This window comes from Reyranella sp., from assembly GCF_044224635.1.
Taxonomy (GTDB): Bacteria; Pseudomonadota; Alphaproteobacteria; order Reyranellales; family Reyranellaceae; genus Reyranella.
In genome coordinates this window covers 1-115,343 of record NZ_JBGAKA010000014.1, presented here as the reverse complement: position 1 = coordinate 115,343, position 115,343 = coordinate 1, and the positions used below count along the sequence as shown (strand labels likewise).

The window sequence follows — 115,343 nt, the reverse complement described above, 5'->3', positions numbered from 1 at the left end:
GAGCACCTGGTCTTCGTCTTTCCTACCTGGTGGGGCACCATGCCGGCCTGCCTGAAGGGCTTCCTTGATCGCGTGCTCATGCCCGGTTTCGCTTTCGAGGGCCGCGACGACGGCGAAGGTTGGGACAAGCTGCTCATCGGCAAGAGCGCCCATCTGCTGACCACCATGGATACCCCGCCTTTCGTCTACCGCCACATCTATCGCGCGCCCGGCCTGAACGCGCTCAGCCGTGCCACCCTGGGCTTCTGCGGCGTGACGCCGGTGCGCAGCACCATCTTCGGTCCCGTCAAGCCCGCCAGCGCCAGCCAGCGCGCCGGGTGGATCGACGACGCGCACCGCGAAGGCCTCTGCCTGCGCGAGGGCGCGCTGACGCCCGGCCAGCGTGTGCGTGGGACTCTTGCCGCCTGGTTCAGGAGCTTCCGGCTGCAGTTCCATCCCATGGCATGGGCTGCCTATGCGATGGGCGCCGCCGGGGCTGCGCAGGCGACCGGAAAAGTCTCTTGGCTCGCCTTCTGGCTCGGCCTCGCCTGCCTGTTCTCGCTCGAGCTCGCGACCGTCTTCACCAATGACCGCTTCGACTTCGAGAGCGACTTGCGCAACCGTCATCACGGCCCCTTCACCGGCGGCTCGCGCGTGCTGGTCGACGGCAGCATCGACCTCGCAAACCTGCATGTCGCGGCGCTGATCGCGCTCGGCGCCTTCGCCGCGACAGGCCTCACGTTGGCCACCATCGTCTCGCCGCTCCCCAGCCTGGTCATCCTGGCCGCTCTCGGCGTGCTGGCGATCGGCTACACAGTGCCGCCGTTGAAACTCTGCTGGCGCGGCCTGGGCGAGATCGATGTCGGCGTGACTCACAGTCTTGGCGTCATCCTGTGCGGCTACGCTTTCCAGGGCGGCGCCTGGACAAATCCCTGGCCCTGGCTGGTCGCCGTGCCGTTGTTCTTCGCCATCCTGCCGGCCATCACCCTATCGGGCATCCCCGACTATTCGGCCGATCGCGCCGTCGGCAAAGGCACCATCGCCGTGCGCCTGGGTCCGCGCATCGCCGTCCGGCTTGCCCAGGCGACCACGGCAGTGGCGGCAGTGACGGCGGTTGCCCTGCTGCCGCGCCTGATCAGCGCCAGCCTCCTGGAAGCGATCCTGCTCCTGATCGTGCCCTACGCCATCGTGCAGATCCTGCTGCTGGAACGCTACCTGCAGCGCCGCCTCGAGCCGCGCCGCATCGACGGGCTGATGGCGCTAGCGCTCACCTACATCGTGTTCTTCGTCGCCATCCCGCTCTGGGTGCTGGTGTGAGCGAGCGCGAGCGCACCGCGCTGACGGCACGAGGCCTCGCCAACATGCTCTTCGTCTTCTGGACCGCGGGCGTCCCGCCCCGCTCGGAGTCATGAGCGGGCGGGACGCCGCGGCGATCGCGTTGTCACGCGCCTCGCCGCGGCCGATCTTGCCGTTCATGGCGAGGCTGCGCGTCTGGGTCTCCATGGTCGACTGCAATGTGTCCGACGTCGGCCTGGCTGCCATCACCGCGGCGTAGATCTGCTTGCCGTCCGGCGTCAGGTTGGCGGCACAGGCATTGGCCGCCGCCACGTCGGCATGGGCCAGCGTCGCCACGCCCATCGTCGCGAGAGCTCCCATCGCCACCAGCACCTTCGTCATCATCTCCTTTCCTCCCCTGCTAGGCATCGCCTGTCGATGTCTCATGATGGCTCAACCACTTCAACAGTGACCCCTCTATGCTACCAGTCAGGGATGTCAAAGACGCGCCTTTCCGCCTTTCGCGTGATCGAGCTCGGTTCCCTTGCGGCCGGTGCCTATGCCGCCCGCCTGTTCGCCGATTTCGGCGCCGAGGTGATCAAGGTCGAGCCGGTCGCCGGCGATCCCGGCCGATCCTTTCCCCCTCTGGTCGATGGCACGAGCGGCTGGTTCGCCTATCTGAACTTCGGCAAGAAAAGCGTGACGGCCGACACGGTCGCCCTCGACCAGCTTCTCGCCGGCGCCGACGTGCTGATCGATTCGTCGGGCAGCGATCATGCCGCCGCTCATTCCCATCTCGTCGCCATCGACCTGTCATGGTTCGGGCAGTCGGGTCCCTATCGCGACTTCAAGACCACCGATGCGGTGTGCCGCGCGCTCGCCGGATTCGTCCAGCTGATCGGTCCCGAGACGGGCCCGCCGCTCACCCTGCCCGACTACCAGTCGGCGATCATGGGCGGTCTCGGCGCTTTCATCCCGGCGATGGCGACGCTGCTCGGGCGCCAAAGCCGTCGCTACGACGTCAGCGTGCACGAGGCGACCATCGCGCTCGCCGAGTATCAGGCGATAGAGGCGTGGGCCACCGGCGTGCCGCAGAAGCGCTGGGGCTTCAACCGCTTCACGCCGACCTACCCGATGGGCGTCTATCGTTGCAAGGAAGGCTGGATCGGCATCACCATCGTGACGCCGGCGCAATGGAAGTCGTTCTGCGACCTCATGGGCATGCCCGATCTCGGCCGCCATCCACAGCACGTCATGGGTCCGGAGCGGCTGGCGCGCGCCGATGCGCTGGAGGCGCGCTTCATTCCGCGCTTCCTCGACCGCACCGCCGAGGAATGGTTCGCCGCCGCCCTGGAGCTGCGCCTGCCCTTCGCCATCGTTCCGGACATGGAGCAGGTGCTGACCTGGCCGGTGTTCCGCGATCGTAAGGCCATCGTGCCTATCGCCATGGAAGAAAGGACGGTCGAGGCGCCCGGCTCGCCGTTCCATCTGACGCGCACACCGGCCAATTTCGGTGGCACCGTCCCGAAGCCCGGCGAGCACAATGGCCGCATCGCCGCGCGCAGTGAGGCGCCTCGAACGACAAGTCGCACGGCGCGACCGTTGGAGAGGCTGCGCATCGTCGATCTGTCGATGGGCTGGGCTGGCCCGGTGTGCACGCGCAATCTCGCCGATCTCGGCGCCGACGTGATCAAGATCGAGGCCTGCGGCTATCCCGACTGGTGGCGCGGCGTCGACAATCGCGCCGAGACGGTCGCCCAGCGCCTCTACGAGAAATCATCACGATTCAACATCATGAATCGCGGCAAGCGGGCGATCACCCTCGACCTCACCGTGCCCGACGGCGTGGCACTCGCCAAGGCGCTTATCAAGGACGCCGATGCGGTGATCGAGAACTATTCCGCCGAGGTCCTGCGCAAGTTCGGGCTCGACTACACCGAGCTGGCCAAGGTGAACCCGTCGCTGGTCATGGTGTCGATGGCCGCATTCGGCGCCACCGGGCCATGGCGGGAAACACGCGCCTACGGCTCGACGCTGGAGCAGGGCTCCGGCCTGCCGAGAGTCGGCGGCCGCGCCGACGATCCGCCGATGATGAATCATCTCGCCTACGGCGATGCGGTCGGCGGGCTGAATGCCTGCTCGGCCATGCTGATCGCCCTGCTGCATCGACGCGAGACGGGCGAGGGCCAGTTCATCGATCTGTCGCAAGTCCAGTGCATGCTGCCCTTCACGGCAGCCTGGGCGATCGAGCAGTCGGCCAATGGCCGCCTGGCGCCGCGGGCCGGCAATCGCCATCCGTTCTACGTGCCGCATGGCATCTTTCCGTCGGCCGGCGTCGACAGGTGGGTGTCGATCGCCGTCACCGACGACGCGATGTGGCAGTCGCTTGCCAGGATCATCGGCATCGATGATGACGCCCTCGTCATGGCAGCCGGACGCCGGGCGCAGGAAGATCGCATCGAGGCGGCAATCGCCGCGTGGACAGTGAGCCGTTCCTCCGACGATGCGATGACGATCCTGCAGCAAGCCGGTGTCGCGGCCGGCGCGGTGCGCCATCCGAAGGATCTGCTCGATGATCCGCATCTGGTCGCGCGCGGCTTCTGGCAATGGATCGAGCGTGCCTATGTCGGGCGTCATCCGCAGCCGTCCCCGCCTTATCGCGACGCGCCCACTCCCATCGCAGTGCGAACGCCGGCCGCGACTCTCGGCGAATACAATGAGCAGGTGCTGGGCGGCTTGCTCGGACTCTCGCAGGTCGAGCTTGAACGCCTCGCCCGCGACAACGTGATCGGCAAGGAAGCGCTGCCTCCCGCACAGCGCAAGGCGAGAGCGATGACGGGCTAAAACACCGAACCGACTCGTGTAAGCTCCGCCCTCGGGGCTTGTTGCTCAAGCTCTTCCGGACCGCGAGCGTCCCGCTCGCTGAGAATCATGAGCGAGCGAGACGCTCGCGGTCCGGAAGAGCTTGAGCCCTCAGGGAAGGAAACACGTGACGGCAGCGAATGCGGCGGCGCCGCTCCTGGATGTGCGGGGCCTCGGTATCCACTTCCGCACCGAGGCGGGCGAGGTGCAGGCGACACGCGACGTGACGTTCGCGGTTCGACCGGGCGAACGCGTCGGCATCGTCGGCGAATCGGGTTGCGGCAAGACCGTCACGGGCCTCTCGATTCTCGGCCTGCTGCCGCGGCGCTCGAGCCGGGTCACCGGCCAAATCCTGCTCGACGGGCGCGATCTCCTCACCCTGCCGGCGCGCGAGATGCGCAAGGTGCGTGGCCGGCAGATCAGCATGATCTTCCAGGAACCGATGAGCGCCCTCGATCCGGTGTTCACGATAGGCCATCAGATCGGCGAGACGCTGCGCGCGCACCGCGGCATGGCGAAGAAGGAGGCGCGCGAGCGCGCCATCGAAGCGCTCGCCCAGGTCGGCATTCCCCTGCCGGCGCGGCGCGTCGACGAGTATCCGCACCAGTTGTCCGGCGGCATGCGCCAGCGCGCGATGATCGCCATCGCGCTGGTCTGCGAGCCCAAGCTGCTGATCGCCGACGAACCGACGACGGCGCTCGACGTCACCATCCAGGCGCAGATCATCGACCTCCTGTTCGATCTCAGCAGCCGCACCGGCACCGCGCTGCTGTTCATCACCCACGATCTCGGCGTCATCGCCGAGACCTGCACGCGCATGCTGACCATGTATGCCGGCGAGGTGGTCGAGGATGCACCGGTCGACGCCGCGCTGGAGCGGCCGCGCCATCCCTACACGTCGGGCCTGCTGCGCTCGATCCCGCGGCTCAGCAAGCGCAAGACCACCCTGCCGTCGATTCCGGGCCGCGTGCCCTCGCTTGCCGACATGCCGGCCGGTTGCCGCTTCCGGCTGCGCTGCGCGCATGGCGCGCCGGAATGCACGGCGACGCAGACCCTCGTCGACGTGTCGGCCGAGCGGCGCGCCCGCTGCGTCCGTCAGGCGAGCCTCACCTTGCCCGGTGCCGTTGCATGAACGCGCTCGTCGAAGCGTCCGACCTCAAGGTGCACTTCGCCACCTCGGGCGGCTCGGAAACCGTCAAGGCGGTCGACGGCGTGAGCTTCGCCATGCGCCGCGGCGAGACGTTTGGCGTCATCGGCGAGTCCGGCTCGGGCAAGTCGACCCTTGGCCGTGCCGTCGTCTGCCTGCTGAAGCCGACCACCGGCACGCTCCGGCTCGAGAGCACCGATCCCTACACGCTGGGCGGCGCCGCGTTCCGCCGCAACCGCCGCGATTTCCAGATCGTCTTCCAGGATCCCAATGCTGCGCTCAATCCGCGCATGCGCATCCGCGAGAGCGTGCGCGAGCCGCTCGATATCCTGGGCGAGGGCACGCGTGCCGAACGCAACGCCCGAGCGGTGGCCGTGCTCGAACGCGTTGGCCTCAGTCGCGAGTTCGGCGAGCGCTATCCGCATGAGCTGTCGGGCGGCCAGAAGCAGCGCGTCAACATCGCCCGCATCCTGACGCTGCGGCCCAAGCTGGTGGTCTGCGACGAGGTGGTGGCGGCACTCGACGTGTCGATCCAGGCCGACATCCTCAACCTGTTCGCAGACCTGCAGCGCGAATTCGGCCTCACCTACCTGTTCATCACCCACGATCTCGGCGTGGTGAGCCACATCAGCGATCGCATCGCCGTGATGTATCTCGGCAAGTTCGTCGAGCTCGGCGATGCCGACGCGATCGCCGAGCGACCGTTGCATCCCTACACCGAGGCGCTGCTGTCGGCAGAGCCGGTGCCACTGCCCAGCCATTTGCGCACCGCCGAGCGCGTCACGCTCGAAGGCGAGATCCCGAGCCCGATCTCGCCGCCGTCGGGCTGCCGCTTTCGCACCCGCTGCCGCTTCGCCAAGGACGTCTGCAGCGCACAGGAACCGGCCTGGCGCGAGCTCGTGCCGGGCCGCTTCGTCGCCTGTCACTTCGCGGGCGAGGTCACGCAAAAAGGGAGGACACAATGAACACGACTCGTCGCTCGCTCGTCGCCGGAGCCATGGCGCTCGCCGCGGCCCGCCAGGCCTGGGCGCAAACCACGCCGAAACAGGGCACGCCGAAGAAAGGCGGCATCCTGAAGGTGTCGGCACCGACCAATCCGTCGAGCCTCGATCCGGCGACCGGCGGCTCCGGCCAGGACCATGCGTTCCTCTACCCGATCTTCGATACGCTGGTGGAGTTCGACTTCCCGACCCTGAAGGCGCTGCCCGGTCTCGCCGAGTCGTGGAAGTTCCCCGATGCCAAAACCCTGGTCCTGAACCTGCGATCGGGCGTGCAGTTCCACGACGGCACGCCGTTCGACGCCGAAGCCGTCAAGTTCAACCTGGAGCGCAACCGGACCGATGCGCGCTCGAGCATCAAGGCCGATCTCGCCACCGTCGACTCGATCGAGGTGACGGGGCCCCTGCAGGTCACCCTGAAGCTGAAGCAGCCCGATTCGGCGCTGCCGCTGATCCTGTCCGACCGCGCCGGCATGATGTGCTCGCCCAAGGCGGTGAAGGAGCTGGGCAAGGATCACGACCGCAAGCCGGTCGGCTCGGGCCCCTATCGCTGCACCGGCTGGAACGACAACGAGAAGGTGACCTACGTCCGCAACGACAAGTACTGGAAGGGACCATCGCTGCTCGACGGCATGGAATTCGCCGTCATCGCCGAGACCAACACCGGGTTGCGCTCGGTCGTCGCCGGCCAGAACGACTTCGTCTACTTCCTGTCGCCGCAGCAGAAGACGGTGATCGACCGCGCCAAGAACCTGACCGCGGTGACCGGCCCGACGCTCTACTGCGTGCAGATGTTCCTGAATTACGGCCGCGCGCCGCTCGACAGCCCCAAGATCAGGCTGGCCATCAATCACGCCATCGACCGCACCGTCTTCAGCAAGGCGACGATGGGTGGCCTGGCCGAGCCCGCCTGGATGGCGCTGCCCAGCGCGCACTGGGCGTACGACGCCAAGCTCGCCAACGGCTGGCCATACGATCCCGACAAGGCGAAGAAGCTGGTCGCCGAGGCCGGCTTCCCTAACGGCATCGACATGACCTTCCTCGGCTATTCCGACCAGAGAAGCCAGCAGCGCCAGGAGGTGCTGATGGAGCAGCTCGCCAAAGGCGGCATCCGCGTGAAATGGCAGACCGGCTCGATCCCCGAGATGAGCGCCGCCTTCTTCGCCGACAAGAAGGGCGAAGCGCTGCTGGCGGCGTGGACCGGACGGCCCGATCCCTCGCTCACCTACTCGCTGATGTTCGCCAAGGACTCGTACTACAACGCCGGCCGGACCGAAGCATCGCCCGAGCTCACCGCCGCCCTGCTGGAGACGCGCGCCAGCGAAGACCTCGAGGCGCGCAAGGCCGCCTTCGCCAAGGTGCAGAAGATCGTGGTCGACGCCGCCCTGGTGGTGCCGCTGGTCTTCCAGCTCGAGCTCGATGCCCACGTCGGCAAGGTCAAAGGCTACCGCCCGAACCTGTTGGGCAAGCCGCGCTTCGACGGCGTCTGGCTCGATGGGTGAGCACGAAAGCGAAAGGTCCCTCGCTGCGCTCGGGATGACAGCATTGTTGTCGCAAGCGACGGTATTGGTGTCATCCCGAGCGCAGCGAGGGACCTTTCGCGCTCTTGGTTGGCAGGCACGCCTTTGTCGGTTTTCATGAGGAGTAACCCATGCTGAAATTCCATCGCCGCGACTTCCTCGCCAGCACCGCCGGTCTCGCCCTCGTCGGCAGCGCGCTCGCGCAAGGCACACCCAAGAAGGGCGGCGTGCTGAAGGTGTCGGCCAATGCCAATCCGTCGAGCCTCGATCCGCAGACCGGCGGGTCCGGCTCGGACCATGCGTTCCTCTATCCGATCTTCGACACGCTGATCGATTTCGAGCCGACGACGCTGAAGGCCATCCCCGGTCTGGCCGAATCGTGGAGCAACCCGGACCCGAGGACCCTGCTGCTCAACATCCGGCCCGGCGTGACCTTCCATGACGGCACACCGCTCGATGCCGCAGCGGTGAAGGTCAACCTCGATCGGGCACGCAGCGATCCACGCTCCAACATCAAGGGCGATCTCGTCACCGTCGAAGGCGTCGAGGTGGCGGGGCCGCAGCAAGTGGCAATCAAGCTCAGGCAGCCCGACTCGGCGCTGCTGCTGATCCTGTCCGATCGCGCCGGCATGATGTCCTCGCCCAAGGCGATGCAGGAGCTGGGCAAGGACTACGACCGCAAGCCGGTCGGCGCCGGGCCAATGACGTTCGTGAGCTGGAACGACAACGAGAAGGTGAGTTACGTCCGCCACGACAAATACTGGAAGCAGGGACAGCCCTGGCTCGACGGGCTGGAGATGAACGTCATCCCCGAGATCAACACCGCGCTTCGGGCCGTCGTCGCCAACCAGAACGACTTCGTCTACTTCCTGTCGCCGCAGCAGAAGCCGTTGGTCGATCGTGCCAAGACCCTGGTCCCGGTGAGCGGTCCCACTCTCTATTGCGTGATGACCTTCCTCAATTTCGCCAAGCCGCCGCTCAACGACCTCAGGGTGCGGCAGGCCCTGAACTACGCCGTCGACCGCGAATCGTTTGCCAAGGCGACCATGGCCGGCCTGTCCGAGGTTGCCACCACGGTGCTGCCCAAGGCCCACTGGGCATTCGATCCGACCCTGGAGAGCTACTACAAGCACGATCCCGACAAGGCCAAGGCGCTGCTCGCCGAGGCCGGCCACAAGGACGGGCTCGAGCTGCACCTGATCGGCTACACCGACCAGCGCCAGCAGCAGCGCCAGGAGGTGCTGCAGGAGCAGCTGCGCAAGGTCGGCATCAAGCTGCGCTTCAGCACCTTCAACATCCCCGAGGGCAGCGCCGCCTTCTTTGCCAAGGCGGAAGGCAACGGGCTGCTGTCGCAATGGACCGGTCGCCCCGACCCCAGCCTCACCTTCACCCTGTTGTACGGCAAGGGCTCGTACTTCAACTCGGGCCGCGAAGAGGCGACGCCGGAGATCAGCGCCGCGCTCGCCGCCTCGCGCGCCAGCCCCGACCTCGGCGAGCGCAAGAAGGCCTTCTCCTTGCTGCAGCGCCTGGTGCTGGAGCAGGCGCTCTCGATGCCGCTGCTGTTCCAGTTCGAGCTCGATGCCCACAACGCCAGGGTCAAGGGATTCGGCCCCAACCTGCTGGGCAAGCCGCGCTTCGACGGCGTCTGGCTCGACAGCTGATGCTGACCAAGGATCGCCTGCGGCTGGTCGGCCGGCGCCTGGTGCAGGTGGCGCCGGTGATCGTGCTCGCGACGTTCGTCGTGTTCGGCCTGCAGCAGCTCGTGCCCGGCGACATCGCCGTCACCCTGGCCGGCGACAACGCCACCGACGCCCGCATTGCCGAGATCCGCAAGCTCTACGGGCTCGACCGGCCGTTCCTGGTGCAATACGGCACGTGGCTGTGGGACGCCCTGCACGGCGATCTCGGGCGATCCCTGCTCTCGGGCGAGGAGGTGCTGCAGTCGATCCTGCGGCGCTTCCCGATCTCGCTGCTGATCGTGTGCTGCGCGCTACTGCTGTCCCTTGCGATCGGCATACCGCTCGGCATCCTGGCGGCGACCCGGCCGGGCTCGCGCATCGACGGTTTCGTAACCAGCATCGCCTCGCTGGGCGTCGCCCTGCCGAATTTCTGGCTGGCGATGCTGCTGGTCGCCACCTTCGCCCTCAACTGGAACTTCTTCCCGGCCACCGGCGCGGTGCCGCTCTCGGCCGGCGTCGGCAAGGCGCTGCTGCATGCCGCCCTGCCGTCGATCGCCCTGGCGGCCGGCGGCGTCGCCGAGGTCGCCCGCCAACTGCGCAGCTCGCTGGTCGAGGTGCTGTCCTCGCAGTACGTGCGCACCCTGCACGCCAAGGGCCTGTCGCCGACTGCCATCCTGTGGAAGCACGGGCTGAAGAACGTCAGCGTCAACCTGCTGACGGTGATCGGCCTGATCTTCAATCGCCTGCTTGGCGCCACCGTGGTGATCGAGGCGGTGTTCGCCATTCCCGGCATCGGCAGCATGGTGGTGCACGCCGCCATCCATAAGGACTTCCCGGTGATCCAGGGCGTCGTGCTCGCCCTGGTGATGATCGTGATCGGCCTCAACCTGCTGATCGACGTGCTCTACACCGTGTTCGACCCGCGGGTTGGACGGAGATGAGGATGGGGCGGAGATGAAATCATGCTGACCCGCTTCACCAAATGGCTGCGCCGTGATTTGCGTGGCGCGGCGAGCCTCGGCTTCCTGGCGCTGCTGCTCGCCCTGTCGATCGCGGCGCCGGTGCTGGCGCCGCATTCGCCGACCAACCAGAACGTCAACAACACCCTGCAGGAGCCCAATGCCGACCATCCGCTGGGCACCGATGATCTCGGCCGCGACGTGCTTTCCCGCCTGATCTACGGCGCGCCGGCGACGCTCTATGCGAGCTTCCTGGCGGTGGCGGTGGCGATCCTTCTGGGTGTGCCGGTGGGCCTGCTGGCCGGCTTCCTGGGCGGCTGGGTCGACGACGGCATCAGCCGGATCATCGACACGTTGCTCTCATTTCCGGCCATCGTGCTGGCAATCGCCGTCACCGGCGCGCTGGGCATCGGCCTGACCAACGGCATGATCGCGGTCGGCATCGTGTTCTCGCCGCAGCTCGCCCGCCTGGTGCGCGCGCAGACGCTGATCGTGAAGCAGGAGCTCTATGTCGACGCCGCCCGGGTGTTCGGGGCGAGCGTTGCACGCATCCTGTGGAAACATGTCGTGCCCAACGCCATCCAGCCGGTGATCGTCCAGGTGACGCTGTTGCTGGCGGTGGCGCTGCTGGCCGAGGCCAGCCTCAGCTTCCTGGGGCTTGGGGTGCAGCCGCCGCAACCTTCGTGGGGCGCCATGCTGGCCCGCGCCTACCACTACATGGAGATCGCGCCCGAGCAGATGTACGCCCCCGGGCTTGCCATCCTGCTGACCGCGCTCGCCTTCAATGCGCTGGGCGAATCCCTGCGCGTCGCCCTCGACCCGACCATGAAGCTGCGATAGCAAGGGCCGGACGGGAGCCTGCGTTCACCCATGGAAACTTTCGACTACGTCATCGTCGGTGCCGGATCGGCCGGCAGCGTGCTGGCCGGGCGGCTGAGCGAGGACGAAAAAACCACGGTCTGCGTGCTGGAGGCCGGCCCGCGCGACTGGCACCCCTTCATCCATATCCCGGCCGGCTTCATGTACACGCTGGTCAATCCCAGGGTGAACTGGCTCTACACCTCCGAAGCCAGCGAATGGACCGGCGGCCGGCGCATCGCCGCCCCGCGCGGCAAGACCCTGGGCGGCTCGAGCTCGATCAACGGCCATATCTACAACCGCGGCCAGCGGCTGGATTTCGACGGCTGGGCGCAGCGCGGCAACCGCGGCTGGGGCTACGCCGACGTGCTGCCCTACTTCCGGCGCAGCGAGCGGCGCATCGGCGAGGCCGACGACACGTTCCGCGGCCGCGACGGCAACCTGCCGATCACCGATCTCGACTGGCGCGACCCTCTCTGCGAGGCCTTCATCGAGGGCGCGGTCGAGATGGGCATCCCGCGCAACCGCGACTACAACGGCACGATGCAGGCGGGCGTGAGCTACGTCCAGCGCATCATCCAGAACGGCCGGCGCATGAGCGCGGCGCGCGGCTACCTGCATCCGGCGATGAGCCGCGGCAATCTCACGGTGCGCACCAACGCCCACGCCTCGGAGATCCTGCTCGAGGGCAAGCGCGCGGTCGGCGTGCGCTACCGCAAGGGCGGGCGCAACGGCACGCCGAGCGAGGTGCGTGCCGCCAAGGAGGTGATCCTGTGCGGCGGCACGGTGAACTCGCCGCTGCTCCTGCAGGTTTCGGGCATCGGGCCGGCGCCGCTCCTGCAGCAGCACGGCATCACGGTGCGCCACGCGCTGCCCGGGGTCGGCGAGAATCTGCGCGACCACTACGCGCCGCGTTTCGTTGCCCGCGTCAAGAACGCCGAGACCATCAACGAGCGCACGCACGGGCTCAGGCTGGTCAGCGAGGTGCTGAAATACGCCTTCACCCGCAAGGGCGTCCTGGCGCTCAATCCGACCCTGATCTACGTGTTCTGGAAATCGGACGAGCGGGTCGACAATTACGACCTGCAGCTCACCTTCACGCCGGCGAGCTACAAGGAAGGCGTGCAATCGACCCTCGACGACTTCCCCGGCATGACCATCGCCTCGTGGCAACAGCGGCCCGACAGCATCGGCTATGTCCGCATCAAGTCAGCCGATCCGTTCGAGCATCCGGTCATCCAGCCCAACTACCTGGCGGCGGAAAGCGACCGTCACGTGCTGCTGGCCGGCATGAAGCTCGCGCGCCGCCTGCTCGCCTCGCGGCCGCTCAGCCAATACTACGATCGTGAGGAGTTCCCCGGCGCCAAGGTGCAGTCCGACGACGAGCTGCTGGGCGCCGCCAAGCAGCGCGGCACCACCACCTTCCATCTCATGGGCACCTGCCGCATGGCGCCCGACAGCGATCCGACCGCGGTGGTCGACGAACAGCTGCGCGTGCGCGGCGTCCAGGGCCTGCGCGTCGTCGACGCCTCGATCATGCCGACCATGCCGTCGGCCAATCTCAACGCTTCGGTGCTGATGATCGCCGAGAAGGCGTCCGACATGATCCGCGGCCGCCAGCCGCTCGACGCGACGATCCTGAAGGAGTGAGGGATATGGCCGAGGCAGAGGGCAACGAACCCGCCGTCGATGCCATTGCCCGGCTGGTGCCCGCGACGCTGAAGGCCCTGCACGCCCTGGAATTCTCCGCGCGGCACCTCTCGCCCACCACCCTGCTCCAGTTGATCCAGGCGATGGACGGGCGCGACGACGATCTCAGTCCCGCGCTTGCCGCCTCGCGCGCCCTCGCATGGCCCGGCCGCCTGGCGCCGGTGCGCGACTGCCTGGAACCCGCGGCGGAGGCGGCAGCCGAGGGCATTGCCGGCCTGCGCGCCGCCCAGGACGAGCCGCAGCCCATCGTCGCCGCCTATCGCGCGCTGCGCGGCTACGCCAAGGCAGCCGCCTCGCTCTATCCGCTCGCCCCGGTCCTGCGACCGGTCAGCCATTTCTTCCTCGAGCAGTCGGCGCGCGGCGATCCAGCCCTCAACGAGCGCCTAGCCGGCGCCGATCCCGATCGCGAGCATGTCGGCGTGATCCATGTCGGCGGGCCGCCCGGCACGCGGGGCGCCTGCTCGCTTTACGTGCCCGAGTATCACGACCCGGCCAACCCGATGCCGCTGGTCGTCGCCCTGCATGGCGGCAGCGGCAACGGCGGCGCCTTCCTGTGGAGCTGGCTGCGCGAGGCGCGCACGCGCGGCTTCGTCGTCCTGGCGCCGACCGCCATCGGCGCGACCTGGTCGCTGATGGACGCGGAGATCGACGGCCCCAATATCGCTGACATGGTCGAGCAGGTCGCCAGCCGATGGCCGATCGATCGCGCGCGGACCCTGCTCACCGGCATGAGCGACGGCGGCACCTTCACCTACGTGCTGGGCCTGCGCGGCGACTGCCGGTTCACCCATCTCGCGCCGGTCGCGGCCGCCTTCCATCCCATGCTGATCGGCTTTGCCGATGCCCAGCGCCTGCGCGGCCTGCCGATCCATATCGTCCACGGCGCGCAGGACTGGATGTTTTCCGCTCAACTGGCGCGCACCGCGGAGCAGGTGCTGAGCGAGGCCGGCGCCGACGTGGTCTATCGCGAGGTCGCCGACCTGTCGCACACCTATCCGCGCGACGAGAATGCCCATATCCTCGACTGGTTTTTGGGCGGACAGACTCATGTTCCTCCCGCGTAATCGGGGGAGGGCATTCGCATTTGGGCGCTCTCTCATTTTCCTCCCCAAGCGTAGCTTGGGGAGGTGTCGCCGTCTTCGGCGACGGAGGGGTCATGAGCCTCAGTCCTGCTGCTCATGACCCCTCCGCCCCGTATGACGGGGCACCTCCCCAGCGAAGCTGGGGAGGAGAGGGAAAGGTGCGCCCATATGCGATTACGGGTGAGGTAAAGAACCGTGAGGAGACCGGCGACGTGAGCACGATTGCAAAGGGCGGCAAGGCCCTCTATGGCGCGCCTCTCGGCATCCTGATGCTGGAAGCGCGCTTTCCGCGCATTCCGGGCGACATGGGCAATGCCACGACCTGGCCGTTTCCCGTGCTCTACAAGATCGTGCCGGGCGCCAACCCCGAGTCGGTCGTTCTCAAGGGCGCGGCCGGGCTGCTGCCGAGTTTCATCGACGCGGCCGCCGAGCTGGTGCGTCACGGCGCCGAGGCGATCACCACCAATTGCGGGTTCCTGTCACTCTTCCAGAATGAGCTGGCGGCGAACGTAAAGGTCCCGGTGGCAACCAGCTCGCTGCTGCAGGTGCCATGGGTGCAGGCGACGCTGCCGCCCGGCAAGCGTGTCGGTGTCATCACCGTCAGCGCGGCGTCCCTGACGCCGAAGCATCTCGAGGCCGCCGGCGTCCCGCTCGATACGCCCGTCGTCGGCACCGAAAAAGGCGAGGAATTCTTCCGCGTCCTGATCCTGGGACAGAAGGACGACATGGATGTCGCCAAGGCCGAGCAGGACATTCTCGACGCCGGCCGATCGTTGCTCGCCGCTCACCCCGAGGTCGGCGCCATCGTCCTCGAATGCACCAACATGCCGCCCTATGCCGCGGCAGTGCAAGAAGCCTTCGGACTTCCCGTCTACGACATTTATTCCTTGATCACCTGGTTCCACACTGGGCTCAGGCCACGTCGCTTCACGCGCTAGCTTTTTCGTCCACGCGGTTGGTGAAGCGCGCGTTGCCGAGGCCGGTGCCAATCGTGAGGATTCCCCAGTGGTGGATGTCGGTCATGTTGGGGACCTCGCTCAGTCCCTGGACGACCGCGTCGTTGTGGATGACCACGACGGGCTCGTGCCCCTCCAGGCGTGGCAGGCGCGAGCCGATCTCGCTGTGCAGCTGGAAATCCTCGCCTTCCCAGTTGCCCGGCAGGTTCTGACCGCCCGTCAGGATGATGCCTCGCTCGTCGATCAGGCCGGGGCAGCCGATGCCGACGAACGGTGCCAGCTTGAGCTTCTCCTTGCCGGCGAGACGGATGAGCTCGTTCGCCATCTCGGCCATGCGATCGAGAGTCTGGGCGCGTGACGGCTGGTCGTCGCGATGACGCCAGTGCAGGTGCTTCCACACGGCCGCCTTCGACAGGTTGCCGCCTTTCTTCATGTTGAGCTCGACGATGCCGACGCGCAGGTTGGTGCCGCCAACGTCGGCCGCGACGATCGCATCGTGCCCGGCCAGCACCCAGCTCGGCGCAAGCTGGACGGCGCCGATCAAGCCAGCTTGGTCCGGATGATGGGTGATGGTCCGCAAGTCGATGGCGACACCCTCACCTGCCAGCGCGATCGCCGCCCGGCCCATGGCGAGCTCACCGATGTGGCTGGAGCTCAGCCCACCACCGATCACGATTCGCTCCGTTCCCTGCCAACCCTTCAGGCGCAGGAAGCGGCGCACGACGGTGGCCAGCTCGAGGGCGAACTCCTCGACCACGGTGTGGACGAGACCGGCCGCCATCGGGTCGGCGCCTGCCAGCATCTTGTCGAGCTTGGATTTCGAGATCTCCTGGCTCGGCGTATCGCCGAACGGATCCTCGCCGAGTGCGCGCAGCTTGTCGCGCCAATCCTCGAGGATGGACCGAAAGGCGCGGCCGCTCGCCCGGTCGCCGACGAAGCCTTCCTCGTCGCGCAGCTCCTCGTTGTAGGTATCGACCGTCACGGCCGGAAGAACACGGCCGCCATGCCCCAGCACCGAGGCCGCTTCCACCTTCGGTGAGTCGTCCACTATCGCACTATCGGGAATTATCGCCTCCCCGCCACGCATCGGCGCGCACGGCAGGTGAACGGGCGGCATCGACCGAGGTTCCGAACTCCGCTCAGGGCCGGCCGCCCATCACCTTGCGTGCCTGCTGGATCAGAGTCTTGTCCGCGGGCCTGGTCGTGAGCTGGCTCCGACGCGCGGCCATGCGCTCGCCCGTCCCTACGAGATCGAGCTTGGAATGGCGCAGGCGCGGAAAGATGTCCTCCTCCTCCGCCTTCATCAGTCGACACGCCAGATCCCCCAGATCGCGAACGTGGCTGTCGAACCCATCCTGCCCGGCAGGCATGCGCTGGATCTCGTCGATCAGGTCGAGCAGCACCTTGTGATCCATCCGCAGGGCGTCGACCCGCCTGCTGTCCTCGTCATCGAGGACAGACTCGGCGGCCGGATAGAAGACCTCCGTCTTGACGGCATGATGATTGACCAGAGCATGGCAAATGCGGAGCGCGAGCTTGCCTTTTTCGATTCTCTCCCTCGTGCCGGAATGGCGCTCGAATTCGCGGATCATCTTCTCGATTTCGTTGTGCTCGGCCGTCAGCAGCACCAGGGCATCGTCTGGATTGACGTTGTCCGCGTCACCATCGCGTCTCGCCTGCGCGGCCTTCTTGCGCGCACCACTCATCATTCCCTCCAGGGCACCCTCGAGGGAACGAAACGGGCATGAAGGCCGGAGGTTGCGCCCCGGCTACTTCGGCGGGGGCGCCGCCGGCTCGCCGAGCGACAGCATCAGCCGGTTGGCCCAGTTGAAGAACGACGCCGCATTGATGACATCGACGATCGACGCTTCGTCCAACCCGACCTTGCGCAGGGCATCGACATGCTCGGCGCCGAAGGTGATGGGCGTGGCAGTGAGTGCCACCGACGCCGCGACAATGGCATTCCAGCGCGCGTCGAGGTCGGCGCCGACCCCTTCCGCCAGCAGGCGATCGACATCTTCGACGCGCTTGGAATAGGTCGCGGCAAAGCGGGCATGGACCGAGGCGCAGTAGATGCAGCCGTTGAAGCGCGACGTCGCCGCGGCGGCCAGCTCGCGCTCGGCGCGCGGCAGGCCGGCCTCCGGATTGTAGAAGATGTCCTTGTCGGTGCGGGTGCGCGCGCCGAGCACCTCGGGATCGCGCGCCAGCAGGCGGAAATAGGCAGACTTGGCGCGCGCCGCATCGACCAGGCCTTCCATGTGCCGCGCCGTCAGCTCCTGTTCCGCCATCGGCTCCAGCCAGGGCAGCCAGTCGAGCATGTCGCGCGTGAACACCACCGGCTCGACATGCGGCGGGACGGAGAGAACCTTGTCGGTCATGCGGGCCTCGCATTCAGGGCACGCAAGCCGGCGACGACCCTGATCTGGTAGGACAGGAAGGCGACGAGCTGGGAGATCACCACGATGCCCGTGGTCGACCAGCCGGCATCGATCAGCGACTGAAGATAGGCCGGCGCCGAATCGCGCGGATGGAACACCAGCATGTGCGTGTGCTCGAAGGCAGCGGCGAGCCGCGGGCCGAGCGAGGCTCGGGTCGCCGCATCGAGACGATGCACGGGCCCGGATTCGTCCTCGGTGCTGAGCGGCCCCTTGGGATAGTGACCATACGGACCCTTCCCCCTGGCCGCCGCGACCGCCGCGGCGATGGCCTCCTTCAGCCCCGCCGGCGCGCCGGCGCCGGCCAGCCCCGCGGCGTAGAACGACTCCATCTCCGGTCGGCCGTGCAAGCCGATCACGAAGCAGGCGATGGCGAACCGCTCGACCTTGCTCGCATCAGCGTCGCTCAGCGGCGAGAGCAGCGACTCGTAGCTCGCCTGGGCATGAAGACGCGCCTGCGGGCGCTGGTCACGTATCGCATGCAACGGCGAGCCGGGAGCGATCCCGGCCAGCGTGTCGATCACATCGGGCATTATTGTCCTTGTCCTCCCAATTCGTCGTTCTCCCGACCCCTCTTCAGGCGACGCGCCGTTCGCCGTCGTCGTCGGCCTTCACCCAACCCAGCGCCGGCGCCACTTTCTCGGCAACCAGCTCGATCGAACGCAGGATATAGGGATGCGGCGGATCGATCGAATGAACCTGCACGGTGAGATCGGTCGCCCGGGCCAGCGTCTTCTCCGCCTGCAGCGAGGCGACCACCTCGTCCGGCGTGCCGATATGGACATCCAAGGCTGCGATCAAATCGCCGACCAGATTGCCGGAGCTGAAGTTACCGGTAGCAGCGAGGCGATGACGCAGCCGCGCCAGCCCGGTCTCGGCGAAACGCATCGCTTCCTTAGCGTCGTCGGCCACGAACACCGTGCGCGAGGCGAGGATGCGTGGCGGGCGGCCCTTGGGCAGGGCCTCGAGATAGGCATCGATCATCGGAATCTGGATGTCGGCCAGCGACGCCTTGGGTGCGTCGGGCGAGCGCGGCTGCGTGCGTGACAGCATCAATCCGTCGCCCGCCGCGCCGGCGCGACGGGCGCCCGCCACAGAGAAGGTCGCCTGCCAGATGCGGTCGACCAGGGTCGGGCTCGACGGATAGAGGCGATCACCACCCGGCAGCGCGCCGCCCGACCAGGCCGTCCGCATCAGCTCGAGATTGCGATCCATCAAGGTGTGGCGGTCGTTGGCGTCGAGGCCGAAGGCGGTGAAGGCGGTGAGATTGCCGCCCGGCCCGACGCCAACCTCGAGCCGGTTTCCCGACATCAGGTCGGTCACCACGGCATCCTCGGCGACCCGCACCGGCAGCTCCAGCGGCAGGGTCACGATGCCGGTGCCGAGCCGGATGCGCGAGGTCCGGGCCGCCGCCTGGGCCAGGAACACGAAGGGCGCAGGCAGGCCGCCCTCGCCCTCGTGGAAATGATGCTGGGCGATCCACGCCGAATCGAAGCCGCAGCGCTCGGCATGCATGATCTGCTCAGTCGCCAGCCGATAGCGCTCCGCCGCATCGGTCTGGTCGAGCAGGCGGGAAAAAAAGCCAAGTCGCTTCGACATCATCGGGTCAACCTTGGATTGGGATTGGGTCCGATGCAAGGACCGGCAGGGCGCGGCCGGAGATGGCATCGACCAAGCCGCCTGCACAGGCGCTGCCGGGTGGCACGGGGGAGCGGCGCAGGCGACGCGCCGCTCGGGGAGATTCAAGGGTCGATTCCTGCGTCCGTTGCGTCCGTTGCGTCAGTCCCTCGATTATTCAACGACTTGGCACCCATTCGTCAGATCGGTCTTGCGTCAGCCTTGCGTCAGTGCGTCAGCCTCCTTGCTGTCCAGCCTGATCGACGACGCCCACACGACACCATTCACGCGCGACAGCCGTCGTCGGCCGGTTCGACTCGCGACGGCAGCCAGTCGACAAGCAATCGATCGCTCGAGCGGCGGCTCCCGCGACCTCTTCCTCGTCGAGTCGACACGCCCCAATACTTGCAAGCTCCTGGAGCTCGGCAAGCCCTCTCCGCCGAAAACGCCCCTGATTCGGTCCTGGGTGACGAATTGGGACCGCCGGCTATGTCATCGCCCGCAGCAGCCAGCCGTCGGCGGTCTTCAGTCGTTCGAAGCGGACAGCGAACACCTGGTCGAGCAGCGGATTTGCGATCAGCTCCTGCGCCGGAGCGTCGGCGACGATCCGGCCGCGATCGACCACCACCACGCGATCGAAGAAGCGGAAGGCGAGGTCGAGGTCATGCACGACGACGATGGACAAGCGCGCGCCGCCGCGATGGCTCAAGGTGCGGATGACGTCGAGGCGATGACGGATGTCGAGCGCGGCGGCCGGCTCGTCGGCCAGCAGGATCGGCGGATCGACCACCAGCACCATCGCCAGCAGCGCGCGCGCGCGCTCGCCGCCTGACAGGGTCGACCAGCGTCGCCGCCACAGGGCTGCGAGCTCGAACGTCTCGCGCGCCGCCTCGATCGCCCCCGAGCGGCGCTGCGCACCGCGCGCGGCCCCGAGCTGCACCAGGTCGGCGACCGTCAGGTCCCAATGCGGATCGAAATACTGCGGCAGGTAGCCGACGGTCGCCGCGCGCACCGCGCGCGGCAGCGACTCGAGGCTGCGGTCGCCGACCCGCACGGTCCCCGAGTCGGGCTGCTCGATGCCGGCCAGGATCTTGAGAAGGGTCGACTTGCCCGCGCCATTCGGGCCGATCAGGGCGACCGCGCCGGGCGACGCCAGCGACAGCGACAGCGAGTCGAGCAGCGTCGCCGCCCCGCGCCTTACCACCAGTTCGCTGCCGACGAGATCGGTCATGTGCGCAGCCGGCGGGCCAGCAGCAGGATGAAGAAAGGACCGCCGGCCACCGCCGTCACCAGGCCGAGCGGGATCTCGGCTGGCGGCAGGGCCGACCGTGCCAGGGCATCGGCCAGGGTGACGACGATGGCGCCGACCAGCGCCGAGGCCGGCATCAGGGGCTTGTGCAGAGGGCCGACCAGCCAACGCGCGATGTGCGGCGAGGCGAGGCCCACGAAGGCGACGAGGCCGCCGAAGGCGACCGCGGCCGCGACGACGATCGAGCCCGCCAGCACGGCGAGCGCGACGAAGCGGGTCACGTTGAGGCCGAACGCGGTCGCCATGGCCTCGCCCAGCCCCAGCACGTCGAGCCGGCCGGCCAGCAGCAGGCCGAGGCCGAGGCAGGCCGCGGTGATCGCGGCGAGCAGGCCAAGGATCGGCCAGGTGGGCGTCTGGATGCCGCCCAGCACCCAGCTCAGCACGAGCTGCAGGCTCACCGTCTCGTCCGACAGGGCGAGCATCAGGAACGAGCGCAGCGCGCCCAGGATGGCGGCGACGGCAACACCGGCCAGCAGCATGCCGGCGGCATCGACAGCGCCGGCAACGCGCGAGATGCCGATGACCAGCCCCGTCGAGCCCCACGCGCCGGCGAAGGCCAGCACCGGCAGGACCAGCGACTGCGGCGCGGCGAGCGGCACCAGCAGGGCGATCGTGGCGCCCAGCGCCGCGCCTCCTGCCGAGCCCAGCAGATAGGGCTCGGCCAGCGGATTGCGGAACACGCCCTGGAAGACGGTACCGCCCAGCCCCAGCAGGGCACCGACCAGCGCCGCGGCCAGCACGCGCGGGATGCGCCATTCGACAAGCAGGCGACTGCGCAGGTCCGGCCCGCCGGCAACAGCGCCCAGCAGGTCGGCCGGCGTCGCCCAATCGTGGCCGGCGCAAACGCCGACCAGGATCGCCACCCCGAGCGCCAGGAGCAGACTCGTCCAGACCCTCATCGTGTCGCTGTCATCGGATGGAGGAGCGCGGCCAGTTTCTCGACGCCGTCGATGGTGCGCGGGCCGGGGATCAGCAGCTCGGCGCGGCTCACCGCGTGGGCGCGCTTGCTCTTCACCGCGCGCATCCCGTTCCAGCCCGGCCGGGAGGTCAGCTCCTTCATGTCCTTCTCGCTGCCGGCGAACAGCAGCACGTCGGGATCGGCGTTGAGGATCGCTTCCGGCGAGACCTGGGCGATCGTGCCGCTGTCGAAGGCGAGCCGGCCGCCGGCCCGCACGATGGCGCCGCCGGTGTAGGTGCCCGGCCGCGTCACCAGCATGAGGCCGTTGCCGAGCCGCCCGGTGATCATCACCACACTCGGTGCCGGGAGGTCGGCGACGCTCCGTGCGACGGCATCGAGGCGTGCCTGCAGGCGGGCCGCCAGCGCTTCGCCGCGCTCCGGCACGCCCGCCAGCCTGGCGAGCAGGCGGATGTTGGAGAGGATCTCCTCGACGTTGCGCTGCAGCAGCACCACGATCGGAATGCCGAGCCGCTCCATCGGGTCGATCAGCTGGTTGGCGGCCTGGCGCGATGGCGTGACGACGACCAGATCGGGCTTGCGCGCCACCACCGCGTCGACCGAGAAGCCCAGCCGCCCGCCGACCAGCGGCTTGCCCAGCACCTCGGGCGGGAAACGCGTGAAGGCTTCGATGCCGACGATTCGGTCGGTGAGACCGAGGGCCGCGACCATCTCGGTGTTCGACGCGAAGATGGTGACGATGCGCTGCGGCGGGCCCGGCACGGTGACGCTGCGATCGAACGCGTCACGCACGGTGACGGGCTCGGCGCGTGCCGCACCTAAGATCGTCAAGGCCAGCAACGCCAGCGACGCGACGATCATCCTCCTCCCCAGCAGAGCTGGGGAGGAGGATATGAAGACGTTCAGTTGCCCTAAAACCTGAACTGAAACCCGCCGATGACCTCGCGGCCGGGCATCGAGTTGCCGCAGGCGCCGTTCTGGTTGGCCTGCAGGGCCGTGCAGGGAACCGAATCCTGGGCGATGAAGATCGGATGGTTGTTGACGTCGAACAGGTTGTTGACGGCGGCGAACAGCTTGATGCCCTTCCGCACCTCGACCTCGGCGCGCGTGTTCCATACCCAGAACGCCCCCTTCTCGTAGACGCTGACGGTGCGATTCTGACCGGGGAAGAACACCGGCGAGAGACTCTCCTCGGTATTGTACCACATTGGCCCACGCAGGATTCCCAGGAGCTGGAAGCTCCACGGGATCTCGGTGCCGGCCTGGCCGAACAGCGTGCCGATCGACATGCCGTACTTGTTGATGCGGGTGGCGATGTTGGTGCCGGCAAGCGGGTTGGCGCCGTAGTCGGTCATGTTGAAGTTGTAGTAGCCGTTGCCGAACACGTTCCAGAACAGGCCCTTGTCGCTCTGCCATCCGGCGGTCTGCAGGACGTCGAGCTGGGTCTGGAACTCGATGCCCTGTACGATGAGGTTGGCCGGGCTGTTGACCTGGACCTGCACCACGCGCCCGCCGGTCGAGGACACCGTCACCGGGGTGATGCGATTGCTGATGGTGTTCTGGAACACCACGGCATCGAAGCGGCCGCCGCGCCAGTTGGCGGTGGCGCCGGCCTCCCATTGCTGGCTGGTCTCCGGCACCAGGGAGGGATTGCCGAAGATCGTCGTGCCGATCGGCGTGGTCGTGAAGTTGGCGCCGATTTCCGTCGCCGTCGGCGCGCGGAACCCGCTCGACGCGCCGGCCCGCGCCGACAGCCAGTCGGTGAAGGCGAAGGTGGCGCCGGCCGAATAGGTCGTTGCGTTGTACGAGTTGGTGCCGGGAATCAGGGTCGGCGCGTAGGGCGTCCAGTCGAGCGCCGAATCGCCCCAGGTCTGCCGCACGCCGCCGCGCACGATCAGGCGATCGTCGAGGAAGCTCTGCGAATCTTCCAGATAGAACGCGAAGCTGCTGTCGGTCTGGTTGTTGTCCTGCGGGGACACCTGGGTCACCGCCGAGCCGCCGGCACGATAGCGGTCGGAGCGCAGCCAGCTCCTTTCCAGGTCGATGCCGACCAGCAGCTCGTTGCCGGTGAAGAACTTGTAGCGCGGCTGGAAGCGCAGCCCGAGCACGTCTAGCTGCCGACGGTTGTGATCGGTGGTCGTGCGCGAGGCCGGCGCATTGAGGGCGCTGAGCGGCGAGGGATTGTTGAGATCGTCGACGTCGGTGACGAAATACGCCTGGACGAAGAAATTGCCCTGGCCGTCGCGCGTCTTGGCGAGGTAGCTCAGGTCGAACGAGTAGTTGTAGCGGGTGTCGAAGGCGAAGAGGTTGGCACTCGAGCCGCGAAAGCCCGCGTTGTAGATGCCGTCGGTGCGGATGGTGCCCTCGATGCGACTGTCCTGGTCGATCTGGTAGCCGAAAGCGCCCGTCCCGCCGTAGCGCGTCCACCCCGTGTTGAGCTCGGTCGCGCCGCCGCCGATCGCATAGTTGTCGCGCGTGCTGGCAGCGCCGCCAACATACCAGTCGAAGCCCTTGTAGAGGCCGCCGCTCGCGACCTTGGCTTCCCACAGGCCCCACGAGCCCGCGTCGCCCTGCGCGAAATTGCCCGGCGCCGTGAGGCCGGTCTTCAGAATGATGTTGATGACGCCGCCCATGTTCTGGCTGCCATAGATCACCGAGCTCGGTCCGCGCACGATCTCGATGCGTTCGACATCGGCAGTCGACAGCTTGGAGACGTTCGAGGTGCCGGCACGATGACCGTTGATCAGGACCAGCACCTGGCCTTTGAAATCGCGTCCCTGGCCCTCGGTCGAGGCGCCTCGGATGTTGATCGAGGTCTGGCCGGGCGTCCATTCGCTCATGAAGCCCACGGCATTCTCGTTCAGGAGCTCGGTCACCGACCGGGCGGTCGACTTGGCGATGCGGTCCTGATGGATCACCTGCACCGTGCCGACCAGGCGGCTGATCGGCTCGGGCCGGCCGGTGGCGGTGATGAAGCCCTCGGGCAGGAAATATTGCTTCTGCCCCGGTTCATCCATCGGCCGCGGTCCCATATGCTGTTGCTGCTGTTGATCCTGGGCGTGGCTGGTGGAATGCCAAGCAAGAGCCGCGAGGACGGCGGTGGATACGAGACGCTTGTTCATTGTTGCCCCCAAATCAGAACGGCAGATCTTCTTGCGATGTCGAGTCGGAAGCCCGAGTCCTGCCGCGATGCCTGCCGGCTGAGATGCGCTGCCATGAGGGCGCGGCGCTCATCGTCGGCGGGCCAGCCGAGACGGTCGGCGAGATAGGCGGCGAGCTCGGTAATGTCGGGCACGATTCCGGTGAACGTCCAATCGACGAAAGCGGTGTGATGCGGCCGCTGGTCGGGGGGAAGACCGCCGAGCGCGATCTCGATGCCGGGCGTCTCGTCCTCGAGATGCCATTCCCACGGCAGGCAGCCGGCGAAGCAGAGCCCGCGCGGCCCGGCATGCGCCGGCACGACCCAGACGACGCGCCGGCTCGCCCACGCCTTGCAGCGGGCAAGAAAGGCTTCGGGCTGGGCGAACAAGGCCGGCATGGTTGCCGCCAGCACCGTGTCGTGCGACGCAGGCTCGACGGCCGCACCCTGCCAGCCCGCCGCGATGATCTGCGGACCGTCGGCCAAGCGCGCCAGGCGGGCGCGCATCGACGGCGATGGCTCGATCGCCGTCCAGCTGCTCGCCGGATCGACCAGCGCGCTGCCGAGCTGGCCGCCGCCGGCGCCGACATCGAGCAGACGGCCGACATCGGGGACGGCCGTGCGGATCAGCGGCGCGAGCGCCGCGACATAGTCGGAAGAATCGATCGCCGAGGCGTAGAGCTCCAGCGGGTCGATGACACGCCGATACTGTGCTTGTGATTCAGATGACTCAGGGGAAGTGGACAAGAGGGACTCGCGGCCAACGTCATCACGTCACCGCGAACCTGCAGCCGACCCCTCCCGCGCCGCCTGCAGCGGAACGGTCCGGGTCGGTTTCTACATCGGGGCACCCCGCCCAATGCGCTCGCGCGTGACCGCTGCTGGTGGCAGGTCTCCTGGCTTGCGGGTCGCTGCCGTCGACCGCCTTCCCAGATGCCTCGCGACATCCAGTGGCATACCGGTCGCCGGCTCGCCGCTCACAGTTGCGGGGGCAGCCGCGGAATGATCACCGCGTTCCCTTTTGATCCCCTCGCGGGGAACCACCTCGACCATGCTGGCAGCCGGCCTGAAATGCGTCAAGCGACGCACTTCATTCTCCTCCCCACGCTCTGCGTGGGGAGGTGTCCGCATCTTCGCGGACGGAGGGGTCATGAGCAGCGCGACTGGGGCCTATGACCCCTCCGCCCCGTATGACGGGGCACCTCCCCAGCGAAGACGCTGGGGAGGAGGATGAGCTTCAGCGCACGAACGTCACCTCGTCGAGGTTGCTGCGGACCTCCCAGTGATGGCGCTCGAGCTCGGGGTCGAGATGCTCCTCGGCGGGGAAGCCGAGGCAGAGATAGGCGACGAGGTTCCAGCCCGCCGGCACGTCGAGCACGCGCTTCACCGCCTTCGGATCGAGGATGGAGACCCAGCCCATGCCGATGCCGTCGGCCCGGGCGGCCAGCCACAAGGTCTGGATGGCGGCGACCACCGAGTAGTGCAGCGTCTCCGGCATGGTCTGCTGGCCGAGCCCGCTGCCGCTATGGGTAGCATCATCGGAGAAGACGGCGAGATGCACGGGCGCCTCGCGCAAGCCCTCGAGCTTCAGCCCGGCATAGATCGCGTGCTTCTCGCCGGCATAGCCGGCCAGCGCCTTCTCGTTGGCGTCGGTGAAGCTCTTCACGACGGCGAGACGGCGCTCCGGCGATTCGACGTGGACGAAGCGCCACGGCTGGCTCAACCCGACCGACGGTGCATGGCTCGCCACCTCGAGCAGCGCATCGATACGCGGGCGGGAGATGGGATCGCGACGAAATCGGCGTACGTCGCGACGCCACAGCACCAGATCGCGAAACCGGGCGCGGAAGTCGGCGTCGAAGGTCGGAGTCATGTCTGCTGCCTGTCGATGAAATGGAAGAAGGTTCCGCTCACCGTGCCGCGGCGCGCGCCGGCCTCCGGCACGGCCTTGCCGGCGGCATCGCGGCACTCGACCAGGGGCTCGTCGCCATTCGCGAGCACGCTGGCATAGTGGAACTCGTGGCCAAAAATCTCGCCGCCGGCGGCGCCCAGTGGACAGGCGCTGCCGAGGCGCGCGCGGCGATAGCCGAGATGCAGGCGACGCTGGGCGAACGAGGTTTCGAGCGACAGCAGGCCGGCCATCGCGTGCCGCTGTCCCGATTGATCGACCATTCCCTGTCCCAGCACCATGTAGCCGCCGCATTCGCCGTGAATGGCCACGCCGCGCCCGGCGAGCGCGCGCAGCCCGCTCTGGAAACGGCCTGCCGCGGCCAAGGCTCCCGCATGCAGCTCGGGATAGCCGCCCGGCAGCCACACGACGTCACAGGCGGAATCCGGCGGTTGATCGGCGAGCGGCGAGAAGGGCAGGATTTCAGCACCAGCCTCGCGCCAGCGCGCGAGCAGATGCGGATAGACGAAGGAAAAGGCCCGATCCTGCGCGAGGGCAATGCGTTGCCCGGGTGGCGAAACAACGCACGGCGACACCACGGCGGTCGATGCTGCGACAAGCCGCGATGCCCGTGCGCAGCCCCGGACCTGCTCGAGATCGACGGCCGCTTCGACGACGTCGGCGAATTGGTCGAGACGTCGGTCGATCTCGGCCGTCTCGACCGCCTGAATCAGGCCGAGATGGCGCTGCGGCAACGCCAGCTTTTGGTCACGCCTGACCGTCCCGAACAGGCTGATGCCGACACGTTCGAAGGCAGGCGCGATCAGGTCGAGATGACGCGGGCTTGCGACATTGTTCAGGATCACGCCGGCAACCGGGACATCGTCGCGATAATGCGCGCAGCCTGCGGCGATGGCGGCCGCGGTTTCGCCTTGTCCCGCAACGTCGAGCACCAGCACGACGGGCCAACCGAGCAGCACCGCCAGATCGGCTGTCGATCCGCGCCCCGCCTGCCCCTCGCCCGCCGCGCCGTCGAACAGGCCCATCACACCCTCGACGATGGCGAGGTCGGTGGACCCGGCGTCGCGCGACACCAAGGCGGCAAGCGTGCTCTCGCTCATCGCCCAGGTATCGAGGTTGCAGCTCGGCCGACGGGCCGCGACGGCATGGAAGGCCGGATCGATGTAGTCGGGGCCGCACTTGAAAGGCTGGACGACAAGGCCGCGGCGGGCAAAGGCGCGCATGAGGCCGAGGGCAATGGTGGTCTTGCCGGCGCCCGAGCGTGGCGCGGCCACGATCAGCCCCGGCCGGCTCACCGCCACGGCACCAGCGACGCAAGCAGTTGCTTGCGCAGCGCGGCGATGGCGCCGATCACGACGATGCACGGCGAGCCGATGCCGTGTCGCGCCGCGTCCGTCGCCAGCGAGCCCAGGGAGCTGTCGACCACTTTCTCCTCGGCCGTCGTCGCGCCATGGATCAGCGCCGCCGGCGTGTTCGCCGCAAGGCCACCCTGCTCCAGCGCAGCGGTGATCCCGGCGAGCCGCGTCATCGGCATGTAGAGCACGATCGGCTGGCCGAGCCGCGCCAGCGCCGCCCAGTCGGCGATCGAGCGCTCGTCCTCGGCGCGATGACCGGCGGCAAGGACGACGGCGTGGTTGGTGTCGCGCGAGGTCGCCGGAATGCCGGCCAGCGCTGCCGCCGTCAGGCCGGAGGTGAGGCCGGGCACGATGCGAAAGCGGATGCCGGCCTCGGTGAGCGCCGAGACTTCGTCCCAGCCGCGTCCGAAGACGAAGGGATCGCCGCCCTTCAAGCGCACGACGCGCCGGCCGAGCCGCGCCCGTTCGATCAGCACCTGGTTGATGTCGCTCTGATGCGACGACGGCCGGCCGCCGCGCTTGCCGGCGGCGATCAGCTCGACGCCACGCCGTGCCAGCGGCAGGATGCGCGAATCGACCAGCGCGTCGTGCACGATGTCGTCGGCCTGCGACAGCGCATGCACCGCCAGCACCGTGAGCAGACGCGGATCGCCGGGACCAGCGCCGACCAGCCACACCTCGCCGGGAGGAAAGGCCGGCAGATCGGGAAAGTCGTCGAGGGTCACGAATCCCTGCCGCGAAAACGTCGTTGATAGGCCGCGTCGTAGAGCGCGCTGTCGCGGAAGTCGCGCGCGCCCAGCACCTTGCCGACCATGATCAGGGCGGTGCGCTCGATCGGCCGGCGCGCGACTTCGCCGGCGATGCTGGCCAAGGTGGCGCAGATCACCCGTTCGTCGGGCCAGCTCGCGCGATAGACCACGGCGACCGGACAGTCGGCGCCATAAAACGGCAGCAGCCGCTCCACCACCTTGTCGAGCACATGGATCGAAAGGTGGATCGCGAGCGTGGCCCCGGTCGCAGCGAAGGCCTCGAGCGTCTCACCGGACGGCATCGCCGACGCCCGCCCCGACGTGCGCGTCAGCACCACCGACTGTGCCAGCTCCGGCAGCGTCAGCTCCTGTCCCAACGCGGCAGCGGCAGCGGCGAACGACGGCACGCCGGGCGTGATCGTGTAGCCAATGCCGAGCGCGTCCAGGCGACGCAGCTGCTCGCCGAGCGCGCTCCACACCGAAAGATCGCCGGAATGCAGCCGCGCCACATCCTGCCCGACCTGCGTGGCGCGCTGGCACTCGCCGATGATCTCGTCGAGCGACATCGGTGCGGTGTCGACAATGCGCGCGCCGGCGGGGCAATGATCGAGCAGCGCCTTGGGCACCAGCGAGCCGGCGTACAGGCACACCGGACAGCGCGCGATCAGGTCGCGGCCGCGCACGGTGATCAGGTCTGCCGCGCCCGGCCCGGCGCCGATGAAATGCACGGTCATCGGCCGTCTCCTACCGCGATGGCGCAGGTCACGCGCGCCGACGCGAGTCGCGGGCCGAGCAGACGGCTGTTGCGGCCGGCCGCGACCAGCGCCGCCGCCTCGGCGATCGCCGGCAGCCCCGTGGCTTCCTGCACGCGCGCCGAGTGCGTCAGAAGCCTGTCAGTCACGCCCTGAAGATCGGCGGCAGCGCAGGCCACCAGCGCCACCGACAATCGCCGCGCCGCTTCCTGGAAACCCGGCTCACTCGCCTTGCCAGCTTCCGTGGCCAGCAGGTCGATCCGTTCGGCGCCGTGCAACGCCAGCGCCTGGCGCACCAACGCCTCGATCTCTTCGGCCGTGGCGCCCAGCCGAAAACCTGCCCCGGCTACGATCACGGCTTGCGGACGCGCCATTGCACGATCGGCGCGGCCTGGCGCCAGACGAAGACGCCGCCGGTGCCGGCCTTGCCGGCCTTCGCCACCTCCAGGCGGACCAGCTCGCCGCCATGGCGCTGGAACAGCTCGATCAACCGCGCCTCCGACTGCAGCGACACGGCATTGGCGACCAGCCGGCCACCCGGCTTCAGGTGCACCCAGGCGGCATCGAACAGGCCCGGATCGGACAGCCCGCCGCCGATGAATACGGCATCAGGCGCCGGCAGGTCCGCGAAGCCCTCGGGCGCTTTCCTCTGGACGATCCGCAGATCGGGCGTGCCCAGCGCGGCAGCATTGCGCGCCGCGCGCGCCGCCCGTTCGGGTCGATCCTCGATACCGATGGCTGCGAGCGAAGGGTGACGCAGCAGCCACTCGATGGCGACCGATCCGGCGCCCAGGCCGACATCCCACAAAAGCTCGCCCCAGTGCGGGCCGAGCGCTGCGATGGTGGCGGCGCGCACCTCGCGCTTGGTGAGCTGGCCGTCATTCTCGAACAGGCCGTCGTCAAGACCGGGAGCCAGCGCGACGACAGCGGCGTCGGGGGGAGCCTCGACTTCCAGCGCAATGGTGTTGAGCGCATCGACATCGGCAAGAGCGAAGCCAACCGCCATTGCCTGGCGCACGCGCTCGCGCGGCCCGCCTATCGCCTCCAGCACCGTCAGCCGCGATCGGCCCATGCCGCGCGCCACCAGCAGCTCGGCGAGCTTCTTCGGCGTATCGCCGTCCCACGACAGGGCAAGCACGCGGGCGCCCGGATGCAGATGGCGCACGATGGCTTCCAGCGCCCGGCCGTGCACGCTGACCAGCGCCACGTCCTGCACCGGCCAGCCGAGCCGCGCGGCCGCCAGGCTGAAGGACGACGGCTGCGGCAGGCAGAGCATCTCGGTCGCCGGAATGGTGCGCATCAGCAAGTCGCCGACGCCGTAATGGAAGGGATCGCCTGACGCCAGCACGACCACCGGCCGGCCGCGATGCTTGGCGATCTCCGGAATTGCGTCTCCGATCGGGCTCGGCCAGGCGAGCCGCCGGCCTCGGATCAATTCATCGGCCAGACCGAGATGGCGCTTGCCGCCGACGACCAGCTCGGCCGACGCGATCAGCGTCCGAGCCGCCGACGGCAGACCGGCGACGCCATCCTCGCCGATGCCGATTATGGACAGCCAGCGCGACGGCGGGCAGGTTGCGGGGTCGTTTGTCATTCTGAAGCCAACGGCAAGTCGCGCGCCCCACTGTCGTCCTGAGCCCGACGCTTGCAGAGCAAGCGTCGGAAGCGAAGGACCTCATCGCCGCTTGCCGCGAGCGTGTCTTGTAACTTCTGGCGATGAGATCCTTCGCTGCGCTCAGGATGACGAGGAAAGACGACCTCGCTCAATAAGGTCACGGACTCTCGGGATGACAGATTGTCCGTATCGCCGATCTCATCCCAAGCCCTAAGCTCACGGCCATGCGCGTTCTGATCCTCGGCGGCACGACGGAGGCCTCGGCGCTGGCCCGGCTGCTGGCGGACGATTCGCGCTTCGAGACGACGCTGTCGCTCGCCGGCCGCACGTCGGCGCCACGGGCGCAACCCATCGCGACTCGGGTCGGTGGTTTCGGCGGCATCGACGGGCAGGTGCGCTACCTGCGCGACCACGGGGTCGACGCAGTGATCGACGCCACGCACCCCTATGCGGCGCAGATCTCGGCCCATGCGGTTGCCGCGAGCGCCGCAGCCGGCGTCGCCCTGGCGTCGCTGGTCCGGCCGCCCTGGCAGTGCCAGGAGGGCGATCGCTGGCACGAGGTCGTCTCGACACACGACGCCGCCCTCCGGCTCGGCGATGCGCCGCGCCGCGTGTTCCTCAGTCTCGGCCGGCAGGATCTGCATGTATTTGCCACGGCGCCGCAGCACCACTACATCGCGCGCCTGATCGAGACGCCGCAGCAAGCCGAGCTGCCAGCCGACCTGGTCCTGCTGCACCAGCGCGGCCCGTTCGACCTCGAGGCCGAGGGACGCCTGCTGGTCGACGAGCGGATCGAGGTCATCGTGTCGAAGAACTCGGGCGGCGAGGCCACCTACCCCAAGATCGCGGCGGCGCGCGCGCTCGCCCTGCCGGTCGTCATGATCGCGCGGCCCGACAAGCCTGTCGGCCACATCGTCACCAGCGCCGAAGAAGCGGTGGATTGGCTGGCTCACGTGCGTTCTTCCTCGCGGCGCGGCGTGTAGATCCAGCGCCCGACTCGACGCGTCGTGCTGGCGCCGACGATCACCAGGGTGCGCATGTCGGCAATCGCCGGATCGGCGCTGCCGAGAGTCGCCACCACGACCCGCGCCTCGGCACTGCCGGCCGCGCGCACGAACAGCACCGGCGTCTCCTGGTCCTTGCATATCCGCAGAAGCTCGAAGGCACGGCCGAGCTGGTGCGGACGCGCCTTCGATGCCGGATTGTAGAGCGCGACCACGAAATCGGCTTCGGCCGCCGCCTTCAGGCGGCGCTCGACGGTGGCCCAGGATTTGAGATTGTCGGACAGCGAGATGGCGCAGAAGTCCCCGCCGAGAGGCGCGCCGACCTCGGCCGCCGCGGCCAGCATGGCGGTGACGCCGGGCTCGATCCTGATGTCGAGATCGCGCCACGCCGGCTCTCCGCTCTCTACCGCCTCGAATACCGCCGCCGCCATGGCGAAGACGCCGGGATCGCCACCCGACACGACGACCACCTGCCGGCCTGATGCAGCCAGCGACAGGGCCAGCCGTGCCCGTTCCAGCTCGACACGATTGTCCGACGCATGCCGCTGCTGGGTCGCGCACACCGGCACGCGATCGAGATAGGGTCCGTAGCCCACGAGATCGGTGGCGCCGGCGATCGCGGCCTTGGTGGCAGGCGTCATCAGCTCGGCCTTGCCGGGGCCGGTGCCGACCACGATCAGCGAGCCGGTCACAGCCGCCTCCCCTGCCCGGCGATCAGCACCATGGCGAAGTAGGCGCCGGTCGCCGCCGTGCATTCGGCGAGCGGCACAATGCGCTCGTCCTGCATGGTGCCGCGCTCGACATAGACCGCGCGCGACAGCAGGCCAGCCGCGTCCACCGCGCGCCGCACCTTCGCGAGATTGCGGCCGACCTTCATGATCACGGCGGCATCGCTGAGGCGCAGGCGCTCGACGAGGCGTTCCTCGTCCAACGTGCCCGGCAGCACGGCGAGCGTGTCGTTGCCCCAGGTGATCGGCAGGTTGGCGCGCGTCCAGCAGCCCGACATGCCGGTGACGCCGGGCACCACCTCGACCGGGAAATCGGGTGCGAGACGCCACCACATATGCATGAACGAGCCATAGAAGAACGGATCGCCCTCGGCCAGCAGCCCGACCGACCGGCCCTGGCGCAACAGACCGGCGAGCTGCCCGGCCATGTCGCGATAGAATTCGCCCATGCTCGACTGGTACCGGGTGCTGTCGGCTAGCACCTCGTCGGTCAGGGGATACTCGAACCGGCGCTCGTCGCGGCCTTCGACAAGCAGCGGCGCGACAATGCGGCGGGCATTGCCGACGCGTCCCTTCTTGGCGAAGTACGCGACCACGTCGACAGCACCGACTAGGCCGGCGGCGCGCAGGGTGAGGTAGCGCACGTCGCCTGGTCCGACGCCGATGCCATAGAGCGTGCCCGCCGTCGCGGTGCCCGCCAGCGTCTCGAGCGCGGTCATTCCTGCTCGCTGGCCAGCGCGTTGACGGCGGCCACCGCCATCGCGCTGCCGCCCTTGCGGCCGCGCACGATCAGGAACGGCAGCCGGCCATCGGCGGCCAGCGCCTCCTTCGATTCGACCGCGCCGACAAAGCCGACCGGCAGCCCGATCACGGCCGCCGGCATCGGGGCGCCCTGGTCGATCAACTCGAGCAGCCGGAACAGCGCCGTCGGCGCATTGCCGATTGCCACGACAGCCCCTTTCAGGCGATCGCGCCACAGTTCCAGCGCAGCAGCCGTTCGCGTATTGCCAATCCTGTGCGCGAGGTCGCGCACCGAGGGATCATCGAGCGTGCAGACCACCTCGTTGCCGGCCGGCAGGCGCGCGCGTGTGATGCCGTTGGCCACCATCTTGGAATCGCACAGGATCGGCGCGCCATCGACCAGTGCGGCACGCGCACGCGCCGCGAAGTCCGCCGACATCACGACGTCGCCCGTGATGTCCGTCATGCCGCAGGCGTGGATGAGGCGAACGACGACACGCTCCTCCGCCGCAGTGAAGCGCGCCAGATCGGCCTCGGCGCGGATGATGGCGAACGAGCGACGATAGATCTCGGCACCGTCACGAACATAAGCGCGCGGATCAGCCACGGCGCGCCTCCGCGAACAGCTCCGCAAGCTCTTGTGGCGAGACGCGGCGCTCTGCGGCATCGCGCGCCGTAGCCTTGTGGGCCACGCCGTATTCGCCGCCATCGCCGACCAGCACGAGATCGGAAGTATCCGAACGCGCGCATCCCTTGGCACAGCCGGAAACATGGATGAGGCCGGTGTAGCCATGATCTGCCGCAAGCATCGCCAGCGCTCGTGCATCGCGCCGCGTCGGGACACTGCTCGACTCGCAATCGGGTGCGCCAGGGCAGGCATCGATCCTGAGAAGGGGATCGTTCGGATCGACGATCAGGCCGAGCGCTTGCGCGCCGGCGACAGCCGAGCGCGCCGCCACGTGGCCGCAGGCGCCGAAATAGAGCGTACGCCAGGGTGACAGGCGGATGTCGACAGCGCCGGAGTCAGCGGCGAGTGTGACGAGGCCAGCCAGTTGCGGTGCTTCCAGGCGTCCAAACGGAGCTGCGACTCCGATTACCTTTCCAATAATTCCTTGCTTTGCTTGTGGGTGTGCAGTCGAAGGGTCCCTCGCTGCGCTCGGGATGACAGCGAGACTCGGGGCGACGACAAGACTGTCATCCCGAGCGCTCCTCTTGTCTTCGCGAACGCACCTCTTGTCATCTCGAGCGCAACGCGGGACCTTTCCTTCTTGTTCGCCAGCTGTGAAACGCGCGCCTTCGGCGCGGACTCGCTGTTGAATGGCGATCGTCGTCGCCTCAAGAGGCAGCGTCCTCATTCGCCCACGTCCACCGGCGGCGTCGAGGAAGCCGTGGAGCGCCGCGATGGCAACCGGCGGCGCCGATTCGATCGGCACAACACCGAGCCAGCGTGTGCCTTCGGCCGTGTCGATGCCCAAGGCAACGGTGGTCTCATTCAGCACCAGCAGCGCGACGTCGGCACGTTCGCCGGCGATCGACAGGGGGCCGCCGCCGTCGACCAGCAGTCCGAACTTGGGTGACAGCAGGCGCAGCCGTGGATCGCGGATGAGCTGCTGCAAGATCGCGCGCGCCAGAGGACGCACGTCGACGGTCGCCTCGTCCAGGCCGGCGAGCGGGCCGACCATGAGGTTGCGCGTCGCCTCGGTCTCGGCGTCGCGGTCGATCAGGTCGAGCGCGCCCAGCCGCTCGTGCAGCGCCGGCAGATCTGGTTCGGCAAGGCCGCGGATCTGCAGGTTGGCACGGCGCGTGAGATCGATATGGCCATTGCCCAGGCGCCCGGCGAGATCGGCCAGGCCGCCCGCCTGGTCGAGCGAAAGCGCGCCGCAGAACGGCCTGATGCGCACGATCAGGCCGTCGCCGCTCGGCATGGGCTGCAGAGCGCCGGGGCACCAGCCCTTCACGGCGATGGCCGGCGTGCTCACGAGCGCCCTGCCGCAATCACGAGGTCGAGCTCGCGCTCGACCGAGTTGCGCCGCGTCTGCCACAGCCCGCGCGCAAGGGCGTCGCGCAGGCGCGCGGCGATCGCCGCGGCGGCGGCGGGGTTCTTCTCGATCATCGCCTCGCGCACCACGTCGTCGGCGATCAAGGCGGCATGCGTCGCATCGAACAACGGGCCCGGAACCGCGTTGGCCGTGGCGGCAAAGGCGTAGAGCGAATCGACGCCCTGCGCGATCTCGGCAACGCCACGATGGCCGTGCGCCAACATGCCGACGATCCAGCGCGGATTGGTCAGCCGGCCGCGCACCACGCGCGCGATCTCCTCGGCCAGCCGGCGCGCCCTGGGCGCCTCGGTCTGGCTGGTGTCGAGATGATAGAGTTCCGGCTCATTGCCGAGCAGGGCAGCCGCCGCGGCAAAGCCGCCGGCGAAATCGGCGACGCCGTCGCCGTCCAGCAAGTCGCGCTCGCGATCGTCCTGAGGATGGACCAGCACGTCGGCCGCCGACACGCGATCGCGGAAGCCCTTCCCCGCCGCACGAATCGCCTCCGCACCGCCGTAGGCATGCGTGACGTTGGCGAGATAGACCTGCCCCAGCTCATCGCGGGTGCGCCAATCGCCGTCGAGCGCCACATCGGCGGCGCGCGCGCCGTAACTGCCGGGCGCCCCACCGAACACGCGCGACAGATCGGCGCCGCGCTGCCGCGCCTTGGCCAGCGGATTGTCCTCGGGCGGCTCATCGAGCTCGGCGACGCGCCGCACCGCCATGTCGAACAGGGCGATCTGCGCTTCGAAGATGTCGCGGAACAGACCGGAGATGCGCAACGTCACGTCGATGCGCGGCCGGTCGAGCGTTGCCAGCGGCAGGATCTCGATACCAGTGACCCGATTGGACGCCTTGTCCCAGGTCGGGCGGACGCCGAGATAGTGCAGCGCCTGGGCGAGATCGTCGCCGCCGGTCCGCAGCGACGCCGACGCCCACAGATCGAGCACCAGGGCGCGCGGCGGCTCGCCATGATCCTGCAGATAGCGGCGCACGACCTCGTCGGCGGCGCGCACGCCGATCGCCGCCGCGGTGCGCGTCGGGATGGCGCGCGGATCGATCGAGGTGAGATTGCGCCCGGTCGGCAGCACGTCGGCGCGGCCGCGGGTCGGCGCGCCGGCCGGCCCAGGGGCCACGCGACGCCCATCGAGGGCGGCCACCAATGCCGCGCGCTCGCAACCGGCGGAGGCACGGATGGCGGCCTCGTTCCCTGTCGCCAACGCAAGCGTACGGATCGTCGCCTCGTCGGGATCACGGCCGAAGACGTGCAAGCCGTCGCGGATGCTGAGCTCCTTGATGTCGCAGAGCTGGGCGTCGAGCTTGGCGATCGCCTGACGATTGGGCTCACCCTCGACGAGGCCGCACTCGCCGGCGAGACCGCTCGCCCGGGCGCGCTCGACGATCTCGTCCTCGAGATGGCTCAACCTGCGGCGATCGAGCCCGTCGGCCGCCGCATACTCCTCGATGATGCCCTCGAGCTCGGCGAGCGGCCCGTGCAGGCCGGCCGCGCTGAGAGGCGGGGTCAGATGGCCCAGGGTGACGGCGGATAGCCGTCGCTTGGCCTGCACCGCCTCGCCCGGATTGTTGACGATGAAGGGATAGATGACCGGCACCGCGCCCAGCACCACCTCCGGCCAGCAGTCGCCGGACAGCGCCAGCGCCTTGCCGGGCAGCCATTCCAGCGTGCCATGCGTGCCGAGATGGATCATCGCATCGATCCGCGATACTTCGCGCAACCAGGTGTAGAGCGCGAGATAGGCATGGCTCGGCGGACGCTCGACGTCGTGGTAGCCCGCCTTGCGATCGTCGCCCATGCCGCGGTCGGGCTGGAGCAGCACCAGCACCTTGCCGCAGCGAAGCACCGGCACCCTGAACGCCTCACCCTGGGGTGCACCCCACGTCTCCTGCAGGGACTGCTGAAGGGAACCGGGCAGCGACTCGAGCCAGCGGCAATAGTCAGCCATGGCGATCGCGATCGACTCGGCATTGCCCTGAAGAAGTCGTTCGACATCACCCGTCCGCCACTCACGATCACCCGTGTCGTACCCTTCACGACGCAAGTGATCGAGGATCTCGGCGGCGCTGGCGGCGGTGTCGAGGCCGACCGCGTAGCCCGTCCGTCCGCCGCGCGCCGGATAGTCGGACAGGACGAGAGCAAGGCGACGTTCACGTCGCGACGTGCGGCCGAGCCGTACCCAGGCCGCCGCAAGGCGGGCGACATAATCGATTCGGTCGGGGTCAGGCTCGTGGCGGACGCTGGCGAACTCCAGTCGCGGATCAGCGGGCGCCGCGGCCTTGAACGAGATCGCCCGCGTCAGGAGCCGGCCGTCGAGCTCCGGCAGCACGACGTTCATGGCGAGATCAGAAGGCGAGAGGCCGCGCGGCGAGGCCTGCCAGGCGTCGCGCTCGCTGCCCGACAGCACGACCTGCAGGACAGGGACATCGGCGGCATCGAGCACGGTCGTGTCATCCTCGCGCAGCGCCGAGAAGGCCGTCGTGTTGAGCACGATTGCCGGCCGGTGACGGGCGATCAGCGCGCCGAGCGCCGACACCACCGGAGGATCCTTGAGGCTGCTCACCGCCACGCCGAGCGGCGCCAGACCCTGGCGATCCAGCGCCTCCATCAGGCTGGTGAGCGGCGCGGTATCGGCCGCCACGAGATTGGCCCGGTAGAGCACGACCAGCGCCACCGGCCGATCCGTGCGCAGCTCGCCGATGACGGAGACAGGCCCGACCGGATCTGGCGGCACCCACGGCAGGTCGCAGCCGATCAAGCCTGCCGCATAGCGCAGCGCCTGGCGCAGATTCTCGACGCCACCTTCGCGGAAGAAGCCATCCAGGCGGGCGAGATGCTGGCCGGCAAGGGTCGAGACGCCAGCCAGCCGGGGATCGTCACGGTCGTCACCAGGCAGCGCCGCGAACAGCAGGCCCTTCTCGCGCGCCGTGTCGGCAAGGCGCTCCAGGCCGTAGCGCCAGTAGTCGAGCCCGCCCAGGCAGCGCACGATCACGATCCGGGCGCGCGACACGACGTTGTCGACATAGAGATCGACCGACATCGGATGCTTGAGCCGCTTCAGGCTGGCCAGGCGCAGGGTCGGCAGCCGGTCGGAATCCTGCTGCCAGCCGGCCGCCAGAGCCGACAGGTCGCTGTCGGAGAAGGACAGCACCACCATGTCGGCCGGCGACTGGCCGAGATCGACCGCGACCTCTGCCTCCTCCAGCGTCGCGAGCTCGGTCGCGAGGACGTGCATGCCGCGTGCCTTCCGGTCCCGCGCTAGCCAGCGATCAAGGCGCGGATGGCGTCGCGATCGAAGCCCTGCTCGCCGATCACCACCAACCGGCCCTGCCGCGCCTCGCCGGCCGACCATTTGCGATCGAACTGGTGCTGGATGCGCGCGCCGACTCCCTGCACCAGCAGCCGCATCGGCTTGCCGGCGATATCGACGAAGCCCTTCATGCGCAGGATGTCGTGCTGCTCGGCTGCCGTCACCATGCGATCGACCAGGGCCTGCGGCGAGGCGAAGGCGGGCAGGTCGATGATGAAGGTGTCGAAATCATCGTGGTCGTGCTCACCCTCGAGCTCGTGATGCGACGGCCGGCTCGCCAGGTCGGACTCGGCCTTGGCGCCCAGACCCAGCAGAACGGTGATCGGCACCTCGCCGTTCTCGGCCTCGACGACCTTGACCGCACGCGGCAGCGTCTTGCCGATCTGGCCAGTCACGCTGGCGACATCGTCGGCCGACATCAGGTCGGCCTTGTTCAGGATCACCAGGTCGGCGCACAGGATCTGGTCCTCGAACACCTCCTCGAGCGGGTTGTCGTGATCGAGCGAGGAATCCTCGACGCGCTGGCGCGCGATCGCCGCGGGATCGTCGGCGAAGCGGCCGGCCGCCACCGCCGCGCCATCGACCACGGCGACCACGCCGTCGACGGTGACGCGCGAGGCTATTTCGGGCCAGTTGAACGCCTTCACCAGCGGCTTGGGCAGCGCCAGACCCGACGTCTCGATGACGATGTGCTCGGGCGGCGACGGCCGGTCGAGCAGGCCCTTCAGCGCCGGCACGAAATCGTCGGCGACGGTGCAGCAGATGCAGCCGTTGGCCAGCTCGACGATCGCATCCTCCGGGCAGCTTTCGATGCCGCAGCTCTTGAGGATCTCGCCATCGATGCCGACGTCGCCGAACTCGTTGACGATCACGGCAAGCCGCCGTCCGTCGGCATTCTCCAGCACGTGACGCACGAGCGTCGTCTTGCCGGCCCCCAGGAAGCCGGTGACGATGGTGCAGGGGACCTTGGCGATGCTCATGTCTGCTCCTTGTGCCGCTGCAGCGGTGGCACCCGCGCGATCGTGTTCTTTCGGATGTGGTCAGGCCGCTCGCGCCATACCGGCAGGCCCTGCTCGTGGGCGTGATGCTGGCGCGCGAATTCGAGGATGTCCCCGGCATGAAGATCGGGATCGAGACCGCCGATGACGTAGGTCCATTTGTCCGCGCCTGTCACGGCAGCACTGCAACCGCGCTGGCAGTTGGACAGGCAGGCGACGCCGACGACGGTCACGCCGGCGCGCTCGGATACAGGCCGCCGTTCGATGGCCGCGAGAAGGCGCGCTCCAGGCCGCTCCGCGTCAGGCGCGGTCGTCTCGCTGCGGCAGGTGACGCAGACATGGAGCGTGGAGGATGCCACGGATGCTCAGCCGATCAGGCCGGTCGCGACCGCCGCCGTCATCCCGCCGGCCAGCACCATCACGAGGCCGGCGATGGTCATCGCCATGGCGCGCGCCGGCAGGCGCACGAGCAACGCGTAGGCTGCGAACGCGATGGCGGTCTGGATGACCAGCAGGCCGGCAAGATAGGCGACCAACGGCGCCGGCTCGGCGCCGACAATCGATTCGCCCAGCGCATAGCCATGCAGGAGACCGACGATGGCGAACAGGGCCGCGGCTGCGGCTGAACTCATCGACTGACGCAACACGACCAGCACGCCGATCGCAATGGTCGAGAGGCCGACCAGCAGCTCGCTGACGGGGACGTCGGCGCCCGCGAGATGCACGCCGACGCCAGCGACCAGGGCGGCGCTGAAGGCGAGCAGCGGCGCGGCGCCGCGCCGGGCGAGCGCCGCCAGAAGGCCGGCGCCGACGATGGCGGCGAGATGATCGATGCCGATCACGGGATGACCGAGCCCCGACAGAAAGCATTGCAGGAAGGTCTGGGGCAGCTTGCCGCCCATGACGTGATGGGCGAAGGCGGGAGTCTGCATCGACAAGGTGGCGATCCCGGCGCAAGCCCCGAGCCTGGCAATCGAAGACATCATGGCTTCCTCCGTCGTCGCGGATCCAGCAAGACCCGACTCAATGCCGCCCGACGGAGCCCGATGCCGCAACGGCCCCGGGTTTGCCTGACCTCTGCGACTCCCCGCGCAGCGGCTCGGAACGGCGATGCGACGGCAGGTTTCCTGGCTCTCGGGTCCTCGCCGCCGGCCACCTTCCCGGTTTCCCAGTGGTATTCTGGCCCTTGGCTTGCCGACTACAGTTGCGGGGGCAGCCGCGGAGTGTGATCGCACCGCGTTCCCTTTTGATCCCCGTGAGGGGCACCGTCGGTTGCTTGATAGGGGCCCCGACGAAGCCCCGTCAACTGGCTTGCTGGTCGCGGTTCGGCCGCCCATTGTGCGGCCCCCGAACTGGAAGGCAGGCGACGATGGCCGCTGAAACCGACGACACCGCCCGTCACAAGGCGAAGATGGCCAACCGCAAGGCGATCCAGGACGCAGAGGTCGCGAGCAAGACCGTGCAGAAGGGCCTGCTGATCGTCCATACCGGCAAGGGCAAGGGCAAATCGACGGCAGCCTGGGGCCTGCTGGTGCGCGCCATCGGGCGCGGCCTCAAGTGCGGCGTCGTACAGTTCGGCAAGGGCGCCTGGCAGACGGGGGAGCGGACCGCCATCGAGCGCCTGGGCGGCGATCAGGTCGAATGGCACACGCTGGGTGAAGGATTCACCTGGGAGACCCAGGATCGCAATCGCGACGTCGAGGCGGCGCAGCGTGCCTGGGCGAAGGCGCGCGAGCTCATGGCCAATCCCGCCATCCGGCTGATCGTGCTCGACGAGCTCAACATCGCGTTGCGCTACGACCATCTCGCGATCGGCGAGGTGGTCGCGGCCTTGAAGGCGCGCCGGCCCGACCAGCACATCGTCGTCACCGGTCGCAACGCCAAGCCCGAGCTCATCGAGGCCGCCGATCTCGTCACCGAGATGACCTTGGTGAAGCACCATTTCGCGTCAGGCGTGAAAGCCCAGGAAGGCATCGAGTTCTGATGGCCGCCCGCGCCCTCATGATCCAGGGCACAGGCTCCGATGTCGGCAAGTCGCTGATCGTCGCCGGTCTCGCGCGCGCCTTCACCCGATGCGGCCTCAGTGTCCGGCCGTTCAAGCCGCAGAACATGTCGAACAATGCCGCGGTGACGGCGGACGGCGGCGAGATCGGCCGTGCCCAGGCGTTGCAGGCGCGCGCCGCTCGCGTCCCGCCGAGCGTCCACATGAACCCCGTGCTGCTGAAGCCCCAGAGCGAGATCGGCGCCCAGGTCGTCGTGCAGGGCAAGGTCGTGGGCAACGCCAAGGCGCGCGAGTACCAGTCGATGAAGCCCCGGCTGCTCGAGGCGGTGCTCGACAGCTTCGCCCGGCTGGCCGCCACCGCCGACCTGGTCCTGGTCGAAGGCGCCGGCTCGGCCTCGGAGGTCAACCTGCGCGCTTCCGATATCGCCAACATGGGTTTTGCCCGCGCCGCCGACGTCCCGGTCGTGCTGCTGGGCGACATCGACCGCGGTGGCGTGATCGCGAGCCTGGTGGGAACCAAGGCCGTGATCGATCCGGCCGATGCAGCCATGATCGTGGGCTTCATCGTCAATCGCTTCCGCGGCGATCCCACGCTGTTCGACGACGGCATGAAGACGATCGCCCGGCACACCGGCTGGCATGCCTTGGGGCTAGTGCCGTTCTTCGAGGACGCGGGCCGGTTGCCGGCCGAAGACGCCCTCGGGATTCCCGGGCGCAGCGCGCCCGCTGGCGGGGACCGCGTGCGGATCGCCATCCTCGCCTACCCGCGCATCGCCAACTTCGACGATTTCGATCCGCTGCGCCTGGAGCCGACCGTCGACCTGGCGTTCCTGCGACCCGGCGAGGCCATCCCGGGCGATGCCATGCTGGTCATCCTGCCCGGATCGAAGGCGACCATCGCCGACCTTGCGTCCCTGCGGCAGGCCGGCTGGGACATCGACTTGGCGGCGCATCTGCGCCGCGGCGGTCATGTGCTGGGCATCTGCGGCGGCTACCAGATGCTCGGCCGCACGATCGCCGACCCCGGCGGCATCGAGGGCCCGCCGGCAACGGTCGACGGCCTCGGCCTGCTCGACATCGACACGGTGCTCGAAGGCGACAAGATCCTGATCGAGACTGCGGGCGAGACGGTCGCCGGCGCGGTGCCGTTCAAGGGCTACGAAATGCATGTCGGGCGAACGACGCACGACCCGAGCCCGGAAGGCGATCGCTCCCTGCTCAGGTTTGCCGACGGACGCTTGGACGGCATCAGCAGCGCCGATGGCCACATCTCGGGCTGTTACATCCACGGGCTGATGACGGATGACCGTCAGCGCCGCCACTGGCTGCAGCGCATCGGCGTTCAGGCGTCCAATCTCGCCTACGAGCCGGCAATCGACGCCACTCTCGATCTGCTGGCCGACCATCTCGAGCGCGCCATCGATTGCGACCGGCTGCTCGCGCTGGCGCGCCCGCCCAGAATCACCCTTCCAGGCTGATCATCAGCGCGACGAGCACCGCGATCTGCAGACCGCACGCGACACGATAGAGCATCAACGCCGCGCGGATGTGCTGCGCCGTCAGATCGCTGGTCCCCTCGCCCACCCAAGGCTCCTGCACGGGCACGCCGTGGTACATGCGCGGGCCGGAGAGACGGATGGTCAAAGCGCCGGCCATCGCCGCTTCCGGCCAGCCGGCGTTGGGCGACCTGTGGTGTGCCGAATCGCGCCACACCGTCGCCAGTGCCGCGCGCGGCGACAGGCCGAGCAGCGCGGCGGCAAGCGCCAGCCACAGGGCCGACAGGCGGGACGCCGGCAGATTGACGAGATCGTCGCATCGCGCCGACGCCCAGCCGAAGGCAAGGTAGCGCTCGGACTTGTGCCCGATCATGCTGTCGGCGGTGTTGATCGCCTTGTAGGCCAGCGCGCCCGGCAGCCCGCCGACCACCATCCAGAACAGCGGCGCGACAACGCCATCGGAAAAATTCTCGGCCAGGCTCTCGATCGCCGCGCGGCACACCGCGGCCTCGTCGAGCGATCGGGTGTCACGGCCGACGATATGAGACACCGCCTGCCTGCCCGCCTCCAGGCCGCCTTGTTCAAGAGCCGTCGCGACGGCGAGCACGTGCGTGTCGAGGCTGCGCTGGGCGAGCAGGCTGCTGGCGAGCACGCCGCAGACCAGCAACGCCGACGACGACGGCAAGATCTGGTCGACGAGGTGTGTGATCACGAGGCCTGCGACCACGGCCACGGCGATCAGGAGCAGGAGAACAAGCACGCCTCGTCCACGGCGCTGGTCGTCGAATCGGTGGGGCGAATTCCATGCCTGGTCGCACCATGTTATGAGCCGCCCGATCCAGGTCACCGGGTGACCGACCAGTCGATAGACCGCGTCCGGATAACCGATGATCGCTTCGGTCGCGACGGCAATGAGGGCGAGCTCGGCGAACATGGCAGACGTGCCTATCATGACGGCGGCGGCGGAAAAACCGATCGAGCACGGCGGCGATCTCGAGGCGCTGGGCCATCGATATCCCCAGGCGCCTCGCCCCTGGATCGACCTGTCGACCGGGATCAACCCGGTCCCCTACCCCATCGGCATCCTGCCGGCGGAAGGCTGGTCACGCCTGCCCTCGCGTGCGGCCGAAGAGGCGCTGCTCGCTGCCGCGGCGCGGCGTTATCGCGTCGGCAGCGGCGCCACCATCGTCGCCGCCCCCGGCACCCAGGCGCTGATCCAGCTCCTGCCGCGCCTGCAGCCGAGATCCAGGGTTGCCATCTTGGGTCGCACATACGCCGAGCATGCGCTGTGCTGGCGCCGCGAGGGCCACGAGGTTTCTGTTGTTGCCGACCTCGCCGCCACGGAAGGCGCCGACGTGGTGGTGCTCGTCAATCCCGACAACCCCACGGGCCGGCTCGTTCCCGCCGACGCCCTGCGCGCCGTCAAAGCGGCCCTGCTGGTCGTCGACGAGGCCTTCGTCGACTTCCTGCCGGCGCAGGCCAGCCTGGCTGGCGCGCTGCCGGGCAACGCGGTCATCTTGCGTTCATTCGGCAAGACCTATGGTCTGGCGGGAGTGCGCCTGGGCTTCGCCATTGCCGCGCCGACACTGGTGCAGCGGCTGCGCGGCGCGCTCGGGCCCTGGGCCGTATCCGGTCCCGCCCTGGAGATCGGCCGGCAGGCCCTGGCGGACGATGCCTGGCTGGACGCAGCCGGCCGGCGTCTGTCGACGCATAGTGAAAGGCTCGACACGCTGCTGAAGGCAGCCGGCTGCAGGGTCCTGGGCGGAACGATCCTATTCAGGCTTGCCGAGCATGGCGAGGCGTCACGGGTAGCCGACGCTCTCGCCCGGCACGGCATTCACGTCAGGCGCTTCGCCGATCGGCCGACCTTGTTGCGGTTCGGCCTGCCGGCAAACGACGAGGGATTCGCCCGCCTCGCGTCAGCGCTTCAGGACTTGTAACGCCGTCCCCTAGGTCACGTTCGACCTTCTGCCGTCCTGAGCGCAGCGAAGGACCTCATCGCCGCCTACAACGGGAGCACTTTGAAACTTCTGGCGATGAGATCCTTCGCTGCGCTCAGGATGACAGAATGAAAACCGAGCCGGTTCCACATAAACCAATCACGTTCTAGGTGCCGCAGAACGTCTGACACACACGCTGCTCGGCAGCGGGCGGCTCGGCGTAGGCGGCATATTCGGGACGGTCCTCGAACGGCCGCGCCAGCACCAACAGCAGCTCCTCGAACGGCGCATAATCCTCCTCGATCGCGGCCGCCAGGGCGGCCTCAACGCGGTGATTGCGTGGGATGTAGGCGGGGTTCACCGAGCGCATCGTCTGGCGCCGCGTCGCCGCATCCTGCGGCTCATGCGCCAGCCGTTCGCGCCAGCGCGGCGCCCACGCGTCATAGGACTCGGGTTTCGAGAACAGCGCACGGGCGGAAATGTCGAGCTCGGGATCGAGGCGGCGGAAGGTCAGCGTGAAATCCGCTTCGCTTTCCGCCATGGCGTTCAGCAGGTCCTGGATGAGGGCCGCGTCGCCCTCCTCCGCCGTGAACAGGCCGATCTTGCGGCGCATGCCCGACATCAGGGCCTCGCCGTACAGTCGCTCATAGCTGCCCAGCGATTCGTTGGCGATCGCCAGCGCGGCCTCGGCATCGTCCGCGATCAGCGGCAGCAGCGTCTCGCCGAAGCGCGCCAGGTTCCAATGGGCGATGCGCGGCTGATTGGCATAGGCATAACGGCCGCCGTGATCGATCGAGCTGAACACGGTCTTGGGATCGTAATGGTCCATGAACGCACACGGCCCGTAGTCGATCGTCTCGCCGGCGATCGAGCAATTGTCGGTATTCATGACGCCGTGGATGAACCCGACCAGCATCCATCTCGCCACCAGCTCGGCCTGGCGGGCGATCACGCGCTCGAACAGGGCGCGATAGGGCTGGGCCTCGCCGCTTGCGTCGGGATAGTGGCGGTCGATGACGTGATCGGCGAGCAGTCGCAACGCCTCGACATCCTCGCGCGCGGCGAAGAACTGGAACGTGCCGACCCGGATATGGCTCGACGCCACGCGGGTCAGCACCGCGCCGGGCAGCGCGGTCTCGCGATACACCGGCTCGCCGGTCAGCACGGCGGCGAGCGAGCGCGTGGTCGGAATGCCGAGCGCCGCCATCGCCTCGCTGACGATGTACTCGCGCAGCACCGGCCCGACGGCCGCCCGCCCGTCGCCACGACGCGAGAACGGCGTCGGTCCCGAGCCCTTGAGCTGGATGTCGCGCCGCCGGCCCTCCCGGTCCACGACCTCGCCCAGCAGGATGGCGCGGCCATCGCCGAGCTGCGGCACGAAGTTGCCGAACTGGTGCCCGGCATAGGCGAGCGCGATCGGATCCGATCCGGTGGCGATCCGGTTGCCGGCCAGCGTGGCGACGCCCTCCTCGGACGACAGGGCCACGGCATCGAGGCCGAGTTCCTCGGCGAGGCCAAGGTTGAGCTTCACCAGACGTGGCGCGTCGACCGGGGTCGGCGCCAGGCGCGCGTAGAAGCGGTCGGGCAGGCGGGCATAGCTGTTGTCGAACGGCAGGCCGAGCGGCTCGCCGCCGAGTGGCAGCGCCCCCGGTGCCGGCGTCTCGTGCAGGAAGGGCAGTCCGGTATCGTTTGCCATGGTGCTCTTCGCTATCCGTGTTCCCGTCGCAGGAACCGCTTCAATTCAGGAGATAGGCACGTTCGGCAATATTGTCATCCCGAGCCCGACGCTTGCGCCGTAAACGCTTTCCCGTCGCAGTGCCCTACTCGTCGTAGCTCGCCGTCGTCACGCCGCTCATGCGATCGTAGAGCAGCTTGATCTTGCTCAGCGTGCAGATGTTCAGGTTTCCCCATACCGCCGGCGCGCCGCCGTCGGCGAACCCGATCCGCATATCGGCCTGGCAGTAGGTCGTCGGGGCATTGAACGTCACCTGGCGACGCGCGCCGGCCGCGACGGGCGGCCCCTGCAGCACGTTGGGGGTCCAGAAGCCCAGGTCGGTCGGCGATATCGACATCTGGCTGATCGGGTAGCTGGTGCCATTGATCAGCAGAAAGCTGGTTTCCTGGGCAAATCCCTCGGTTGCTCCCAAGGACAGGGCGGCAACGACGAGCGAACGCAACATGTGACCTCACTTCAGACGACAGACAGGCATCTTATCGTCGCTTTGCGACGCCTCTCAAGGTAAAGGAAAAGCAAATGGAAATGCCCGGTTGCAGGCATCGGGCAGCAGCATGGAGCGTCTGATTTGGGAGCATGGGGGGCGCGGAGACTCGGCATCGCCATCGCCTCGATGCTGGCGGTATTCCAACCCGTCCTGCAGGCTGGAGCGGAGGAGGAGAAGCAGCGGACCGGCGGGTCGTTCTACGCCGGCGCCCATGTCGGCCTGATGTTCGGCACCGCGACCGCCACCCTCGACGATCCGATCGGCTCGGCGGTGGCGGGCGGCACCAACCCCTACGGCGCCTTGTTCGGCGGCGTCCAGGGCGGCTGGGAATACGTGACGCCGGCGCGCCTGATGCTGGGCATCGAGCTCGATTTCTCGTTCCCCAATTACGAGGACGCCTCGAAGGTCCTGTCCTACCGCGCCACCAGCTCGGGCTATGTCAGCGAGGAATACGAATGGCTGGCCACGCTGCGCGGCCAGGTCGGCTACGATTTCGGGCGTTTCACCCCTTACCTGACGGGCGGCATCGCCTGGGCGAGCACGCGCTTCTCGCGCATCGATCTCACCACCGGCAACGAGGACGGCAACCCGTCCAACATCCGCCTGGGATACGCCCTGGGCGCCGGTATCGACTATCGCATCGACCCGCGCTGGTCGGTACGCGCCGAGTACCTCTACACAAAGCTTGGCTGGACCGGCTTCAACTTCGCATCGGCGCCGTCGCGCTACGATTCGCAGTACGATCTGCAGCGCATCCGCTTCGGCATGAACTATCGCTTCGGCCAACCCGAGGAGGACGACAAGAAAGCCGACGATCGCGGCCCGGGGACATTCGAGGTCCACGGCCAGAGCGTGTTCGTCTACCAGGGCTATCCGGCGATCCGCGCACCCTACGACGGCCCGAACAGCCTTCCCGCCGTCGGCCAGAGCCGCGAGACCTGGGGCACCTCGGCCTTCATCGGCGTGCGGCTGTGGAAAGGCGGCGAGCTCTACTACAATCCCGAGCTGCTGCAGGGCTACGGGGTTGCCCTGACCACCGGCGCCGGCGGCTTTCCCAACGGCGAGGCGCAGCGCGCGTTCCCATACCCGCGCTACAACACCTCGCGCCTCTACCTCGCCCAGACCTTCGGGATGGGCGGCGAACGCGAGAAGGTCGAAAGCGATCAGATGCAGTTGTCGGGCGAGCGCGACATCTCGCGCATCTCGATCTACGCCGGCAAGTACGCCGTGCAGGATTTTTTCGACAACAACGCCTACGCCAACGACCCGCGGGTGGACTTCCTCAACTGGTCGATCTGGAGCGGCGCTGCGTTCGACTATCCGGCCGACAGCGTCGGCTTCAGCTGGGGCGTGACCGCCGAGCTGAACCAGCCGAGCTGGGCGCTGCGGGCCGGCTACTTCCTGGTCGCCAACCAGCCCGACACCAACGTCTACGACCTCGACATCGTCAATCGCAGCGGAGTCGTCGGCGAGCTGGAGGTGCGCTACCAGCCGTTCGATCGCAAGGGCACGACGCGGCTCGGCCTGTGGGCGACCCGCGCCTGGGCCGGTTCCTACTCGGATGCCGTTGCCCTGATCCCGCAGTATCCCGGGCTCAGCGCAAACGACACCATCCCGCTCACCCGCCAGGCCCGCACCAAATGGGGCTTCTACGTCAGCATCGACCAGGAGCTGACCGACGACGTCGGCGCCTTCGCCCGGTTCAGCTGGAACGACGGCCGCAGCGAGATCCTGGCCTTCACCGACATCGACACCAGCTTCTCGGCGGGCCTGTCGATCAAGGGCAGCGCCTGGGGCCGGCCGGACGACACGGTCGGCATTGCCGGGGCGCTGAACGGCGTGTCGGCGGGACATGCCAGCTTCCTGGCGAATGGCGGGTTGGGGCTCACGGCAGGCGACGGGGCGCTCACCTATGCGACGGAGGTCGTCGCCGAGGCCTACTACTCCCTGCAGCTCGCCAAGGGGGTCTATGCGACCGCCGACTACCAGTTCATCGGCAACCCGGCCTACAATGCAGTGCGCGGACCGGCGCACTTCTTCAGCGGCCGTCTGATGGTCAAATTCTAGGCGAGGAGCCATGGCGACCCTGCTGATCAGCCATCCATCTTTCCTCGAGCACGACACCGGGCCCTATCACCCTGAACGGCCGGACCGACTGCGCGCCATCGCGGCGGCCCTGGACGACGCCGACTTTGCGGGCCAGCCGCGCCTTCAGGCGCCCGTCGCCTCGCGCGAAGAATTGACCCGTGTTCACCCCGACGACTACGTCGAGGCGATCCTGCGCATCCGCCCGGGTCCTGGCGAGCGCGTCCAGGTCGACGGCGACACCGTCATGAGCGGCGGCAGCGCCCAGGCCGTGCTGCATGCCGCCGGCGCCGCCATCGCCGGCGTCGATGCGGTGATGACCGGCCGGGTACGCACGGCCTTCGCCGCGGTCCGCCCGCCGGGCCATCACGCCTCACCGGATGTTCCCGGCGGCTTCTGCCTGTTCAACAGCGTCGCCATCGGCGCCCGCCATGCCCAGGCCCGCTACGGCGCGGAGCGCGTCGCCATCGTCGATTTCGACGTCCATCACGGCCAGGGAACGCAGGCCGTCGTCGAGCCCGATCCGTCGCTGTTCTATGCGTCCTCGCATCAGTATCCGCTGTATCCTGGAACCGGCTTTGCGAGCGAAACCGGGATCGCCAACAACGTCGTCAACGTGCCGCTGTCCCCCGGCTCCGGCGGCAGCCTGTTCCGCGCCGCCTGGCACGACCGCATCCTGCCGGCGCTCGACCGGTTCTCACCGGATCTCGTCATCGTCTCGGCGGGCTTCGACGCCCATGCCGCCGATCCTCTGGCCCAGCTCGAGGTCGAGACCGAGGACTTCGTCTGGCTGACCGAGGAGCTGCTGGCGCTCGCCGATCGGCGAGCGGGCGGACGGCTCGTCTCCATGCTCGAAGGCGGCTATGACCTGGAGGCACTGGCCGAATCGGTGTCGACGCATGTCAGAACCCTGATGAAGGCCTGAGACTTGGAACTTCCAGATCTGCCGAAGGCGGTCGTCTTGTCCGAAGCCTGTAACACGACGCGCCGATTGTAGAGCCGACGTGACACAGCTTCGTCTTTTTGCCCTCCTCTGCCTTCTCGTTGTTTGGACTACCTTCGGTGCTCTGGCGGCGGGCGGTCCCCACATCGTCGACGACGCCGAGGTCGAGACGCCGGGCGTCTGCCATCTGGAAACTTGGGCCACCCGCTTCATTCCGGGAGATGGTTACTTCAACCTGGCGCCAGCCTGTACCACCTTGAAGATGCCCTGGCTGGAAATCGGCGCCGCCTACCAGCATTACTGGGACCAGTTCATCGCCGGGCCGTTGCTCGGGCCGGCGATGAAGGTCAATTTCCAGTCGGTCGAGAAGACCGGGCTGGGCATCGGCCTCGGCCTCAATGCCGGCGTCAACATGCGGACCGGCGATCTGGGCTATGCCCAGCTTCTGGCACTGGTGACCTACCAGCTCAACGAAAGGGTCCGGCTCAATTTCAATGGGGGCTGGAGCTATCTGCAATCGGACGTCCCTCACGCCGCCTTCTATGGCGCCCAGGTCGAGGCCAATGTCGGCGGCGGCCTGCAACTGATGCTCGAGGGGTTCGGTCGCACCCAGGGCGGACTCGTCGGCTCCCAGGTGGGGCTGCGATTCACGCCAACCATCTGGGGGCGCGAGCCGTTCGACTTCGACCTGCTGGTCGGCACCTACTTCGACCACACCAGCACGCGCTTCGTCACGCTCGGAGTCACCGTACGCTACTGAGCCTGGCTACTTGCGGTCGAAGTGCCAGGTTCCGTCCCAATCGCGAGGCGGGCCGTCGCGCATAAACGCCTCGCAGCGCGCGATGAAGACCCTGGTGGGGCCGTCATCCGGTCGGAGCTCTGCGGCGGCGCGAAATCCCGCCAGCGCCGCCTCGAAGCGTCCGGCATCGTAGGCGGCATGGCCGCGGTGCCATCGCGCCAGGAATTCGCAATGGCGACCGCTCTCGTCGATCTCGCCGAGCGGCTCGTAGATCTCGTGCGCCTCGGTCGTGCCGGCGGCGACGATCCGGTCGATATGCCGCCACAGGAAGCGATCGGCGGTCAATTGCACGACCTCGCCGCTCGCCAGGATCTCGGTGCCGTAGACCTTGTTGAGCCCTTCCATCCGCGACGCCTGATTGGCGACCGGACCGACCAGCGTGTAGTTGATGCGCTCGCGCGCGCCGACATTGCCGACCACCGCCCGGCCGGTATGGAGGCCGAAGCGGGTGCGGAAGGTCGGGCGGCCGCGCGCCGCCCACTTTTCCCGCAGCCGGTTGCTGGCGGCGGCAGCCTGGAGAGCGGCGCGACAGGCATTGGCGACATGATCGGGATCGGGCTCCGGCGCGTTCCAGAACGCCATGATGCTGTCGCCGATATACTTGTCGATCGTTCCCTTGTTGGCCGATATGGCGGTGCCCAGCGCATCGAAATAGCGCGACAGGCGGTCGGTCAGGATCTCGGGCTCCATCCTCTCGCTCAGCAGCGAGAAGCTTTCGATGTCGGTGAACATCACGGTGACGTCGCGGCGGACGCCGCCGACGCCCGAGCTCTCGGGCGAACGCATCACCTGCTGCACCAGGTTTTTCGACACGTAGCGGCCGAAGACTTCCAGCCCCTCGCGCATGCGTTCGACTGAACCCGACAGGCGTGCGACCTCCGTGATGTGGCTGCGCACCGGCACGCGATCCGAGAAATCGAGGCTGCGAATCTGCTCGGTCTTGGCGGCAATGCGCGCGATCGAGCGTGACACCAGCCACGACGCGACCAGGGCCGCGACGATGGCAAGGGCGACCGCGATCGCCGCCGCGATCGCCGCCCGCGCGATCAACGTCCGCGAAGCGGCGAGGAGCTCCGCCTGCGGCACCGCCGCCGCGACGATGAAGCGCTGCCCGAAGCCTGGCGCCATGCGGTGCACGATCAGGCGGTAGGCACTTCCATCGATGGTGATCTCGCGATCGATGCGGCGATCCTCTTCGATCGTCTCGCGGATGGTGCGGCGCAGGATTTCTCGGGCCTGCTCGTCACCGCGCAGGCAGCCTTGCGCCCCCGGCGGGCAGGGTTCGGACTGGACCACCACGTTGCTCAGGCTGTGGCCCACCATGATCACGGCGTTCTCGGTGATCTTGTAGGCGTTGAGCAACTCCGAGAGGGCGTGCAGGGTGAAATCGAAGCCGATGACCCCCTCGTTGTCGGCCAGCGGCACCCCGACCGAGACCCCGAACCTGCCCGACTGGACGAAACGATAGGGGGGTGTCAGCATCGCCTTGCCGGCACGCATCGTGTCGATGTACCAGGGCCGGCTCAGGGGATCGTACCCGGCCGGCTGCACACGCGTCTTGCTGCGCGATCCATCCGGCTCCTGGAACCACCAGGTCTCCCGCCGCTCGTTCGCGCTTCCCTCGATGGTGAGCACCTGCACCGTGCCCGGCTTCTGATCCTCGAACGGCGCGCGCGGCATTTCCCAGTATGCTTCCGGCCGTCCGACGTACAGAAAGCGTCCATCGCGAAAGCCGACATAGGCCGCGCCGACCAGCGGATGGTGGGTCAGCGACGCGGCGAGCTGGCGGCGACGCTCGTCGTCGGCCTCCGCGCCGCGATCGATCCGGAAGATCGGCGTCTCGGCCAGCGTTTGCCCGACCGCGACGACGCCGCGCAGACCGTTGGAGACAAAACGCTCGATCGCCTCCTCGAGAACGATCACGCGCTGATCGCCGCTCAGCCGCTCGACGAAGCTCACCGAGCGCCAGCCGAGCCACAGCAAGGCGGCGGCCAGCGGCGCCAGGATCAGCGCCATCAGCGCGAGGATCGTGATGCTGAAGGGGACGGACCAGCGGAACGGCTTCATGGCACGCGCGGGCGAAAGCGCGGGCGCAGCAGCCGACCTATCGCTTCACGCCCATCCATTTGCAGCCGAGATTCTTCTCGGTGACGGTGAGCGACGGCGGGCTCGCCGCGAGGTCGGCGACGAGATGCAGGTTCAAGCGGCCGAGCTCGTAGTCGGTCTCGTAGACGTTCGGCTTCGCCAGCTTCAGCTTGGTGTGGATGCCGCCGGGTGCGATGAGCTCGGCCTGGCCGCCCTTCAGGGTGAAGGTATGCACGCGGGTGAATTGCGGATCGGCGGCAATGCAGCCTTGGATGTTGTTCGGGGCTGCGGCAAGCCGGAAATCGACCGACATGTCCTGCGGCCAGGCAAGCGATGGCAGCAGGATCATGAAAGCGGCAACGACGACGGGTTTGGCGATTCTCATGTCCAAACTCCTTTGTTCAGTCGCGGCGTCCCGTCAAGCCATAAGCCAGGCCACCGAGCGCGCCGCCGACCAGGGGCGCCACCCAGAACAGCCAGAGCTGCGACAGCGCCGCGCCGCCGACGAACAGGGCCGGTGCCGTGCTGCGTGCGGGATTCACCGACGTGTTCGTCACCGGGATGCTGACGAGGTGGATCAAGGTGAGGCAGAGGCCGATCGCCAGGCCGGCAGCGGCGGGATGGGAGCGCTTGTCGTCGGTGGCGCCCAGGATCACCGTCACGAAGCCGAACGTCAGGACGATCTCGATGACCAGTGCCGCCACCATGCCGTACTTGCCGGGCGACAGATCGCCATAGCCGTTGGTCGCGAAGCCGCCAATGTCGGCGCCGGCCTTGCCGGTCGCGACGACATAGAGGATCGCGGCGCCGGCGATCCCGCCCAGCACCTGGGCGACGACGTACTGGACGACCTCGCCCCAGGGAAAGCGCCCCCCGAAGGCCAGCCCGACGGTCACCGCCGGATTGAAGTGCCCGCCCGACACCGGGCCCAGGGCATAGACCATGGTCAGCACAGTGAGCCCGAAGGCCAGCGACACGCCGACAAAGCCGATGCCGAGCTGGGGAAACGCCGCCGCCAGGACAGCGCTGCCGCACCCTCCCAACACCAGCCAGGCAGTCCCCAGGAACTCGGCGTAAAGACGATTGGTCATCGGCATGGCGTTCTCCCCCGTTATGCCGCAAGTCTACAACTTTTGAGCGACGGCGTCATGAGCAGCCCGGATCTTGCTCCTGCCGATGCCCGCATATCTGACGGTCACGATCGCGGTCGGGCATCCCGGCGACGGCGTGCCACTAGACCCCGAGATAGATCCGCTGCACGTCGGGGTTGGTCGCCAGGTCGCGCGCCGGGCCCTCGAGCACGGTGCGCCCGACCTGCAGGACATAGGCATGGTCGGCCGCTTCCAGGGCCAGATCGACCGACTGCTCGGCCAGCAGGATGGTCTGGCCGTCCTTGTGGAGATTGGCGAACGCGTCGTACATCGAATCGACGATGGCCGGCGCCAGCCCCAGGCTGGGCTCGTCGAGCAGCAGCAGCTTGGGATCGCTCATCAGGGCGCGGCCCACCGCCAGCATCTGGCGCTCGCCGCCCGACATCGTCCCGGCGCGCTGCTTGCGCCGCTCGGCGAGCCGCGGAAACACCGAATAGACACGCTCCAGCAGGCGCGCGATCCGGCTGCGGTCGGCGAGCGGCGTCGCGCCCAGCATCAGATTGTTCTCGACGCTCTGCTGGGTGAACAGGCGCCAGCCCTCGGGCGACAGCGCCAGCCCCTTGCGCACCACCGCGAAGGCCGGCAGGCCCGCGATGTTCTCGCCGCCGAAGGTCACGCTCCCCGCCGAGACCGGAACGATGCCGGCGATGGCATTGAGCGTCGTCGTCTTGCCGGCGCCATTGGAGCCCAACAGGGCCACCACCGAGCCCGCCGGCACGTCGAGCGACACGTCGGCGACGCCGATCAGGTCGCCGTAGCGCACCTGCAGGTGCTCGATGCGCAGCAAAGGCGCCCTGGAGCTCATGGCTCGGTCGCGTGGCGCACGCGGCGGCGGCCGAGATAGGCCTCGATCACCCGGGGATCGCTCGTCACCTCGCGCGGCGTGCCGCGCGAGATCTCGCGGCCCTGATGGAAGACGACGACGCGCTGCGCCAGCGAGACGATGACTTCCATGATGTGCTCGACAATCACGATGGTGATGCCGCCGCCATGGATGCGCCGCACCAGCTCGATCGCCTCGTGAACCTCGGCCGGCGTCAGCCCGGCCATTGCCTCGTCGAGCAGCAGGGCCTTGGGTTCGGAAGCCAGCGCGCGGGCGATCTCCAGGCGCTTGCGGCCGGGCGTGCCGAGGCTGCGCGCCGGCGCATCGACCACGCCGCCGAGCCCGACCCGCTGCAGCACCTCGCGCGCCTTGGCGCGCGCCTCGCGGGCGTTGTGATGACGCAGCAGGGCGCCGATCGTGGCGTTGTCGAGCACCGACATCGATTCGAAGGTGAGCGGCACCTGGAAGGTGCGCGCGAGCCCGAGCGCGGCGCGCGCCTCGGGCGGCCGGCGGGTCACCTCGGCACCGTCGAACGTCACGGTGCCCGAGGTCACCGGCAGGTCGCCGGTCAGGCAGTTGAAGAAAGTCGACTTGCCCGCCCCGTTGGGGCCGATCAGGCCGAGGATGTCGCCCGTCTCGACCGACACCGAGGCATCGTCGACCGCCTTGAAGGCGCCGAATGCCTTGGTGACGCTGCGGGCGTCAATCAGCATGGCCGCTCGCGATCCCGGACTTGGCGGAGGAACGCCGCGTTGCGGGTCGGCGCTCGAGCAAAGACAGGAGCCCGCTCGGCAGGAAACGGGCAATGATCACGATGATGGCGCCGTAGACCACGAAGGTGAGGCCGGCGCCGCGGCCACCGAGGTAGCTGTTCGACAGCTCTTCGAGCGGCACCAGGATGAGCGCGCCGACCAGCGGCCCGAACAGCTGGCCGGCGCCGCCCAGGGCCGCCATCACCACCATCTTCACCGAGATCAGGATGCCGAAACCCGATTCGGGATCGACGAAGCCGAACATGCAGAGATAGAGCGAGCCGGCGAGCGACGTGAAGGCGCCGCTCAGCATGTAGGCATAGAGCTTGTAGCGCCCGGAGGAGACGCCGAGGGAGCGCGCGGCGCGTTCCGAATCCTTGATGGCGCGCAGATAGAAGCCCATGCGGCCGCGTTCGATCCACCACGTGACGCCGAGCAGGAACGCCAGGACGCCGAGGAAGATGTAGTAGAACGGCGTCGCCGAGATGAAGGAGAGATCGAAGACGGTGCGCGGCATGGCCGGCCCGCCGAGACCCTGCGCACCGCCGAGGAATTCCGAGGTCGAGCTCAGCACGCGTACGAGCTCGGCGACAGCGATGGTGGCCATGCTGAAATAGTGGCCGGAGAGACGCAGGGTCGGCACGCCGATCACCGCGGCAAGCGCCACGCTCAGCACCATGCCGAGCGGCGCGCCGGCGATCGGCGGCCAGCCGAGATGGGTATAGACCACCACCGCCGAATAGGCGCCGAAGCCGAAGAACACGGCGTGGCCGACCGAGACCTGGCCGGCATAGCCGCCGACGATGTTCCAGGCCGAGGCCCCGATCGCCCCCAGCAGCACCAGCGCGCCCAGCCGCTCGTAGACCGGGTAGCCGGCGACCAGCAGCGGATAGGCGAGCACCGCCAGCAGCAGCACGCCGGGCAGCAGATAGCGCTTCACGCCCCACCCATCATGCTTTCCCCATCAGGCCTTGCGGCCTGAACCACAGCACCAGCACGAACAGGATGTAGACGATGACGTCCTTGTAGACCGGCCCGACCAGATAGGCCGACAGCGATTCGACCACGCCGATGATCAGGCCGGCGACCAGCGCGCCGAGGACGCTGCCGAAGCCGCCGAACGAGACGGTGACGAACGCCAGGATGGCGAGCGTCTCGCCGACAGTCGGCGAGGTGTAGAAGAAGTTGGCGATCAGGGCGCCGGCGATGCCGGTGGCGGCGCCGGCCATGCCCCAGGCGAGCGCCTGCATGCGCTGCGGCCGGATGCCCATGAGCTGCGCCGCTGTCGCATCTTCCGACACCGCCAGCATGCGGCTGCCGACCGCGGTGTGGGTCAGCACGAGATGCAGGATCAGCGTGATCGCGAGGCCCATCCCGCCGGCCAGCACGCGCGAGCCCTCGAAGCGGATGCCGGCGATCTGGAACGAGCCGCCGACCAGCGTGTCCGGCAAGGTGCGGAAGTCGGCGCCGAAGGTCCAGAAGGCGACATAGCGCAGGAACAGCGCCAAGCCGAAGGTGCCCAGGATCTGCGCCAGCATCGGCCCCCGCATGATGTGGCGGACCAGTAGGAAGTAGCTCAGCACGCCCAGGGTGGCGATGACGATGGCGGCGGCCGGGACGGCGGCGAACGGTCCGCCGCCCAGCGCCGTCCAGATCACCACCGCGGTGTACATGCCCAGCATGACGAAGTCGCCGTGCGCGAAATTGACGACGTTCATCATGCCCCAGATCAGGGTGAGGCCCGATGAGAACAGGGCATAGACCGCACCGAGCAGCAGCCCGCTCACGATCACCTGCGCCAGGGTGACCGACACCCTGCCCGCGCCCCTACGCTACCCTGCGACCGCTCACCAGCCCTTGTACGGCAGGATCACCTCGGTGGTGGCGCGCGACTTCGGCCAGATCGCCAGGTACTGGCCTCCGCGCAGCTGGGTGACGAGGCTCGAGGCAAGCACGTTCTGGCCCTTGTCGTCGAATTTCACGCCGTCGTAACCCGCCGCCATCTGGCTGGCCGGCAGGTCGGTCGCCTTGAGGGCGTCGCGGATCTTGGCGGGTTCCGTCGAGCCGGCGCGGTTGATGGCATCGGCCATCACCAGGAAGCCCTGCAGCCCGCGCACGGAGACGTCGTCGAGATCGACGCCCGCCTTCGCCTTGTAGAGATCGTTGAAGAGCGCCGGCACGCTGCCCGGCTTGCCGCCGGCATAGGCCGATCGATTGACCAGGCCTTCGACCGTCGAGCCCATGGCCTTGATGAAGGCGGGATCGTTGAAGCCGGCATTGTCGGCGATCATGATCGCGGGTTTCCAGTTCAGCTCCTTCATCGTCTTGGCGTAGAGGATGGCGTCCGACGTATAGGAGACGAAGATCACGACGTCGGGGTTCTTCTCCTTGAGCTGCAGCACCTGCGGCTGGACGTCGCTCGAGTTCGCCGAATAGGCGATCTTCTGGGTGACCGGCAGGCCGTCCTTGCCGAATTGATCGGCGATCACGCCGGCGACCGAGTTGCCGTACTCGGTATTCTCATGCACCAGCGCGATCGACCCGACCTTCTGGCCGGCCGCCTTCTGCTCCTTGAGGAAGGACGAGTAGGCGCGGGCGAAATCGAGGGCGACCGGGGTGGTGCGGAAGAACCACTTGAAGCCGCGCTCCGTCAGGTTGGCGGCGACCGACTCGGCGGTCAGGAACGGGACACCGTGGCGCTCGGCGATGGCGCTCGCGGTGACGGTGATGCCGGACTGGTAGGCGCCGATCAGCGCTGCCACCTTCTCCTCGGAGATCAGGCGCAGCGCCTGATTCTGGCCAGCCGCCGGCGTGCCCTGGTTATCGGCGAAGATCAGCTGCACCTTGGCACCGCCGAGGCCCGGCAACCCGCCGCCCTTGGCCAAGGGCAGGAGCTTGGCCAATTCGGCATTGCCGGTGTTGACGACGTCGGCGCCGACCTCGATCGCCATCTTGGAATAGTTGCCGGCGCTCGCCGAGTTGCCGCTCAGCGGATAGATGACGCCGATCTTCACCGGCTGCTGGGCAGCAGCCCCGAGGGCCACGCCGAGCGTGACGAGACCGGCTGCGGCGGCAAAGGCCCGGCGCGTTGTTTGTTTCATGCGCGAATCCCCCCAAGAGCATTTCGTTCGGTCAGGCGAAACTTTGGCATGACCCGCGACGGTCAGCAAATCCCACGGAATTCGGCCACGTCTCCCCTCATGCTCCTGTCCCCGCCCGGGCCAGGGCATATGGGCGCTCTCATGCTCCTCCCCAGCTGCGCTGGGGAGGAGCATGAGAATGATCAGCACACCCGGTAGCGCTCCACCGCATCCCGATCGAGCTCGATTCCGAGGCCGGGCCCGTCGGGCAACAGCACGTGGCCGGCCTCCAGCGCGAGCGGCGTGCGCAGCAGCCTCGTGCGCAACGCGTTATCGCTCATGTCGTACTCGAGCATCATCGGATACGGTGGATGGTCGGTGTGCGGCGTCGCCGGGAGGGCGGCGATGAAATGGCAGGCGGTGGCGAGGCCGATCGCGCCGCCCCAGACATGCGGCGCTACCCTGAGGTTCTGGGCGTGCGCCAGGGTGGCGATCCGCCTGGCCTCCGTAAGACCGCCGGTGCCGGGGATCGAGGGCTGCACGATGTCGACGCAGCGTCCGTCGATCAGAGCGCGAAAATCGCGCACGGTGTGATGCGCCTCGCCAGCGGCGAGGGCGATCGGCGAGCGGGCGCGCAGCTCGGCATAGCCGCGCAGATCGCCGGGCGGCAGCGGTTCCTCGATCCAATGGATGCCGAAGGGCTCTATGGCGCGCGCGCATTCCAGGGCGACGTCGGCGGTGTAGGCGCCGTTGATATCGACCATGAGGAGCTTGTCCGGCCCAAGCATCTGGCGGGCGAGCTCCACCCGGGCGACGTCGTCCCTGATGCCGCGGCCGATCTTGATCTTGGCGCCGGCGTAGGGATGGCCGGCCGCCTCGGCCAGCATGTGCTCGAGCTGGCGGTCCGGATCGCGGCTGAAGAACCCGGTCGAGGCATAGGCCGGAATGCGCGTGGTACCACAGCCGCCGATCAGGTCGCACAGCCGCACGCCGAAGCCGCGGGCGATGGCGTCGAACAGCGCGACGTTGATGGCCGCCAGGCACGCGGTGAGCTGATTGCCGACACCCAGATGGTACATCGCATTCCTCGCGCGGGCCTCGATGTGGTCGAAGTCGAACACGCTCTGGCCCGTGAACATCGGCTCGACCATGCGGAAATACTCGCGCGTCACCAGTGGGTTGCCGAACGCCTCGCCGACACCGCGCACGCCCGAATCGGTCTCGACCTCGACCAGTCCGCCCTGCCGGCGATGGCCGCCGCCGCGCGACATGCCGTAGGCCTTCTCCGGTGCGAAGGCATATTCGAGTCCGATGAAGCTCAGCTGCTTGATGACCGGCATTGCGCTCTCCCGCGGAGGCCGTCCGCTTCGATTGCCAAACCTGATACCACTAGCCGGGCGAAATGGGCGAACTGCCAATCACCGGTTTGGCGGCCGTGGCTTGACGCGGGGAGTCGCGGTGTCCGCCTGCCGCACACCTCGAGGAACCCCCCGAGCCATTGCGTTGCCGCTTGCGGGCCGTGCGCTATGGTATCGGCCACACCCGATCCCGGAGCGAACCCCATGGCTGCCATTCCCAAGACCCATCGACGCGTCGTCCTCGTGCGCCGGCCGCCCGGCGAGCCGGCCGAGACGGACTTCCGGGTCGAGGAAGTTCCCGTGCCCGAGCCCAGGCACGGCGAGGTGCTGGTCAAGGTGCTCTACCTGTCGCTCGATCCCTATCAGCGCGGCCGCATGCGCGACGCGGCGTCCTATGCGCCGGCGGTCGGCCTCAACGAGGTCATGACCGGCGGCACGGTGGGCGAGGTCGTGGCCTCGCACAATCCGCGCTTCAAGGCGGGCGACATCGTCGAGGACCGGCTCGGCTGGCAGGAATACGCGATCGGCGGCGGACCGAACCTGCGCATCGTCGACGCCACGGTCGCGCCGATCTCGACAGCCAACGGCGTGCTCGGCATGCCGGGCATGACCGCCTATTTCGGCCTGCTCGATGTCGGCCAGCCCAAGCCCGGCGAGACCATCATCGTCTCCGCCGCCTCGGGCGCGGTCGGCCAGGTGGTGGGACAGATCGGCAAGATCATGGGCTGCCGTGTCGTCGGCATCGCCGGTGGCGCGAAGAAGTGCGGCTTCGTCACCGGCGAGCTCGGCTTCGACGCCTGCCTCGACTACAAGGCGGAGACGGATCTCGACGCAGCGTTGCGCACCGCCTGCCCGCACGGCATCGACGTCTATTTCGACAATGTCGGCGGCGAGATCTCCGATGCCGTCCTGCGCAACATCAACACGTTCGGCCGCGTCGCGCTGTGCGGCTCGATCTCGCAATACAACGCCGCCACGCCGCCGATGGGACCGCGCCTGATGGGCACCTTCGTCGGCAAGCGGGTGACGGCGCGCGGCTTCATCGTCACCGACTTCGCCGAACGCTATGCGCCGGCGCGCCGCCAGATGGGCGAGTGGATCAGGAGCGGCAGGCTCAAGTACCGCGAGGATGTCGTCGAAGGCATCGACAAGGCGCCGCGCGCCTTCATCGGCATGCTGCGCGGCGAGAATTTCGGCAAGATGCTGGTCAAGCTCGCATGAGCTACGATGCGCCGTTCGCCGGGCTGAAGGTTATCGATCTCAGCCAGGGCATCGCCGGCCCCTACTGCGCCATGCTGCTGGCCCAGCACGGCGCCGACGTCATCAAGGTCGAAGGCATCGGCGACGGCGACTGGGCGCGCACGCTGGGCACGCGCTACGGCAACCATTCGGCCTTCTCGATCATCGGCAATCTCGGCAAGCGCAGCATCGCCATCGATCTCAAGGCGGAAGCCGGCAAGCAGGTGCTGTGGCGCCTGCTCGAAGGCGCCGATGTCTTCCTGGAAGGCTTCCGGCCGGGCGTCATCGGCCGGCTGGGCTTCGACTATGCCGCCGTCGCCGCGCGCGAGCCGCGACTGCTTTACCTCTCGATCTCCGGCTTCGGCCAGAACGGACCGCTCTCCGAGCGGCCGGCGATGGACCCGGTGCTGCAGGCCTATACCGGCCTGATGATGGAAAACCGTGGCGAGGATGGCATCCCGCACCGCGTGCCGGTGATCGTCGTCGACATGTCGACCGGGCTCTATGCCTTCCAGGGTCTGTCGGCCGCGCTCTATGCCCGCCGAGACGAGGCGCGCGGCCGCTATCTCGACGCCAGCCTGATGCAGGCGGCGACGGCACTGCAGTCGATCCGCCTGATGGCCTGCCATCTCGAGGGCGGCACGATGAAGCCGGGCGGCGTGCCCGGCGGCGTGTTCAAGATCGCCGATGGCTGGATGTCGATCGTGGCCATCAACGATCGCGACTGGCGGGCGCTGTGCGGCGCCATGGAGTTGCCGGCACTGGCGGACGACACGAGGTTCAACTCGCCCGCCAATCGCCTCGCCAACGACGTGGCGCTCTACGCCATCGTCCGGCCGGCGCTCGCCGCACGGCCGTGGGCCGAATGGAACCGGCGGCTCACCGAGGCGCGGCTGATGCATGAGCGGCTGAACAGCTACGCCGAATTCCTCGAGCAGCCTCATGTCCAGGAAACCGGCCTGATCCAATGGCTCGCCCAGGCCGGCCTCGACCAGCCTGTCCCGGTGCCGGCGCTGCCGGGCATGCAGCCGCCCCTCGACGGCACGCCGCGCGCCATCGCACCGCTTACCGGCCAGCACACGCGGTCGATCCTGGCCGAGCATGGCTATAGTGAGGGCGACATCGACGCCCTGCTGGCCCAAGGCACGGTGGCCGCCGCATGAGGAACCAATACTCCCCTCCCGCGTCGCCGCCAGGGAGGAGACACACTTGGCGTCCCTCCCCCGATTGCGCAGGGCATTCGCATATAGCGCTCTCTCATTCGCCTCCCCAGCTTCGCTGGGGAGGAGAATGAAAAGTGCGCCCATATGCCAATGCCCTGCCCGATTACGGAGGAGGGATTCGAGATGTGTCCATTTCCTACCAGATTCCCAGGGCGAAGAATGAGCGCGCATCTCCTCAAACCCCAGGATTATCGCCGCACGTCGTGGAAGAACGGCGGCGGGGTCACGACCGACATTGCCCATGATGGCGAGCTCTGGCGCTTCAGCCGAACGCCGATCACAGCATCAGGGCCGTTCTCCGATTACGCCGGATTCGACCGCATGCAAATGCTGGTCGCCGGTCACGGCCTGGTGCTCGAGACGCCGGACGGCGAGATCGACGTGCGGGTGCCGTTCAAGCCGGTGCGCTTTGCGGGGGAGCTCGCGATCACGAGCCGCCTCGAGGCAGGCCCCGTCGAGGTGCTGAACCTGCTGGGAGATCGCAGCAAGGTGATGCTCGATCTTGCCGTTCTGGAGGCCGGCGAGAGCCGGCACCTGGGTTCCGGCCGCCACATCGCCTACTGTCCCGGCGGGGCCGCCGTCGCGCGGCTTGGGGAAGAAGCCTTCGATCTGTCGGCCGACCATGCGCTGCATCTCGAGCAGGCTGACGGCGAGGTGCTGGCCTGCGTGACCGGTCGGATCGTGTTGGGGAGCGTGACATGCGTATCGCGGTAGTCGGGACAGGCGGGGTCGGCGGCGGCTACGGCGCGGCGCTCGCCAAGGCAGGCGCCGACGTCACCTTCATTGCCCGCGGTGCCCATCTCGCCGCGATGAAGGAAAAGGGCCTGCGCGTCGAGAGCCCGCGCGGCGACACCCACCTGCTGCCGACGCAGGCGACCGACGACCCGCGCAGCGTGGGCCCGGTCGATGTCGTGCTGTTCTGCGTCAAGCTGTGGGACGTCGAGAACGCCGGCGAAGCGATCAAGCCGATGATCGGTCCGGACACCGCGGTGATCCCGCTGCAGAACGGCGTCGACGCCTCCGAACGGCTGGAGCCGATCATCGGCAGGCACGCCGTGATGGGCGGCGTCGCCAATATCAGCGCGACCATCGCCGAGCCCGGCGTGATCCGCCAGACCGGCACCGTGATGCGCATCGTGTTCGGCGAGCTCGACGGGCGCACGAGCCCGCGCGCCGAGGCTTTCGCGGCGACCGCCCACGCGGCCGGCATCGACGTCGTGCTGAGCCCGTCGATCCTGAGCGAGCTCTGGATGAAGTTCATCCTGCTCGCCTCCAATGCCGGCATCATGTCGGTGGCGCGCCTGCCCATCGGCAAGCTGCGCGACGACCCGGACATCGCGCCATGGTTCACGACCGCCTACGAGGAGGTCGCCGCCGTCGGCCGTGCCGCCGGCGTACCCCTGCCCGCCGATGCGGTCGAGCGTACTCTCGGCTTCAATCGAGCCGCCCCACCCAATCTCATCCCCTCGATGGCGGTCGACCTGCTGCGCGGCAATCGCATCGAGCTTCCCTGGCTCTCCGGCAAGGTCGTCGAGCTTGGCAGGAAGCATGGCGTGCCGACGCCGACACACGCCTTCATGTACGCGACCCTGAAGCCATACATCATGGGCAAGCCTGCCTAGGAGCGACCCCCGCCATGCGCATCGTGCTGTCCCTCTGCCTTTGCCTGATCGGCTTCACCCCGGCCTCGGCCGCCGACCTGAAGCTGCTCACGGCCGGCGCCTTCAAGCCGGTGGCGCTCGAGCTGGTGCCCGAATTCGAGAGGAAGACGGGCCACAAGGTGACGATCGAGAACGACACCGCGGGCGGGCTCGCCAAGCGCCTCGCCGCCGGCGAGCATTTCGACGTGATCGTCATGCCGCCCACCGGCATGGCGCAGTTTCTCGGCAACAAGGTCGTCCAGAGCAGCGGCAAGCCGCTGGTCCGCTCCGGCATCGGCGTCGCCGTCAAGCAGGGCGCGCCGCTGCCAGACATCTCGACCGTCGATGCCTGGAAGCAGAGCCTGCTGGCGGCGCGCGCCGTCGCCTACATCGACCCTGATTCGGGTGGCTCGAGCGGCATCTACCTCTCCAAGCTGTTCGAGAGGATTGGCATCGCCGAGCAGCTCAAGCCCAAGAGCGTGCTGGTGCGCGGCGGCTTGGTGGCCGAGAAGGTGGTGAGCGGCGACGCCACCATCGGCATGCAGCAGACCAGCGAGATTCTGGTCGTGTCCGGCGCGGTCCTGGTCGGTCCCCTGCCGCTCGATGTCCAGCACTACACGATGTACTCCGGCGGCATCGCCACCGCATCCCGCGAGCCGGCGGCAGCCGCCGAGCTGCTGCGCGCCCTGGCCGACCCGGGGAACCTGCCGATCCTGAAGAAAAAGGGAATGGAGGGACCGTGATTTTCTTCTCCTCCCCAGCGTCTTCGCTGGGGAGGCCCCCCGCACGCCGGCGCGCACCACGATGCTGAGAAAATCGGGGCGGTGCCCGCCCCGATTTTCATAGGAGGAGAAGAGGCCTCACGCCAGCAGCTGCCGCATCATTGCGGCCACACGAGGAAGCGAGAGCGAGCTCGCGGCGACCCGCGCAACGTCACGCTGGAAGACGTTCACGACGACGCCTCGACCGCCAGCGCCGCATCGTCGAGCGTGCCGAGATAGTCGACAGTGCGTACTTGCCCGCCAACCACTGCCCGAGCGAAGGCGAGACGCCGGCTGCCTCGACGACCTCGATGAATTCGTGCGTGCAGAGCTGGACGCCGCCCTTGCCGCCACCGAGATGACCGCGGCAGCTGACGAACAGTCCACGCGCCGCCGTCTCAGGCGGTTCCAGACGTCAGCTCTTTCAGCGCATCGCTCCAGGCGCCGATCGTGTGGTCGATGTCGGCGCGGGTATGGGCCAAGCTGACATAGTACTTGCTTTCGCCCTTCATGATCCCGCGGGCACGCAGGAGCTGATTGAACCGCTTGGCGATTGTCGCATCGCCCTTCAGCGTGTCGCGATAATCCTTGATCGGCTGGTCGGTGAAGACGACATCGAACAGCGGCGGCTCGCCGATCACCTGGGCCTTGAGGCCGGCCTTCTGCAGGAGCTCCGACAGCGTCGCCATCAGCTCGCGCCCGGTGGCGAAGACCTGCTCATACGTGCCGGGCCGCTTCAGCACCTCGAGCGTCGCCAGCCCGGCGACCGCGGCTACCGGATTGCCCGACAGCGTGCCGACCTGGAAGATGTAATCCTCGTCGGTCATCGCCAGCCGGTCGAAATGCTTCATGATGTCGGCGCGGCCGGCGATCGCGGCGAGGGCGAAACCGCCGCCCACGATCTTGCCCAGGCTGCAGAGATCGGGCGTGACGCCGTAGTATTCCTGGGCGCCGCCATAGGCGAAGCGGAAGCCGGTCACGACCTCGTCGAAGATCAGCGGAATGTCATGCTTTGCCGTCACCGCGCGCAGCGCCTGCAGGAAGCCGGGCTTGGGCGGGATCAGGCGCTGGAACGGCTCGACGATGACGCCCGCCAGCTCGTCCTTCTGCTCCTCGATCAGGCTTTCGACCATGTCGATGTCGTTGAACGCCGCGACCAGCATCTCGTCCTGCACCGACTTCGGGATGCCGGCCGAATCGGGCGTCGGCCGCGGGAAATTGCCCGGCCGCTTGGGCGCCAGCGACATCAGCGCGTAATCGCTCATGCCGTGATAACCGCCCTCGAACTTGAGGACCTTGTCGCGCTTGCGGAAGGCGCGCACCGCCCGCATGGCGTAGAGATCGGCCTCGGTGCCCGAGCAGACGAAACGCACCTGGTCGGCGCACGGCACGGCGTCGCAGATCGCCTCGGCCAACGCGATGCCGTGACGGTTGTTGCCGAAATAGGTCGTGCCCAGCGGCACCTGGGCCTGCACCGCCGCCGTCACCTCGGGATGGGCGTGGCCGATGAACATCGGCCCCGAGCCCAGGAGAAAGTCGACATACTCGCGGCCGGCCTCGTCCCAGATCCGCCCCGCCTTGCCCTCGCGCAGGATCACCTCGGCCGGCATGTTGCCGAAGCTACCGCCCGGCAGGACGCGCTTGGCCTGCTCCACGAGATCGTTCGTCGGGTCGAGGACGGTCTGGACGTTCATGACAACCTCTTACTCGATGGGGACGAAGATAGAATGGCGCATCTTGCCCTCGACCGCCTTCGAGAAATGCCCCTTGCCGCTGGTATCCTCGACCAGGATCACCTCGCCGGCGCCGATGATGCGCGTCTCGCCGTCGCTCGCCTGGATGCTGACGGCGCCGTCGAGATTGATGATGTATTGCCGGCGCGGCGCGGGATGCCATTCGTAGTCGTAGGTGCCCGGCGTCTCGCGGAAGATGATGCCGGTCGCCGGGAAGGTGGCCGAGGTCTTGCCGCCGCGCCCCTCCTGCTTCCATTCGACCTCGATGTCGCGGAAATGGGTCTCGCCCTTGTCGTCGACATAAAGATTGTGGATGCGCATGAATAATCTCCCGCTTGTCGTTTCCCGATCGGAGCTTAGAACGAAACCATGTTCGGGAAACCCATCGAAGCTGCCCTTTTCGACATGGATGGCCTGCTGATCGACACCGAGGCCGTCTACATCGAGGCCTACCGGCAGGCGGCGACGACGATCGGCGTCGAGATGCCGATCAGCCTGTGCCACGCCATGATCGGCGTGCCGACCGCCGAGTGCGAGATCCTGATCCAGGAACATTTCGGGCCCGACTTCCGCGTCGACCATTTCCAGGCGAGCTTCCGCACCCACGCCGACCGCATCCTGGCCGATGACGTACCGGTCAAGCCGGGCGCGGTCGAGCTGCTTGAGTTCCTGACGGGCCGCGGCCTGCCTTGCGCCCTCGCCACCTCGTCGCGGCCGACCACGGCCGAACGCTATCTCGGGCGCGCCGGCCTTCGCCGGCATTTCGCGGCGATCGCCACGCGCTACGACGTCGAACGGCCGAAGCCGCATCCCGATGTCTATCTCGAGGCGGCGCGGCGGCTCGGCGTCGCACCCGAGCGCTGCCTCGCCTTCGAAGATTCGAGCGTCGGGCTCGCCGCGGCGCATGCCGCCGGGACGATGGCGATCATGGTGCCCGACATCCTGCAACCGTCGCCGGAAATCCGCGCCAAGTGCGTGAAGGTGCTGCCGGACCTTCACGCCGCGCTCGGCCTGCTGCAGGAGGCTCTTCGCTGATGCCCGGCTTGCCAACCCTTGCCCTGTTCGCCGTGGCCTGCCTGGCGCTGACGGCCACGCCCGGCCCGGACATGCTGCTGATCGCCTCGCGCAGCTGAGCCAGGGCAGAGCCTCGGGCTTCACCACCCTGGCCGGCATCCAGGTCGGCACCTATTGCCACGCGCTCGCCGCCTCGGTCGCCTGCCACAGTACTTTCTGGCAACGGTGTTCGTCGACCTCGCCGCCAGGCTGGCGTTCGACAAACAGGCGCTAGCGAGCACATTCCGTTTGGCTGGTACAACCGGACAGAATGTGCCGTTGCCCCCTGCGCGCGTTCTCGATCGAGCAGCACCACGTCGTGGCACTCATGCGCCGGGAGCGCGCCACTCGAGGCGGAGTAGCCTCTGCCGGCCTGGCGCTCTACTCATTCCCTCCCCAGCTTGCTGGGGAGGTGTCGCGTCATACGCGACGGAGGGGTCAAGGGCACAAGAGGGGTTGCTCATGACCCCTCCGTCCGCGATTTCGCGGACACCTCCCCAGCGGAGCCGGGGAGGAGAGTGAGACGAGCATCACCGCCGGTGGAGATTGCTCCGCCTCAAGTGGCGCACCCTCGAGGGAACGGCTCGCGGTTTCACCTGAGCGCAAACCGCTCTAGCATCGCGCTGGCGTGCTGACCGGAAAGGACGAACCCAAATGACCCTCACCCTTGCGGATGCCAATCGCGTGATCGCCGGCGCCATCGAGAAGGCGCACCAGATCGGCGCGAAGATGAACATCGCGGTGTGCGATGCCGGCGGGCGGCTGCTTGCCTTCCAGCGCATGGATGGCGCCATGTGGGCCGGCTCCTTCGGCAGCCAGGGCAAGGCCATGGCCTCGGCCGCCTTCGGCCGTCCGAGCGGCGACCTGACCCCACGCGCCGACCATCCGACCTTGCGCGGCATCGCCGCTGCCGAAGGCAATCACATGTTTTATGGCCAGGGCGCCGTGCCGATCTTCCGCAACGGCGTCCTGGTCGGCGCCTGCGGCGTCGGCGGCGGCACTGCACAAGAAGACGAGGATTGCGCCCGCGCCGGGGTCGAGAAACTCTGAGATCTAGAACTTCTCCACCCACGGCCTCACCTCGATCTCCCAGCTCCAAGCGCTGCGGTGCTGCATCAATGTCGCCCAGTAGGTCTCGGCAATGGCGTCGGGATCGAGCAGGCTGTCGGGATCGTTGGCCGGCACCGGCCTGGCAGCGGCGCGGATGCCGCCGTCGATCACGAAATGGGCGACATGGATGCCCTTGGGCGAGAGCTCGCGCGCCATCGATTGCGCCAGGCCGCGCAGGGCGAACTTGCCCATGGCGAAGGTCGCCGACAGGGCGAAGCCCTTCACGCCGGCGGTCGCCCCGGTGAGGAAGATGGCGCCATGCGACTTGGGCAGCATGCGCCGGGCGGCCTGCTGGGACACGAGGAAGCCGCCGAATGCGCTGATCTCGATCGCCCGCTTGACGTCGTCCGGCGGCAGATCGACCAGCGGGCCGCGCACCCGGTTGCTGGCGTTGTAAACCACGACATCGGGCGTCCGCCCGGCGGTGTCCAGGGCGTCGAACAGGCCGGCAACGTCCTTGGGATCGGCGGCGTTGCAGGCATGGACGGTGGCGCCGGTCTCCTTGGACAGCCCGGTGAGCTTGTCGGTCTGGCGCGCGGCCACCGCCACCTGCAGGCCGTTCCTGGCAAACAGTCGGGCGAGCGAGGCGCTGAGGCCCGGGCCGGTGCCGACAATCAGGGCGGAATGAAACGTCGGGTTTTGCATGGTCGGATGTCTCCTCGTTGCTCGTACTTTCCCGCGGGTATAGGCTTCTGCGCAATCGGGAAGGAAACGCCATGAACACGGCACAACCGGCTGGTCGGATCGACGTCATCTCCGATGTGATCTGTCCCTGGTGCTATATCGGCAAGCGCCAGCTCGAACGTGCGCTCGACCTGGTGGAAAGGCAGCACCTGCGCTTCACCGTCGCCTGGCACCCGTTCCAGCTCAATCCGGACATGCCGCGCGAGGGTGTCGACCGGGCCGAGTACCGCCTCAAGAAGTTCGGCAGCGCCGAGCGTTCACGCCAGCTCGATGAACGGATCACCGAGGCGGCCGCCAATGTAGGCCTCGAGTTCCACCTCGATCGCCTGACCCGCACGCCCAACACGCTGAACGCCCACCGGGTCATCCGGCTGGCCGGCCAGCGCGGCATGCAGGACGCGGTCGTCGAAGCGCTGTTCGAGGGCTATTTCTGCAATGGCGCCGATATTGGCGACGCCAAGGTGCTGGCCGATCTCGCCACCGAAGGGGGCCTCAATCCCGAGGAAGTGACCGAGATGCTGTCGGGTGACGAGGGCCTGAAGGAAGTGATCGGCGCCGATCGCATGGCGCGCAACTGCGGCATCCAGGGCGTGCCGAGCTTCGCCCTGCAGGGCCATGTCCTGTTTTCCGGCGCCATGCCGGCCGACGAGATGGCGCAGGCCTTCCGGCGCGCCTGGGACATCCTGAAGAACCGGGCTGCCTAGCGACCGCTTCGGACATTCATGGACGGCGACGACACCGGCCCCGAGACGGTCATGGTGTAGTCGATGCTGCCCGACCGCCCGACATCGAGGGCGATCGTGGTCTCCGTCGCCGCCGTGGTCAGGCTCGTGTGACTGTTGATCTGCGCAACGGCGTTTCCGCCCTGCACCGTATGGTCGTGCAGGGTGAGCGAGGCGCCGGCGAGCTGAAGCTCGCCCGCCAACGTGATCTTCTGGTTGATGAAGGCGGCCAGGACCGCCGAGCTGAAGCCCATCTCGGTGCTGAAAATGCTGGCGATCCCGGTGGCGAAGGAGGCAAAGCTCAGCGAGCCGCCGGTGACCGACGGGTAGATGTAGCCGCTTGTCTGGCCCTTGCCGGCCAGGGAATCGCGGATCTCCCCGAACGACGCGCCGCGCCCCGTCAGAGCGATATCCATAATGGTGATCTTGCCGTCGACCGACACCATCAGGTTGGCGTTGCCGAACACGTTGGTGCCGGCGGCGCCGCGCAGCATCTCGCCGAGGTAGATGCCCTGCAGGCTCCCCGCGAGGTCGACATCGAGGGCACCCTGGGTCGAATCGATCGTCCCGCCGAAATCGACGGCGCCGCCGTAGAACTGGCCGGTCAGCTTGGCGATCTTGAGGACGCCGTTGCGCAGGCTCGCCTGGAGGTCGGCGTAGTTCACCTGCACCGAGGCGACGGCGACCGCGCTGGTCTCCAGCGTGAGCATCGCATCGAAGGAGCGCAGCGCCGCGAGGTCGACCGCCTTGCCCGTCGCCGTGCGCTGCTGGCGCGCCGGCAGGGGTATGCTCGCACTGGCTCCGCCGGTCGCAGCGGCCGTCGGACCGGCCGACACGCCGAGCCACTGGTCGAGATCGAGCGTTCCAGGCACCCGAAGGTTCGCCGTGACGTTGGGCCTTGCCTTGAGGTTGGTGGCGCCAACTTGGCCAATCATCGGCGTTCCGAGCGCCGTGACATTGCCGTTGAATGCCACCTGCGAGGCATCGCCCTTGAAGGTGCCGGCGGCGGACACTGCCCCGAGGGCCGCGTGCGCCTGCCCGGTGGCCACCGACAGGACCCGGCCGGCCTCCGGCATCTCGAGCGCGAAGCTCGAGAAGTCGAAGCGGAGGTTCGGGCCGAGAACCAGCGTGCCGGTGGCCCGTCCGGTGCTCCCCATCGCCGACAGGGTTGCGTTGCGCAACATCAGCACGTCGCGGGTTCCGGCCACGCCACCGCTGGCCGACAGCGCCCCGATCTTGTTGCTGCCCAAGCTCGGCAGGCCGGCATAGGCGAACAGCCGGTCGGCGTCGGGTGCGGCGAGGGTGAAGTTGAGATCGTAGCGAGGGGCGATGGCGACGTCGCCGACGCTGCCCTGGACGTCCAGCTTTGCACCCAGGACGTCGGCGACCTTGAGCGTCGTTACCTTGAGCAGACTGCCCTGCAACGATACGTCGCCTTCGACACCCGTGAGGCTCTGCTGGCGCAGGACGAGACTGTTCACCTTGATCTTCAGCGCAGCGACGGGCTCGTTCTTGTCGGGCGGGCCCGGCGCCGCCGGCGGGGGCGTGGCGGCTTGCGCGTCGGCCGGAGGCGACGGCGGCACGCCTGGCCGCTCGACCGGCAGATACTTGTCGAGATCGAAGCGATCGAGCTGAAGGGTCACGGCCGAGGTGAAGGGCATGGCCAGGCTCACGCTGACGCTGCCGGTCGCGCGCTGCCCGTCGAGCTCGACCGCAAGGTCGTTCAGTTGTGCGCCGCTGGCAGTCGAAGCCAGCTTGCCTCTAAGCGCTAACGCCTGCAGCCCGGTCGACGGTATCGCGGCTGTGTCGATCTGCAGCCAGGCAAGCGTCTCGCGCAGCCTGGTGCCGCTGAGACTGATGTCGCCGGTCACCTGGATGCCCAACCCCGGCCCGTAGGCTGTCGACCCGGCTATCGGTATCGACTTGGCCGTGGCCTGCAACACCATCTCCCCGGGCAATACCGCCTTGAGTTGCGACACCGTGACAGCGCCATCGTGGATCTCGATCGCCACAGCGACGTCGCGCACCGTTCCCTTGCGGTAGGCAAGTTCCGCGGCAACCACGACCAGCGACACCTCGGTGCCGGGAGGAAAACGGGAAAGCAGAGGCGGCGGAGCCCCGCCGGCTGGCGGCTTGTCGGCGGAAGCCGCTTGTGGCGCCGCGCCCAGGGCACCGAGCCTGGGTATCAGCGCGAGCCATCTCTCGAGATCGACCTTCGGCAGCGAGAGGTGACCGCGCAAGTTCGGCCCCTTGCCCTGCTCGACGACCAGCGAGCCGGTCGCGGTCTCGTTGTCCACCGACGTCTTGAAATTGCTGACCGCCAGACGCGTCGCCGACACGTCGATGTCACCGTCGAAGGCGAAGCGGCCCGATACCGCTCCATCGAACGCCGGCGCGGCCTGTCCAGTCGCGCTTACCAGGGCGGTAACGAACTCGGTCAGCCCGTCCGTCGACACCACGAGATGCCCCTTCACGTCGGCGTCAGGGGCGACCTTGCTCACGGTGCCGATGAAGTCGAGCTTGCCGCTCGGCAAGGCAACGCCGAGCGTCGTGGCGTGGCCGGTCGGGCTCGCGGCAGCGAGCTTGAAGTCGACGGTGAGTGGCGCGCCGTTGAGCCTGGCGGTGCCGGACAGGGAGAACGGCCCATCGAGCGATCCGACCGAGGCTGTGGCCTCGATATCCTCCGCCTTTATGGTCCGGCGTGTCTGCGGATTGGTGTAGCTCAGCGTCCCACGCACGATCTTGAGGATGCCCACCGCGAGATGGAAGCCGCTGGCCGGCGCACCAGCCGCCTGGGTAGCTCCCGCGCCCGGCTTGAATTGCCAGTTGGGTACGCCGTCCGCATCGGTCTCCAGGGTGATGTTGGGCTGGTAAAGGACCAGCCGGCCGACTTCGAGTCGCCCGCGCAGCAGCGCCGGCCAGGAAGGCGAAGCACCGATCCAGCGCACGTCGAGCATCTGCGCGCCCTCGGTGCCAACCGCATTGGCGAAGTGGACCTGGCGGGCACTGATGCGCGGCTCGGGGAACATTGACAGCCTGAGCGGCCCCGCGATCACCAGCTCGCGGCCGGTGGCCTCCTTCACTGCCTGGACCAGGGCGGGCTTGTAGGCGTCGACATCGATGATGTACGGCGCGCCCACGGCCAGGAGCGCCAGGACGCCGAAGACTGCGACGGTCGCCAAACCAATTCGTTTCAACGCCGACATGAACTTCACACCTCGCCAACGCCGGTCCGTGCCACTGGATGCTCAGCCGCGGCCAGTTGAGCAGACGAATCGGGCCGAATGCCGGCGATATGGGTCGCTTGCGGCGGATCGCCCAGGTGGGCTGCCCGCGCTCCTCGACCGCCATGAGGGCAAAGCAGGCAGCCTGATCGAGACCACGGCCCATGGCCGGGACCGCGCCACTTCAGGCGGCGTAAGCGCCGCCCTGAAATGGCGCGGTCCCGGCCATGGGTCAGGGGGAAGAGCCGCCTGCCCGGCGTCGGAGCTTCTGGACCGCTTCGTCGAGCGCCGAGAGGAAGCGCGAGCGGTCACGGGGCGACATCGGCTTGGGGCCGCCGGCGTTCTGACCCATCGAGCGCAGATGCGACAGCAACTCGCGACTGGCCATCGCCATGCCGATCGACGCAGGCGTGAATGGCACGCCGGTGTTGCCGATCGCCTCTGCGCCGGCCTTGAGGCTGCGATCGGCGAGCGGGATGTCGGCGGTGATGACGATATCGCCGGGTCCCGCGCGTTCGGCGATCCAGTCGTCGGCCTCATCGAACCTGTCGCCGACGACCACCGCCTCGATGCGCGGGCTCGGCGGCACCCTGATCGGCGCATTGCTCACCACGTAGACCCTGAGGGCATAGCGCTCGGCCACGCGATAAACCTCGGATTTCACGGGGCAGGCATCGGCATCGACAAAGATCGAAATCGCACTTTCCTTTCCAACGACGGCAGCCGTCTCAATCAAATCGGGCGAGATCAAGGCAGCCGGAAGCATCTAGGCCACCCCGCCCTTCCCCGCTAGAGTGCCGACGGTGACGCCGCGGCTCGACACGCGGCGCTTCAGGGAAGGGAACAAGGAATGCGTGCGTCTGTTTGGTTGGGCGGCGTCGTCGCCGCTCTCGTCTGCTGCTCCGGCAGCGCGTTCGCCCAGAAGAGCGGCGGCGTCCTGAAAATGTATCATCGTGACAATCCGCCGAGCGCCTCGATCCACGAGGAATCGACCAACTCGACGGTCATCCCGTTCATGTCGCTGTTCAACAATCTCGTGCTCTACGACCAGAGCAAGCCGCAGAACAGCCCGCAAACCATCGTGCCCGACCTCGCCAAGTCGTGGAGCTGGAGCGCCGACAACAAGAACATCACCTTCAAGCTGCAGGAAGGCGTGAAGTGGCACGACGGCCAGCCCTTCACCGCGAAGGACGTCGTCTGCACCATGGCTCTGCTGACCGGCAAGGCCGAAAACAAGCTGCGCCGCAATCCGCGCCAGTCATGGTACGGCAACGTCGACAGCACGACGGCCAGCGGCGACTACGAGGTGACGATCCATCTCAAGCGACCGCAGCCTTCGATCCTGTCACTGCTGGCGTCCGGGTACTCGCCGATCTATCCCTGCCACATTCCGTCGGCGCAAATGCGCACCAAGCCGATCGGCACGGGGCCTTTCAAGTTCGTCGAGTTCAAGCAGAACGAAGGCATCAAGATCACGAAGAACACCGACTACTGGAAGAAAGGCAAGCCCTATCTCGACGCCATCGAGTTCACGATCGTGCCCAATCGCGCGACCGCCATGCTGAGCTTCCAGTCGGGCCGCTTCGACATCACCTTCCCGTGGGAGGTGACGATGCCGCTGCTGAAGGACATCAAAGCCCAGATGCCCAACGTCGAGTGCCAGACCACCTCGATGAACAACAGCACCAACATTATCGTCAATCGCGACGCACCGCCGTTCGACAATCCCGAGCTGCGACGGGCGGTGATCCTCGCCATGGATCGCAAGTCGTTCGTCGACATCCTCAACCAGGGCGATGCCCAGCTGGGCGGCAGCATGCAGCCGGTCACGGATGGCGTCTGGGGCCTGCCGCAGGAGATGTACGATTCGGTGGCGGGTTACGGGCCGGACGTCCAGAAGAACCGCGAGGAAGCCCGCGCCATCATGAAGAAGCTGGGCTATGGGCCTGACAAGCGCATGCCGCTCAAGATCGCAACCCGCGGCATCTCGCTCTACAAGGATCCGGCGGTCATCCTGGCGAGCCAGCTCAAGGAGATCTGGATCGACGCCGACGTCGACATCATCGAGACCTCGCAGTGGTTCCCCAGGGTCGCGCAGAAGAAGTACGCGCTCGGGCTCAACACCACCGGCAACGGTGTCGACGATCCCGATCAGAACTACTACGAAAACTTCTCGTGCAAGTCGGAGCGCAACTACACCGGCTACTGCAATCCGGAGATCGAGAAGCTGTTCGACGCCCAGTCGGCCGAGACCGACATCGAGAAGCGCAAGAAGATCGTGTGGGAAATCGATCGCAAGCTGCTCGAGGACGGCGCCCGCCCCATCGTCATGTGGAACCGCGCCTCGATCTGCATGCAGCCCTACGTCAAGGGTTACGTGGCGAACGTCAACAGCGTTTACAACGGCTTCCGCTTCGAAGACGTGTGGCTCGACAAATAGGCATTTGCGTTCGCCTCCCCAGCGGGCTGGGGAGGCGAACCTACGCATTTCAATGTGGTCTCACTGCCGACTCATCGGCGGTGCGATGAGCCGACCGCGGCCGTCGATGCGGTTGCCCTGGGCATCATAACGGAATCCATACTCGTCACGGAACGTGCCGTCGGGTCCCGGCTGCACGGCTCCGCCCGCCCGCGCCCTCGCCGGGGCGGCTGCCATGTTCGGGTCCCTGCTGGGCGATTGCATCCCTGATCCCTGCCCCGAGCCCTGGCGATCGCCAGGCTGGCGGACCCAGTCGTTGCGGCCGATTACCGGCTGGCCATTGGCATCGACTGAGCCGGCAGCAGAACCGGCTGTCGGCTGGCCAGTCGTCGACATCGGCTGGTTGCCGGTCGACATCGGCTGTCCGGTGGTGGTCGTCCTCTGGGTGGAAGACGCCATCGGCTGGGCGGGCGTCGCGGGTGTCGACATGGTCTGGGGCGGAGCCGACGTGGTCGGAGCGGGCGTCGACATCGTCTGGGCATAAGCGGTGCCCGCAGTGGCAATCAGCGCAAGCGGAAGCAACGTGCGCAGCATGGAGACCCTCCTGTCTGTGCAGATTTACGATACCGGCGGAACGCTCCTGGCCCTGCCTGGTTGCGTTCCCCGCCTAGGACAGGACGGCCAACTTCTTTCGCTCGATCAGCGCAAAATCGATGGCCGCCCCAAGTCCGGGATCGTTCGGCACGTGCACCATTCCGTCACGGCCGACGACGATGTCCTGGGCCAGGCCGTATTTCTGCGCGCCGTCAGGCAACAGAACCTCGAAGAACTCGGTGTTGCGGAGCGAGGCAATGACGTGCAGGTTGGCGACGTTGTTCAGCGAATTGCCGCCGTGATGGACTTCGTAGTTCATCCGAAATGATTCGGCGAGGTGTGCGCCCTTCAGCAGGGTCGTTATGCCGCCCTTCACCGCCACGTCGCCGCGCAGGAAATCGGTGGCCTGCAGCATGATCCACGGCTGATAGCCGTCGAGCCCGGTGATCGGATACTCGGTGGCGAGGATTGGGATCGACAGTTGCTGCTTCAGCTTGACGTAATTGTAGATGTCCTGATCGGCGAGCGGATCCTCGTACCAGTGGAAATCCATCTCCTCGGCCGCCCGGCCGACGCGCAGCGCCGCGGGGAAATCGTAGGACCATGTCGAATCGAGCATGATCGTGTAGTCGCCGACCGCCCGGCGCACCGCCTCGCAGACCTTGATGTCTTCCCTCCAGCGAGTCGGCGGATGGATCTTGTAGGCGGCCCAGCCATACTCCTTGAACTGCACCGCCTCCTCGGCATAGGCCTCGGCCGAGGCAAGCACGGCGGAGCTGGCGTAGGCCGGCACGGCCTCGCGGTAGGTGCCGAGCAGGCGATGGATCGGCTGGCCCGTCGCCTTGCCCAGGAGGTCCCATAGCGCCACGTCGACCGCGCCGATCGTGCGCACGCCGGCAGGGCGCTGGCGGCGCCACAGATCGACAACGATCGCCTCGCGCAACAATGGGTTGCGCCCCATCAGCACCGGCTTCAGGTGCGTGATCAGTCCCTGGCCATCGATGGCGGCCGAGTTCGAAGCCGACCCGAGAAAGGCATGGCCTTCTATGCCCTGGTCGGTGACGAGGCGCAGCAGCCCCAAGGCGCTCGACCCGGCGAATTTGCTGTGCTGGCCGTACTGGGTCGGCGGAATGTCGTCCCACGCGAAGAGGGTCAACGTGACGTCGGTGATCTTCATGTCTTTCTCTCCCGGTCGTTTCGAAAGAGAAAGGTCCCTCGCTGCGCTCGCAATGACAACAATCCTGTCATCCCGAGCGCAGCATGCGCTGCCGTCGATTTCCGCGCGCGGAAGGACCGTTCGCGCAGCGATGGCTGGGGACCCGGGACGATGCATTTCGCTCGCCAGCGGGATCGGTATAGACTGCTGCCATGTCCGAGAAAGCCCGAGCTGAGCTCGCCCCGACCGGTGTTTTGCGCGCCGGCATCAACCTCTCCAACTTCCTGCTGGTCACCGGCCGCAGCGAGAAATCCGAGCCCGTCGGCGTGGCGCCCGACATGGCGCGCGAGATCGCCGCCAGCCTCGGCGTCCCGGTGACCTACGTGTCGTTCAAGTCTCCCGGAGAGCTCGCCGATCAGGTGAACAACAACGTCTGGGATATCGGCCTGATCGGCGCCGAGCCGCAGCGCGCCGCCTCGATCAGCTTCACCGCCGCCTATGTCGAGATCGAGGCGACCTACATGGTGCCCAAGAACTCGGCCATCAAATCCATCGCCGACGTCGACAAGCCCGGTGTGCGCATCGCCGTGTCGGCGCGCTCGGCCTATGGCCTCTGGCTCGAGAACAACATCAAGCACGCCACCCTGTTGCCGGTGAGCGGACTCGATGCGGCGTTCAACAAGTTCGTCGACGAGAAGCTCGACGTCCTGGCCGGTCTTCGTCCCGGCCTCCTGAAGGATATCGAGAAGGCACCCGACATGAAGATCCTCGATGGCAAGTTCTCCGCCGTCCAGCAGGCCGTCGGCACGCCCAAGCCCAACGCCGCAGGGGCGAGCTACCTCGCCAACTTCGTCGAGAACGCCAAGCGCTCCGGACTGGTCGCGAGCCTGATCGAACGGCACAAGGTCAAAGGCTTGTCGGTCGCACCGCTCACCTGAGCGCGTTTCCTCTGCCCGCTAGAGCTCGCTACCGACGAACTGCCTGAGCTCGGCAGTCCGTGGCTTCGCGAACAGCTCGGCGGTCGGACCGATCTCCCAGACCTTGCCTTTGTGCATGAACACGACGAGATCGGCGACGCGGCGGGCAAAGCCCATCTCGTGGGTGACGCTGATCATGGTCATGCCGCGTCGCGCAAGATCCTCCATCACCCCCAGCACCTCGGCCGTGAGCTCGGGATCGAGCGCCGACGTCACCTCGTCGAACAGCATGACCTGTGGCTGAAGCGCCAGCGAACGGGCGATCGCCACGCGCTGCTGCTGGCCGCCCGACAGCTGCTCGGGATAGGACGTGAGCTTGTCGGTCAGGCCGACCAGGCCCAGCACCTCGGCGGCGCGCTGCCTCGCTTCCGCCTTGCCCAGCCTTTTCACCAGGGTCAACGCGAGCGTGATGTTTCTCTCCACCGTGAGGTGCGGGAACAGGTTGTAGCTCTGGAACACCATGCCGACGTCGCGCCTCAGCTGGGCGCGCGCCGCGCTGCCCGGACGGCCGACCTCGTGACCGCATACCGTGATGCGGCCTCCCTGCACGGTTTCCAGCCCGGCAATGCAGCGCAGCAATGTACTCTTGCCAGAGCCGCTGCGTCCGACGATCGCCACGGTCTGGCCGCGTGCCACGTCGAAGCCCACGCCATCGAGCACCCTCAGGGGCCCGAATTCCTTGACCACGTTCTCGATGTGCACGACGGCGTCGTCGGCCGTCGCCGGCTCAGCGTCCGGCATGGGCCTTCCTTTCCAGCGTGCGGGCAGCAAGCGAGAGCGGGTAGCACAGCACGAAGTAGATCGCGCCCACGGCGGCGAAGATGGCGAACGGCTCGAAAGTCGAGTTGTTCACGATCTGCCCGGCACGCGACAGCTCGACGAAGCCGATCACGGAAGCAAGCGAGGTGTTCTTCACGATCTGCACCATGAAACCGACAGTCGGCGGAATGGCCAGTCGCATCGCCTGCGGCAGGATGACGTAGGCGTACTGCTGCACCCGATCCAGGCCGAGGCAATCGGATGCCTCCCATTGGGTCTTGGGCACCGATTCGATGCAGCCGCGCCAGATCTCGCCCAGGAAGGCCGCAGCGTACAAGGTGAGCGAGACGCCGGCAGCGACCAGCGGGACGAGCTTGTAGCCCAGGATTCCGAGCCCGAAGTAGGACAGGAACAGCACGATCAGCAACGGCGTCCCCTGGATCACCTGGATGTAGCCGCTGGCGAGGCTGCGGAGCAGGCGCACCGTCGAAACGCGCATCAGCGACAGCGGCAGGCCGACCAGCGCGCCGCCGACGAACGCGATCAGCGACAGCAGGATCGTCCACCGCGCCGCCTCGACGAGATAGAGCAGATGATTGGCGCTGAGCTGGATCACAACGGCGTTCCCAGCCGGCGGCGGCGGGCGAACAGCCCCTGCCCGATTGCCCAGAAGGCGAAGCGATAGAGAGCCGACAAGACCAGGTAGGCAATGGCGACGACGACGTAGACCTCGAAGCTGCGATAGGTGTCGGACTGGACGAGATTGGCTGTCGCCGTCAGCTCCTCGGCCGAGATCTGCGACGTGATCGACGAGGCCAGCATCAATAGTACGGCCTGGCTGGCCAGCGCCGGGTAAACCCGCTCCATGGCGGGCAGCAGCACGATGTGCAGGATGGTCTGCAGGCGGGTGAGGCCCAGGCAATCGGCTGCCTCGAGCTGGGTCCGCTGAATCGATTGCACGCCGGCGCGCATGATCTCGGTGGTGTAGGCCCCCATGTTGACGGTGAGCGCGATCACCGCCGAGACGTCGGCACTGAGCTTCAGACCGAGGCTCGACAGCCCGAAATAGACGATGAAGATCTGGATCAGGAGCGGCGTGTTACGAATCGTCTCGACATAGATGCCGGTCAGGCGGCCGAGCAGCGGCCCGCCGTAAGCTCGTGCCAAGGCGCAGATCGTTCCCAGCACGAACCCGAATGCGATCGACAGAACGGTGAGCTGGATGGTGAGCCACGCACCTGCGACGAAATCCGGCCACCTGTCGGCCAGAAACTCGAAATCGAACTTGTACGACACGCCTGGAATTTGCGGCTTTATTCGGCCTTCGGCAATTCCGGAGCGATGTCCCGTGCGAAGGCCGTTTTGCGACGCGGGCTGATGACGAGCTCTCCAGGACCGCCGGTCAGGTCGGAACCGCGTAGATTCGACGCGCGTTGTCGACGAAGAGGGCACGGCGCTCCTCGGCCGTGAAGTCGCGCACGATCTTCTCGAACCCGCGATAGATGTCGCCGAAGCTGGCGCACAGGCCATCGACAGGGAAATTGCTGGCGAACATGCAGCGGTCGACGCCGAACAGGTCGATTGCAGTGAGCACGATCCCGCGATTGTCCGCCGCCGTCCAGCCCACGCCCGGTAGGCCGAGACCGGAGATCTTCACCACGACGTTGGGCTCCTGGGCCAGTCGTGCCATCGACCGGCGCCAGCCCACGAGCTCGTCAGGCGAGCGATCGACGGGCAATCCGGCATGATTGAGGATGATGCGGACGCTGCGGAACTCGCGCGCGAGCTCGGCGGCATCGCCGAGGTAGATCCACGGCGTCTGCAGGTCGAAGCGGCCCAGGCGGCGGGCGAGCTTCGCGAAGCCGCGCCGCCAGCGCGTCGCCGTTTTCATGTCGCCGGGCCGCGGCTTGTGGCGAACGCTGCGGACGAAGTCGAAACCGGTCAGCCGTTCCAGCACCTCGCCCCAGTCGGCGCGGTCGAGCCAAGCCTGACCGACTGCGACCGACGGCAGACCGATCTTGCGGAGCTCGGCCACGTAGGCCATCTCGCCGATCGGATCGCTCGGATCCCATTCGGTCTCGACGTAGACCGAGCCGACGACCTTGTACTCCCGTGAATCGGCGAGGTACTGCTCCTGCAGGTAGCGTCGGCAAAGGGCTTTGTAGTCGCCGTAGCGGAACGGAATCTGCGGCTCGTCGCGAAGCCATGGATGGTAGTTGCGCTCGGGATCCCAGAGGTGGTGGTGGGCGTCGATGATTTCCAGCTTCTGGGAATTCACGACGCCCCGCTCGCCAACTACTGAGTCAGGATGACCTCCGGCAAGCCGTTGCCGTGGTATTTGCGGTAGATGGCGTCGAGCCTGCCGTTCTTGAGATTGGTGGCGATCCACTTGTTGACCTCCTCAAGCAGGCGCTTTTCATCCTTCTTCACGCCAATGGCGAGCTTGAAGGTGTCGAGCACGAATTTGACCTCGACCTGACGAGCCGGGTTCTTCTTGTCGATCGGCGCGACGAGAAGCTCGGCGGTCGAGAAGATGTCGACCTGGCCGCTCAGGAAAGCCTGGGCCTCGGTCGCGTCGTCTTCGTAGCGCACCAGCTTCATGCCCTTGGGGCCTTCCTTGGTGAGCTGCGTGTCGTGAGTGGTGCCACGCACCGTGCCGACGGTCTTGCCGTCGAGATCGGCCAGGCTCTTGACGTTGACGCTCTTGGGTGCCGCGATGACCGTACGCAGCACGGCATAACCCAGGGAGAAGTCGATGACCTTGGCGCGCTCCGGCGTGATCGACAGGGTCGAGATCACGAGATCCGCCTTCCCGGTCTGCAGCGCCGGGATACGAGCCGCGCCGGTCGTCGGCACGTGCTCGAACTCGAGGCCCCAATCCTTGGCAAGCGCCCTGGCGGTCTCGATATCCGAGCCGCTCGGCTGCATCTTGTCGTCGGTCATGCCGTAGGGCGGCACGCCGAGATCGACGGCGATCCTGATCTTGCCCGCCTTCTTGATGTCATCGAGCGCGTCGGCGCTGGCCGTCTGCAGCCAGCCCATCGTCATCAGCAGACCAATCGCGATGCAAAATACTAGTCTCTTCATAGTTCCTCCGCTTTCAGCGCTCGAACTCTATCGAGCCGCGTCCATGTCAGCGAGCTTTGCAACGCGACGGCGGAACTCTTCTTCTGTCGAGAATTTCGCGGCGAGATACGCCGCAATCAGATCCTTGGCGAGCCACGCGCCCACGATCTGCGCGCCTATGCACATGACGTTCACATCATCGTGCTCCACGCACTGGTGGGCCGAATGAATGTCGTGACAGACGGCAGCCCGAATTCCCTTCATCTTGTTGGCGCCGATCGCGGCGCCGACGCCGGTGCCGCAGACCATCAGCCCGCGTTCCGAGCGGCCCGACACGATGGCAGCGGCGACCTTGCGGGCAATGTCGGGAAAGTCGACCGGATCGGGATCATAGGACCCGACGTCATCGATCTCGTGGCCGAGTTCCTGCAGGAACGGCATGAGCTCGCGCTTCATGGCGAAACCGGCGTGATCCGATCCGACGACGACCTTCATGACGGCTGCTCTTGCGACACGTAAGACGTGATCAGGCTACTGCGGCGCAACTCGTCGCCTATCCGGAAATGGTCACGCAGCAACTGCTCGGCGACATCCGGTTCGCGCCGCACGAGCGCCAGAAACACCTCGCGGTGGGCAGCGAGGATGCGCGCGGCGACAACCGGGTCGGAGAACGAGTCGGGTCGGCGGTCGATATGGCCCTGACGCAGCAGCGGCGAGATCGCCTCGTAGATCTTCATCAACGATCCGCTGCCGCTCGCCTGCACGATGGCGACATGGAACGCATGATCGGCGGTGCTGCCAAGCTCGGGATCCTCGAACGAATTGACCAGGGCATCGAGCAGCCCGCCGATCGTTTGCAGGTCCCGCTCGCTCGCCCGTTCGCAGGCGAGCCGGATGGCTTGGCATTCGATGGCGATCCGCGCCTGCAGAATGTCGTCGATGATGTTGGGCTGATGCAGCAGGCAGAGCGTCAGGGCCTGACCCAGCACGGAGGCGTCGGCAGCCCGAACGAAGGCGCCGCGCCCGTGCTGGATGTCGAGCAGTCCCAGCACGGACAGAGAACGCAGTGCCTCGCGTAGCACAGGGCGGCTCACGCCCAAGGCGAGGGCGAGGACGCGCTCCGGAAGCAGGCGGTCTCCGGCCTTCAATTCCCCAGACATCAAGCGGTCGCGAAAGAAGGCGAAGACCCGGGCAGCCCCCGTCTGGTCTTCCTCACTGATCGGTCGAAGGATGTTGGGTCCGGTGGGGTCGCTCATCTGAAGCTTGGACAGTCCGTGGTCTGACCTCTTTAAACATGTTCCTCAACGGACGCAACCACCTAGCAACGAACGCGTTTCCAGTTGGTTGCGGGGAAGGAATGCGTTTTTGGGAGCAGAACCCTGCGGGAGGGCTCCCCTGATCGCGTGCCCACCGTGCGCGAGACGCCTGCGGGCAGGGGGATCAGACCATGGCTACCCAGATCGATACCGGCACGAGCATCGCAAACGGCCCGACCGGCCTTCCCGCCCCCTCAGCGCGCAGCACGGCCGGCATCAACGGTGTCTCGCCCGACCTCAATGAGCTGCAGAACGCCCTGGAGGCGATGCGGGCCGGTGATTTCTCGGTCCGTCTGCCGGCGCGGCGCGATGGCGAGCTGGGACGCATCGCCGTCCTGTTCAACGAGATCATCGGCGCCAACCAGATCATGGCGCAGCAGCTCGAGCGCATCGGCAAGTCGGTCGGCGAGCAGGGACGCACCCGTCAGCGCGTCAAGTTCGGCATCTCTACCGCCCAGTGGGGCGAGATGGAGGGCTCCGTCAACGGTCTGATCGACGATCTCGTGTGGCCGACCACCGAGGTGACGCGCGTGATCAGCGCCGTCGCCCAAGGCGATCTCCTGCAGACGGTTCGCCTCGACGTCGACGGCCGGCCGCTGAAGGGCGAGTTCCTGCGTTCGGCCTCGATCGTCAACACCATGATCAAGCAGCTGAGCGTGTTCACCTCCGAGGTGACGCGCGTGGCGCGCGAGGTCGGCACCGAAGGCAAGCTCGGCGGCCAGGCCAAGGTGAGCGAGGTGACCGGCGTGTGGCGCGAGCTGACCGAGAGCGTCAACTCGATGGCCAACAATCTGACGGCCCAGGTGCGCAACATCTCGGACGTGACCATCGCGGTGGCCAACGGCGACCTGTCGCGCAAGATCACGGTCGACGTGCGCGGCGAGATCCTGCAGCTCAAGGAAGCCATCAACACGATGGTCGATCAGCTGCGTTCCTTCGCCTCGGAGGTGACGCGCGTCGCGCGCGAGGTCGGCACCGAAGGCAAGCTGGGCGGCCAGGCGATCGTGCCCGGCGTGGCCGGCACCTGGAAGGATCTCACCGACTCGGTCAACGCCATGTGCGGCAACCTCACCGACCAGGTGCGCAACATCGCCGACGTGACCACCGCGGTGGCGCGCGGCGATCTTTCCAAGAAGATCACCGTCGACGTGCGCGGCGAGATCCTGCAGCTCAAGGAGACCATCAACGTGATGGTCGACCAGCTCAACGGCTTCGCCGGCGAGGTGACGCGCGTCGCCCGCGAGGTCGGTACCGAAGGCAAGCTCGGCGGACAGGCGCAGGTGCCGGGCGTCGCCGGAACCTGGAAGGATCTCACCGACAACGTCAACTCGATGGCCACCAACCTCACGGCCCAGGTGCGCAACATCGCCGAGGTGACGACGGCGGTGGCCGGCGGCGATCTCTCCAAGAAGATCACCGTCGACGTGCGCGGCGAGATCCTGCAGCTCAAGGAGACCATCAACACGATGGTCGATCAGCTCAACAGCTTCGCGGGCGAGGTCACCCGCGTGGCGCGCGAGGTCGGCACCGAAGGCAAGCTCGGCGGGCAGGCGCAGGTCCCGGGCGTCGCCGGAACCTGGAAGGATCTCACCGACAACGTCAACCTGCTGGCCGCCAACCTCACCACCCAGGTGCGCAACATCGCCGACGTGACGATCGCGGTGGCGGGCGGCGATCTTTCCAAGAAGATCACGGTCGACGCTTCGGGCGAGATCCTGCGGCTGAAGGAGACCATCAACACGATGGTCGACCAGCTCAATGGCTTTGCCGGCGAGGTCACCCGCGTCGCCCGCGAGGTCGGCACCGAAGGCAAGCTCGGCGGCCAGGCCCAGGTGCCCGGCATCGCCGGCACCTGGAAGGACCTCACCGACAACGTCAACTTCATGGCCACCAACCTCACCGGCCAGGTGCGCAACATCGCCGAGGTCACTACCGCGGTGGCCAACGGCGACTTGTCGAAGAAGATCACCGTCGACGTGCGCGGCGAGATCCTGCAGCTCAAGGAGACCATCAACACGATGGTCGACCAGCTCAACGGCTTTGCCGGCGAGGTCACCCGTGTCGCCCGCGAGGTCGGCACCGAGGGAAAGCTCGGCGGACAGGCCCAGGTCCCGGGCGTCGCCGGCGTGTGGAAGGACCTCACCGACAACGTCAACCTGCTGGCCGCCAACCTCACCACACAGGTGCGCAACATTGCCGATGTGACCACGGCCGTCGCCACCGGCGATCTTTCCAAGAAGATCACCGTCGACGTGCGCGGCGAGATCCTGCAGCTCAAGGAGACCATCAACGTGATGGTCGACCAGCTCAACGGCTTCGCCGGCGAGGTCACCCGCGTCGCCCGCGAGGTCGGCACCGAAGGCAAGCTCGGCGGGCAGGCCCAGGTGCCGGGCGTCGCGGGCACCTGGAAGGATCTGACCGACAATGTCAATATGTTGGCCGCCAACCTCACCACACAGGTGCGCAACATCGCCGAGGTGACCACCGCCGTGGCCGGCGGCGATCTCTCCAAGAAGATCACCGTCGACGTGCGCGGCGAGATCCTGCAACTCAAGGAGACCATCAACACGATGGTCGACCAGCTCAACGGCTTCGCCGGCGAGGTCACCCGCGTCGCCCGCGAGGTCGGCACCGAAGGCAAGCTCGGCGGGCAGGCCCAGGTGCCGGGCGTCGCGGGCACCTGGAAGGACCTGACCGACAACGTCAACTCGATGGCGACCAACCTTACCGCCCAGGTGCGCGCCATCGCGGAGGTGGCGACCGCCGTCACCAAGGGCGACTTGACGCGCTCGATCCAGGTCGACGCGCTGGGTGAGCTGGCCGAGCTGAAGGACAAGCTCAACACCATGATCGACAATCTCCGTCTGACAACGGAGCGCAACACCGAGCAGGACTGGCTGAAGACCAACCTCGCCCGCTTCACCAACATGCTGCAGGGCCAGCGCGATCTGGGCGCGGTCGGCCGCTTGATGCTGAGCGAGCTGGCGCCGCTGGTCGAGGCGCACCAAGCGGTGATCTACCAGACCAAGGATGATTTCGAAGGCGAGGAGAGGCTGCATCTGCTGTCGGTCTATGCCGACAGCCGATCGGGCCATCCGGAAACGATCCGCATCGGCGAAGGGCTGATCGGCCAGTGCGCCGCGGACCGGCGCCAGATCCTGATCACCGACATGCCGCCGAGGATTCATCTGATCGGTACGGGCCATCCGATCAGCTCGGGCCTGTTCCAGGCGGCCCCCAAGAGCATCATCGTCCTGCCGGTCCTGTTCGAGGGCCAGGTCAAGGCGGTGATCGAGCTCGCCTCGCTGAACGACTTCACCGAGCTGCAGATCGCCTTCCTCGAGCAGCTCACGGCGTCGATCGGCATCGTGCTGAACTCGATCGAGGCGACGATGCAGACCGAGCGGCTGCTCGAGCAGTCGCAGAAGCTCGCCGGCGAGCTGCAGACCCAGCAGGGCGAGCTGCAGCAGACCAACGAGCAGCTCGAGCAGAAGGCCGCCCAGCTCGCCGAGCGCAATTTCGAGGTCGAGCGCAAGAATCAGGAGATCGAGCAGGCGCGGCGCGCCGTCGAGGAGAAGGCGTCGGAGCTGGCGCTGACCTCGCGCTACAAGTCGGAGTTCCTGGCCAACATGAGCCACGAGCTGCGCACGCCCCTCAACTCGATCCTGATCCTGGGCCAGCAGCTCGCCGACAACCCCGAAGGCAACCTCAAGGCCAAGCAGATCGAGTTCGCGCGCACCATCCACGGCGCCGGCACCGACCTTCTGAACCTGATCAGCGACATCCTCGACCTCAGCAAGATCGAATCGGGCACGGTCACGGTCGATGCCGAGGAGATCTTCTTCTCCAACGTGCTCGAGACCGTGGCGCGGCCGTTCCGCCATCAGGCCGAATCGCAGGGCCTGTCGTTCGAGGTCCAGATCGATCCGCATCTCGGCCGCAGCATCGTGACCGATTCCAAGCGCCTGCAGCAGATCCTGAAGAACCTGCTGTCCAACGCGCTGAAATTCACCGCCCAAGGCAGCGTGCGGCTGCGTGTCGTGCCGGCTCAGGCCGGATGGCGCTCCGACAATCTCTCGCTCAACCAGGCGAGCTCGGTGGTGGCCTTCGAGGTGACCGACACCGGCGTCGGCATCCCGGTCGAGAAGCAGAAGATCGTGTTCGAGGCCTTCCAGCAGGCCGATGCCAGCACCAGCCGCAAGTATGGCGGCACGGGCCTGGGCCTTGCCATCAGCCGCGAGCTCGCCAGCCTGCTGGGCGGCGAGCTGACCTTGCGCAGCACGCCCGGCATCGGCAGCACCTTCACCTTGTACCTGCCGACCCTGTACACCGGGCCGCGCACGGCGATGCGCCTGCCGCAGGTCGGCAGCCTGCCGCTGCCGCAAGTGGCGCTGCCCGAGCACCTGGTCGACCAGTTCCCCGACGATCGCCACACCATCCTGCCCGGCGACCGTTGCCTGCTGATCGTCGAGGACGATCCGAACTATGCCGGCATCCTGGTCGATGCCGCCCATGCCGCGGGACTGCGCGCGGTGGTGACCGCGCGCGGCGCGGAAGCGCTCGATCTTGCGTTGCAGTACAAGCCGCTCGCCATGTCACTCGACATCTTCCTGCCCGACATGCTGGGATGGAACGTGCTCAGCCAGTTCAAGCGCACGCTCGAGACGCGGCACATCCCGGTGCAGATCCTCAGCATGGACGAGGATCGCCAGCAGGGTCTGGCGCGCGGCGCCTTCTCGTACCTCAACAAGCCGACGACGTCGCAAGGCTTGAACGACGCTCTGGCGCGCATCAACGAATACGTGCGGCCGCGACGCAAGCGGCTGCTGATCGCCGAGGACGACGCCGCCGAACGGCTCGGCGTCAGCGAGCTGCTGTCCAATCCCGATCTCGAGATCGCCACCGCCGATTCGGGCAAGGCGGCGCTCGCCAAGCTGCGCGAGCAGCGCTTCGATTGCATGGTGCTCGACCTCAGGCTGCCCGACATTTCCGGCTTCGACGTGCTGGAGGAGATCCAGAAGGACGAAACCCTGTCGGACCTGCCGGTGGTGGTGTTCACCGGACGCGAGCTGTCGCCCGAGGAGGACGCCCGCCTGCACAGCATGGCGCGCAGCATCGTGGTCAAGGGCGCCGCCTCGCCGGAGCGCCTGTTCGACGAGACCGCCCTCTTCCTGCATCAGGTGGCGGCCGATCTGCCCGACGAGAAGAAGCACATGCTGGAACGCCTGCACAGTTCCGACGAGATGCTGGCGGGGCGCACCGTGCTGGTTGTCGACGACGACACCCGCAACATCTTCGCCCTGTCGAGCGCGCTCGAGCGGCGCAACATGCGGGTGCTGGCCGCGACCACCGGACGCGAGGCCATCTCGATCCTGGAACGCTCGCCCGAGGTCGCCATCGTGATGATGGACATCATGATGCCGGAAATGGACGGCTACGAGACCATCGCCCTGATCCGCGGTAACCCCTCATTGCGCCGCCTGCCGATCATCGCGCTCACCGCCAAGGCGATGAAGGGCGATCGCGAGAAGTGCCTCGAGGCCGGGGCCTCCGATTACCTCGCCAAGCCGGTCAACACCGAGCAGCTGTTCTCGGCTCTGCGCCTGTGGCTGCATCGCTGACGTGACGGACCGACTGGCGGCCATGGACAAGGTCAACATCCTGCTGATCGACGATCAGCCGGCCAAGCTCCTGAGCTACGAGGTCATCCTCGCCGAGCTCGGCGAGACCCTGATCAAGGCGACCTCGCCGCACGAGGCGCTCGGCATCCTGCTCAAGACGGAAGACGTCGCCGTCGTCCTGATCGACGTCGTCATGCCGCAGCTCGACGGCTTCCAGCTCGCCAGCATGATCCGCGATCATCCGCGCTTCCAGCGGCTCGCCATCATCTTCGTCTCGGCAATCCAGGTCGCCGAGACGGATTTCTTGCGCGGCTATCAGATCGGGGCGGTCGATTACGTCCAGGTCCCGGTGGTGCCCGAGGTGCTGCGCGCCAAGGTCCGCGTGTTCGTCGACCTCTATCGCAAGACCCGCGAGCTCGAGACGCTCAATGCCGAGCTCGAGGCCCGCGTCGCGGCGCGCACCGCCGAGCTCGAGGCGCAGGCCGAGCGTCTGCGCCAGAGCGAGGACCGGCGGTCCATCGCCATGTCCGCCGGCAACATGGGATCCTGGGAGGTCGACCTCGCCACCGGACGGATTGAATGGGACGATGGCCCCTACCGCATCTTCGGCGTCGATCCGGCGACGTTCGTCCCGACGGTCGCGCGGATCGAGGCGATGATGCATCCCGACGATCGCGAGAGGAGCGCCCTGTCGTCGATCCTGGTGTCGCCGCAGGCGCGCTTCCAGACCGAGTTCCGGATCGTGCGACCGAGCGGCGAGCTGCGCTGGTGCTACGGCGCCGGGATCATCCTGCGCGACCCTGGCGGAAAGCCCCTGCGCATGACCGGGGTGACGGTCGACATCACCGAACGCAAGCGGACCGAGGAGAGGCAGGCGCTGCTGGCGCGCGAGGTCGACCATCGGGCAAAGAACACCCTGGCCGTCGTGCTGTCGATGTTGCGGCTCACCAAGGCGCCGACGATCGAAGCCTTCATCTCGGCCGTCGAAGGGCGCGTCCATGCCCTGGCGGCGACCCACAATCTCCTGTCGGCGACACGCTGGGAGGGCGCCGAGCTCGGCAAGATCGTCGACGAGGAAATGGCGCCCTACCACGCGAGCCATCGCCGCCGCGTCAACGCCAGCGGGCCGCGCGTGATCCTGTTGCCGGCGACCGCGCAGGCCGTGGCGCTGGCGCTGCACGAGCTCGCCACCAATGCCGCCAAGTACGGCGCCTTCTCGACCGACACCGGCACTCTCAGCGTGACGTGGCGGACCGAGCGCGACAGCATGGTGCTCGACTGGACCGAGAGCGGCGGTCCGCCGACCGAGGAGCCCGCGCGCCTGGGCCTCGGCCTCACGATCGTGCGTTCGAGCATCGAGGCGCAGTTCCGCGGCGCCGTGGACTACGATTGGCAGCCGGAGGGGCTGCGCTGCCGGCTCGCCATTTCGGTCGCGCAATCCGCCAGCGCCGCGGCGTCCGCAGTGGCGGCGGTCCCGCCGGCGCAGGCCACGACGGTTCCAGACAAGCGCGATCTCGCCGGCGTGCGCCTGATGGTCGTCGAGGACGAGATGCTGGTCAGCATGCTGCTGAAGCGCACGCTCGAGGGATTCGGAGCCATCGTCGTCGGTCCGTATGCGCGCCTTGCCGACGGCTTGGCGGCGGCACGCAGCGAGCGCTTCGATGGCGCCGTCCTCGATCTCAACCTCGCCGGCGAGCTGGCCAACCCGATCGCCGACCAGCTGCTGGCGCACAGCGTGCCGTTTCTCTTCATCACCGGCTTCCAGCGCGAGAGCATCGATCGCCGCTACGCCGCCGTGCCGGTGCTGCAGAAGCCGATTGACGCCGCCGCGCTCGAGCGCGGCCTGCTCGCCCTGCTGCACGACCGCCCGTCCCTGCCCACCGCCGAGATCGCGTGATCCGAGACGGCCGCCGCCCAACGGGTTGCGCGCGGAACCTGGATTCTGGCGCCGTCGTGATGGTTCCCGGCAGATAGCTGATTCCCGCCTTCAACTCCGGATGAGGCGTCGCGTTGACCGCGACCGACACGACCGGAGAAACGACGATGGCCCGACAGCCCAGACCACTGATGCCGCGCGGCCTGATCGCGCCGCTGAGCCAGGCGGCGCTCGGCGCGTTGCGTGGCCTCCAGGAGGGCAGCCTCGCCGCCCTTCCGGCAGAGCACCGGCCGCGCCTGCTCGATCTCGGCCTCATCGAAGAGGGCGCCGACGGCAGCGTGACGGTAACACCGCTCGGCAGGCAGCGGCTCGTCTCCGATCGCTGAATGCCGACACGCCGTTCCCGGGGAGGACGTGTCGCCCGCAACGCGTGTAGAGTGCGTCGGCACGGCTCTCCGTCGTGCCGCATATCGAAGGAGTCCGTCCGCCGTGCCGATCGTGCTCAGCGAAAATTTCCGCGCCCTGTTCTATGCGCCGTTCTATGCCGCGCTGGCGACCGGCGCGTTCCGCGACGCCGGCGTCGAGGTGATCCTGCGGCCCTCGCCTAGCCCGCAGGCCGCCGCCGCGGCGCTGCGCGCCGGCGAGGCCGACGTGATGTGGGGCGGGCCGCTGCGCGTCATGATCGTGCACGACCGAGAGCGCGACGCCGACCTCGTCTGCTTCGCCGACGTGGTGGCGCGCGATCCGTTCTTCGTCGTCGGCGCGAGGCCACGGCCGGATTTCAAGCTCGCCGACCTCGCGCAGGTCAGCTTCGCCGCGGTCTCGGAAGTGCCGACGCCATGGATATGCCTGGCCCACGATCTGCGCTTGGCCGGCATCGATCCCGATCGCCTTGAGCCCCTCTCGGGCCCCTCGATGGCCGACAACGCCGCCGCGATCCGCGCCGGCACGCTCGACGCCGCCCAGCTCTTCCAGCCCTACGTCGAGCAGCTGATCGCCTCGGGCGCAGGCCATCTGTGGTACGCTGCCGCGACGCGCGGCCCCACCGCCTACACCACCCTGGTGACGCGTCGCGGCACGCTCGAGAAGCGCCAGGACGAGCTGCTCGCCATGACCACGGGGATGCATCGCACGCTCGGGCAGTTCGCGGCGACGCCGCCGGCCGAGATCGCGGGCCTGCTGGCGGGCTACTTCCCCGACGTCGAGCCGGCGATCTTCGCCGCGTCGATCGCGCGCTACCGCGCCCTCGGCCTGTGGGGACCCGATCCGCTGATCCGCCGCGCCGGCTACGACTGGCTGCATGCGGCGATGCGCGCCCATGGCACGCTCGGCCGCGACGTCGCCTACGAGGCCTGCGTCGACACCACGCTGGCCCGCCGCGCCATCGCCGCTACGGCTTGACGGTCACGCAGGCCGGGTCGATCGCCTGCCTGGCGAGCTCGACGAAGCGCTCGACCGGACAGGCGCCTTCGCGCTCGTGAGCGGCGCAGGCCCGCAGCGCGACGGCAACCATGCCGGGCGGCTCGGTCGCCTCGAGCACGGTACGGCCGCGCATCTGCGCCATGGTCTGCGCATAGTACGCCAGCCGCACGTAGCGCTGGCCGGTCCGCTCCTCGCGATAGAGCTCGAAGGCGAGCGCGCCGCCGGGCGACAGCTCGTTGGGCTGGAAGCCCGCGATCTGCCAGCCGATGTTCAATAGCCGCGAGAGGTTGGCGAGGTTGGTGCTGTGGCCGACCAGCAGCGCGAACCGCACCGGCTCGGCGATGCGCGGCTGGCCGGGGAAGTCGTGTCCGTCCTGCAGCGTGGCGACGATCTGGCTCAACAGGTTGGAGCCGTGCTGGCGGGCGAGCGGCAGGGTCTTGTCGACGAGGTCGACTTCGAGACCATGGATCTTGAGCAGGTCCCGCAGCCCGGCCTCGCCGGCCAGCCGGCCCCAGGCGACCGGCAGCCCTTCGGCATCCTCCATGGCGAAGGTTTCGGCCGCGCTCGAGGCGAAGCCTACGGAGCCAGTGAGACGGATCCTGCCGTCGGGCCGGCTCTCGAGGCCCGGCTGCTCGCCCGCAAGGCCGCACGCCTTGCCGCCGGCGAGCGACGGCGGGCAGAGCGTCCGCTGCATCAGCGCGAGCTGCGGGCCGTACTCGCGCTGCAGCGAGGCGAAGTTGCCGCCGATCCGCGCCAGCACGGCGGCGCGGTTGGCAGCCCCGTCCATCGGGCAGCTCGCGGTCGGCTGCGGATGGAACAGGGGATCGGGCACCGCCGGGTCGTCCTGGTTGCGCACGTTGAGCGTGGGGCAGCGCGGGTACATGCCGCTGAGCAGCGCCATCGCGCTCGCCCGCGTGCGCTGGTCGACGTCGGCCCACGCCGACACCGTGCCGCGCGGCGGGCAATCGTCGGACTGCACCAGCCCGCGCCCGCCATAGAGCACCCGGTAGTAGCGGCCCATCAGGCGCAGCAGCTCCTCGCCGCGCGGCGTCAGGAAGCCGGGCGGCACCGGCCAGGCCGGCCACGGGCTGGCCGACCGGCTGTCGAGCTCGGCATTGCTCAGCAACGGCGCGCGCACGCCGTGCCGGCTGACCAGCACCGCCCGCTCCATCTGCCAGCCCGGCGGGATCGGCAGGATCTGGGCGCTGGCCGGCGACACCGCAGCCAGCACGGCAGCCATGACAATGATCCCCAACTGACTGAGCTTCATCCGTACGTTCCAAGCTTGGCCGGCCAACCAACGACGCGGCGCACGACCCTACCTCACGCACCAGGCCCGCGGTAGAAGCGCGGCGGCGCGCTCATGCTCTTGCCGGACCGTGGGCGTCCCGCCCGCTCACGACTCAAAAGCGGGCGAGACGCCCGCGGTCAAGCAAGGGAATGAGTCAGCCAGCCCCGAGACGGTCCCACCAGTCGCGCGTGCGGTACCACGCGCCGACCAGCGGCAGGAACCAGGGATTGCCCGAGTAGAACGGCACGGTCGGGAAGTCGCGCTCGTCGAAGGCGTTGGCCGGCGCGTTCGAGCCGCCGGCGATCTTGCGTGCCGTCTGGTAGCCGAGATAGCTCATCATGGCGACGCCCGAGCCGTTGCACGCCATCAGGTAGTGCATGCCCTGCTCCGTTCCCATGTGCGGCAGGTAGTCGAAGGCGAAGGCGACGTTGCCGGTCCAGGCGTGCGTCACCTTGGTGCCGGCGAGCTGCGGCCAGCGCTCGACCATGTAGCGATGCAGCACCGGTGCGCTGACCTCGGGCGAGACCTGGGTGAAGCGCGCGCGGCCGCCGAAGATCACCCGCTTGTTGTCGGGCGATTGGCGATAGTAGCACAGCACCCGCTTGGTATCGCTGACCACGCGGTTCTTCGGGATCAGGCTCTGGATCAGATCCTCGGGCAGCTCCTCGGTGGCGATGATATGGCTCGCCACCGGCACCAGGCGGCGCTTCAGGGTCGGCGTCAGATCGGTGGTGTAGCCGTTGGTCGCGATCACCACCTCGCGCGCCTCGATCGCGCCCTTGCTGGTGAGCACGCGAAAGCCGCCTCCGGAGCTGCTTCCCTTGCGCTCGATGCGCTCGGCATCGCACTCGGCGCACAGCCGGGCGCCGGCGCGATGCGTCGCCTCCAGGAGGCCGCCATAGTAGAGCGCCGGATGGAGCTGGCCGGTGCGCTCGACCACCATGCCGCCGTAGTAGTAGTCCGAGGCGATCTCCTCGCGCTGCTGCTCGCGCGGCACCATGTAGGTGCCCAGCCCCGCGCCGTCATTGTAGGTGCCGACCTTGGTCGCCTGCTCGGCATAGTGGCGCGGCGTGAAGGCGCCGCTGAAGCGGCCGCTCATGCGCCAGTGGCAGTCGATGGCCTCGCGCCGGATCACGGTTTCCACCTGGGCCAGCGAGTCGGCGGCATCGGCGAGCATGCGCTCCATCACCCGCTTCCAGCCCTCGCGATCGCCGCCGGCGCCCTTGCCGGAGAAGCCCTTGCCCAGCGTCGTGCCGCCGCTGACGCCGCCGCCGTTGCGCGTGCTGGCGCCGACGCCGAAAGCGCCGCGCTCGAGCACCGTCACCTCGACGCCCGAGCGCGCGAGCTCGAGCGCCGTCGACAGGCCGCCGTAGCCGGCGCCGACCACCAGCACCTCGGTCCTGCGCGGCGGATCCTGCGACAGGGCGTTGGAAGGATGCCACCATTCCCACCACCACGGCGTCGCCTTGAAGTCCTTGTGGAACACGGAGTCGGCCATGGGCAAACCTTATGGGCGGTGCCGCCGACCGGCAACCGGGATGGTCCCGGCGAGGGGCGCGACGACGGGCGCTCGCGGTCGGCAAGGGCATCAGGCACAATGGCCGGCCAATGTCGCTCGATCCCGTCGTCATCAATCTCGTCAGCATCATCGTCATGGCGGCCAGCGCGGGGGTGTCGCTGCTCACCTGGTACTACCATCGCGATGCGCCGGGCCTCAGGCCCTGGACCGTCGCCCTGGTGCTCACCACGCTCGCCCTGGCGCTCTACGGCCAGCGCGCCGAGTATACGCCGGGCTGGCTGATCTTCACCGCCGACCTGCTGTTCGTCGGCGGCTTCGCCATGATGTGGATGAGCCTGCGCCGCTTCAACGACCGCCGCATCGGGCCTGATCGCGTGATGATCGAGACGGCCATGGTGTGCGCGATGTTCACCGTGCTGTCCTTCACCTCCTGGCAGGTCGGCGGCGGCCGGCTGCTGCAGTCCGGCCTGCGCACCGTCTTCATCTGCCTGCTGGCGGGCGCCGCCGCCTGGGAGACCTGGCGCGGCGGCCGCAAGGATGGGCTGCACAGCCGCATCGTCGCGGCCGGCGCGCTGGCCGGCATCGCCGTCGTCCGCGTGGTGCGGGCCGTCGCCGTGGTCCTGCAGCTCACCGGCGTGGTCGACGCGGCGGCTGGCCGGGTCATGCAGAGCTACACCGTCTACATCACCACCTGCTGCATGCTGGTCGTGACCTTCGGCCTCATCCTGATGGCCACCGAGCGCGCCGAGCGCGAGCGCGCGGCGCTGTTCGACCGCTGGCAATCGGAGGGGCCGCCGCTGCGGTGAGCCATCCCTTTCCGCCCCAGCCGCCGTCTCACGGCGACGGCGGGGTGGTCATGGATCATGCGTCAGCCTGCCTGGCCATGGTCCCTGCAGCGTGCCCAGGGAGCTTCATGAATCATGCCCCCGCCGCCCCGTCTGGCGGGTTACCTCCCCAGCGGAGCCGGGGAGGGAGGATGGGTCCGCCAGTGTCGTCTCCAGCTCGGCCAGCAACGCGAGCAGGATGTCCAGCCTGTCGCGGCCGAAGCGGCGGGCGATGTCGCGGTGGATGCCGTCGAGGAAGGGTGCGACGCGCGCCACCAGGGCGGCCGCCTTGGGCGACAGCGACAGCAGGCTCTGGCGCGAATCGCCGCGACCGGGCCGGCGCCGCACCAGGTCGGCCGCTTCGAGATCCTTGAGGATGCGCGACAGGCTGGGCGGCAGCAGGCAGGCCAGCCGGGCGAGCGTCGTGGCGTCGGTCTCGCCCTCGAGATGCAGCACCCGGATCACCCGCCATTGCGGCTCGCTGACGCCGCCCCGCCGGTGATGCGGTCGGAACAGCCCCATCACCGCCTCGCGGGCGCGCAGCAGCGCGATCGGCAAGGATTGCCGGTCGTCCTTCAGCCGCGCCGGCGGCGCCTCGGCCTCGCTTCTCGACGGCTTGCGGCCGTCGCCGGTGCCGACATCGAGCTTGCGTGACGAGACGGATGGGCGCGGCGACACGGAGGCGTTCATGGCGGGGCGTCCCCTTCAGGCGGTCGCCGGGATCGAGGCGGTCGGCCGGCCGGCGTGGCTCTGTGCCGCAGCCATGGACTGGTGCAATCGAGTGCACGGCACATCCTGCTCAGGTTCCCATGGAAATGCGCTGGGGGCACGCCACTCCCAGGCGCTAACTTGCAAGGGAATCTCACCCTGAGGAGCGACCCTGTCATCTTCAGGGCATCGCGGTGCGCGCGGGCCTGAAAATCAGACGCCCTGGCTGCGATGGGCATCGAAGATCACCGGTGGGGCGGCGGCGTCGAAGCTGACGCCGGCGGGATCGCCGCCCCTGGCGACCGTCTCGACCTGCTGGCGCAGGAAGTGGCGCAGCAGGGCGATGCCGCGGTCGCTTTCGGCGAGGTGCTCCTCGGAGTGGAAGGCGATGGCGCCCTGGCCGGTCTGGGCCTCGTAGTCGCCGGGAAAGCGCCGGTGCTCCTCGAGCGTCAGCTCCTCCCACAGCTTGCCGCCCTGGCGCGAGCGCATGCGCCGGAGCTCGCCCTTCTGGCGCACCCGCCCGGCGACATAGATGCGGAAATGCGTGTCGTCGATCGGCAGGGTCCAGCCGATCGATTCGACCCGGCCATACAGCCGGGCGCCGCCGACGCCGGCGCGCGGGTTGGGCACCACGCGCAAGGTCGGCATCGCCACCTCCGAGGCGCCATGCATCGTGCTGCCGTCGGGCAGGGTGCGGCGCGAGCGCGCGCGCACGCCGAGCGGCGTGCGCTCGAACAGAACCTCGTCGGGCTGGCGCGCCATCATCTCGGAGAATTGCGGCCCGCTGTGCGTGCCGTGCAGCACCGCAACGTGCCAGGTGTCGACCACGTTCTCGAAATGCTGCAGCCAATTGCAGTCGACGATCTGCGGCCCGCCGCTGCCGATGCTCGAATCGTCGGCATCGATGAACTCGCCCTCGTCGAGCGTCTCCAGGCACTCGTAGCGCGGCAGCACCGGCTTCTTCGCGGGCGGCCCCAGGTAGGCGAACACCAGGCCGTAACGCTCCTCGACCGGATACCACGGCTGGCGCACGTGATCGCGCATCCGCCCGCCTTCCGGCTCGCACGGCTGCTCGAGGCAGTTGCCTTCGACGTCGAACAGCCAGCCGTGATAGCAGCAGCGGATGCCGCGCTCCTCGACCTTGCCGTAGTGCAGCGTGGTGCCGCGATGCGCGCAGCGCGCCACCACCAGGCCGGCCCGCCCGCCGCCGTCGCGGAACAGCACCAGGTCCTCGCCCAGCACCCGCACCGCGCGCGGCGTCGCGGTGGCGTGCGACGACAATCCCACCGGATGCCAGTAGCGGCGCAGCAGCTCGCCCATCGGCGTGCCCGCACCGACCTCGACGAGCGAGGCGAGATAGGTCGGCGCCTTGCGGCCGTATCCCGTCCCGACATCCATTGCCTGTCCCCTCCAGCTTGATTGTTAACATGTTAAGTTTCCCGGCCGGTCCGGTCAACCGCAAGGCGCCCGTATGGCTTTCGCTGGACACCATTTTGCTGTATTTTTCAGGCAGATAGCGCGGTCAGCCTGTTCCGGAACCAGAGCCGTAACGCGCAAGAGATGCACTAGATTTTTGGGGATCCGATGTTCTGGCAGGCACTTGAGCAATTGCGTTGCTGGGAGCGGGACAACCTGCCCGGCGCGGATACCGCCGTCGGCAACGAGGTGCTGGTCTGGCTGCTGAAGTCCAAGAACCAGCCTCGCCCGCTCAAGGACCTCTATCAGTCCAGCCGTTTTTCCGAGCCGACCATCCGCAACTGCCTGAAGCAGTTCAGCAGCCTGGGCTTCGCCATCATCGAGTCCAACGGCAAGGACCAGCGCGCCCGCTACGCGCGGGCCACCGGCAAGCTCGAGACCACGGTCGACGACTACCGTCGGCGCTTCCAGGAGGTCGCGGAAATGGCCCGCCGCGACGGCCTCATCACGACCGCACCGCACAAGCGGCCGGGCGCGCCAACGCGCGGCTTGCAGGTCGACTGAGCCTCGTTTCCTCCCCAAGGGGCGGGGAGAATCTTACGCAACGGAGGTTGGTGGTCTTCTGGACCGCCTGCGCCGCGGCCGGCGGAGGCTACTCCGCCTGAACCGGCGCGTTCGCGGCAATGAATGGCGCTAATTGACCAGGCGCTTGGGAAGCGGGCCGGCGGGCGCATCGGCCGCCGCGGCGGCCGGGGCGGCGCTGGAGATCCACTCGGCCTTGACGACTTCCTGCTCGAGCATGTGAATGATGCGCTGGAGATCGGGGCGGCTCATCACCCCGGCGGCCTGCCCGCCGCGTTCGCCGACCAGGATGACGCGAAGCGTCTCGCCCTTGTCCTCGAGCGACACCGTCACCGCGAGCTCGGCCGCCGTGGCGTTCATGCGCAGCACGCCGTTGTCGGTCTTGCTCATGGCCGATGCGGTCTTGGCGATTGCCGCCTCGCGCTCGAACGTCGCCAGTTCCCCGCGATACTCGACCGGCGCTTGCTGGGCGACCTTCGAGGTCGCCGCCAGCGCCGCGGGGAGGCGACCCAACAGCTGCAGGATCAGCCGTCGGGTCAGCCAGTACGACCACGAATTGAGGCCTCCCGGGTTGATGACCGCAAGCACGCGATCCTGCGCAGCATCGTAAGCCAAGGCGATGGCGTTGATCGTGCGCATGGCGTCAACCCTGCTGGAAAGGCCTCAGGTCAGCTGGTGGCGCCACCGTTCTTGGCAGCCATCTCCGCGGCATGCTCGCGGATCTTCTTGTCGAGCTCCTGCATGGCATTGGCCAGCGACTGCAGGATCGGGCCGGTCACGTTGGCGGGAATGACGATGGTGCCGGAAGCGCGCTGCTCCCCGTTCGGCCCCGCAGCCAGGCAATCGATGCGGACGATGCCGTTGTGGAACACGATATCCTTGATGCCGTCGACCATAATCATGGACATTTGATTCTTTCCTTTCGCAGCCGCCCATCTGACTTCGGACGCGGCTGTCTTGTAGTCGAAACAGTGCGCCGCGTCATCCGCAAATGGCCTTCATATAGTAACTTTTCAACTCCCAGGAATGGACCAGCGAGGCTTCGATTCTACCAGATGTTGGGATTCCGCCGGCAAGCCCGCATCCCAACGCCTTGGAACCTTGCCTGGCCGTTACCCACAGGGCTATTGGCGATGGCGTGATCAGCGAATGGTCTTCCAGCCGCAGTCCGGGCGAGCGCCATCCCTTCCCCGTCGCCGGCTGGGGGGTCGCCCCATCGGACAGGGCGCGCTTCTCGTTCTCCTGCCCCGGCTTCGCGGGGAAATGCCCCGTCATGCGGCGCCGACGGCATGGAGCCATGACTCCTGACCCCTCCGTCGCCGCAAGACGGCGACACCGCAGGCTTTTGGCCGCTTGCGGCCCAAATGCCGACTCCAGCGAAACTGGGGAGGAGCGTGACAGAGCGCCTGGATGCCCTGAGATGGCCGGGAAGGATGCGTCTTGAGGAACCGCCCCACTCCCCCCAATCAGGCCGCGGTGCAGGCAAAGTTCGAGGAGGCTCTGGCTCTCCATCGCGGCGGCCAGCTGGCCCGCGCCGGCGATCTCTACCGCCAGGCGCTGGCGCTCCAGCCCCGGCACTTCGATTCCCTGCACCTGCTGGCCATCGTCACCGCCCAGTCGGGCAAGGTCGACGAGGCGATCTCGCTGTTCGACCAGGCGCTGGCCGTCAACCCGGGGAGCGCCGGCGCTCACTTCAATCGCGGCAACGCCTTGCAGGAAGCGGGGCGGCACGACCGCGCGGTCGAGAGCTACTCGAGGGCGATCACCCTCGATCCGGACCAGCCGGAGGCTCATTTCAACCATGGCCGGGCGCTGGCCGACCTCGGCCGGCCCGACGAGGCGATCGCGAGCTACGATCGCGCGATCGCGCTGCGGCCCGGCTATGTCCGCGCCTTGTACAATCGCGGCAACGTCCTGCGCAGCCTCGACCGCCTGCCCGAAGCGGTCGAAAGCTACGGCCGTGCCCTCGCCCACGATCCTCGCCATGCCGACGCCCTGAACAATCGTGCCACGAGCTTGCGCGATCTCAAACGGTTCGCCGAAGCGATCGCCGACTACCGCCGCGCGCTCGAGCTCAAGCCGGACTTTGCCGACTGCTGGGCCAACCTCGCCTCGGCCTATGTCGACGTCAAGTCCTACGCCGAGGCCGCCGAGCACTTCGACCGGGCGATCGAGCTCGGATCCCGGGCGGCGTACCTGCACGGCGACAGGCTGCATGCCCGGATGCATGTCTGCGACTGGCGCGACGCCGACGCGCTCACCGCCGATCTGGTCCAGCGAGTCGCCGGGGAGGAGGTCGCAACGCAGCCGTTCGCGCTGCTGGCGATGGTCGATGACCCTGCGCTGCATCGCCGGGCATCGGAAACGCTGGTCGCATGGCGCTGGAAGAAGCACGGCAGGGTGCCGCTCGCGCCCCTGCCGGTGCGCCCACACGCCCATCGCAAGGTGCGCATCGGCTATTTTTCCGCCGATCTCCACGAACATGCCACGGCCTACCTGATGGCCGAACTGTTCGAGCGTCACGACCGCGATCGTTTCGAGATCGTGGCCTTCTCGTTCGGGCCCAGCCACGACGATGCCATGCGCCGGCGGCTCGCCGCCGCCTTCGACCGCTTCATCGATGTGCGCGACCGCTCGGACCGCGAGATCGCCCTGCTGGCCCGCGAGCTCGGGATCGATATCGCCGTCGACCTGAAGGGCTATACCGGCGACGGCCGCCCCGAGATCTTCGCCTACCGCGCGGCGCCGGTACAGGTTGCCTATATCGGCTATCCCGGCACGACCGGGCTGGCCGAGATGGACTACCTGCTGGCGGATCGCACCCTGGTGCCCGAGGCGAGCCGGCCGCATTACACCGAGCGCATCGTCACGCTGCCGCACAGCTACCAGGTGAACGATTCGCGACGGACAATCTCCGATCGCCTCGTCACGCGCGCCGAGCTCGGGCTGCCCGACCACGGTTTCGTGTTCTGCTGCTTCAATGGCAACTACAAGATCCTGCCGGCGACCTTCGCGACCTGGATGCGCCTGCTGCGCCAGGTCGACGGCAGCGTGCTGTGGCTGCTGGGCGATTCGCCCGCCTCGATCGCCAACCTGAGGCACGAAGCGGCGAACCACGGCGTCGACGGCGAGCGCCTGGTCTTTGCCGGGCGCATGCCGCTTGCCGAGCACCTGGCGCGCCATCGCGCTGCCGACCTGTTCCTCGACACGCTGCCCTACAACGCCCACACGACGGCGAGCGACGCGCTGTGGGCAGGGTTGCCGGTGCTGACCTGCATCGGCCGGTCCTTCGCCAGTCGGGTGGCGGCAAGCCTGCTCGGCGCCGTCGGCCTGACCGAGCTGGTGACGACCAGCGAGGCCGACTACGAGGCGCTGGCGCTTGCCCTGGCGCGCGACCCCGAACGCCTGGCACGGCTCAAGGCAAGGCTCGCCGCGAGCCGCGCCACCGCACCGCTGTTCGACGCCCCGCGCTTCACCGCCGCCCTCGAACGCGCCTACCTGCAGATGCACGCCCGCCACCAGGCCGGCCTGCCGCCCGATCATCTCGAGGTCGGCTGCACCTAGCCCTCTGCTCGGGAAAGGTCCCTCGCCGTGCTCGGGATGACACCATTGTTGTCATGACGGCTCTCGTCACATGATCTCGAGCGCTTTCAGGATCGGGATGCGCTTGTCGGCGAACAGCTGCGCCATCTCCGTCAGGTGGGCGACGTTCTGCTCGGGAGCCTCGAGCGTCTTGCCTTCCTTGATGATACGCTGACCCTGTGCCGCGAGGATCTCCCAGGTCCGGTTGGCCTGCTCGGCCGGGGTCTTCTTGCCCTCGCCGATCGCCAGCAGGATGAGCTGCTCGAGGCGCTGGACGGTGACGCCGGAACCCGACACGGGGGATGCCAGGAAGTTGATGTCGGCGGTGCTGCGCGAGCGCATGCAGATGGCCTTGTTGAGCGCCTTGCAGTGGGCCCGCGTGGCGGTGGTCGGGACTCGCGCCGGCGTCACGTGGCCGATGCCGGTGAGGGCCATGAGCGCCTCGGAGACGTGCATGGGCGTGAGCGACTTGACCTTGGGATGGCCGGCGATGCGCAGCAGCGACTTCGGCTGGAAGTCGTTCTCGGCCAACACCTCGAGCACCGGCTTGTAGACCTGTTCCTGCAGCGTCCCCTCGCCGATCGCGCCCTGCACCTTGAGGGGGACGTCGGCCACCGGCGTCGCCAGCATGAAGCCCTGGCCCTGCAGCACCTCCGAGCGCTCGAGCGGCGTCAGGCGGCGCAGGCCCTTGACGAAGATGTCGCGCCGGAACTGCTGGTTGACGAGGTAGTCCCGCACAGACTGCTTGAGCACCGGGTGCTGGATGCCGGCCAGCAGCTTGGCGCCGTCCGGCGTCAGGTTGATACCGTCCAGATGATCGAGCAGATGGGCCGAGGCCGCGAACGAAAGCTTGGCCTCGCTCAGCAGGCGGGCGACCTCCGAGAAGGCCATGAGATCCCAGTCGCGATTGAAGTATTCATGCGCGAGGTAGTTCTTGGGCTGATCGGTGATCCGCTTGAGGCGCTCGGTAACCGCCGGGTTCTGCCGAAAGTAGAGGGCACCCGAATCGGCGATGCTCTTGGCGAACGTCAGCGCCCCCTCGACCTTGCCGATCATGCCGCCCGCATCCGACCCGGCCAGGTCGGAATGCAGCGTCATCAGATGGCGCAGCGGCTCGGCCGGGGCCCACCCGGGGAAACAGTTGTAGCTGACATAGACGATTCCGCCGACGCGGAGCTTGCGCCGGATGAGATCGACGATCACTTGGCGGTTCTCCGCCGAGATCCAGGTCCAGATGCCGTGCAGGGCGATGACGTCGAAGTCCGGCAGATCGGGCCGATTGGCAAAATCGGCGAAGGACTCGTCGAACAGACGCGCGCCCGAGCCGCTGGCGCTGGCAAGGGCGCTGGCATGGGCGGCCTGGCTGGGGTTGAAGTCCGTCCCCCAATACTGGCCGGGATTGGCGGCGGCGTGGATGTTGATCGACAGGCCCTGACCGAAGCCAAGCTCCAGATAGGTCAGGGTGTCGCCCATCGGCGGCGCCACCCCGGCGTAGAGACAGGACAGCCTCAGGATGTCGGGGTGCAGCTCGCGATAGTACCCGTGGGTGTATTCGAGATCGGTGACGTAGCCGGAAGTCCAGTCCATGCAAGCCCTCTTGCCAAGGATGCCCCAATAGCCCGCCCCCACTGACAAGTCTAACATCGGCCTGACCCCGTCACCCCCTGGGTCCGGATGGGCCGTCCGCCCGCCAACGCGCGGGGGCTTCGAGCGGATGCCCAACCGGCCCGGCGTCCAGAGCGAACCAGGCTTCAGGGGGTCATGGTCATCCAGACGAGGTCCAGTGCTGCTACCTTCATGAGAGCGGCATAGCGCCACCCGGTGCCCGACCGTTCCGCGCTCGCGGCCTCACGGGAGGTGTGCCGGACGTCTCAACGTCGCTGCGTTGGCGAGCGTTCCAAGACGTGCTGGCCCAGCAGTCGCCGTTGCGGTAGGTGTCGATCGCACAGGTAACGACGGGACAATCGTGGACTGGACATCTGGATACGTAGCGGACGTCGACTACAGCTACGGCTACTATCGCGAGCTGCATCCCGGCCTGCTCAGCCTTGCCTGTCTCAACGCGGGCGTGGCGCCGCCGCAAGGCGACACGCTGACCTATCTCGAGCTGGGCTATGGTCGCGGCCTGTCGATCAACATCCATTCCGCGGCCAACGACGGCATATACTGGGGGACGGACTTCAACCCCAATCACGCCCTCGAGGCACACGCGCTGGCCGCGGCATCGGGCAGCGGCGTGCGGCTGCTCGACGAGTCGTTTGCCGACCTCGCGGCACGAACCGACCTGCCGGAATTCGACATCATCGGCCTTCATGGCATCTGGAGCTGGATCTCGCCCGAGAATCGCAATCACATTGTCGACATCATCCGGCGGAGGCTGAAGCAGGGCGGCCTGGTCTATATCAGCTACAACTGCTTTCCCGGATGGGCGCCGGCCGAGCCGCTGAAGCATCTGATCGGGCTGCACGGCCAGTTCGCCGGGTCGGAAGCCGCCGGCAGCCTGGGCAAGCTCGAGCTCGCGCTGAAGTTCGCCCGCGAGGTGGTCGATGCCGGAGCCCTCTATTTCAAGCAGAATCCGGCCGTGGTTCGGCGCCTCGAAGGGCTCTCCGGGCTGGACCGCAACTATGCGGCGCACGAGTACCTGGCGCACGACTGGCATCTGATGGCTTTCTCCGAGGTCGCCCGCATCCTGGGTGAGGCGAAGCTCTCGTTTGCCGCCTCGGCCCATCTGCTCGATCATGTCGATGGTCTCAATGTCATGCCCGAAGGCGCAAAGCTGTTGGGAGGCATGCAGGATCCGGTGCTGATCCAGTCGGTTCGGGATTATCTGATGAACCAGCAGTTCCGCCGTGACATCTTCGTCAAAGGGGTGCGACGGCTGCCGGGACTGGAGCGTTGGGAATTGCTGCAGCAGAGATCCTTCGTGCTGGCCTGCCATCCGGATGACGTTTCTCCCACGGTGCAAAGCACCCTCGGCCAGGCAACGCTCCAGGATCGCGTCTACAAGCCCGTGATCAGGGCGCTGGCGGAGAACGGCAACGAGCCGAAGTCGCTCGGCCGGCTCTGCGCCCATCCCGAGGTTCGGCAGATCGCCCGCCACGAGGTCCTCGAGGCAATCATGGTGCTGACCTCGATTGGATACGTCTCGCCGGCAGGAGAGCCCTCTGACGCTGTGCGCAGGCAGTGCAAGGCCCTCAACCAGTATGCCTGCGCGCGCGCGAAATTCGATGGGGACGTCCGCCACCTGGCGTCGCCGATCAGTGGAATGGGCGTCGCGGTAAGCCGAATGGAACAGCTTTTTCTCGCCGCCCTGGCTGCCGGCGACGCAACGCCTGCCGGACAGGCGCAGCGCACCTGGGATGTCCTGGCCCGGCAAAACCAGCACCTCATCAAGGAAGGCAAGACGCTGGCGACGCCGGCGGAAAATATCGCCGAGCTGACGAGAATGGCCCAGGCGTTCAGCGACAGACGGATCACGGCGCTGAAGGCCCAGCAGATCGCCTAGCAGGGCAAGTCAGGCAATCTCCAGCGCCTTGAGGATGCCGAGGCGCTTGTCGATGAAGAGCTGGGCCAGGCCGTCGAGGTGGGCCACATTCTCTTCGGCCGCCTCCAGTGTCTTGCCCTCCTTGATGATCCGCTGACCCTGCATCTGGAGTATCCCCCAGACGTGGCCTGCCAGGTCGGCGGCGCTGCTCTTGCCCTGGCTGAGCCCGAGCAGGAACAGCTGTTCCATCCGGCCGACAGCGATGCCGGCGCCGGTCACCGGCGAGGCGAGGTAATTGATGTCGGCCGCGCTGCGCGAGCGCAGGCAGATCGCCTGGTTGAGCGCCTTGCAACGGGTTCGTGCCACCGCCGAGGGCACGCGCGCAGGTGAAACGTGGCCGCTGCCGGTCAGCGCGATCAGAGCCTCCATAATGTGGGCGGGGGACAACGACTTGACCTTTTCATGCCCGGATATGCGCCGCATCGACTTGGGCTCGTAGTCATTGTCGGCAAGAGCCTCGAGCATCGGTCGATAGATGTGCTCCTGCAGCGAGCCTTCACCCAGCGCGCCCTGAACCTTGAGCGGCACCTCGGAGGGTGGCGAGGTCAACATGAACCCCTGGGCGGCGATCATTTCCGAGCGCTCGAGCGGCGTCACGCGGCGCGCGCCCTTGACGAAGATGTCGCGGCGGAACTGCTGGTTGACCAGGTAGTCGCGCACCGATTGCCTCAACACCGGGTGCTGGATGCCGGCCAGCAACTTGGCGCCGTCGGGAGAGAGATTGATCCCGTCGATATGGTCGAGCAGGTGCGCCGAGGCGGCGAAAGTGAGCTTGGCCTCGCCCAGGATGCGGGCGACCTCGGAGAACGCCATCAGATCCCAGTCGCGGTTGAAATACTCGTGCGCAAGGTAGTTTCTGTTCTGCTCGGTGATGCGCTTCAACCGTTCGGTCACCGCGGGATTGAGCTTGAAGTAGAGTGCCCCCGCATCGGCGATGCTCTTGGCAAATTTCAGCGCGCCGTCGACCTTGCCGACCGTGCCGGCGGCTTCCGAGCCGGCAAGATCCGAGTGGAGCGTCATGAGATGGCGCAGCGGCTCGGCCGGCGCCCAGCCCGGGAAACAGTTGTAGCTGATGTAAACCAGGCCGCCGACCTTGAGACGCCGATTGATCAGGTCGACGATGACCTGACGATTCTCGGACGAGATCCATGTCCAGATGCCGTGCAGGCCGATGATGTCGAACTGCGGCAGGTCGGCGCGGCGTGCGAACTCGGCAAACGACTCGTCGAGCACCTTCGCGCCAGCGCCGCTGGCGGCGGCGAGTGCCGCCGCGTGCGCCGCCTGGGTCGGGTTGAAGTCGGTGCCCCAGAAGGTGCCCGGGTTGGCGGCGGCATGGATGTTGAAGGACAGGCCCTGGCCGTAGCCCAGCTCGAGATAATGGTGCACGTCGCCGGCCGGCGGCGCGACGCCGGCGCTGAGGCAGGCAAGCCTCAGGATGTCGGGATGCAGCTCGCGATAGTAGCCATGGGTGTATTCGAGATCCGTGACGTAGCCGGATGTCCAGTCCATTCGTTTGCCCCGCCCTTGAACGCGATGGCGGCCAACCGCCATCCGATGTGTCCGAAACCTGGTGGTGGGCGGCGGCCCTGATGGCCGCTCGCCGGTTCCGTAGAAGTGTAGCGTGGGCGACGGCGGCAAAGAAGCCGGGTCCGGTTCGCCGAGATCGATGACTTTGGAGCACCCGTCTCAGGGCACTCGCCGGCTTCATCTCACGTCCACAACGACGGCCGACTCCTCTCGCAGTCTGCGACCCCGTATTGGGACGCCAGCGTCGCTTGACGTCGATCCCCCCATGTCGCCGGCCACCAAGTGCCTCTCCATCTGCTCGATGGTAGGGTCGAGCGGTTCGTCTCGCGAACCGCATGAAGGGGTCCAGGATGCAGCTTGGTGCAGGCTATGTCACCGACGTCGACTATGTTCATGGCTACTATCGCGTGCTGCAGCCCGATCTGATGAACCTCGCCTGCATCTGGGCCGGTGTCCGTCCTCCGGAGGTCGAGGCACCGAACTATCTCGAGCTCGGATTCGGCCGGGGACTATCCCTCAACATACACGCCGCAGCGGCACCGGGAGCTTACTGGGGGACCGACTTCAATGCCGGCCACGGCGTCGAGGCCTCGGTATTGGCCGCGGCATCAGGAGCGGGCATCAGGCTGTTCGACGAATCCTTCGCTGAGCTCGCTGAGCGACGGGATCTTCCCGATTTCGATTACATCGTGATGCATGGCGTGTGGAGCTGGCTGTCGCCGGAGGATCGCGACATCGTCGTCGATCTGCTTCGACGCCGGCTGCGCCCCGGCGGACTGTTTTACGTGGGCTACAACTGCCACAGCGACTGGATGGCATCGGCGCCGCTCCAGCACTTGCTCGGGCTTCATGCCGAGCTGACCGGATCGCAGTCGGCGGACCTCAAGACGAGCGTCGAGTCCGGGCTGGAGTTCGTCCGGAAGATCATGAACGCCAAGGCGAGGTTCTTCGATCAGAATCCGGCCGTGTCGTCTCTCCTCGAAGCCCTCAGGACGCAGAGCCCGAACCTCGTCGCCCACGCGTATTTTTCCCGGCATCACTCGCCCGAGGGCTTCGCCGACGTATCGCGCATCCTGTCAGCCGGCAATCTGAGCTTCGCAGCGTCCGTGAAGCTCCTCGATCGCTTCGACGACATCAACATCCCGCCTGAGGGGCAGCGGCTGCTGCAGGAAATCGGGCAACCGTCCCTCGCGGAAACCCTGCGCGATTACTTCATGAACCAGCGTGTTCGAGGCGATGTCTTCGTCAAGGGAATGCACAGGCTGACGCCAGAGGAAAGGTTGGAGGCACTTCTGTCGCTCAGGGTGATGCTCATTGCGCACCTCGAGGATGTTCCGAGGTCGGTCAGGGGTGCCGTGCGCGACCTCGATCTGAACGAATCGGTCCACCGAAACCTGCTCGAGCTGCTTGCCGCCGATGGGCATGAACCAAAGCCTGTACGGGCGCTCGTCGACGCTCCCGGGTTACGCTCGTTGCCGCGCGGTCCCGTTGTAGACGCGCTGGTCGCGCTCATGGGCGCGGGGGCCGTCTCCACTGTTCGCATGCCGACGGAGTCGACACGGGCGCGGTGCAGGGCGCTCAACCGTCACTTCTGGAACCGCTCCCGCACGGACGGAAATATCGCCTGGCTGGCGTCCCCGGTAATCGGGGCCGGCGTGTCGGCCAGCCGACTAGAGCAGCTTTTTACCGCGGCCGCCGCGACCGGCCGCGCCCAGCCCGAGCAGCAGGCCGCCGTGGCATGGCACTTCCTGTCGGCACAGGGCCATCGCCTCACTGTGGCGGGACGAACTTTGGAATCGCCGAACGAGAACCTGACGCACCTCACCGAAATGGCCAAGGTCTTCAATCGCAAGCGGCTCGGCATCCTCAAGACGCTCGAGGTTCTGTAGAAGATTGGACGCGCGATTCGGTGGGGCCCGGCGGATACGCCTGGGCGTTCTGGTCACACGACTTGCAGCGCCTTCAGGATCGGCAGGCGCTTATCGATGAACAGGCTGGCGAGTCCGGCCAGCTCGGCAGCGTGGTGCCCGGAAGCCTCGATCGGCTTTCCTTCCTCGACGATGCGCTGGTCTTGCGCGGCCAGCACGTCCCGCGCATGCACCGCAAGGTCGCGTGGTGTCGATCTGCCCTGTCCGAGGCCGAGCAGGAACAGCCGCTCCAGGCCGCCGATCGGTATGCCCGACCCGGTGACCGGCGAGGCCAGGAAGGCGACGTCGCTTGAGCTGCGCCAGCGCTGGCAGATTTCCTGATTGAACGCCCGCGAGCGGCCTAAGGAGGCTTCGGTTGGAGCCCTGGCTGTCGAGACGTGGCCGATACCCGTCAGCGCCAGGGCAGCTTCGATCACCTGGGCATGAGGGATCGCCTTGAGCTTTTCATGGCCGATCAGGCGACCGAGGGACTTGGGCTCATGGTGGTTCTCGGCCAGCACGTCGATCAGAGGTCGATGGATATGCTCCTGCAGAATGACTTCCCCCTGCGGAGCACGTGCCCTCAGCGGCACGTCGTCAGGCGGGGTGATCAGGATGAAAGACTGGGCCATCAGGGCCTCGCCCCTTTCGAGGGATGTCAGGCGCCGAAGGCCCTTGACGAAGACGTCGCGCCGAAACTGTTGATTGACGAGATAGTCTCGGACGGACTGCCTGAGAACCGGGTGCGGGATGCCTGCAAGCAGCCTGATCCCCTCCGGCGAAAGGTTGATGCCGTCCAGATGGTCGAGCAGATGCGCCGCGGCGGCGAAGTCGAGCTTGGCCTCCCCGAGGCTGCGCGCCACCTCGGAGAAGGCCACGAGATGGCGGCCGCGACCGAGGTATTCGTCGACCAGACGGCCCGGTGGCTGCCCCGCGATCGTCCTCAGCCGCTCGCTGACTGCCGGACTAGCCTTGAAAAGCAGGGCTCCGGCATCCGCGATCTTATTAGAGAAACCAACGGCGCCTTGCAGCCTTTCCGCGGATCCTGCCGAGCCCGAGCCTGTCTGGTCGGAATGTAGAGCCATGAGATGACGCAGAGGCTCAACTGACGCCCGGCCTGGAAAGCAGGAATAGTTGACGCAAACGATGCCACCGACCCGCAGGTTGCGTCGCATGAGTTCGACAATCATCCGCCGATCGCGCTTCGGGATCGAGTTCCATTCATCCTGTACGGCAATGACGTCGAACTGCGGCAGATCTCGGCAGGCAGCGAACGCCGCGAGCGAGCCCCTGCCGCCGGACCCGCTGGCGACTGCTGGGGCCGAGGCGTGCGGCTGCTCGCCGGAGGCGAGGCCGGCGTGCCAGAACGTACCAGGGTTGGCAGCGGCGTGGACGTCCAACGACGCGCCGGGGCTGCATCCCACGTCGAGATGGTGCACCACCTCTCCCGTCGGCGGCGAGACGCCGGCGCTGACGCAGGCAAGCCGCAGGATGTCCGTCTGAAGCGTTCGATGAGCGCACTGCGAATCGTCGAGGGCGGCAACCGGGCTCGAACTCCCATTCATCGAGGCTCCCCTTTTTGTCCTCTCTGTTTCAGCTCACGTCTTCGCGGGCATGCGTCGGATCGCACTCCGGCAGGTCGCGCGTCATGCCTTCCGGCCCGGCCGGCGGCGCGCCATACGCTGTCCGGCGCTCAGTCGAAGCGAAGGGAATCGGGGTCAATCATCGTAAAGCTCTCGCCGGGCCGTGTATCGGGAGCCGACTGCGGCACTGGCGGGACGGGCGCGGCCATCTGGCTGCGAAGGCGCTGCAGTTGCGCGAACACGGTCAACTGACCCATCGACAGAAGCTGGGCGTAAGCCATGGGGAGGGCCTGCGACCTGCGAAGCCGCAGGAAGCCATCGTCGCTCAGCTTGTTGAGGGCCACCTCGTCGACGCGCTGCAGCCCGCGCACGATGCGCTCCTTGCCGCCGTCCGACAGCTTGAACTCCCAGGGGCAGAGGACACCCTCCTGGACGAGTGTCTGCACCGCGGCCACGGTCATTATTCTGTTCTGCTCGAACTTCGCCAGCAACTCGAAGGCAGCCTTGGTTGCAGGCGCCAAGTTTCCCTCGAGATCGTAAAACAGCTCCGTCGCATGGGCGACGTCGCTGAGCTGATCGGCATCGGAATCGACCCAAAGCGAGAACTGTTCTGTTTCGCCCTGGCGAAGAAGCCTGAAGGGATAGGTCAGGAACATGAGCGGCACATAGGGTGCCAACCAGCGCCCGTCAGGAGCGACGAACGCATTCTTCCCGGGCTCCGGCGACAGGACTGCCACTGGCGCAAGCTGGCCGGAGACCTCGACGAAGGCAATCGGCATCGTCGGGACGACCCGGCCGAACTCCAGGCCGGCGATCGGTACGTAGTGATCCTTCGCAGCGAACTTGAAGGTTTGCAGACGCCGCCAGACCTGATTGGCGTGGGTATCGCGCGATACGGGGACCAGATTGACCATTCGCCGCCTGCCTGTTTTCCATCCGGTGGTCGGGTACGGGATTCGCCCACCCCTATAACGCAAATCGGCGGGGGACCTGAATCCCCCGCCGTGTTGCATGACCGGAGTCGCTGGCGCGACCCCGGTCCCTGTCTGCACTCGTCAGGCGAAGTTGCTCGCCAGCATCGAGTTGTTGCCGACACCCTGCAGGACGCCGACCAGGTCGATGCCCGCATCAGCGAACGTGTTCGCCGTGTTGATGTCGACCGCCATGATGTAGGCGTCCGCACCGGAGTAGGCGACGAAGGTGTAGTCGCCCAGAGCGATCATGTTGATCGGGGTGTCGAAGTAGGCCCGCGCAACGGCCTGCGACCACACCACCGGGAAATCCCCGATGGCGAAGATGCCGCCCGAGTTCGGGTCCATGTTCACCACCTCGACGCCAGCGCTGACATTCGTCCCGAGCAGCGAGCCACCGATGCTCTGGTAGTTGCCGTCGCTGATCGCCGTACCACTGTGCTGCACGGCCAGGACGTCGAAGCCCGACCCACCGCCGCTCTTGAAGTTCAGCACATTGGCATGACCGTCGTTGTTGGGTCCGACGCCGGGGCCACCAATAGTGGCGTTGGCGTCATTGATCGTCACCGTGTCGGTGCCGCCACCAACCAGATCCACCGTGACGATCGGAGTGGTTGTCACGTTGGCCTTGAAGGTGTCGTTGCCCGAGTTCGTGAGGTTGTACTTCTCGATCGGGTTGGTGCCCGTAAAGGCCGTCGTGCTCGTCGTCGTCGTCGAGAGGTTGACCGTCTCGACGCCGGTGCCGCCGGTGACGCTGCCTCCGCCGTTCGTATTCACGAACTGATCCCAGGTCGCCGCCGTCATCGACACCGAGGCGTTGGCAGAGAAGTCCAGCGTCTCGAACGATCCCGCGACCACGTTCGTTCCAACGATGTCCGCGGTGTTGTTGAGGTGCAGCGTGTCGGCGCCCGCACCGCCATCGATCTTGCCGGTCACGGAGCCGGTCACGTTGACCGTGTCGGCATCCAGATCGGTGAAGATGTCGACGCCGGTGTGGCCGCCCGCCAGGTTGACGATGTCGGCCGCGTCGAGCACGACCTTGAGGTTCGTGCCGCCGCCCAGCGAGTTCACGACGTAGCTCGCTCCGGCAGTGGCAATCAGGGTCACGTTGCTGAGACCAGCGTTGATGTTGGCCGTGTTCTGTCCGCCGCTCGAATCCAGGTCGGTGACCGTCTGACCGCTATGCGCGATCGTGTAGGTGTGGTTACCCGCACCATTGCCGAGGATGTAGTTCTCGACCTGCGCCATCGTCGTGCCGCTGAACCCGGCACCGCCGTCCGTGGCAATCGTGATGGTGTTGTTGCCGGTCGCGACGGTCGACAGCGGCACAAACTGGTTGTGCTGCGCGTTGGTCATCGTAACCGAGCCGTTGAAGGCGATCACGAGGTTCTCGAAGTTCGTGACGCTCACCGGGCTCAAAAAAGCAGGTGTCAGGTCGTCACCGCCAGCCAACTCCAGGGTATCCTGCCCGGCGCCGCCATTGAGCGTCACTGACCCAATAGAAGCCCATGCACCGCCCACTGTCGACGTGACGATGTCGTCGGCGTCGTTGGTGTTGATGGCGATGACACCAATGCCCAAGATCGACACGGTGCCGAAGGTGACCTTGTCCACGCCTTGCTGACCAAGGCCGGCAAGACCACCGTTATAGGCCTGCACCGTACCCGTGCCGAACTTCAGCTGGGTATTGCCGACCGCGTTGTAGACGACGCCGCTCAACGGGGTGACGTTGAGACCGATGACCTGCGACGTCGAGCCTGCAAGCAGGAAGTAGATCTCGATGTTGGTCGTCTGCGTGTTCAGGTTGAGACCACCGGCATCCGTCGTGATGTTGAGGACGTCGAGGATCCCGCCGTCGCCGTCGATCTTCGTCGCACCTGCAACCTGCGCCGCCGTAGCATTGAAGATGTCGACGTCGGTGTTGCCCGTGACCGTCCCGGTCTGGGAGTCCGAGAACGTGAAGTTGTTCGCTCCGGCAGCGAGATCGTAGTTCTCGATGCCGAACACGCCGGTCAGCGTGCCGTTGCTGCTCATGACGAACTTGTCGCTCGCACCCGGCGCAATCACGGTCAGCGGATTGAGGCCATTGTGGAACGCCACGTCCATCTTGACGATCGAGTTGCCGGGCGCCTGAAGCGTCAGGTTCTCGATGCCACCGCTGCCGATCTTGATCTCGGTGTTCGGCGACTGGAGGATCAGGGTGTCGCCCTTGGCGTTGTTCGTGCCGCCAAGGATGGTGCCCGTCAGGCCGCCGAACGGGTTGATGATGACGTCGTCATCCGCCCGGCCGGTCACGCTCTGGCCAAGCTTGCCGATCGTGAACACGTTGCTGTTCGAGCCGTCCTGACCCAGGACGTACTGCTCGATTCCGGCGTCACCGGTGGTGGTGCCGTCGGTCGTCAAGGTGATCGTCTGCACCTTGCCGGCACCGCCCGTGTTGGTGAACGGCTTGGTGAAGTCGTTGTGTTGCACCAGCGTCATGCTGACGTCGACGTCGGTGTCGCTGAAGCTCACCGCCTTCGGGCCCATGACCGTGCCACCGTTCACGCCGGAGACGTCGGTCGTGCCGCCGGTGAACTGCACCGTATCGCCGGCACCGCCGCCGACCAGCTTGCCGGTGAACTTGCCGGCACCATAGTTGATGGTGTCGTTGCCGCCCGAGCTGATGTCGACGTTCTGCGCGAGGCCGACCAGGCCGGCGTTGTTCTTGGTCACCGTGAACGTGTCGTCGCCGGAGGCCAGGACATAGTTCTCGATCCCGACATCGCCCGTGGCAGTGCCCGAGTCGGCCAGGAAGATGGTCTGGGTGTTGGCCGTCTTGTTGAAGTCGACCGTGTGCAGCCCGTTGTGCTGCGCCACCGTCATCTTCACCTCGACGTTGGCATCGCTGAAGTCCGCGAACTT

General features: G+C 67.5%; 99 protein-coding genes, 1 pseudogene and 2 riboswitches (1 of these 102 running past the window's edge). Of the genes and pseudogenes, 39 read left to right on the top strand and 61 right to left on the bottom strand.

The features are described from left to right. Positions 1–1,296, top strand: the 3' portion of a protein-coding gene (locus tag ACILR9_RS14995) for an NAD(P)H-dependent oxidoreductase (RefSeq protein WP_395710745.1). 222 nt of this gene lie to the left of the window's left edge; only the last 1,296 of its 1,518 coding nucleotides appear in the window; its start codon lies beyond the left edge, outside the window; its stop codon occupies positions 1,294–1,296. On the opposite strand, the gene ACILR9_RS14990 is transcribed toward ACILR9_RS14995, so the two are convergent. Next, positions 1,240–1,659, bottom strand: coding sequence for a hypothetical protein (locus ACILR9_RS14990; protein ID WP_395710744.1), 420 nt, complete (start codon positions 1,657–1,659; stop codon positions 1,240–1,242). The two genes, ACILR9_RS14995 and ACILR9_RS14990, sit on opposite strands and share 57 nt — an antisense overlap. A 90-nt stretch (positions 1,660–1,749) precedes the next feature. On the opposite strand from ACILR9_RS14990, the gene ACILR9_RS14985 reads away from it, so the two are divergent. The 10 genes from ACILR9_RS14985 (at position 1,750) to ACILR9_RS14940 (ending at position 15,007) form a co-directional block, all read left to right on the top strand. After that, positions 1,750–4,098, top strand: coding sequence for a CaiB/BaiF CoA transferase family protein (locus ACILR9_RS14985; RefSeq protein WP_395710743.1), 2,349 nt, complete (start codon positions 1,750–1,752; stop codon positions 4,096–4,098). A 145-nt stretch (positions 4,099–4,243) separates the two neighbouring features. Then, a complete protein-coding gene (locus tag ACILR9_RS14980; RefSeq protein ID WP_395710742.1) occupies positions 4,244–5,248 on the top strand; it encodes an ABC transporter ATP-binding protein in 1,005 nt (334 codons plus the stop codon). Beyond that, positions 5,245–6,228: an ABC transporter ATP-binding protein gene (locus ACILR9_RS14975; RefSeq protein WP_395710741.1), complete on the top strand. Its 984-nt coding sequence runs from the start codon at positions 5,245–5,247 to the stop codon at positions 6,226–6,228. Before ACILR9_RS14980 ends, ACILR9_RS14975 begins: the two co-directional genes overlap by 4 nt. Continuing rightward, entirely contained in the window at positions 6,225–7,763 is a 1,539-nt protein-coding gene (locus ACILR9_RS14970; protein WP_395710740.1) for an ABC transporter substrate-binding protein, read from the top strand. The genes ACILR9_RS14975 and ACILR9_RS14970 overlap by 4 nt, the downstream gene beginning before the upstream one ends. A gap of 149 nt (positions 7,764–7,912) precedes the next feature. Beyond that, a complete protein-coding gene (locus ACILR9_RS14965) occupies positions 7,913–9,442 on the top strand; it encodes an ABC transporter substrate-binding protein (RefSeq protein WP_395710739.1) in 1,530 nt (509 codons plus the stop codon). After that, positions 9,442–10,401: an ABC transporter permease gene (locus ACILR9_RS14960; RefSeq protein WP_395710738.1), complete on the top strand. Its 960-nt coding sequence runs from the start codon at positions 9,442–9,444 to the stop codon at positions 10,399–10,401. Before ACILR9_RS14965 ends, ACILR9_RS14960 begins: the two co-directional genes overlap by 1 nt. A 21-nt stretch (positions 10,402–10,422) precedes the next feature. Continuing rightward, positions 10,423–11,259, top strand: coding sequence for an ABC transporter permease (locus tag ACILR9_RS14955; protein WP_395710737.1), 837 nt, complete (start codon positions 10,423–10,425; stop codon positions 11,257–11,259). A 30-nt stretch (positions 11,260–11,289) separates the two neighbouring features. Continuing rightward, a complete protein-coding gene (locus tag ACILR9_RS14950; RefSeq protein ID WP_395710736.1) occupies positions 11,290–12,927 on the top strand; it encodes a GMC family oxidoreductase in 1,638 nt (545 codons plus the stop codon). A 5-nt stretch (positions 12,928–12,932) separates the two neighbouring features. Continuing rightward, on the top strand, positions 12,933–14,051 hold the full coding sequence (locus tag ACILR9_RS14945) for a phospholipase (protein WP_395710735.1): 1,119 nt from the start codon (positions 12,933–12,935) through the stop codon (positions 14,049–14,051). A gap of 287 nt (positions 14,052–14,338) precedes the next feature. Beyond that, positions 14,339–15,007 carry an aspartate/glutamate racemase family protein gene (locus ACILR9_RS14940; protein WP_395710777.1) on the top strand — a complete coding sequence of 223 codons (669 nt, stop codon included), beginning with the start codon at positions 14,339–14,341 and terminating at the stop codon, positions 15,005–15,007. Here the strand turns inward: ACILR9_RS14940 and ACILR9_RS14935 are convergent. The 16 genes from ACILR9_RS14935 to cbiE all read right to left on the bottom strand — a co-directional run bounded on the left by ACILR9_RS14935 (position 14,997) and on the right by cbiE (position 30,800). Next, a complete protein-coding gene (locus tag ACILR9_RS14935; protein WP_395710734.1) occupies positions 14,997–16,073 on the bottom strand; it encodes an ROK family protein in 1,077 nt (358 codons plus the stop codon). The genes ACILR9_RS14940 and ACILR9_RS14935 overlap by 11 nt on opposite strands. A 91-nt stretch (positions 16,074–16,164) precedes the next feature. Then, positions 16,165–16,653, bottom strand: coding sequence for a hemerythrin domain-containing protein (locus ACILR9_RS14930; RefSeq protein WP_395710733.1), 489 nt, complete (start codon positions 16,651–16,653; stop codon positions 16,165–16,167). 141 nt (positions 16,654–16,794) lie between these two features. Continuing rightward, entirely contained in the window at positions 16,795–17,403 is a 609-nt protein-coding gene (locus ACILR9_RS14925; protein ID WP_395710732.1) for an alkylhydroperoxidase domain protein, read from the bottom strand. Continuing rightward, positions 17,400–17,993, bottom strand: a complete 594-nt coding sequence (locus tag ACILR9_RS14920; RefSeq protein WP_395710731.1) for a CMD domain protein — start codon at positions 17,991–17,993, stop codon at positions 17,400–17,402. The genes ACILR9_RS14925 and ACILR9_RS14920 overlap by 4 nt, the downstream gene beginning before the upstream one ends. A gap of 43 nt (positions 17,994–18,036) precedes the next feature. Then, complete coding sequence (locus ACILR9_RS14915) at positions 18,037–19,059, bottom strand: putative FMN-dependent luciferase-like monooxygenase (RefSeq protein ID WP_395710730.1); 1,023 nt, start codon at positions 19,057–19,059, stop codon at positions 18,037–18,039. A 505-nt stretch (positions 19,060–19,564) separates the two neighbouring features. Beyond that, positions 19,565–20,308, bottom strand: a complete 744-nt coding sequence (locus ACILR9_RS14910; protein ID WP_395710729.1) for an ABC transporter ATP-binding protein — start codon at positions 20,306–20,308, stop codon at positions 19,565–19,567. After that, on the bottom strand, positions 20,305–21,285 hold the full coding sequence (locus tag ACILR9_RS14905) for a FecCD family ABC transporter permease (protein WP_395710728.1): 981 nt from the start codon (positions 21,283–21,285) through the stop codon (positions 20,305–20,307). The genes ACILR9_RS14910 and ACILR9_RS14905 overlap by 4 nt, the downstream gene beginning before the upstream one ends. Beyond that, entirely contained in the window at positions 21,282–22,163 is an 882-nt protein-coding gene (locus ACILR9_RS14900; protein WP_395710727.1) for an ABC transporter substrate-binding protein, read from the bottom strand. The genes ACILR9_RS14905 and ACILR9_RS14900 overlap by 4 nt, the downstream gene beginning before the upstream one ends. Positions 22,164–22,213: 50 nt before the next feature. Beyond that, a complete protein-coding gene (locus ACILR9_RS14895) occupies positions 22,214–24,424 on the bottom strand; it encodes a TonB-dependent receptor (RefSeq protein ID WP_395710726.1) in 2,211 nt (736 codons plus the stop codon). After that, the gene (locus tag ACILR9_RS14890; RefSeq protein ID WP_395710725.1) at positions 24,421–25,188 is read right to left on the bottom strand and encodes a class I SAM-dependent methyltransferase; all 768 of its coding nucleotides are present in this window, start codon (positions 25,186–25,188) and stop codon (positions 24,421–24,423) included. Before ACILR9_RS14890 ends, ACILR9_RS14895 begins: the two co-directional genes overlap by 4 nt. A gap of 121 nt (positions 25,189–25,309) precedes the next feature. Then, positions 25,310–25,501, bottom strand: a riboswitch (cobalamin riboswitch). Between the two features lie 177 nt (positions 25,502–25,678). After that, complete coding sequence (gene bluB / locus ACILR9_RS14885) at positions 25,679–26,314, bottom strand: 5,6-dimethylbenzimidazole synthase (protein WP_395710724.1); 636 nt, start codon at positions 26,312–26,314, stop codon at positions 25,679–25,681. Further along, positions 26,311–27,651, bottom strand: a complete 1,341-nt coding sequence (locus tag ACILR9_RS14880; RefSeq protein WP_395710723.1) for a cobyrinate a,c-diamide synthase — start codon at positions 27,649–27,651, stop codon at positions 26,311–26,313. The genes bluB and ACILR9_RS14880 overlap by 4 nt, the downstream gene beginning before the upstream one ends. Continuing rightward, positions 27,642–28,430 (bottom strand): uroporphyrinogen-III C-methyltransferase, encoded by a 789-nt coding sequence (gene cobA, locus ACILR9_RS14875; RefSeq protein WP_395710722.1) that lies wholly within the window; start codon positions 28,428–28,430, stop codon positions 27,642–27,644. The genes ACILR9_RS14880 and cobA overlap by 10 nt, the downstream gene beginning before the upstream one ends. Further along, on the bottom strand, positions 28,427–29,188 hold the full coding sequence (gene cobM, locus ACILR9_RS14870) for a precorrin-4 C(11)-methyltransferase (RefSeq protein WP_395710721.1): 762 nt from the start codon (positions 29,186–29,188) through the stop codon (positions 28,427–28,429). The genes cobA and cobM overlap by 4 nt, the downstream gene beginning before the upstream one ends. Continuing rightward, positions 29,185–29,580: a cobalamin biosynthesis protein gene (locus tag ACILR9_RS14865; RefSeq protein ID WP_395710720.1), complete on the bottom strand. Its 396-nt coding sequence runs from the start codon at positions 29,578–29,580 to the stop codon at positions 29,185–29,187. The genes cobM and ACILR9_RS14865 overlap by 4 nt, the downstream gene beginning before the upstream one ends. Further along, complete coding sequence (gene cbiE / locus ACILR9_RS14860) at positions 29,559–30,800, bottom strand: precorrin-6y C5,15-methyltransferase (decarboxylating) subunit CbiE (RefSeq protein ID WP_395710719.1); 1,242 nt, start codon at positions 30,798–30,800, stop codon at positions 29,559–29,561. The genes ACILR9_RS14865 and cbiE overlap by 22 nt, the downstream gene beginning before the upstream one ends. A gap of 245 nt (positions 30,801–31,045) precedes the next feature. On the opposite strand from cbiE, the gene ACILR9_RS14855 reads away from it, so the two are divergent. Further along, complete coding sequence (locus tag ACILR9_RS14855; protein WP_395710718.1) at positions 31,046–31,804, top strand: cobalt-precorrin-6A reductase; 759 nt, start codon at positions 31,046–31,048, stop codon at positions 31,802–31,804. Here the strand turns inward: ACILR9_RS14855 and cobJ are convergent. The 8 genes from cobJ to ACILR9_RS14815 are packed head-to-tail and all read right to left on the bottom strand — an operon-like array spanning position 31,771 to position 40,640. Beyond that, positions 31,771–32,517 (bottom strand): precorrin-3B C(17)-methyltransferase, encoded by a 747-nt coding sequence (gene cobJ, locus ACILR9_RS14850; protein WP_395710717.1) that lies wholly within the window; start codon positions 32,515–32,517, stop codon positions 31,771–31,773. The two genes, ACILR9_RS14855 and cobJ, sit on opposite strands and share 34 nt — an antisense overlap. Then, a complete protein-coding gene (locus ACILR9_RS14845) occupies positions 32,514–33,272 on the bottom strand; it encodes a precorrin-2 C(20)-methyltransferase (RefSeq protein ID WP_395710716.1) in 759 nt (252 codons plus the stop codon). The genes cobJ and ACILR9_RS14845 overlap by 4 nt, the downstream gene beginning before the upstream one ends. Next, entirely contained in the window at positions 33,269–33,901 is a 633-nt protein-coding gene (locus ACILR9_RS14840) for a precorrin-8X methylmutase (protein WP_395710715.1), read from the bottom strand. The genes ACILR9_RS14845 and ACILR9_RS14840 overlap by 4 nt, the downstream gene beginning before the upstream one ends. After that, entirely contained in the window at positions 33,894–35,273 is a 1,380-nt protein-coding gene (gene cobG, locus ACILR9_RS14835; RefSeq protein WP_395710714.1) for a precorrin-3B synthase, read from the bottom strand. Before cobG ends, ACILR9_RS14840 begins: the two co-directional genes overlap by 8 nt. Then, entirely contained in the window at positions 35,270–38,581 is a 3,312-nt protein-coding gene (gene cobN, locus ACILR9_RS14830) for a cobaltochelatase subunit CobN (protein ID WP_395710713.1), read from the bottom strand. Before cobN ends, cobG begins: the two co-directional genes overlap by 4 nt. 23 nt (positions 38,582–38,604) lie before the next feature. After that, positions 38,605–39,636 carry a cobalamin biosynthesis protein CobW gene (gene cobW, locus ACILR9_RS14825; RefSeq protein WP_395710712.1) on the bottom strand — a complete coding sequence of 344 codons (1,032 nt, stop codon included), beginning with the start codon at positions 39,634–39,636 and terminating at the stop codon, positions 38,605–38,607. Further along, on the bottom strand, positions 39,633–40,013 hold the full coding sequence (locus ACILR9_RS14820; protein ID WP_395710711.1) for a DUF1636 family protein: 381 nt from the start codon (positions 40,011–40,013) through the stop codon (positions 39,633–39,635). Before ACILR9_RS14820 ends, cobW begins: the two co-directional genes overlap by 4 nt. Positions 40,014–40,019: 6 nt before the next feature. Continuing rightward, a complete protein-coding gene (locus tag ACILR9_RS14815; protein ID WP_395710710.1) occupies positions 40,020–40,640 on the bottom strand; it encodes a HupE/UreJ family protein in 621 nt (206 codons plus the stop codon). A gap of 113 nt (positions 40,641–40,753) precedes the next feature. After that, positions 40,754–40,939: riboswitch (cobalamin riboswitch) on the bottom strand. Positions 40,940–41,023: 84 nt separating this feature from the next. Here ACILR9_RS14815 and cobO point away from each other — a divergent pair. Further along, complete coding sequence (cobO, locus tag ACILR9_RS14810; RefSeq protein WP_395710709.1) at positions 41,024–41,638, top strand: cob(I)yrinic acid a,c-diamide adenosyltransferase; 615 nt, start codon at positions 41,024–41,026, stop codon at positions 41,636–41,638. Further along, positions 41,638–43,134, top strand: coding sequence for a cobyric acid synthase (locus ACILR9_RS14805; protein WP_395710708.1), 1,497 nt, complete (start codon positions 41,638–41,640; stop codon positions 43,132–43,134). The genes cobO and ACILR9_RS14805 overlap by 1 nt, the downstream gene beginning before the upstream one ends. On the opposite strand, the gene cbiB is transcribed toward ACILR9_RS14805, so the two are convergent. After that, the gene (gene cbiB / locus ACILR9_RS14800; RefSeq protein WP_395710707.1) at positions 43,118–44,086 is read right to left on the bottom strand and encodes an adenosylcobinamide-phosphate synthase CbiB; all 969 of its coding nucleotides are present in this window, start codon (positions 44,084–44,086) and stop codon (positions 43,118–43,120) included. The genes ACILR9_RS14805 and cbiB overlap by 17 nt on opposite strands. On the opposite strand from cbiB, the gene cobD reads away from it, so the two are divergent. After that, positions 44,085–45,092: a threonine-phosphate decarboxylase CobD gene (gene cobD / locus ACILR9_RS14795; protein WP_395710706.1), complete on the top strand. Its 1,008-nt coding sequence runs from the start codon at positions 44,085–44,087 to the stop codon at positions 45,090–45,092. The two genes, cbiB and cobD, sit on opposite strands and share 2 nt — an antisense overlap. 166 nt (positions 45,093–45,258) lie before the next feature. Here cobD and ACILR9_RS14790 read toward each other — a convergent pair whose 3' ends face one another. Then, on the bottom strand, positions 45,259–46,788 hold the full coding sequence (locus ACILR9_RS14790) for a YdiU family protein (protein WP_395710705.1): 1,530 nt from the start codon (positions 46,786–46,788) through the stop codon (positions 45,259–45,261). Between the two features lie 124 nt (positions 46,789–46,912). Further along, the gene (locus tag ACILR9_RS14785; RefSeq protein ID WP_395710704.1) at positions 46,913–47,272 is read right to left on the bottom strand and encodes a hypothetical protein; all 360 of its coding nucleotides are present in this window, start codon (positions 47,270–47,272) and stop codon (positions 46,913–46,915) included. Positions 47,273–47,395: 123 nt separating this feature from the next. On the opposite strand from ACILR9_RS14785, the gene ACILR9_RS14780 reads away from it, so the two are divergent. The 3 genes from ACILR9_RS14780 to ACILR9_RS14770 all read left to right on the top strand — a co-directional run bounded on the left by ACILR9_RS14780 (position 47,396) and on the right by ACILR9_RS14770 (position 51,102). Further along, on the top strand, positions 47,396–49,381 hold the full coding sequence (locus ACILR9_RS14780; RefSeq protein ID WP_395710703.1) for a carbohydrate porin: 1,986 nt from the start codon (positions 47,396–47,398) through the stop codon (positions 49,379–49,381). Between the two features lie 10 nt (positions 49,382–49,391). After that, positions 49,392–50,324, top strand: a complete 933-nt coding sequence (locus tag ACILR9_RS14775; protein ID WP_395710702.1) for a histone deacetylase family protein — start codon at positions 49,392–49,394, stop codon at positions 50,322–50,324. 79 nt (positions 50,325–50,403) lie between these two features. Further along, on the top strand, positions 50,404–51,102 hold the full coding sequence (locus tag ACILR9_RS14770) for a hypothetical protein (RefSeq protein WP_395710701.1): 699 nt from the start codon (positions 50,404–50,406) through the stop codon (positions 51,100–51,102). Between the two features lie 6 nt (positions 51,103–51,108). Here the strand turns inward: ACILR9_RS14770 and ACILR9_RS14765 are convergent, their stop codons facing one another. The 9 genes from ACILR9_RS14765 to ACILR9_RS14725 all read right to left on the bottom strand — a co-directional run bounded on the left by ACILR9_RS14765 (position 51,109) and on the right by ACILR9_RS14725 (position 60,372). Beyond that, positions 51,109–53,208, bottom strand: coding sequence for an adenylate/guanylate cyclase domain-containing protein (locus ACILR9_RS14765; protein ID WP_395710700.1), 2,100 nt, complete (start codon positions 53,206–53,208; stop codon positions 51,109–51,111). Between the two features lie 37 nt (positions 53,209–53,245). Next, positions 53,246–53,611 carry a hypothetical protein gene (locus ACILR9_RS14760; RefSeq protein ID WP_395710699.1) on the bottom strand — a complete coding sequence of 122 codons (366 nt, stop codon included), beginning with the start codon at positions 53,609–53,611 and terminating at the stop codon, positions 53,246–53,248. A gap of 16 nt (positions 53,612–53,627) precedes the next feature. Continuing rightward, the gene (aqpZ, locus tag ACILR9_RS14755; RefSeq protein ID WP_395710698.1) at positions 53,628–54,317 is read right to left on the bottom strand and encodes an aquaporin Z; all 690 of its coding nucleotides are present in this window, start codon (positions 54,315–54,317) and stop codon (positions 53,628–53,630) included. Between the two features lie 142 nt (positions 54,318–54,459). Then, positions 54,460–55,182 carry an ABC transporter ATP-binding protein gene (locus ACILR9_RS14750; RefSeq protein WP_395710697.1) on the bottom strand — a complete coding sequence of 241 codons (723 nt, stop codon included), beginning with the start codon at positions 55,180–55,182 and terminating at the stop codon, positions 54,460–54,462. Then, positions 55,179–55,913 carry an ABC transporter ATP-binding protein gene (locus tag ACILR9_RS14745; RefSeq protein WP_395710696.1) on the bottom strand — a complete coding sequence of 245 codons (735 nt, stop codon included), beginning with the start codon at positions 55,911–55,913 and terminating at the stop codon, positions 55,179–55,181. The genes ACILR9_RS14750 and ACILR9_RS14745 overlap by 4 nt, the downstream gene beginning before the upstream one ends. Then, on the bottom strand, positions 55,903–56,892 hold the full coding sequence (locus tag ACILR9_RS14740) for a branched-chain amino acid ABC transporter permease (RefSeq protein WP_395710695.1): 990 nt from the start codon (positions 56,890–56,892) through the stop codon (positions 55,903–55,905). Before ACILR9_RS14740 ends, ACILR9_RS14745 begins: the two co-directional genes overlap by 11 nt. A 10-nt stretch (positions 56,893–56,902) precedes the next feature. After that, a complete protein-coding gene (locus ACILR9_RS14735; protein ID WP_395710694.1) occupies positions 56,903–57,766 on the bottom strand; it encodes a branched-chain amino acid ABC transporter permease in 864 nt (287 codons plus the stop codon). Between the two features lie 33 nt (positions 57,767–57,799). Continuing rightward, positions 57,800–59,053 carry an ABC transporter substrate-binding protein gene (locus tag ACILR9_RS14730; RefSeq protein WP_395710693.1) on the bottom strand — a complete coding sequence of 418 codons (1,254 nt, stop codon included), beginning with the start codon at positions 59,051–59,053 and terminating at the stop codon, positions 57,800–57,802. A gap of 182 nt (positions 59,054–59,235) precedes the next feature. Next, on the bottom strand, positions 59,236–60,372 hold the full coding sequence (locus ACILR9_RS14725) for a mandelate racemase/muconate lactonizing enzyme family protein (RefSeq protein ID WP_395710692.1): 1,137 nt from the start codon (positions 60,370–60,372) through the stop codon (positions 59,236–59,238). Between the two features lie 222 nt (positions 60,373–60,594). On the opposite strand from ACILR9_RS14725, the gene ACILR9_RS14720 reads away from it, so the two are divergent. From ACILR9_RS14720 to ACILR9_RS14700, 5 genes are all read left to right on the top strand, one after another. Continuing rightward, positions 60,595–61,611 (top strand): NADP-dependent oxidoreductase, encoded by a 1,017-nt coding sequence (locus tag ACILR9_RS14720; RefSeq protein ID WP_395710691.1) that lies wholly within the window; start codon positions 60,595–60,597, stop codon positions 61,609–61,611. Continuing rightward, entirely contained in the window at positions 61,608–62,792 is a 1,185-nt protein-coding gene (locus ACILR9_RS14715) for a CaiB/BaiF CoA transferase family protein (RefSeq protein ID WP_395710690.1), read from the top strand. Before ACILR9_RS14720 ends, ACILR9_RS14715 begins: the two co-directional genes overlap by 4 nt. Positions 62,793–63,011: 219 nt before the next feature. Continuing rightward, the gene (locus tag ACILR9_RS14710; RefSeq protein WP_395710689.1) at positions 63,012–63,566 is read left to right on the top strand and encodes a HutD family protein; all 555 of its coding nucleotides are present in this window, start codon (positions 63,012–63,014) and stop codon (positions 63,564–63,566) included. Beyond that, on the top strand, positions 63,551–64,474 hold the full coding sequence (locus ACILR9_RS14705; RefSeq protein WP_395710688.1) for a 2-dehydropantoate 2-reductase: 924 nt from the start codon (positions 63,551–63,553) through the stop codon (positions 64,472–64,474). Before ACILR9_RS14710 ends, ACILR9_RS14705 begins: the two co-directional genes overlap by 16 nt. Before the next feature lie 14 nt (positions 64,475–64,488). After that, on the top strand, positions 64,489–65,235 hold the full coding sequence (locus ACILR9_RS14700; protein WP_395710687.1) for a substrate-binding domain-containing protein: 747 nt from the start codon (positions 64,489–64,491) through the stop codon (positions 65,233–65,235). Between the two features lie 416 nt (positions 65,236–65,651). On the opposite strand, the gene ACILR9_RS14695 is transcribed toward ACILR9_RS14700, so the two are convergent. Continuing rightward, positions 65,652–66,947, bottom strand: a complete 1,296-nt coding sequence (locus ACILR9_RS14695; RefSeq protein ID WP_395710686.1) for an aspartate aminotransferase family protein — start codon at positions 66,945–66,947, stop codon at positions 65,652–65,654. Between the two features lie 9 nt (positions 66,948–66,956). Further along, positions 66,957–67,307, bottom strand: coding sequence for a hypothetical protein (locus ACILR9_RS14690; protein WP_395710685.1), 351 nt, complete (start codon positions 67,305–67,307; stop codon positions 66,957–66,959). A gap of 48 nt (positions 67,308–67,355) precedes the next feature. Between ACILR9_RS14690 and ACILR9_RS14685 the strand changes: the two genes are divergently transcribed. The 3 genes and pseudogenes from ACILR9_RS14685 to ACILR9_RS14675 all read left to right on the top strand — a co-directional run bounded on the left by ACILR9_RS14685 (position 67,356) and on the right by ACILR9_RS14675 (position 69,089). Next, positions 67,356–68,021, top strand: coding sequence for an HAD family hydrolase (locus tag ACILR9_RS14685; protein WP_395710684.1), 666 nt, complete (start codon positions 67,356–67,358; stop codon positions 68,019–68,021). Beyond that, positions 68,021–68,217, top strand: a pseudogene (locus ACILR9_RS14680) (LysE family translocator); the annotation flags it as partial. The gene ACILR9_RS14685 and the pseudogene ACILR9_RS14680, both read left to right, overlap by 1 nt. Positions 68,218–68,693: 476 nt before the next feature. Continuing rightward, entirely contained in the window at positions 68,694–69,089 is a 396-nt protein-coding gene (locus ACILR9_RS14675) for a heme-binding protein (protein ID WP_395710683.1), read from the top strand. Positions 69,090–69,092: 3 nt separating this feature from the next. Here the strand turns inward: ACILR9_RS14675 and ACILR9_RS14670 are convergent, their stop codons facing one another. Then, positions 69,093–69,794, bottom strand: coding sequence for an SDR family NAD(P)-dependent oxidoreductase (locus tag ACILR9_RS14670; RefSeq protein WP_395710682.1), 702 nt, complete (start codon positions 69,792–69,794; stop codon positions 69,093–69,095). A 71-nt stretch (positions 69,795–69,865) separates the two neighbouring features. Here ACILR9_RS14670 and ACILR9_RS14665 point away from each other — a divergent pair, with 71 nt between their 5' ends. Further along, complete coding sequence (locus ACILR9_RS14665; RefSeq protein WP_395710681.1) at positions 69,866–70,537, top strand: DsbA family oxidoreductase; 672 nt, start codon at positions 69,866–69,868, stop codon at positions 70,535–70,537. On the opposite strand, the gene ACILR9_RS14660 is transcribed toward ACILR9_RS14665, so the two are convergent. Together ACILR9_RS14660 and ACILR9_RS14655 are read right to left on the bottom strand one after the other, a co-directional pair. Further along, on the bottom strand, positions 70,534–73,761 hold the full coding sequence (locus ACILR9_RS14660) for an AsmA family protein (protein WP_395710680.1): 3,228 nt from the start codon (positions 73,759–73,761) through the stop codon (positions 70,534–70,536). The genes ACILR9_RS14665 and ACILR9_RS14660 overlap by 4 nt on opposite strands. A 250-nt stretch (positions 73,762–74,011) precedes the next feature. Beyond that, entirely contained in the window at positions 74,012–74,545 is a 534-nt protein-coding gene (locus tag ACILR9_RS14655; protein WP_395710679.1) for a YaiI/YqxD family protein, read from the bottom strand. Positions 74,546–74,629: 84 nt separating this feature from the next. Here ACILR9_RS14655 and ACILR9_RS14650 point away from each other — a divergent pair, with 84 nt between their 5' ends. Further along, entirely contained in the window at positions 74,630–76,219 is a 1,590-nt protein-coding gene (locus ACILR9_RS14650; RefSeq protein WP_395710678.1) for an ABC transporter substrate-binding protein, read from the top strand. A gap of 214 nt (positions 76,220–76,433) precedes the next feature. After that, the gene (locus ACILR9_RS14645; protein WP_395710677.1) at positions 76,434–76,742 is read left to right on the top strand and encodes a hypothetical protein; all 309 of its coding nucleotides are present in this window, start codon (positions 76,434–76,436) and stop codon (positions 76,740–76,742) included. A 123-nt stretch (positions 76,743–76,865) separates the two neighbouring features. Here ACILR9_RS14645 and ACILR9_RS14640 read toward each other — a convergent pair whose 3' ends face one another. Further along, positions 76,866–77,969 (bottom strand): enolase C-terminal domain-like protein, encoded by a 1,104-nt coding sequence (locus ACILR9_RS14640; RefSeq protein ID WP_395710676.1) that lies wholly within the window; start codon positions 77,967–77,969, stop codon positions 76,866–76,868. Between the two features lie 191 nt (positions 77,970–78,160). Here ACILR9_RS14640 and ACILR9_RS14635 point away from each other — a divergent pair, with 191 nt between their 5' ends. Beyond that, positions 78,161–78,886, top strand: a complete 726-nt coding sequence (locus ACILR9_RS14635; RefSeq protein ID WP_395710675.1) for a transporter substrate-binding domain-containing protein — start codon at positions 78,161–78,163, stop codon at positions 78,884–78,886. Between the two features lie 18 nt (positions 78,887–78,904). Here ACILR9_RS14635 and ACILR9_RS14630 read toward each other — a convergent pair whose 3' ends face one another. From ACILR9_RS14630 to ACILR9_RS14600, 7 genes are all read right to left on the bottom strand, one after another. Continuing rightward, positions 78,905–79,666, bottom strand: a complete 762-nt coding sequence (locus ACILR9_RS14630) for an amino acid ABC transporter ATP-binding protein (protein ID WP_395710674.1) — start codon at positions 79,664–79,666, stop codon at positions 78,905–78,907. Continuing rightward, positions 79,653–80,300, bottom strand: a complete 648-nt coding sequence (locus tag ACILR9_RS14625; protein WP_395710673.1) for an amino acid ABC transporter permease — start codon at positions 80,298–80,300, stop codon at positions 79,653–79,655. The genes ACILR9_RS14630 and ACILR9_RS14625 overlap by 14 nt, the downstream gene beginning before the upstream one ends. Beyond that, a complete protein-coding gene (locus ACILR9_RS14620) occupies positions 80,297–80,980 on the bottom strand; it encodes an amino acid ABC transporter permease (protein ID WP_395710672.1) in 684 nt (227 codons plus the stop codon). The genes ACILR9_RS14625 and ACILR9_RS14620 overlap by 4 nt, the downstream gene beginning before the upstream one ends. Positions 80,981–81,086: 106 nt before the next feature. After that, positions 81,087–81,962, bottom strand: a complete 876-nt coding sequence (locus ACILR9_RS14615) for an amidohydrolase family protein (protein ID WP_395710671.1) — start codon at positions 81,960–81,962, stop codon at positions 81,087–81,089. Positions 81,963–81,979: 17 nt separating this feature from the next. Next, positions 81,980–82,771, bottom strand: coding sequence for a transporter substrate-binding domain-containing protein (locus ACILR9_RS14610; RefSeq protein ID WP_395710670.1), 792 nt, complete (start codon positions 82,769–82,771; stop codon positions 81,980–81,982). 27 nt (positions 82,772–82,798) lie between these two features. Further along, positions 82,799–83,245 (bottom strand): ribose 5-phosphate isomerase B, encoded by a 447-nt coding sequence (gene rpiB / locus ACILR9_RS14605; protein ID WP_395710669.1) that lies wholly within the window; start codon positions 83,243–83,245, stop codon positions 82,799–82,801. After that, positions 83,242–84,006 carry a FadR/GntR family transcriptional regulator gene (locus ACILR9_RS14600; RefSeq protein ID WP_395710668.1) on the bottom strand — a complete coding sequence of 255 codons (765 nt, stop codon included), beginning with the start codon at positions 84,004–84,006 and terminating at the stop codon, positions 83,242–83,244. Before ACILR9_RS14600 ends, rpiB begins: the two co-directional genes overlap by 4 nt. A 191-nt stretch (positions 84,007–84,197) precedes the next feature. Here ACILR9_RS14600 and ACILR9_RS14595 point away from each other — a divergent pair, with 191 nt between their 5' ends. The 4 genes from ACILR9_RS14595 (at position 84,198) to ACILR9_RS14580 (ending at position 92,964) form a co-directional block, all read left to right on the top strand. Next, positions 84,198–89,687: a HAMP domain-containing protein gene (locus tag ACILR9_RS14595; RefSeq protein WP_395710667.1), complete on the top strand. Its 5,490-nt coding sequence runs from the start codon at positions 84,198–84,200 to the stop codon at positions 89,685–89,687. Position 89,688: 1 nt separating this feature from the next. Next, positions 89,689–91,584: a response regulator gene (locus ACILR9_RS14590; RefSeq protein WP_395710666.1), complete on the top strand. Its 1,896-nt coding sequence runs from the start codon at positions 89,689–89,691 to the stop codon at positions 91,582–91,584. 113 nt (positions 91,585–91,697) lie between these two features. Further along, positions 91,698–91,949, top strand: coding sequence for a hypothetical protein (locus tag ACILR9_RS14585; protein WP_395710665.1), 252 nt, complete (start codon positions 91,698–91,700; stop codon positions 91,947–91,949). Between the two features lie 103 nt (positions 91,950–92,052). Then, a complete protein-coding gene (locus ACILR9_RS14580) occupies positions 92,053–92,964 on the top strand; it encodes an ABC transporter substrate-binding protein (protein ID WP_395710664.1) in 912 nt (303 codons plus the stop codon). On the opposite strand, the gene ACILR9_RS14575 is transcribed toward ACILR9_RS14580, so the two are convergent. Both ACILR9_RS14575 and ACILR9_RS14570 read right to left on the bottom strand, forming a co-directional pair. Continuing rightward, positions 92,954–94,225 carry a histidine-type phosphatase gene (locus tag ACILR9_RS14575; protein WP_395710663.1) on the bottom strand — a complete coding sequence of 424 codons (1,272 nt, stop codon included), beginning with the start codon at positions 94,223–94,225 and terminating at the stop codon, positions 92,954–92,956. The genes ACILR9_RS14580 and ACILR9_RS14575 overlap by 11 nt on opposite strands. A 205-nt stretch (positions 94,226–94,430) precedes the next feature. Then, positions 94,431–95,774 carry an NAD(P)/FAD-dependent oxidoreductase gene (locus ACILR9_RS14570; protein WP_395710662.1) on the bottom strand — a complete coding sequence of 448 codons (1,344 nt, stop codon included), beginning with the start codon at positions 95,772–95,774 and terminating at the stop codon, positions 94,431–94,433. Positions 95,775–95,884: 110 nt separating this feature from the next. Here ACILR9_RS14570 and ACILR9_RS14565 point away from each other — a divergent pair, with 110 nt between their 5' ends. Further along, positions 95,885–96,601 carry a hypothetical protein gene (locus tag ACILR9_RS14565; RefSeq protein WP_395710661.1) on the top strand — a complete coding sequence of 239 codons (717 nt, stop codon included), beginning with the start codon at positions 95,885–95,887 and terminating at the stop codon, positions 96,599–96,601. A gap of 105 nt (positions 96,602–96,706) precedes the next feature. Here ACILR9_RS14565 and hpaR read toward each other — a convergent pair whose 3' ends face one another. Then, a complete protein-coding gene (gene hpaR / locus ACILR9_RS14560) occupies positions 96,707–97,309 on the bottom strand; it encodes a homoprotocatechuate degradation operon regulator HpaR (RefSeq protein ID WP_395710660.1) in 603 nt (200 codons plus the stop codon). A 231-nt stretch (positions 97,310–97,540) separates the two neighbouring features. After that, complete coding sequence (locus ACILR9_RS14555; protein WP_395710659.1) at positions 97,541–98,725, bottom strand: Rieske 2Fe-2S domain-containing protein; 1,185 nt, start codon at positions 98,723–98,725, stop codon at positions 97,541–97,543. A gap of 186 nt (positions 98,726–98,911) precedes the next feature. Between ACILR9_RS14555 and ACILR9_RS14550 the strand changes: the two genes are divergently transcribed. Continuing rightward, on the top strand, positions 98,912–99,307 hold the full coding sequence (locus tag ACILR9_RS14550; protein WP_395710658.1) for a hypothetical protein: 396 nt from the start codon (positions 98,912–98,914) through the stop codon (positions 99,305–99,307). Positions 99,308–99,436: 129 nt separating this feature from the next. On the opposite strand, the gene ACILR9_RS14545 is transcribed toward ACILR9_RS14550, so the two are convergent. Beyond that, complete coding sequence (locus tag ACILR9_RS14545; protein WP_395710657.1) at positions 99,437–99,964, bottom strand: hypothetical protein; 528 nt, start codon at positions 99,962–99,964, stop codon at positions 99,437–99,439. A gap of 29 nt (positions 99,965–99,993) precedes the next feature. Then, a complete protein-coding gene (locus ACILR9_RS14540) occupies positions 99,994–100,233 on the bottom strand; it encodes a hypothetical protein (RefSeq protein ID WP_395710656.1) in 240 nt (79 codons plus the stop codon). Between the two features lie 532 nt (positions 100,234–100,765). On the opposite strand from ACILR9_RS14540, the gene ACILR9_RS14535 reads away from it, so the two are divergent. Beyond that, positions 100,766–102,889: a tetratricopeptide repeat protein gene (locus ACILR9_RS14535; protein ID WP_395710655.1), complete on the top strand. Its 2,124-nt coding sequence runs from the start codon at positions 100,766–100,768 to the stop codon at positions 102,887–102,889. Between the two features lie 66 nt (positions 102,890–102,955). Here the strand turns inward: ACILR9_RS14535 and ACILR9_RS14530 are convergent, their stop codons facing one another. Next, positions 102,956–104,494 carry a class I SAM-dependent methyltransferase gene (locus tag ACILR9_RS14530; protein ID WP_395710654.1) on the bottom strand — a complete coding sequence of 513 codons (1,539 nt, stop codon included), beginning with the start codon at positions 104,492–104,494 and terminating at the stop codon, positions 102,956–102,958. A gap of 379 nt (positions 104,495–104,873) precedes the next feature. Here ACILR9_RS14530 and ACILR9_RS14525 point away from each other — a divergent pair, with 379 nt between their 5' ends. Next, positions 104,874–106,412, top strand: a complete 1,539-nt coding sequence (locus tag ACILR9_RS14525) for a class I SAM-dependent methyltransferase (RefSeq protein WP_395710653.1) — start codon at positions 104,874–104,876, stop codon at positions 106,410–106,412. A gap of 9 nt (positions 106,413–106,421) precedes the next feature. Here ACILR9_RS14525 and ACILR9_RS14520 read toward each other — a convergent pair whose 3' ends face one another. Further along, positions 106,422–107,960 carry a class I SAM-dependent methyltransferase gene (locus tag ACILR9_RS14520; protein WP_395710652.1) on the bottom strand — a complete coding sequence of 513 codons (1,539 nt, stop codon included), beginning with the start codon at positions 107,958–107,960 and terminating at the stop codon, positions 106,422–106,424. Between the two features lie 368 nt (positions 107,961–108,328). Between ACILR9_RS14520 and ACILR9_RS14515 the strand changes: the two genes are divergently transcribed. Then, positions 108,329–109,867: a class I SAM-dependent methyltransferase gene (locus ACILR9_RS14515; RefSeq protein ID WP_395710651.1), complete on the top strand. Its 1,539-nt coding sequence runs from the start codon at positions 108,329–108,331 to the stop codon at positions 109,865–109,867. Positions 109,868–109,920: 53 nt separating this feature from the next. Here the strand turns inward: ACILR9_RS14515 and ACILR9_RS14510 are convergent, their stop codons facing one another. The 3 genes from ACILR9_RS14510 to ACILR9_RS14500 all read right to left on the bottom strand — a co-directional run. Further along, positions 109,921–111,450: a methyltransferase regulatory domain-containing protein gene (locus tag ACILR9_RS14510; RefSeq protein ID WP_395710650.1), complete on the bottom strand. Its 1,530-nt coding sequence runs from the start codon at positions 111,448–111,450 to the stop codon at positions 109,921–109,923. Between the two features lie 128 nt (positions 111,451–111,578). Then, positions 111,579–112,382, bottom strand: coding sequence for a SapC family protein (locus ACILR9_RS14505; RefSeq protein ID WP_395710649.1), 804 nt, complete (start codon positions 112,380–112,382; stop codon positions 111,579–111,581). A 141-nt stretch (positions 112,383–112,523) separates the two neighbouring features. Beyond that, a partial coding sequence (locus ACILR9_RS14500; RefSeq protein WP_395710648.1) for a beta strand repeat-containing protein occupies positions 112,524–115,343 on the bottom strand: 2,820 nt, incomplete at its 5' end.

Bases quoted from the DNA above. Each gene is read 5' to 3' on its own strand.
- ACILR9_RS14650 (WP_395710678.1), top strand. From the start codon at position 74,630: ATGCGTGCGTCTGTTTGGTTGGGCGGCGTCGTCGCCGCTCTCGTCTGC.
- ACILR9_RS14970 (WP_395710740.1), top strand. From the start codon at position 6,225: ATGAACACGACTCGTCGCTCGCTCGTCGCCGGAGCCATGGCGCTCGCC.
- ACILR9_RS14575 (WP_395710663.1), bottom strand. From the start codon at position 94,225: ATGGCTGCCGTGCTGGCTGCGGTGTCGCCGGCCAGCGCCCAGATCCTG.
- ACILR9_RS14775 (WP_395710702.1), top strand. From the start codon at position 49,392: ATGGCGACCCTGCTGATCAGCCATCCATCTTTCCTCGAGCACGACACC.
- cobW (WP_395710712.1), bottom strand. From the start codon at position 39,636: ATGAGCATCGCCAAGGTCCCCTGCACCATCGTCACCGGCTTCCTGGGG.
- cobM (WP_395710721.1), bottom strand. From the start codon at position 29,188: ATGACCGTGCATTTCATCGGCGCCGGGCCGGGCGCGGCAGACCTGATC.
- ACILR9_RS14530 (WP_395710654.1), bottom strand. From the start codon at position 104,494: ATGGACTGGACTTCCGGCTACGTCACCGATCTCGAATACACCCACGGG.
- ACILR9_RS14765 (WP_395710700.1), bottom strand. From the start codon at position 53,208: ATGAAGCCGTTCCGCTGGTCCGTCCCCTTCAGCATCACGATCCTCGCG.
- hpaR (WP_395710660.1), bottom strand. From the start codon at position 97,309: ATGAACGCCTCCGTGTCGCCGCGCCCATCCGTCTCGTCACGCAAGCTC.
- ACILR9_RS14990 (WP_395710744.1), bottom strand. From the start codon at position 1,659: ATGATGACGAAGGTGCTGGTGGCGATGGGAGCTCTCGCGACGATGGGC.
- ACILR9_RS14565 (WP_395710661.1), top strand. From the start codon at position 95,885: ATGTCGCTCGATCCCGTCGTCATCAATCTCGTCAGCATCATCGTCATG.
- ACILR9_RS14550 (WP_395710658.1), top strand. From the start codon at position 98,912: ATGTTCTGGCAGGCACTTGAGCAATTGCGTTGCTGGGAGCGGGACAAC.
- ACILR9_RS14975 (WP_395710741.1), top strand. From the start codon at position 5,245: ATGAACGCGCTCGTCGAAGCGTCCGACCTCAAGGTGCACTTCGCCACC.
- ACILR9_RS14670 (WP_395710682.1), bottom strand. From the start codon at position 69,794: ATGCAAAACCCGACGTTTCATTCCGCCCTGATTGTCGGCACCGGCCCG.
- ACILR9_RS14730 (WP_395710693.1), bottom strand. From the start codon at position 59,053: ATGAAACAAACAACGCGCCGGGCCTTTGCCGCCGCAGCCGGTCTCGTC.
- ACILR9_RS14570 (WP_395710662.1), bottom strand. From the start codon at position 95,774: ATGGCCGACTCCGTGTTCCACAAGGACTTCAAGGCGACGCCGTGGTGG.
- ACILR9_RS14710 (WP_395710689.1), top strand. From the start codon at position 63,012: ATGAGCGCGCATCTCCTCAAACCCCAGGATTATCGCCGCACGTCGTGG.
- ACILR9_RS14675 (WP_395710683.1), top strand. From the start codon at position 68,694: ATGACCCTCACCCTTGCGGATGCCAATCGCGTGATCGCCGGCGCCATC.
- ACILR9_RS14505 (WP_395710649.1), bottom strand. From the start codon at position 112,382: ATGGTCAATCTGGTCCCCGTATCGCGCGATACCCACGCCAATCAGGTC.
- ACILR9_RS14785 (WP_395710704.1), bottom strand. From the start codon at position 47,272: ATGTTGCGTTCGCTCGTCGTTGCCGCCCTGTCCTTGGGAGCAACCGAG.
- aqpZ (WP_395710698.1), bottom strand. From the start codon at position 54,317: ATGACCAATCGTCTTTACGCCGAGTTCCTGGGGACTGCCTGGCTGGTG.
- ACILR9_RS14630 (WP_395710674.1), bottom strand. From the start codon at position 79,666: ATGCCGGACGCTGAGCCGGCGACGGCCGACGACGCCGTCGTGCACATC.
- ACILR9_RS14805 (WP_395710708.1), top strand. From the start codon at position 41,638: ATGGCCGCCCGCGCCCTCATGATCCAGGGCACAGGCTCCGATGTCGGC.
- ACILR9_RS14655 (WP_395710679.1), bottom strand. From the start codon at position 74,545: ATGCTTCCGGCTGCCTTGATCTCGCCCGATTTGATTGAGACGGCTGCC.
- ACILR9_RS14600 (WP_395710668.1), bottom strand. From the start codon at position 84,006: ATGAGCGACCCCACCGGACCCAACATCCTTCGACCGATCAGTGAGGAA.
- ACILR9_RS14665 (WP_395710681.1), top strand. From the start codon at position 69,866: ATGAACACGGCACAACCGGCTGGTCGGATCGACGTCATCTCCGATGTG.
- ACILR9_RS14940 (WP_395710777.1), top strand. From the start codon at position 14,339: ATGCTGGAAGCGCGCTTTCCGCGCATTCCGGGCGACATGGGCAATGCC.
- cbiB (WP_395710707.1), bottom strand. From the start codon at position 44,086: ATGTTCGCCGAGCTCGCCCTCATTGCCGTCGCGACCGAAGCGATCATC.
- ACILR9_RS14900 (WP_395710727.1), bottom strand. From the start codon at position 22,163: ATGATCGTCGCGTCGCTGGCGTTGCTGGCCTTGACGATCTTAGGTGCG.
- ACILR9_RS14865 (WP_395710720.1), bottom strand. From the start codon at position 29,580: ATGGCGCGTCCGCAAGCCGTGATCGTAGCCGGGGCAGGTTTTCGGCTG.
- ACILR9_RS14695 (WP_395710686.1), bottom strand. From the start codon at position 66,947: ATGAACGTCCAGACCGTCCTCGACCCGACGAACGATCTCGTGGAGCAG.
- ACILR9_RS14520 (WP_395710652.1), bottom strand. From the start codon at position 107,960: ATGGACTGGACATCCGGCTACGTCACGGATCTCGAATACACCCATGGC.
- ACILR9_RS14815 (WP_395710710.1), bottom strand. From the start codon at position 40,640: ATGATGTCTTCGATTGCCAGGCTCGGGGCTTGCGCCGGGATCGCCACC.
- ACILR9_RS14745 (WP_395710696.1), bottom strand. From the start codon at position 55,913: ATGCTGATTGACGCCCGCAGCGTCACCAAGGCATTCGGCGCCTTCAAG.
- ACILR9_RS14925 (WP_395710732.1), bottom strand. From the start codon at position 17,403: ATGACCGACAAGGTTCTCTCCGTCCCGCCGCATGTCGAGCCGGTGGTG.
- rpiB (WP_395710669.1), bottom strand. From the start codon at position 83,245: ATGAAGGTCGTCGTCGGATCGGATCACGCCGGTTTCGCCATGAAGCGC.
- ACILR9_RS14660 (WP_395710680.1), bottom strand. From the start codon at position 73,761: ATGTCGGCGTTGAAACGAATTGGTTTGGCGACCGTCGCAGTCTTCGGC.
- ACILR9_RS14515 (WP_395710651.1), top strand. From the start codon at position 108,329: ATGCAGCTTGGTGCAGGCTATGTCACCGACGTCGACTATGTTCATGGC.
- ACILR9_RS14750 (WP_395710697.1), bottom strand. From the start codon at position 55,182: ATGAGCTCCAGGGCGCCTTTGCTGCGCATCGAGCACCTGCAGGTGCGC.
- ACILR9_RS14685 (WP_395710684.1), top strand. From the start codon at position 67,356: ATGTTCGGGAAACCCATCGAAGCTGCCCTTTTCGACATGGATGGCCTG.
- ACILR9_RS14510 (WP_395710650.1), bottom strand. From the start codon at position 111,450: ATGAATGGGAGTTCGAGCCCGGTTGCCGCCCTCGACGATTCGCAGTGC.
- ACILR9_RS14985 (WP_395710743.1), top strand. From the start codon at position 1,750: ATGTCAAAGACGCGCCTTTCCGCCTTTCGCGTGATCGAGCTCGGTTCC.
- ACILR9_RS14725 (WP_395710692.1), bottom strand. From the start codon at position 60,372: ATGCCGGTCATCAAGCAGCTGAGCTTCATCGGACTCGAATATGCCTTC.
- ACILR9_RS14635 (WP_395710675.1), top strand. From the start codon at position 78,161: ATGTCCGAGAAAGCCCGAGCTGAGCTCGCCCCGACCGGTGTTTTGCGC.
- cobN (WP_395710713.1), bottom strand. From the start codon at position 38,581: ATGCACGTCCTCGCGACCGAGCTCGCGACGCTGGAGGAGGCAGAGGTC.
- ACILR9_RS14760 (WP_395710699.1), bottom strand. From the start codon at position 53,611: ATGAGAATCGCCAAACCCGTCGTCGTTGCCGCTTTCATGATCCTGCTG.
- ACILR9_RS14955 (WP_395710737.1), top strand. From the start codon at position 10,423: ATGCTGACCCGCTTCACCAAATGGCTGCGCCGTGATTTGCGTGGCGCG.
- cbiE (WP_395710719.1), bottom strand. From the start codon at position 30,800: ATGACAAACGACCCCGCAACCTGCCCGCCGTCGCGCTGGCTGTCCATA.
- ACILR9_RS14610 (WP_395710670.1), bottom strand. From the start codon at position 82,771: ATGAAGAGACTAGTATTTTGCATCGCGATTGGTCTGCTGATGACGATG.
- ACILR9_RS14640 (WP_395710676.1), bottom strand. From the start codon at position 77,969: ATGAAGATCACCGACGTCACGTTGACCCTCTTCGCGTGGGACGACATT.
- ACILR9_RS14905 (WP_395710728.1), bottom strand. From the start codon at position 21,285: ATGAGGGTCTGGACGAGTCTGCTCCTGGCGCTCGGGGTGGCGATCCTG.
- ACILR9_RS14915 (WP_395710730.1), bottom strand. From the start codon at position 19,059: ATGTCGAAGCGACTTGGCTTTTTTTCCCGCCTGCTCGACCAGACCGAT.
- ACILR9_RS14645 (WP_395710677.1), top strand. From the start codon at position 76,434: ATGTTCGGGTCCCTGCTGGGCGATTGCATCCCTGATCCCTGCCCCGAG.
- ACILR9_RS14960 (WP_395710738.1), top strand. From the start codon at position 9,442: ATGCTGACCAAGGATCGCCTGCGGCTGGTCGGCCGGCGCCTGGTGCAG.
- ACILR9_RS14705 (WP_395710688.1), top strand. From the start codon at position 63,551: ATGCGTATCGCGGTAGTCGGGACAGGCGGGGTCGGCGGCGGCTACGGC.
- ACILR9_RS14555 (WP_395710659.1), bottom strand. From the start codon at position 98,725: ATGGATGTCGGGACGGGATACGGCCGCAAGGCGCCGACCTATCTCGCC.
- ACILR9_RS14965 (WP_395710739.1), top strand. From the start codon at position 7,913: ATGCTGAAATTCCATCGCCGCGACTTCCTCGCCAGCACCGCCGGTCTC.
- ACILR9_RS14950 (WP_395710736.1), top strand. From the start codon at position 11,290: ATGGAAACTTTCGACTACGTCATCGTCGGTGCCGGATCGGCCGGCAGC.
- cobD (WP_395710706.1), top strand. From the start codon at position 44,085: ATGGCAGACGTGCCTATCATGACGGCGGCGGCGGAAAAACCGATCGAG.
- ACILR9_RS14700 (WP_395710687.1), top strand. From the start codon at position 64,489: ATGCGCATCGTGCTGTCCCTCTGCCTTTGCCTGATCGGCTTCACCCCG.
- ACILR9_RS14595 (WP_395710667.1), top strand. From the start codon at position 84,198: ATGGCTACCCAGATCGATACCGGCACGAGCATCGCAAACGGCCCGACC.
- ACILR9_RS14945 (WP_395710735.1), top strand. From the start codon at position 12,933: ATGGCCGAGGCAGAGGGCAACGAACCCGCCGTCGATGCCATTGCCCGG.
- ACILR9_RS14855 (WP_395710718.1), top strand. From the start codon at position 31,046: ATGCGCGTTCTGATCCTCGGCGGCACGACGGAGGCCTCGGCGCTGGCC.
- ACILR9_RS14720 (WP_395710691.1), top strand. From the start codon at position 60,595: ATGGCTGCCATTCCCAAGACCCATCGACGCGTCGTCCTCGTGCGCCGG.
- ACILR9_RS14920 (WP_395710731.1), bottom strand. From the start codon at position 17,993: ATGCCCGATGTGATCGACACGCTGGCCGGGATCGCTCCCGGCTCGCCG.
- cobO (WP_395710709.1), top strand. From the start codon at position 41,024: ATGGCCGCTGAAACCGACGACACCGCCCGTCACAAGGCGAAGATGGCC.
- ACILR9_RS14540 (WP_395710656.1), bottom strand. From the start codon at position 100,233: ATGTCCATGATTATGGTCGACGGCATCAAGGATATCGTGTTCCACAAC.
- ACILR9_RS14545 (WP_395710657.1), bottom strand. From the start codon at position 99,964: ATGCGCACGATCAACGCCATCGCCTTGGCTTACGATGCTGCGCAGGAT.
- ACILR9_RS14790 (WP_395710705.1), bottom strand. From the start codon at position 46,788: ATGGCAAACGATACCGGACTGCCCTTCCTGCACGAGACGCCGGCACCG.
- ACILR9_RS14910 (WP_395710729.1), bottom strand. From the start codon at position 20,308: ATGACCGATCTCGTCGGCAGCGAACTGGTGGTAAGGCGCGGGGCGGCG.
- ACILR9_RS14895 (WP_395710726.1), bottom strand. From the start codon at position 24,424: ATGAACAAGCGTCTCGTATCCACCGCCGTCCTCGCGGCTCTTGCTTGG.
- ACILR9_RS14715 (WP_395710690.1), top strand. From the start codon at position 61,608: ATGAGCTACGATGCGCCGTTCGCCGGGCTGAAGGTTATCGATCTCAGC.
- ACILR9_RS14845 (WP_395710716.1), bottom strand. From the start codon at position 33,272: ATGACCGCGCTCGAGACGCTGGCGGGCACCGCGACGGCGGGCACGCTC.
- ACILR9_RS14690 (WP_395710685.1), bottom strand. From the start codon at position 67,307: ATGCGCATCCACAATCTTTATGTCGACGACAAGGGCGAGACCCATTTC.
- bluB (WP_395710724.1), bottom strand. From the start codon at position 26,314: ATGACTCCGACCTTCGACGCCGACTTCCGCGCCCGGTTTCGCGATCTG.